This window comes from Mucilaginibacter sp. A5337 (assembly GCF_059690695.1).
On sequence record NZ_JCAWEC010000010.1, the window covers coordinates 1 to 115,343 of the forward strand.

Below are 115,343 nucleotides of genomic sequence, written 5' to 3' on the forward strand. Positions count from 1 at the left end.
ACATTATCAAACCTGTAAATACATAACAGGATTATCTTAAAACCTGTAAACTTTTTTTAGGACGAGACAGTTTGTAGCTTAAAAAGTATAGAAATACCATTTGCCCCAGAGGGGCAAAACAGAACGCCTTGCTGATTAAACTGCAAAACAATTTTGTGGGTTAACTTAAACTCGCAGAGACCCTGATGAGACCGGGCATGTTTAAAAAAAGCTTGTCATTCTGATCGACAGCGAAGAATCTTCTACAAGATACAGAGCCGCAATGCAGGGCGAAGAAGATGCTTCGTGCCTCAGCATGACAAAGGGCAAAATGCCATATCTCCTTCAAATTCAGCGAATTTTACTCCATCAGAATGACAATAGTTTAATGTTATTTAACATTCAAAGACCACAGAAATTCACCTATTCAGCATCGCTCTTTGATAAATCACTTCCCACTGCCTTCCTTCCTATAATGCATCAATCTATTGGCCCAGGCAATAAAATATTTTACGTTTGGAGCGTCGGTATGGCCGCCATCATGTTGACGCCAGGCGAGTTCGCCATCAAGCAGCCCTATATTAACCGGAGGCATCTTTTCGGTTTTATAATCGTTTGAAACACCTATATCTTTTACACCAAGCAGTTTAAATACAGAACCGGCTGCCACGGTTGCCATATAACTCCCCTGCTGATCGAGCCATTTGGCATCGCCTTGTTCCGGAACACCATAACTTATAAAAGTAAACCTCGGCGCGCACAAGGCAATCAGTTCATGCGCATCTACCGGAAGGTCTTTCGCAGTTTTTGCGCCAAACGAGGCATCTGATGCGCCGTATTTCATAAAGTTACCGGCCATCCAATAGTATCCTCCACCGGTAAGGCTTTCCACAGCTTCGCCAAAGTTTCGGCGATGTAGCTTGGCCCCACCCTCCCCCGACGAACCGATTAACCCCATAGCAAACCGTTGCTCAAAAGCCAGTGTTACAAGTACAGCCTTTCCGTACCGGGATACACCTTCAATGCCTACATGTTTAGCGTCAACAGCGGGCTCAGTTTCCAGGTAATCTAACGCGCGTGCCGCTCCCCACGACCAGGCACGCAAAGCGCCCCAATCCTCCGGTTTACGTGGCTGGCCTTTATTAACCAAACCGATGATCCCTTTGGTTAAGCCTTCTCCATTATCCGCCTGAATAGACGACGGATCAATTAACACATAACCCCAGCCGTTGGCTATCAGCTGCGTTGCCGTTGGCGGATCACCTTTCATAACCGGGAAACCACCGGGGCCAAAAGGGGATTGTTCGGCAATGGGATTATAGGCGGGATATTGTTCAAAAATGGCTTTAAACTCGGGGTGTTCTTTTACAAGCAACTCTTTTAATGCAGTGTTGATTTTTTCTACATCGGCCGCAGGGGGTTGCGCGGGCGCAGGTAAAGCGCTTCGGCCAAACATCATCAATACCGGTACCGGCCCTTTGGCATTTGCCGGAACTACCAGGGTCATTTCAATATTGACATTGATGAGTGGGTAAGCCGTATTATCAACATGACCAATAAGCTGTTTGGCGATCACCGGATAAAAGCCAACCCGTTCTTTATCTGTAACCTTAACCGACCATGTTACTTTGGGCACGTTGGCAGGAATGCGACCGTAAACCTCGCGCTCCATGTCCTCCACAATTTCGGGGCGGCGCTGCTTCCACCACATTTCGGCTGTGGTTACTTTTTTACCATTTTTTAATGTGAGCGCATCGGGCAAATCCGGGTAAGGATTAGCCAGCGCTTCATCATAATTAGCGTGATTAGGGGCAGATTCATCACCGCTGGGCCCGTTACGTAAGGTTTTAATCCCCAACTGTTTCATCATGTTCTGATGATCCTGATCGGCAGTAAAGTTTACCGGTGCAGCATTTTGAGCTTTGGCCGCGATAGCGCATGTGAGTAAGAAAAAGAAGGCAGTACTTTTCATTGCTCCTGATTTAATTTGGGTTTATGGTTATTGTAGTTTCTCCGTTTGAAATGGAGATGCAGGAAGGCCTTCCTTATTATAAAGATTCGCTCCATCCGGATTATCGGCCCAGGCATATCTTACATAAAGCGGCGCTGAGATTTTATCATTCCAAACCAACACCTTATCTCCATTAATAACCGCCTTCGCCCAAACAAACTTTTTATCGGCACCGGCTATTGCAAATTGCGACAGCTCATCGCCATCCTCAGCAACAAGTCCTGCACCTACGTTTTTAAAAGTAATCTCTATTTTATTCCCCTCAATTTTAGCAGATTGATAAATAGGGCCGGATGGGACCACATTAGCATCACCATAAGCCACATTTTCGGCAGCACGGGCAAGCCGCTCGCCTACCGTTTTTTTATTGAGGGGATGAATATCATTCCATTCGCCGGCATCGATGGTCACCGCCATTCCTGTATTGGGTACTTCCAGGGCACTAAGCTGCCCTTCCCGCAACTTCGCCCAGTCACTCTCCGCTGGCGAGTACTGTACCTCGTTAAAGTTAGGAAGCTGTGCATAGATAAAGGGGAGATTACCTTGTTGCCAGCGGTTACGCCAATCGGCAATTAGGGCTTTTAATAGTGTACCATATTCGGATGCACGGGAAGCATTACTTTCGCCCTGGTACCAAACCATGCCTTTGATAGTATAATTGATAACCGGCGCTACCATGGCGTTATATAGCCCGGTGGGTTCATTCTGCGCCGAAAATTCCGGTTTCATCCAAACCGGTTCAAACACCTGCCCTACCTTGTATTGCCAGTCGCCCCGAAGGTCGATAGTATCGCCGGCTATTGCCAGGTAGTACCGTTTATCGGGCACGAAACCACCTTTGCCCGATGTATTGGTAATACGTACCACAATAATATTTTTCCCCTGCTTCAATAACCCGGCAGGCACAGGGTAACGCCTTGGCGGATACTGATAGGTAATGTTCCCTACCTGTTTGCCGTTAATGTATGTTTGATCGGCATCCACTATTCTGCCTAAAAACAGTTTGGCCGCTTTACCTTGTACGGATGCAGGCAGGTTTATTTCCTTCCTGAACCATACGATGCCATTGAGGCCTTTTATACCCTGATCGGCCCAATAGCCGGGCAGCCAGAAATGGTGCCAGCCGTGCGGCAAATAATCAGTATCGTACCATGGCCTGTCTTCATTTAAACCTTTATCAACATTAGCCGGAAGCTCGGGTTGCGGGCGCTTTTTCATCACGCTGTCTATAAAAGCAGCATTACCAAACTGGGCAACCCGGTCATGATAGGGTTTGATGTCTTTCAGGCCATCATTGCTGATCCATGCCTCAATAGGCGTACCGCCTACACTTGAGTTGATGATACCAATAGGTGTGTGATATTTTTGATACAGCTGTTTAGCAAAAAACCAGGATGCTGCGCCGAAACCTAACACCGCTACAGAATCGGCTTTAACCCATTTACCGGGTAACAGATCCTGATGCTGTTTGGTTACATCTGCTTCTGTCTTCACAAAAAAATTCCTGATCTGCGGATAATTGGCTTTAGCTATTTCATCAGGGTATCTTTCCTTTACCCGCTCCATAGGCAAAACCATGTTTGACTGGCCCGAGCAGAACCATACATCACCGATCAAGATATCCTGGATTGTGATGTGGTTATTACCGGTAATTTCCATGGTATATGGCCCTCCTGCTTTCATTGGCTGCAGGGTAATTTTCCATGAGCCGCTTTGGTTGGTAACTGTACGGTATGTTTTATGCTGAAAGTTAATGGTGATCTTTTCACCCGCATCTGCCCATCCCCAGATCTTCACTTTGGCATCGCGCTGCAGCACCATGCCATTGGCAACCAATTGCGGCAAGCGCACTATTCCATAGCACGGCAATATCAAACAAGCGAACAGCGCTACAATTAACAGCTTCACTGACCTCATAACTCCGAAAATTTTTATTGATGGTTTATTTCACTAAGTAACAAATAAAAAAAGATTTGTGCAATCGATTGCACAAATCTTTTTTTATTTTAATTACCGCTTGGTCAGTAAACCATCATAAATAGGCCCTTAAACCTGCAATGCAGTAGCAATGAACATTTTTTTGTTTAAAATCGCATTTATCAAAACCGGCAGATGGCTAAAACAAGAAATATCAAACCAGAACAAAAGATCTCGTTCAGAGAGCGCCTGTCGGCATTAAGCAATCTCCCCGAGTTTTTCAAACTGGTATGGCAAAGCAGCCCGGGTAAAACAACCATGAGTTTTCTGCTACGCATCGTACGTTCGGCCATGCCGGTTGCTTTGCTATATGTAGGCAAGCTGATTATAGACCAGGTTGTATTACTTAACCGCCACGGTGGTAGCCAGCATGAATTGTGGCAACTGGTCATCATCGAATTTTTGCTGGCGGTTGCAACCGACGGCTTAAACCGCATGATCAGCCTCATGGATAACTTACTGGGCGATCTTTTTGCCAACTACACCTCTATGCGCATCATGCGCCACGCGGCCACCCTCGATCTGGAGCAGTTTGAAGATTCTGTTTTTTATGATAAGCTGGAACGGGCAAGACAGCAAACCGTTGGGCGTACCATACTTTTATCACAGGTAATGAGCCAGATTCAGGATTTCATTTCCATAGGCTTCCTGCTTACCGGCCTGCTAACTTTAAATCCCTGGCTCATCCTGCTGCTGCTTATATCAATCATCCCTTCATTTATGGGCGAAAGCTATTTCAACAGCCAAAATTATGCACTCACCCGGAGCCAAACGCCTGAACGAAGAGAACTGGATTATGTACGCTACCTTGGCGCGAGCGATGAAACAGCTAAAGAAGTTAAGATCTTCGGCCTATCTGATTTTATTATTAACCGCTTTAAAACATTATCAGATAAATTTTATGCTGATAACAGCAAACTGGCCGTGCGGCGTTCGGCCTGGGGCACTTTCTTTTCTGTTTTAGGCAGTGTTGGTTACTATGCAGCGTACGGTTTTATTATTTATCAAACCGTCACGGGCAAATCTTCGGTAGGTACACTCACCTTCCTGGCTGGTTCATTCAGGCAATTGAGCAGCCTGATGGAAAATTCATTGAACCGGTTTACTTCCGTATCACAAGGCGCTATTTACCTCAATGATTTCCATGAATTTTTCGAGATCAAACCAAAGATCAAAGTTGCTGCTTCTCCTTTACCATTTCCAAACCCAATAAAGCAAGGGTTCACATTTGAGGATGTTGGTTTTAAATACAACAACGCCGAATCATGGGCCAACAGGCATCTGAACTTCACACTGCACCCCGCCGAAAAGATTGCGCTGGTTGGCGAAAACGGTGCAGGTAAAACAACCTTGGTTAAGCTGCTGGCCCGCTTATATGATCCTACAGAAGGACGGATCCTATTGGATGGCGCAGATTTGAGAGATTATGACATCGTCGATCTCCGGCTAAACCTGGGTATTATTTTCCAGGATTATATTCGTTACCAGATGAGCTTTTCGCAAAACATAGCAGTAGGAAATATTGATGAACAGGACAATACTGAGCTGATCCGTAAGGCTGCGCATGAAAGCCTTGCAGATGCACTTGCGGCTAAACTTCCGCAGGGGTATGAGCAATGGCTGGGCAGGCGGTTTAATGAGGGTGTTGAATTATCGGGCGGAGAATGGCAAAAGGTAGCGCTGGCAAGGGCCTATATGAAAGATGCGCAGGTGCTTATTCTTGACGAGCCCACTGCAGCGCTTGATGCCCGGGCCGAGTATGAGGTGTTTCAACGTTTCTCATCTCTGACTCAGGGTAAATCGGCCGTGCTTATTTCGCACCGGTTTTCAACGGCAAGGCTGGCCGACCGGATCATCGTATTAGAAAAAGGCAAGATCCTTGAAGCCGGCACGCACCAGGAGCTAATGGCAAACAACGGCCGTTATGCCGAATTATTTAGTTTGCAGGCAGCGGGATATCAATAAACTGGGGGAGCAAATGATCATCTGCTCCCCCAGTTTATATTATTTTAACCAGCAACTATTTTTTACTGAATAGCTGGATCTGGTAGCTAAAACTTGCATCTTTTGCATAAACCCTGTATTGCTCCAACGGTTTAGGGCCACATCCATATGAGCCAACGCCCAAAGTTTTATGACTGATGCATAGTACGGTGCCTTTGCTTTTCGGCAAATCTATCTTGTACTCCACATCGGTCATTTCCTCATCGCTGTATGGCAGCGCAGTTACCTGGAACAGTTCACCAGCCTGCTTAACAGCAATGCCCATACCTTTAGCAGTACTCACATTGGCCCACCTAACATCCTCGTGGTTGCCGCAATCCATTGGTTTTTCATACGGGGTTTGCTGCTGTGCTATACTGCTTGAGTAACGGCCAACATCGAAGCCGCTCTTCCTGTCTGCATAGTTTTCCATCGGGCCGCGACCAAAATATTCAAATTGATCCAGGTCCTTTTTCAAAAACAAGCGTACGCCTAATCTGGCCAGCACCAGTTTAGGATCCGCATTAAAGCTCACGTTATTATCTGCTTTGATAACTCCGTTACCATTTATGGTATAAATTACCTGGTGATGAATAACAAAATCATGTTTACCGGTACCGGTAAGATTTACTTTGATCTCCACCTGGCCGGTTGACAACTGCATACTTTTTACCGCATCAGTTTTCCAGCTGATCTCTTTCAAACCATATTTAACCCAATCCTCATAAGCCCACATATCATCTTTGCGGTGGGGTGCACGCCATAAGTGCAGCATAGGGCCGCCGTTATTTTGCAAAACGTTTTCCCCATCTTTCTCCATTTTTGAGAAAGTGCCTTTTTCTTTATCAAACTCGAGACTAAAACCGTCGCCTTTTACTTTGATCTGGTTACCGGCATCTGATAAAGATAGTTTACCCGTTGCAGGTTGTTCTTTGGCGGCCGGAATAGCAATTGGCAGTTCCAGCTGCTGAGCTGCTACTTCAAACCCTTTTTTGGCCCACATTTTATCTGTAGCAAGGTCAAATGATATCCTCAGGAAATATTCTGCTCCGGGTTTAGGGGCAACCTGGTACGGAACTTTTACATCAAGCTCTTCGCCCGGGTTGATTTCCTTAAGTGCTAAATTACCTGACGATATGGATGTTCCATTTTCAGTCACCTCCCATTTAGCAGTTAAGCTATTCAGGTTAATGAACTGGTAGCGGTTTTTAATTGTTACCAGGCCATTTTTCAGATCTTTTGGATGAATGCTGATCCACTGATAAGCATGCTTTAATTCAGGATAGTGCGGTTTCAGCGAACGGTCGGAAAATACAACGCCTTTGTGAATGAAATACTGATCGTTAGGATACTCTCCAAAGCCACCGCCAAAAGCAGTTATAGGATGTTTAGGGTCGCGATTATTATAGATTCCCTGATCCTGCCATTCCCAGATGGCACCGCCTAACAACTGCGGATATTTATCAAATAGGTCATTATAAATATCAACCGACCCCATGGAGTTAAACATGGCATGTGCATACTCGCACAGGTAAAACGGTTTGGTTAGGGTTTGATCGTTGGCATGTTTTTCCAGGTTCTCTACATCGGTATACATTTCGCTGTCCATATCGGCAGGATTGTTTTTGCCTATGCCAAAACCCTGGTAGTGTGTTGGACGCGTATCATCAATGCCTTTGATCACCTTAAGGATAGCCCTGAAGTTTGAGCCGCCGCTGCCGCATTCGTTACCCAAGCTCCAGATAATAACCGAAGGATGATTCTTAAAATTTTCTACGTTGGCCACGTTCCTGTCAATCAGCGCGGCCTTGATCCTTGGTTCTTCATTAAACTCGTCCCATGCACCGTGACTTTCCAAATTGGCTTCGGCAACCAGGTAAATTCCATACAGGTCACACAACTCATACCATCTCGGATCGTCAGAATAATGGCAGGTACGTACGTGATTGCAATTGGCTTGTTTAATCAATACGATATCCCTGATCATTTGCTCTTCGGTAACAGCATGGCCATCATTCGGCCAGTTTTCATGGCGGTTTACGCCTTTGAGTTTAATGGGTACGCCATTAACCAAAAACAACCGGCCCTTGATTTCGATACTTCTGAAACCGGTTCGTGACGAGAGGGTTTCAACGGTATTGGTACCATCATCAATTTTTACTACCGTAGTATAAAGTTTTGGTGTTTCTGCCGTCCATTTCTGCGGATTATTTACATGGAAGCTGGCTTCAACCGTTACTTCCTCACCTGGCTTCAGGGCCGGGATAGCTTTTTTAACAGCAGCACCAGGAACAGGAACCGAGCCATTATACAAAGCAACATCAAGTAAACGGGCTTTAACAGCGGCTGTCCCGTAGTTTTTTATTTTGGCCGATACCAGCACATCAGCATTTTTGTATTGTTTATCCAGATTGGTCTTTACAAAATAATCCCTGATATGCTCCTGCGGACTGCTCCAAAGCGTTACATCTCTGAATATGCCGCTTAAGCGCCACATATCCTGGTCTTCAAGATAACTGCCGGTTGTAAAGCGGTACACCTCGACGGCCAATGTATTTTTGCCGGGTTTAACATATTTGGTAAGATCAAATTCGGCAGCGTTACGGCTGTTTACACTGTAGCCCACTTTTTTACCATTTACCCAAATAAAGAAACCTGCATCAACCCCATCAAAAGTGATAAAAATACGGCGACCCTTCCATTCGGCAGGCACGGTAAAATCGCGGCGGTAGCTGCCTACCGGGTTTCTTTCCTTATAGGCGGTATATTTTACCGGCGGGGTGCTCATCACCCTCGGAAAATCTTTTTGAAAAATATAGGTAAAGTTGCTGTAGTAAGGTGTACCGTAGCCCTCAACCTGCCAATTTGATGGCACTTTGATATCCTTCCAGCCGGATACGTCATAACTGGGTTTATAAAAATTAACCGGGCGTTTTTGTGGCCAGTCAACCCAATTAAATTTCCAAAGCCCGTTCAGGCTGCGGCTAAAGGTTGAAGCACGCCTATTACCGGCCAAAGCCTCTTTTAAAGATGCATAAGGCATAAGCGTGGCATGGCTTGCTTCCTTATTGATGCCGATATTTTCGGGATCTTCGATCTCTTTCGGAACAGAAGCTGTATCTGACTTTGATAGCCCGTTATCTGCCTGCTGAAAGCTAAAGCCTGCTTTATGGCTAAAAACAAAAATGAAAAGCAACAAAACCCTAAGGAATTGTTTGTTAAAATGAGATTGGCACATAGGTATATATAATTGTTTGCAATGATTTGATTTTTATATGGCAGATTCAGAACAAAGAAATATAAAAACCAAATATAACAACTGTCACATATACATATGTATTAAAAAGCTAAAACCTTTTATCACTCCCTGTCATCTTATTTTACGGCTTCTTTTGCCCGCTTAGTTTAGCAACAACCAGGTTGCCAACCTTGTTACCCTGCACAATACCATTATCAATAGCATCCATAAAATGGATACCGCCCCAAAACCTTGATATGGCAGCTTCTTTAGCGGCCTGGGTAAACGAATTGAAATGCCTTGGTGGTATGCCATAACTCACTTCCACATTATCGGTATATTTAAAATTATCGCCAAAATAATGCGTTAGGATAACTGCCGCTGATGATGAAACTACCGAGTGCCCGCTGATGTATTCCGGAAATGGCGGGGTTTGCAGCAGGGGTTTCCAATGAGGGTCGATGTATCTGCGGATAGCCGTTTCGGGGCGGATGCGGTTGGTGCGGTACTTATCATCCCAACAGCAAATAAAACCGTCAAGCAGGCCTATGGCCACGGCTGTATTGATCTGCATCGTTTTAGAGAAACCGGTTTTGGTCTGCTTACATGCAATGGCTGTTATTCCCATCCAATGCGCCCCCGGCGAAATCTTTTTAAGGCCGATAAGCATGTGCCCGTCATTTTGAACAGCAAAAGGGTTGCAGTCCCAAAAGTTGGCAATATCCTTTTCTTCCTGCTTTAAGCCGTCGCCGCTTTTGGCATAGCTCATTTGCAGGTATTTATAAAAAGTTGAGTTTTTATCGGTTGAAAAAGGAATGGGTGCATCAGGAACAAACTGCCCCGCCGAATCAAGCGTCATGGGCCTTATGGTATTAAAATAAGGTTCCACTGGTAGCATATAAGCAGGCGGGGTGAGGTCCCAGCTGCCCGGTGTTTGCTTAAGCTTATAACGCGGGTAGTTGCTTATTTTCCTGTAGCCATCGGCCTTGGCATAGGCCAGGATCTGTTTACTGATTACTTTGGCATAACTTTTTGAACTGTCGATAACCTCACTGCTGAAGCCGATATTTTTACATGAATCAATAAATGAAGCCTCATATCCCAGCATCAAAGTACCTGATGGCTGTAGCTTGGCTGCAGTTTCAAACATGGCCAGTACAGCGCTCAGTTGATAGTTGTAACCCGTGTTTTGTTTGGGATGTTTGATATCAGGATACTGGTTCAATACACCGCTCATACTCCTGATCTGCTTGTCATTTTCGGCGACAATCTCGTAACCGGCAAGGCAGGTATAAGTAAAAAAACGCGAGGCTAAGGGCGGGTTGGTAACATCATGGATCATTACGCTGGTCATGTGACCAATAACCTTGCTTACATCCTGGTTGGTTAATTCGGGTTGCTTTTTCTTGCTGCAGCTTATCATTGCAAATAAGCCGCAGGCAGGTATCAGCATTAACAGTTTTTTCATCACCTTGTATTATTGCTTATATGCCTTTAGTTTGCCTTTATCAAGAGCAAACAGTAAAATGTTATTTAATTGAAGTACACTTCTTACATCGCCCCTGATGTTGAAGCCCGATTGCTGCTGATTTATATATTGGTAGTTGCCTTTTCCATCTCCCTTAAGCAATACGCCGTAGTTAGCATCATATTTACCAAAACGGATGCGCGCCTTGTTGATATCGCCGCAAAGCAAAAGATCATCTTTACCATCATGGTCATAGTCAAGCGTAGTAATGGTAAAAATGGGCGAGTATTGGGCCTGTAAAGGCAGTGCCATTTGCTTTAAGCGTCCCTGCGTATTACTGATAAAGCAGGTTGTTGCAAGTTCATTAGCGGTCAGTTTTTTCACGCCTTTCAACTCTTCCGGGGTGAAAATTTTGTCCATCGTGGCATCAGCATAACTTTTATAATCGGGAAAGCGGCCTCGCATAACGCTTAACTGGTCAAGCAACTCATCGCGGCTTACAAAGGGGTAGCTTTTATGCTGAATGTAAAAACAAAGCATCGGGTCAACAGAGCCGTTATCGTCAAAATCTTTATAAAACATTTCTGCCGGCTCGGCGTCACTTGCCTTGCATTGCGTATTTAAGCCAATGTTTCCGGCAATAATATCGGGATGGCCGTCATGGTTGATATCGCTTACCTGCAGGCAATTCCACCAGCCCGCATATTTTTTATCAAAATATTTTGTTGTGGCATCGGTTAGTTTGGCGCCGCTATTTTCAAAAACGGTGATCGGCATCCATTCGCCGGCCAGCACCAGGTCGGGCTTTTTATCGCCGTTCATATCAACCCAGGCGGCATCGGTCACCATACCTATATTTTTTAATACCGGGTTATATTTTGCGGTTTCATCGGCAAAATGCCCTTTACCGTCATTGATCAAAATATAGCTTTCGGGCGCTTCGGGATACTGCCCGGGTATTACCCTGCCGCCAACAAACAGGTCAGGGAAACCATCACCATTAATATCGGCTGCTTTTACACAACTTTTACTGCTGATCATTTTGGGCAAGGCGCCATTAGCTTTGCTAAAGTTCCCTTTGCCATCGTTAAGGTATAACCTATCCTGCAGCAGGATGTCATCCGGTTTATAATCGGCATAACCGCCAGAGGCTACATACAAATCGGGCTTACCATCGCCATTGGCATCAAAAAACAAAGCTGCGGCATCGGTACTATTCTTATCGGCTTCAAAGGCGGCAACTGCATTGCTTATAAATTTACCATCCTTTTGCTGCAGGTATAAAACACCGGCTTTGCCATCATGCGCGCCGGCATATATATCTTCCAATCCATCGCCGTTTACATCACCTTTGGCAAGGATAGAGCCCGAAAACGAGATAGAGTTAACTATTAAAGGCTGCCGTTTAAAATCATTGATGGTATTATCTCTCTCACTGGTTGCGATGGGGGCAGGTACCTCTTTAAATATCGGATTGATTAGTTTTTGCGCAGGGCTTGCGGCAGTAGCGTCCTTTTCGTTTAAGACAATTTGTTGGTCGGCTTTTACTTTTTGAAGTACCTGCGATTTGCCGCTTTGCCATGTGATCCGCAATGAATCAACCTGCTTATCTTTCCCCAGGCCAAAATGCAGTATAGTTGAAACTGAAGATTGATAACCGCGGTTTGGCATTTGCTCCAGGTATTGTGTTTTATTACCCGAATAAATGCTGACCTTAGCTCCTACTCCCTGCGTGTTTGCACCGCTGCCGTTTAACTTAATAGCCAAATAATGGTTATCATTTTGTTTAGCTGCCTGGTTTTCATAAACAAAAGCAGGGAGATTGATATTGTTTACCACCAGGTCAAGATCGCCGTCATTATCCAGATCGGCATAAACGGCGCCGTTACTGTTTGATGGCAGTGTTATGCCCCATTGCTCACTTTTATTGGTGAATGTTGTATTACCATTGTTCTTAAACAAATAACTTTTCATTTGCGATGATGGCATCTGGCTCACAATATCCAGGAGGTCCTGCCTCATTACGCGCCTGTCTTTAAGGTTATCGCCCATAAATTTCAGGAAATCCATATTGGTATAATCGCGGGTATAGCCATTGCTTACAAAAAGGTCTTTCCAGCCGTCGTTATCATAATCGGCAAAAAGGGGCGACCAGCTCCAGTCTGTATTGGAAATGCCTGCCAGCTGTCCTATCTCGCTGAACGAGTTATTACCATTATTAATCTGCAGCATATTGCGCATGTATTGATAATAAAAGCCAACCCGCAGGTTCAGATCAAAAGCTTCGTAATTATCAATGCCGAACAGCAGTTTCTGCCGCTTGTTATCTTCAGGAAGCATGTCCAGCGTGTAGATATCTGGCTTGCCGTCGTTATTGATATCGGCCACGTCATTCCCCATGGAATAAAATGAAGTGTGACCGATTTGTTTCTGCAGTTCATCCGTAAAAGCACCCTTACCATTGTTAATATACAACCTATCGGGAATGCTGTAGTCATTTGATACATAAACATCCGGCCATCCATCGCCATTAATATCGGCAATACCTGCTGCAAGGCCATATGACAGTGAAGTATTGATAATACCTGCAGGGCCGGTAATATCAGTAAAATGATTATTATCATTCCTTAGTAGCCTGATCCCCGATTCGCTATCTTTTTTGGCCGACATCTCCTTTACAAAAGCATCATCAAGAATGCTGATCCGTGCAGGGTTATGGTTAATCAGCAATAAATCGAGATCACCGTCCCGGTCATAATCAAAAAAGTAGGCCTGTGTACTGAACGATGGAAAATCAAGACCGTAATCAGCAGTCATATCTTTAAATATGGGCACACCGGCAGCGTTGTTTCCCTGGTTTATGAATAATTGATTAACCCGTTTCTCGGCCCGTATTTTACCCGAATAGCAGATATAGATATCCAGCTTACCGTCGCCGTTAACATCGGCCATGGTAACACCTGTTTTCCACGGACCCGGCCTGCCGGCCACGCCTGCATCAGTTGTAATGTCCTTAAACTGCATATTGCCCTGGTTCAGATACAATTTATTATCGGTCATATTGCCGGTAAAATAAAGGTCCTGCAAGCCATCGCCGTTCAAATCGCCAACGGCTACACCACCGCCATTATAAAAATACTCGTACATCAGTACGTTGGTGTTCAAACCTTCGGTTAAGGTATTTGCAAAATCAATATGGGTTTGTTCTGGCTGCAATAGTTTAAATAAAGGTTGATCTGAACTTTCAGGGGACTCATGATTACAACCTGCGGATAGTATCAGAACACATAAGGCGGGAAACAGCAAAAACAATCGTTCTTTTCGCTTTTTAAGCGGGAATAGGAACCGGAATATCTTCATTTTGGTTTAATTGTGGCTACGATAATGGGCATCGCAAATTTGATGTCAATATAACAATTATTCTGCATGTAAAACATCTTTAGAAAAATAGCTTTAGGAGACTATTCGGAGCAGATTTGTGGATTTATGGATAAAGGAAATATCGCACATTTTATCATAACCCTGTAAAGGTTATCGAAATTAACCTACATCAACAAAATTCACCTGTACATTATTTAATTTCATGTCGTAAAAGGAATTGCCATAAATGGCGCCAAATGCAATTATTATGGATTTCACAGCATATCAGCAGCTATTTTTCGATATTTTGAACAGCCCTAATCCGCCGGCTCCTTATGACAACCCGGATTATTTAAATTATACAAAGCTAAATTGGTCGCGCCAGCAGCGATGGTTAAAAGTTGGCGTACTGAACCCTGATTTGACAGCCGCCATTGAAAAGATCAGCAAACCACAAGTATGGACGGTTATTACCGAAGCGTGGTGCGGCGATGCATCGCATACTATACCCTTCCTGCATCGTCTTTCGGAATTGAATCCGCTCATCAAGGTTGATTATCAGCTAAGGGATTCTCCGCCGTTTTTGATTGAGAGCTATCTTACCAATAGTACCCGGTCAATACCGAAAATTATTATTGCAGATGAAAACAATCAAGATCTCGGCACCTGGGGTCCCCGGCCAGCAGAATGCCAGCGCTTATACCTGCAAATGGTTAAAGACCACGTTGAAATGAGCGAAAAAAAGATAGCGCTCCAGAAATGGTATAATGAAGATAAAGGCGTAAGTTTTCAGCTGGAGTTTTTAGAGATAATTAATCAGATATTATGATTTTTGGGGGAAACAACTTTCATGCAAACCCTATCCAAAGGCTATTGTGCGTACACAATTAAAAAAATGTCATTTCGATAGAGCAGGATGGGCATGAACGACGGGGCGAAAGAGAAATCTTCTACTTCAGGCTCTGCAACTATGCCTGTAAAAGCAGGGCGTAGAAGATTTCTCCTCGCCTCCAACGCATAAATCCCACCCTGGGTTCGTCGAAATGACATTTTTTATATAATAGTACAATAAAAAAGATATGGACACATAGAAGTTTTTTTGTCCTGTTATTTTACCTTAAGCTCTTTGCCTGCTATATCTTCCCAACGGTAATAATGAAAAGTTTTATCGGTACTCATTACCACGAAGATACCATGTTTAAAGGTATCGTTTAATGGAGTAGCGGTTACATCGCTACCGTCACTTTCCCTTGCGGCTACATTGGCTATTTTCAGCAGCTTATGTTCAAAAGGATTTGCCTTGGTACCCTCTCTGCTAAAGATCTGGAAGCGGTTAGCCCCCTGATCAGATACCAGGATGTAGCCAGTTGTGTCAGTTAATTTATAAATGGAAATCCCTTCGTGATCGGCTTTAAAACCCGATGTACCGAATATTGCCAGTTCCTGATCGCCTTTTTCAGGATCGGCATAATACTGGCGAACACCTACCTGCTCATCTGAGTAATAGATGTAACCCAGCTCATTATCAACAGCAATTGATTCAATCTCCTTTTTGCCGCTGTATTTACCGAACTTGCGTACCAGCGTGGCTTTCACATTACCGGTTCCGTCATCCTCAAGCAAATACTGCCAGATATATCCGCCGGTTTGCGGGCCATTTTTGCGGCCCGCTATAGCGTACATTTTTCCGTCTTTCGCAGTGTAGATAGAGATGCCCATCAAATCGCGGTATTCAAAGCCGGTTTCGCCAACAAAGGCATCGATGCCCCCGTTATCTACCGGTTTCATATCTGGCAATGAATAGATCCGGAGTTTGTGGGTCATGCGTTCGGTGGTGATAGCAATATCCGTTGGTTTGCCGCCAAGCATTAAACCATAGGCCAGGTCAACGTTGTTCGGGCGTTTCAAGCCGCGTACAACTTTATCTTTAATAATCTTACCTTGCAGATCGAACACAAAAAGGGCACCTTCGCTATTTTTATCGGTGCCGATGATCAGGCTTTTAGAAGGGTCAACCGGGTTAACCCATATAGCAGGATCGTCGGTGTCATATAATACAGCTTCGGTAATTACTACCGGCTTTATTTCGGATGCTGTACTGCCGGGAATGGTAAGTGCTTTGCTGTTATGTACCTGGCTCTGACCGCAAGCGGCATTACCTATGGCAACAGCAAGTGCTACAAAAGCTAATTTGCTCAGTTTATTCATTGATCATTAGTAATAAAAAATAATCCTGCAGGAGTATGCAGAACCATTGCGATGAGTTAATTTATTTTGTTCCGAAGGCGCCGATATAAGTAGCCGGATCAGGAGAAACGTAAGTTATCCCGTTTACGGTGATACCTGCAGCATGGTGGCGGGTAAAGTTGGTTACACCTTTATTTAAAGCAGGAGAACCGCTTTGTAAATGAAAATCCCAATTGGTATCATAAACCGCATTCAATACCGGAGTTGATTCGGGATAGTTCACAAATTTCGGATCGTTATCGCCCGCTTTGGTACCCTTGATCTCATTTACTCCGCCAATAATATCCTTTGATGGCTGGAACTGGTTTACCGTAGTTTGATCATAACCGTAGTAAAGGTTATTGCTGATCACGGTACGTTTATCTTCGGTTGATTTAGTATCGCGTTTGATACCAAAACGGGTGTTTGCAAACAGGTTGTTATAGATATCAGCACGAACGTTATTCTCCAGCCAAACAGAACCACCTTTAGCCGATGGCCTGCGCCAGCCGGTATTCACCATGGTATTGTTATAACAGATGATGTAAGCCTGCGGGTCACGGTCGCCCGAGTTTGATAATTTCAAGGCATTGGTGTTGGCACTATAAACAAGGTTGAAACCAACATCGGCCAAACAGCCCGATTTAAAGTTCATGGCCTCGCCACCAGTAACGCCGGTAGTGTAAAAAGTATTGTTGGCAAAAATGATCTTACCACCTTCAATATAAGTACAATCTTCCTGGAAGTTACGCACAGTTGAGTTTACAACAATCAATTTACCATTCACGTTTGAAAACCAAAGGGCAGGTAAGTTTTCGCCGGCAACAGCTTTATAAAGGCCTAATTTTACTGATGTTGAACCATCAGATGTAGTGTTGCCGCCGTACTCCAGAATGGTATGGTCAAGCACCAGCTCGGCACAGGTTTTAGCTGCGAGGATGCCGCCCCACATTTTACCGAATTTTTTGGCGTCGGTGCGATATGCCGGGTTTACAGTTATCCTTACCGGGTTTTCGGCAGTACCTAATGAATACAGGTTGCCTTTTACTATAAACTCAGGTTTGGCAATGGTATCCATCAGTACGGTTACACCCTCTTCAATAGTAAGCGATTTACCTTCGGGGATAATGATATCACCTTTAATGATCTGCGTGCTGCCTTTAGCCCAAACACCTGATACTTCACCGCTTGCTGATCCGTCGCCAGAGCTTGCATCAACGTCAAGATTAGCTTTTCTGCAACTGCTAAAGGCTATGGCCGATAGCAGCATTACTGCAAATATTTGTTTTAGTTTCATTGTAATGCCTTTTATTTATGGTTGATAAATTAATTTAAAGTTTATAGCGAACGCCTATCAGGTAAGTTTGCTTGTAGTAGTCGCTGCGGATAAGCGTTTGTCCGTTTGCTACGATGTTATCATCTTTCAATGTTGCATTCTCCGGGTTGGTACCTTTCAGGAACAATTTAGCCGGTGTATTAAGCAGGTTACCCGCTTTGATAAATACGCTCAGGTTGTTTTTGAAACGTTTTTCGGCAGATGCATCCATCTGGATAAAGCCACGCTGCCAAAGGTCATTGTTCAGGAACTGCGATACTGTGTTGATACGTGGCCCTGTGTAAGCTCCGGCAATTTGCGCATCCCAGCCCTTTTTGGTGTCTTTATATAACAATGAAAGGTTGGCGATATGCTCTGACTGACCATACAATGGCCTTGTTTGATTTACCGAAATTTTGTGGGTATCACCAGTAGTAGCATCAGTTACATAAGTGTCTTTAGGCGTAGTGATGCGCGAGTGCGTGTAGGTATAGTTTGCCTTTACACCAAACTTGTTAAAGAATTTAATGAAATCGAGCTCCAAACCGTAGTTTTTAGCTGTACCAAAGTTACCTGGCACATAATAAGTATCCTGGCCGCGTGTTGCATCCGCCTGGAAGCTGTACTCAATAGGATTGGTGATCCTTTTGTAAAATGCACCTGCTAATAACTGAGTGCTTGCATCAGGGAATAACTCGTACCTTAAGTCATAGTTATCGGCAACGGCATGTTTAAGATCAGGGTTACCACGCTCGTTGTACTCATCACCAATTCTTCCGCCCGGGATAAGCTCATAAAAGCCGGGACGGTTAACTGATTTAAAGTAAGAAGCATGAAACTGCTGCTTATCAGTCAGGAAGTATTTCAGCGTTAAGCTCGGTAATACATCGGTATATTTCTGATTGCCTGTTGGCCTTGACTCGCCCTGCGGGAAAAGCATCCTGTAACCCTGGTCTGTATGTTCTACACGTGCACCACCAACTACCTGGATAGTTTTTGTGGTGAATTTAAACATACCATAACCAGCACCGATTTTTTCAGATGCATCGTTGGTTAAGGAATTATTTACCGCGCCGGCCGGGTTGGTTACGTTAAAATTCAGCTGGGTATAGTTTGTAAAATCTGTTCCGTACAATGCACTTGGATTGGCAGCAGTAAGATTGTAGTTGTTATAGAAGCTGCTGCGTTCTTTATCACGATATAAACCACCGGCAGAGAAATCTACATTAACACCTCCAATTGGCGTGGTATAGGTAAGGTCTAAATAACCTGCTTTATCCTCGTCGGTATTGCGCTCCCAACGGTGGGTAAGCGAGGTACCGTTGGTTAAATAGGTAGGCCTGTCTACAAAGTTTTCGCGCACACCATTCAGGCTAATGGTGGTATTATTTGGCACTTCGTTTTCGGCCGAAGAATAAACTGCCGACCATTGCACCTTAAGTTTATCGTTAAATAATTTGTGATCACCACGCAACGTTCCGCTGTAAATTTGTTGCTCGGTAAAACGGCTGCGGGTTGAATATCCTAACTGCGCATTTCCTTTATCCGGATCATAATCGGTTGAAAAGCTGGTAGATTTTTCATCACGGACCTGGATATTGGTTAAGTTAACATAAGTGTTAAACAAGCTCAGTTTACTGCGGCTGTTTATCACGTAATCAACTTTTGAAAATAAGCCATAACGCTTTTGTTGTTCTGAGTATTGCCTGTCGGCCCGGCTGGTAACAGCGGCGTACTCGGCAGTTGGAACTACTTTGGTGTTGTAAAACACACTGTTGCTACCGCGATAAGTATTCTGATAGCTACCAGCTACCAACACGCCCAATTTATTGCTAAAAAAGCGCTGACCTAATGATAAGCTACCAACAAGGTTTGGTGCAGGGTGCTTAAGCGAATAGTTTAAAGTGCCGGTACCAAAATCGGCCTGGGTTGCCTGGTATGTTTTGCCGTTTATTTCATAAGGCGATTTGTGGTTGATGCCTGAATAATCGTAGCTCATAAACTTACGATCAAGAAGCAACTGGCTGTAGCCACCCGCGATATTTGCGTTAATTTCAAAGCGCTCCGGGGCATCCTTCATCACCATGTTAACAACACCACCAACGGCATCGCCTTCCAGGTTTGGGGTAAGCGTTTTATAAACTTCCAGCCTTGATAGCAGATCTGAAGGAAAAATATCAAGTGGCACGTAACGGTATTTATTATCCGGGCTCGGTATTTTAATGCCATTTACCAGAGTATAGTTATAGCGTTTATCCATACCACGTAAAATGGCATACTGGCCATCGCCATTGGTATTACGTTCAACCGATACACCGGATACGCGGGAAATCACGTTAGCCACCGTTAAATCGGGAGAAACTTCGATAGCTCTGCCCGAAACAATGTTCATTACCTGTGTGGCCTGCTGCTCAATACGGCGGGCTGTCCTTTCGGTCGAGCCGTTTTTTTGCGACACTACGCTGATCTCCTGTAATTGTTTATTGGCTTCTTCCAGGTATATTTTCAGATGCGGGTTATCATCTTTGGCTATTTCAACCTGTTGCGTTGCCGTAGTGTACAAAATGTAAGATACCCTAACGGTATATGAACCCTTTGGCACATCCTTTAACTCAAAGGAGCCATCCAAACCGGTGGTCGTAGCAATCTTCGTTCGGTCGAGGCTTACGGTGGCCCCCACCATAGGCTCGCCGGTTTTACGGTCATAAACATGCCCTTTTAGCTTGGTTGCGTTAGCGGCGGTAACGCATAACAGCATGAATAATAATGATTGTAAGTATTTTTTCATTTTGCGAAACGATTAATGCAATTGTGATTTGCTTTTTGACGGCGCAAAAGTGTTTAAACCAACAATACATTTGCTAAAACATGCCGTTACAAAAAGGAAACAGCGTTACATGAGGCGTATACGCAACAGCAGCATAAAATTTCAATCAATTGATTTTCAAATAAATAACAAAAACGCAAACCTCCATTATCATTCAGTTACCGTTACATTAAGCTAATGTTAAGCCGCAAAAAGACAAAGAAATCAGCGGCAATTAAACTACAGAGCCTGTATAAAAGTGGTCAGGTTTTCACCCTGATCAATATTGAGTTTCTTGCGTAAACGGTAGCGGGCAACGCGTAAACTATCAATAGAGATACCCAATAAACCGGCAATATCCTTTGAATCCATGTTAACTTTCAGCAGGGCAATCAAACGTAGATCTGTTGAGGTAAGATCATTGCTCTGCTGCTTCAGCTTCTCAAAAAAGCTTTGGTGAACCTGTTCAAAAGCAACAGTAAATTCTTTCCAATGTTGCTCATGGTTAAAGCTTTGGTTTATTTGCTGAATGATTTGCTGCATCTGACGTTTCTGATCGCGCTTATCCTCTTTCACCATATCCTGCAGCGTATTGCGCATGCTCTCCAACAACTGGTTATTCTTGATGAGGTTTAATGTGTGCGATGACAGTTCTTGCCCTTTAAGTTCCAGTTGCTGCTTAAGGCTTTCTTCCTGTAGCTGTTTATTCTTAAGTTCCAGCTCCATTAAATCGCGCTGGGCTTCAAATATGGACCGGTTTTGTTCGGCCAGGGCGCGCTGGTCGCGCATTTTAAGGCGCTGCCTGCTGAACGTCACAAACCCAAGTACAACAAGTAGCATAAATATCAAAATACCTGCAATGGTAATTATCTGGTTGGTTTTGCGGATATTGTTAAGGCGAACAATTTCATCACTCTTTTTATCCATGTCATACAGCACCTGCAAAAACGAGGTCTGCTTTAAACTTTCTCTTGAGTATACATCAAGCGAATACTTACGGCTCAGTTCAAGGTAATGATAAGCGCTATCCATACGGTTAAGCAGCTGATATGATTTCCCGAGGTCACGGCAGGAGGCAGCTAACTGGTACAGGTTTCCTGTTTTTAATGATAATGCATATGCCTTGCGCGATTGCAGAATCCCTGCTTCATATTTGCCGGTTTTTCGTAAAATATCGCCGATGTTATTGATCACCTCAATGCTGGCAACCTCGTTATTGTACTTATTATAGATTTCTAATGACTTTTTAAAACAGGAATATGATGAATCGTAATTGGCCAGGTCTTCATGGATACTGCCCAGGTTCTCGTAAATTTTTGCCTGTCCATAATCATCACCTATGCGCTGATAGCTGTTCAGTGCCAGGCGCTGGTAGTAAAAAGAGCTATCGTACTTATGATGTTTCTCATAGAGATGCCCTATTGCACCGAAAATTTCAGCTTGTCCTTTTTTATTATTGGTGGTCTTGTAAAGATTGAGTGCCTTGTTGTATAATTGAAATGATTTGTCCGACTGCCGGTTGTAATAATACAGGATCCCCATCTTGCCCCAGTTTTCGGCCATCAAATCTTTGTTACCTATCTGCCCGAATACCTTATCAGCATGTAAATAAAAATCAAGGGCCTGGGCATAATGCCCCTGGTTAAAACAGATCTGCCCCATTTGCTGCAGACTCAAGCCCGCAGTAAGGTTATCATTATCCTGAATTGCATCGGCATGGATCTTTTTAAGAACGAGGAGCACTGAATCGGGATGCTGCTGGGCCTGTAATTGCAGTTCCTGAAACCGGTCAGTTTTGTTTGACTGAGCCAAAACCGTTGTACCAGTTATTAATAAAAACAGATACAGCGTTATTTGAATAAGCCTGGCGTAGCGTTTAATCATATCTGAAAATTGAGCGGGGTGATCTTTAAGCGAAAGAAGCCACTCTTTAACCACTAAAGCGTCAAAAGAGCATACAAAAGAAGCACTTCAATGTTACTTTAATGTTAACAAACCGCAGCATGTTAACTATATTACACTAATCAGGCCGCTCAACCCGCTTCTATTCATCGTCCTGCGTTTCTTTTAGCTCATCTTCCTTTTTACCCTTACCCAAATGGATAATAGGTTTATCCTGGGTACCTGTAATGGTCATCGGGATACCAAAAATGCCGAAAGGCGGCAGTCCCAGTCTGAATTTCAGGTTTAGTTTACCATCTAAACCTACCTGGCCTTCAAACCTTGGCCTGAAACCGGCAATGCGCATTTTAGTGCGCTCGATGGTCATGATGTTGTTGGCAATGGTTGATTTGATATCTACTTTTTTCACATCGCCGTGGCCAACACTGTCGTGCCCGGTTTGTTTTCCTACAGCACTCAGTAGCTTCAACCCATATACCTTAACCTGTTTTACGGAGAGTACGCCACCGCCTTTTAACGACGGATAAACAGGCTTCATATCGCTGTTAAGCTTGCCGGCCAATTTATAATCTAAAGATACAACACCTTGTACATGCTCGGCCGAAGTTGCCATGTCATGAAACAATTTGATCTCACGGTAAGCTCTTTGAATATCAAACTCTTTGGCATTAATGTGATAATCAAAAAACGCCTTTTGCGGGTTGATGCTACCATAAGTTGCATCCATAACAACAGGAGCCCCTATCAGGCTAAATCCGGCTTGCTTAAGCACGATCTGCCCATTGGTGATATTCATTGCACCTTTGGCATCACTGATATCCAAACCGTTATATTTTACTTTTTTAACATCGGCAGCAAAATTAAGATCGAGATTGGAAGGCACCAATATTACCCCAGATGATTTGGTTGGCTTGGCAGACGCAGGTACACCTGCGAAGGCCATAAAATCATCGGCAATGATCAGGTCACTCTTCAAATTAAACTCACCTTTTAGCGGTGAATTTGGCTGCATAGCATAACCTATCACATTGGATAAAGCACCGTCAAGCGCCACTATCGATTTACCGTAGTTGGCCTTAAACTGGTCGAACTTCATTTTGTCCTGGTTAAAGCTGAATACGCCATTGGTAATAAAAAATGGCTTAGGGAACAACTCGGTGGTAAGTTTGATATTCTTCACCTTCATACTGCCTGAGTTGTCCAGTTTATCATAATGACCCGAGGTAGCATCGCTTTGTTTGCCTTTCAGTTTAAAGTTGGTACTTACAAATCCATTTACATCGTATCCTTTCACAGCAAAAACTTTATAAATTTTACCCAGGTCAAGCCTACCGCGTGAGGCCACGTTATAATCAAGGTCATCAAAATTGCGGAGATTGGCCCTCAGCAAAAATGGCTGACCTTCAAAGTTGAACGAAACCGGTTTGATATTCACCTTAAGGCCTTTTAATGAACCCGTATTATTAAATATATTCACGCTCACCCGTACATTCTGCATAGGGTGCGGGTAGTACTTGGTTTGGATGTAGCCGTTTTTCAGGTTGATCTCGGCATTAGTAACCGGGAAGATCCGGCGGGCAGGGATATATCTGCCCTTGCTTTGCAGATTAGCATCAAAATCACCGCGAAAATCAATGCTATCAATAGGATAAAACTGTTTTATATCATCTAAATGAAATTTAGCATTCAAACCGGCATCAATCAAAGCGCCTGCTTTATTACTGAGTTTCAGATAGCCTTTGATGTAATTATTAAGCGCGTTAATATTCAGGTTACGCACATCCATAGTAGCATTGGCAATATTATGATCGGGACAGGCGGCATCCAGGTCAAAACTGATATTATTGATGGCTTGCGGCAGTTTGGTATATTTAAAATACCCGTTCCTAAATGTTGACTTAAGTTTAAATTGAGGGATACTGGTGATCACCGTATCAACCTTTTTTCTTAAGCCCGTTTTCCTGATGCCGGTGGTGTACTTACCTTCAGCCAGCAAATGCAAGCCGTACCTTCCTTTTACCTGGAATGGCTTAATTCCGAAAACTTTATACCATTGTTCCAGGTCAATTTCGGTATTCACCTTGGCATAAATATATGGCGATTTAATCCCCTTTAATTTCAATACCGAACCAAAGTAATCCTTGCCAATATTGAAGTAAACCGAATCAATATTAACGTTTAAGCTGTCAGGATTAAGCCCCGGCAAACTGGCATCCATGTTCAGGTACAGGTTTTTAACCGGTGCGGGAGTACTTTTGTTAACGATGGAACCATCGCGCACTTTCATACTGATGCTCAGGTTAGGCATCATGTTTTTTGAGGCGATGTACTTTCCGCTAAGATCCAGCTGGATGATGCCATTACCGCTGATATCCATGTTATCAACATATTTGGCGTATTCATCCGGGATGGCGGTAAAAACATCGCCAAGATCATTCTGATCACTCCTGATCTTGAAATCCATATCATAGCCATCCTTCAGGAACTCAAACCGGCCTTTAAATTTAACCGGGAGCTTGTTAATAAGCAGGTCGTTTTTTTGAAATGCAAAGGCCAATGATTTGGTATTGATACTGGTAACCAGGTCAGCATTTACTTTTTTCTTCAGCACGTAAGCCTTGTTGCCGTAATAAAAATCTACTGAAGCGGCATCCACGTGGCTGTAAAGGTCAAAGATATCCTTGCTTAAATCGCCGCTGCCTTTATAGTTAAGTTCCCGCGCATTGATCTGCATCGGCAGTGAACGATCGTCATAAACCAAATGACTTTTGTCTATCAGGATTTGTTCAATTCCTAACGATGCACTGGCAGTATCAGCTTTGTTATCCTGTTTGGGAGGTGATGACTTGTAAACGTTATAATTGGCTTTACCGGCGCTATCAACCTGGATGTTGATCAGCGCATGGTCAAGATAGATCTTGTTTACGTTGATCTTGCTCTTAAACACCGACGAAAGATCAATTGCCAGTGAAATTTCTTTAGCCGAAACCAGCGTATCATTCTGAAAGGGTGCACTGCCGTTCAGCACAAAATCATTAAGTGTAAGCGTTAACGATGGGAACTTTTTAAAGAAAGATAGGCGCGTACTCGAAAACGAAAGCTTACTGTTTACGCTGCCTGCCGCCCATTGTTTTATTTTTTGAGTTACCGTTTCCGGGAAAAGATAAGGTAACAGGAACATCAGCAGCAATAAACTAACAACGGTAATAGCGCTTATTTTAAGCGTTTTAACCAATATTTTTTTCAAAGGGAACGGCATAGAAATTATTATAGCTAACGAAGCATGAAAGTAATCATAAAACCTAATTATTAGATATCAAATTATGATGATTGTAATGTTAGGGGAAAGTAAGGAAGAGGCCAAGTGGTACTTGTACTGGTCGAAGTTTAGCGATAGCGTAACTTCGTCCTAAAACAGGTTAAGCTTTCAGCTTAACCGCTACAAATAAGTGGGCAGTCGGGTTACAGAAGCAGGATGCTTCCATCATTTTGGGACGAAGTTGCGCTATCGCTAAACTTCGACCAGCACAAGGAGAAATATAAAACAACAAAGGGCCCGCGAAAACGGGCCCTTTGTCAAGTTAAAAGAATATCAGCGCTTACTTCGCCGCCAACTTATCCCTCAAAATTTTCATGTAATAACCACCAATTACGCTACGCGCCTGGAAGCCTACCATTTTACCATTGGTAGTTTCATGCCAGTCGCTTAAGGGTACACGCGATGAAGTTTCAGTGGCAAATTTATAAACAGGGGCAACTAAAGCGCTAAAATCGGCTCTGTTGTCGGCCATGGCTGCTGTCCACAGGATCCAGTCGCTTTTTGTATAGGTTTTACGGCTGTCCAATGGCAAACCAAATTCATTTTGGTGCGCCAGATAGTATTTAAGCTCAGTATCGTACACTTTTTGAGGGAACAAATTCAAGCCCAACACTTTGTCCCAAACCATATTATATTTTTGGCTCCAGGTATCTTTGCTGTCAAACACCAGTCCGTAATGGTCGCCGGCGTTGGCTCTTTCTTCCCATTTTTTAGCCATGTCTTTAGCCATTGCTTTGTACTTTTTAGCTGTTGCGGCATCGCCTAACATACCCGCCAATTCACCATAAGCATCAATAGCTACGATAGCTTTTACAGATAAGTTAGCATTGTGCGCCAGGTGACCGGCAAAGTCATCAGTACACAATTGGCTACCCGGATCAAAGCCCGATTTGGCAAGGTATTCCGTCCAGGTGGTTAATGTTTTCCAGTGTTTTTTAGCATAGTTGGCGTTACCCTCAACTTTTGCCAAGGCAGCGTTTAGGATGATCATATTACCGCTTTCTTCTACCGGCATATCCTCGCCATAAGTTTGGCCGTTAGCCAATGGATAGGTGCCCAAATCATGTGATGAATAAGGTTTGTTCCATTTACCACTTTCACTGAAATAGAAGATACCGTTCATCATACCTTTCAACAAATCAGGGTTGTAAAGCAGGTACATCGGAGCCGAAGGGTAAGTAATGTCGACTGTATTGATAGAACCATTGCTGAAATTCTCTTTTGATAAGAATAACAATTCGCCCTCAGGACTTTTAACCAACTGATGCGCAGCAATGCTTTGGCGATAAGCCATAACACATAACTTAGCATATTTCTCCCCACCGGCTTTAACTGCGTCGGCCCAGATCTTCGCATCTGTTTTTGCGCATGTTCCTATTACTTTAGCGTAAGTTTTGGTAGCATCGCTCAGTACACCTTCAATAGTTGCTCCCGGGGTGTTTCTCCACCATGGCCTTAAGTTGGTTTTAAAATATTGAATAGCATAGATGTCGTCATATCCAACAGAAATAAATTTAGATACCGGAGTAGCGGTCACTTTACCAAATGGCAATACCGTGCTTAACATTAATTGTTTACCAGTAGCTGTAGCCTCACCTTTTTGTGCGCCCAGGAATGATGATACTGCATCACCTTCGGGAGTGATGTATTGTTTAGCTCCCGCGGTTGATGAAGCAACATAAACATAGCCCCAGTCAATACGCAGGTTATCACCTTTTTTCTGTAACACAGGTTGTTCAACAGTACCTGCTTTTAACAGTTTAAGCTCATTCTGACTGTATTTTGATGCTGTAACTTCCTGCGACGGGGTGTTTACAGCGAGGTTACTTGATACACCCTGATAAATCTGAACGTCATGCGCCTTACCATCAGTTGATTTTAATTGATAAGTGATGTATGATACAGGGGTAGTAAGCAATTTCAAATCGTTTATAATCAATGGCGAGGTGAAAGTAAGTTTCAGGTTCACATCACCGGCTTTAAAGTTGTATACTGTTTGGGTAGCAGTAACTTTAACGCTCGTTTGCCCGGCCAGTTTAACGGCTTCGTCATCCTTGCTCAACACTTCCTCGGCCAAACCGGCATCAATAAATGAGCCACCACCAGTGTTTTTACAATGGATAGCCAAAACGTTTTCGCCTACTTTTAAATTTGATTTTGCGCTGGCCGGTAAAGCAACGGTTTCAAAATCGCCGTTAGCTCCGCCTTCAGCAGCAATCTGTTGCCCGTTCAGGTATACCTCAGCTTCATCATCATGATAGATCTTCAGCATCAAACGCCCTTTCGGCAATTCAGCAACATTAAATTTACGACGAACCCAAATGTCTTTGCCTCTCCAGTCGGTGCCTTTACTTGCGCGCTCATCGCCAAATGGGGCGGTGCCGCTTTTCCAGCTTTGATCATTAAAACCCGGTTTTTCCCAACCTGCTGCCGGGGCTGTCTCGGCCTGGTACTGGCTGGTGTATGATTTTTCGTCGGTAGCCGCCAAAATGGTTTTATAATTAACGGCTGATGCTCCCATGAAACGGTAGTAATTGCCATCAACCTTAATCAAACCCAATAATGATTGGTCTTTTCCTGTCCAGTGTTTGGTGGTTGATTCGTTTAACTTATCAGTGTTCGACCAAACACAGAAATAAGTATTGTGCGTGATCAATGGATAAGAAGGCATCTTATCCTGAGCCGACGCTGTTTGTGCAGCAAACGATGCTGCTAATCCGGAAACGAGCAGGTACGTTTTTTTGAAAATGCGATTCATAAACTACGTTTTACTTTTTGGTTTTAATGTTTATTGTTGGGTTTTACTATTTACTCTTATTACCCGGCTTTGGAAAAACCTGGTGTATGTTTGCCCAGTTATGCCAAAGGCTATCCAGTTGGTGCACTTTTTCCGGATGTTTTAATTTCAGATCGGTAGTTTCAGTTTTATCCTGCGACAAATCATATAAATGCCAGGTTGTATCATTACTTAGCGATACCAGCTTCCAGTTTCCTGAACGGGCGTATCTCGCGCCGAAATGTTCGTTAAACAAATCCTCATGACCGCGAGTTTGTTTGCCTTTAAAGCTTGGTACAAGACTAATGCCCGTAGTCGGCGGGATGTTATGCCCTTTATAAGTTTTAGGATATTGAGCCCCGGCCAGCTCAACAAAAGTGCTCATGAAATCCATCACATGCCCTACATGGTCATTAAAACCTCCTTTGTTGGCAGTAATTCCCTTTGGCCAAAAGGCAATCATCGGGGTGTGGATGCCGCCCTCGTATGATTCGGCTTTCCAATACTCATACGGGGTATTAGCCACATTTGCCCAGCGGGGACCAATGGATGAATACGTAGTTTCCGGACCAGGCAATGCTTCCTTTTTTGTAGCATAAACTATTTTACGGCCATCACGAGTTTCATTTGGGCGGTCAAATCCGGGACCATAAGCAGCACAGTTTTCGGCACTGGCGCCATTATCCGACAGGAAAACAATCAGCGTATTATCCAGTTGACCGGTTTCCTTCAATGTTTTGATGATGCGGCCAATGCCCTGATCCATCCTATCGATCATGGCGGCATGAACAGCCATCGCCATAGCGTCCCACTCTTTATCAGGGTTATTCTCCCATTGGAGGTCGCCATTCCATCGGTCGGATAGTTTAGTTTTTGTCGGATCGATCAGGCCAAGCTTCACCATTTTTTTGTACCTCGCTTCGCGGATTGCCTGCCAGCCACCTTTGTAGGCGTCTTTATATTTGGCAATATCCTCTGGCTTTGCCATTAACGGCCAGTGCGGTGCGTTTTCGGCAACGTACAAAAAGAATGGCTTTAACGATTTAGCATAGCCCCTGATATAAGCTACCGCCGTATCGTTAATAGCATCTGTATGATAGTAATTTTTGCGGACTGTTTTAATAGGCGTGGTACCGCTAACCAAACTAAACGGATCGTAGAAATCAACCACACCCCAAATGGTTCCGAAAAATTTCTCGAACCCACGGCTGGTTGGATACTGGCTGATAGGCGAAAAATCGCCAAAATCTTTATGGTGGTTTAACCAGGCTAACTGATCCTGTGCATTAGGCTGACCGTTGGTATTTGACACATGCCATTTGCCCGACATGGCCGTATGATAACCGGCAGATTTCAACACTTCAGCCAGAGTAACCGCATTATCAGTAATATGGCCAAGGTAGCCGGGTTCGTCTTCGGCATCGGTCATTTTACCTATACCAGCCTGCTGATTATATAAACCAGTAAGCAGGGAAGCCCTTGTTGGGCAGCAACGTGATGTATTATAGAATTGCCGGTAACGGATGCCGTTTTGAGCAAGATAATTGACATTGGGTGTATTGATCTCCCCGCCATAACAACCCAGGTCAGAAAAGCCCATGTCATCGGCCATGATGACTATAATATTAGGTCGCTTCTTTGCCTGCTTGACTTGCTTTGCTGATTTAGCCTGCCATGCACCCGAAACAAGCGCTATTGCACCGGCGCAAAATAAACCGGCATACAGTTTACATTTATTCATAGGCGATCATATTACCTTGCACCAGGGCCGGTTAAATTTATGTTTTCAATAAAAGCAGGATGGTTAAAATGTCCGGGGCTGCTATGCATGAACATATACAGCACAACGAACAGTTTTGCAAACTCCAAATTAAGGCAATCATTTTACACAAAACGGCTCAATTATTGGTAAAATCGTATCATTTTTGTGATGAACTTTGTGTCCATCAAGCATATGAGCTTATACATCTCCCTTTCCGAACGATTAAAAACCCAGCACCTTACTATCGAACAATTGGTTGCTAACATCAGCAATGATAAGCTAACCAAACTTTCTGCGCCCGGTAAATGGAGCGCGTTAGACAATATAGCCCACCTTGCCCGATACCAGAAAATATTTATAGCCCGCATACATCTGATCCTTAATAAAGATACACCTGTTTTTGATCGGTACAACGGAGATCTCGACCCGGATTTTACACCATTCAGGTTAATGCCTTTGGCCGAACTACTTGATATCATTAATACAGACAGAACAACTATCGTCAATCAGCTATCGGGGCTTAATGAAATAGAACTGTCTCGTATTGGAGTGCACCCTAAATATGGCAGGCTTACCATTTTAAAATGGGCTGAGTTTCTTGTACTGCACGAGGCTCATCACCTGTTTACCATTTTTCAATTAGTTAACGGTACCGAATAATTTTATCCAACAAAAAAGGCAACCCGATGAGCTGCCTTTTATACTTTATTATTAAATTTTTTGTTACTGTGCCAACTTCACTTCAACGCGACGGTTAAGTACACGGCCTTCTTCGGTAGAGTTATCAGCAATCGGTTTGCTTTCGCCCCAACCTTTTACAGTCAGGTTATCGCCGTTAACACCACTGTTAACTAAATACAATTTTACAGAGTTTGCCCTGTCAACAGATAATGACATGTTATGCTCGGCGGTACCTTCGGCAGAAGCATTACCATTTAAAATAAACTTAGCCGATGGGTCTAACTTCAATTCCTTAACAATATGATCTAAAGTTTGATAAGATGCAGTTTTTAACACTGCAGAGTTAAACTCAAACTGAATATTGGTGAAATTATAATCTGGTTTTTCCGGAGCCGGAGCAGGTGGCGGCGGCGGAGTTGGTGCTGGTTTTGGAGCAGGCGGAGGTGTTGCAGGTTGTGCTGGCTGAGCCGGGGGCGGTGTTTGTACCACAGCTTTTTTGGTTTTGCAGGCCTGGGTAGTGATAGCTAAAACAGCTATTGCAAGAGCTAATAAAGGTGTTTTTAGAGTTTTCATATCTAATGATTTGCGTAAACATAAAAAACGTTGGCATAATGTTTATAGTGCCCAACCATAATTTTATGGTTAAACAACGCTTTTTACATACGGGTGTAGATTATTTAATCAATAGTTATGCCATTTGCCTTGGGACCTGCAAATCCTGATGAAGAATCGCCTTTAAGAGTCTCTTACTTCAACGTTGTCGTTAAAAAAAGCCTCTGCAAATCCCCTACACACTAAAAATACCAACCCAATTCCCTTGGCTATTCTTATCTTGCCGGCACCTTTGTAAACCATCGCCATGAAAAAATTATTTGCTGCAATTTTAATTGCTGTTACAACCCTCACGCAATTTGCGTTTACGCCTGAACAAGCCAAGCCAGATAAATCTCCTGCAGAAAAAGCTGCCGAACAAATCCTCAAAAAACAAATCATGACCGAAGCTGCCTGGGCCATGCAGCAGCAACCGGTTACCGTTACAGCGTCATCTTCACCCAGAAGTGCGGGTGGTAAGCACGACTTTTTTTCGGAAGCCGATTATTTCTGGCCCGATCCAAAAAATCCCGACGGCCCGTACATAAACCGTGATGGCATGACCAACCCGGATAATTTTGTGGAACACCGCAAAGCAATGATCCGCTTCAGCAAGATCGTCGGCGCGTTGGCTTCAGCATATAAATTAACCGGCGATGTAAAATATGTTAAACAGGCCGTTATCCACCTCAAAGCCTGGTTTATTGATCCTGAAACCATGATGAACCCAAGCCTATGGTTTGCACAGGCAGTTAAAGGGCAATTTACCGGTCGTAATTATGGCATTATCGATACCATTCACCTGATGGAAGTTGCACAGGGCATTATTGTGATGGAAAAAGCCATGGATGCTGAAACCGTTGCCAGTGCTAAAAAATGGTTTGCCGACTATACCCAATGGCTCATGACCAGCAAACCGGGCATGCAGGAAAGAGATGTCAAAAACAACCATGCCACCTGCTGGGCCATGCAGGTAGCCTCATTTGCCAAACTATGTAAAAACGATGTAGTGCTTGATTCCATACGTTTTAGATATAAAAATATATTACTTCCCCGCCAAATGGGAACTGACGGTAGCTTCCCTTTAGAGCTTGCACGTACCAAGCCGTATGGCTATTCAATATTCAATCTTGATGCCATGACCATGCTTTGCCAGATCCTTTCAACTTCACAGGATAACTTATGGAATTTTGAAACACCGGATGGCAAATCCATCAAAAAAGGAATAAGCTACCTTTACCCCTTTGTAGCAGACAAAAACAAGTGGACTTTAAAGCCAGATGTAATGTATTGGAACAACTGGCCAGTTGCACAACCTTTCCTGCTGTTTGGCGCTAATGCATATCATGAAAATACATGGCTTACTACCTGGCAAAAACTTGACCATAACCCTCAGGTTGAAGAAGTTATCCGCAATTTACCCATCAGGCACCCGCTTATCTGGCTTTAAACCGGGTAAGCGATTTACCCCAGCAGCTCATTTTCCCCTGCTATAATAATATATAACTGTGAGTTAAGCGTATCACAAAAATATTTCTTTGCTAAAAAGGTGGATTTCCCCCGTTAAAATTGCACTACAAAAGCACTACTACGCTTGCGATTAAATCGTATTGAGGTTATTATTAGGTATTTATAAATAGATGTTTATATAATTTTACTCATACCAAAACATCTATTACACCTATTAACGCGTCTTTCCTGATATTAGTATATGATATTCATAAGTATCATGAATTTGGTTAACAGGTTTGTGTTTTATTGCCCGGCTTATTTATAAACCAAATAATACATCAAAAACCACTTAACAAACTTAACTTATGAGATCAAAATCTAACTCTTACCTCCTTGGGCTATTCCTGGTCGCTATGGCGGCACTATCATCCTGTAAAAAGGATAACATGAACCAGTTTAAAACCGGTGGCGACGCTAACACCAACAACAGCAATAAAACAGTAGCTGTTAACAACGCAGTGCCGGTTGCTTCATTTAAAGTAGTTGGCTATCTCCCCAGCTGGCAGGGCGACGTAAATACGGTACAGTACAGCAAATTAACCCATGTTAACTATGCTTTCCTTACCCCCACCAATACCGGAGGGCTGAACCCGCTTGATAACCTTTCCAAATTCACTACCCTGGTATCAAACGCGCACAATAACAATGTTAAAGTAATTATATCTGTTGGCGGCGGTGGTGGTGGCGATGCCTTCCACCCTATTGTAGCTAATTCGGGCTACCGTACTGCTTTTGTTAATAACATGGTTAATTTTTGTAACCAGTACAATGTTGATGGGGTAGATATCGACTGGGAGTTCCCATCGGCAGGTACCGAAACCAATAATTTTTATTTACTGCTGCAGGAGTTATCAACAGCTATGCACAATAGTGGCAGGGTTTGTACCATTGCTTCCATTTCGGTCGGAGCAACCTATGTTACCAATAATATGTTCTCCATTCTGGATTGGATCAACATCATGGATTATGATGATAACAACTTCCAGCATTCAACTTATCAGTCGGCAGTTGATTGTTTAAGCTACTGGGCCGGACGCGGTTTACCTGTTGCCAAAACCATACTGGGTGTTCCATTCTATGCCAGGGATAACCGGTACGATTATTCGACCATGAACTATGTTGACGTGTTGGCTATTGGCGGCAGTCCTAATTCAGATACTTTCCAAACTTTTGGGTATAACGGTATCCCAACCATTAAAAGCAAAACCACGCTGGCGCTTAACCAGGCCGGCGGTATGATGATCTGGGACCTGGGCGGCGATGCAACAGGGGCTAACTCCCTGCTTTCGGCCATTAACTCGGTTATCACAGGCGGCACTACCACACCACCAAATACACCGCCAATAGGCACTGTTATATCACTTAAAGGCTTTAACGGCAAATACGTAAGCGGCGAGAACGGTACCCAGGCCATGAACTGTAACCGCACAACCGCCGGTGATTGGGAGCACTTCACCGTACTTGATGCAGGCAATGGCAAAATTTATCTGCGCAGCATGGGCAAATATGTATCATCAGAAAACGGCACGCAAGCCATCACCTGTAACCGCACAACCCCAAGTGACTGGGAAAAATTTGACTGGATAGTTACCACCGACGGCAAGATCACCCTGCGCGGCAACAACGGAAAATTCATCTCCAGCGAAAACGGCACCCAGGCCATGACTTGTAACCGGGCCACAGCATCAGGTTGGGAAGCTTTTGGGTTGAATCAGTAGAAAAAAAAATATTATTAAAGCAGGGGGGACGAGCGGTTCCCTCCCTTGGGAGGGTGCAGGGAGGGGGTTCGATGACATGCTGTTATAGGCAAAGCGTATAACCCCTCCCTGCTATCGCTCTATCCCTACGCGCCCCTCCCAAGGGAGGGAATTTTAAGACTTATGCCTTAATCCGTTTACCAATAAACCACCTTTATGAAAACAACTTTAAACTCCCGCCTGCTATGGTGCATAGCAGTAGTATTCTTCGCGCTTTCATCATGCCGTAAAGACAATTTTTCACCCAATCAGCCTAATAACCCGGTTGATAACAGTTCTCAAAAACCTGTAGCAGTTGATGCTGTACCCGGCTTTAAAGTGGTAGGCTATTTGCCAAGCTGGGCCGGTGCGGTAAGCTCCGTTCAGTTTTCAAAACTTACCCATGTTAATTATGCTTTTGTGGCGCCTACTCCGTCGGGCGGTATTGGCGCGGTAGATAATGTATCCAAGCTGCAAAGCCTGGTATCAACCGGCCATGCCAATGGTGTAAAAGTACTGGTATCATTTGGCGGCTGGAATAATGGCGACGACAGCGCATTTGAAACATTAGCTGCCAACGCAACATCCCGTACCAATTTTGTTAACAATCTTATCAACTTTGCCAATCAATACAACCTGGATGGCATCGATATCGACTGGGAATATCCTGATGACGGCGCTTCGGCTAACAACTATGCCGCCTTAATGTCGCAGTTAAGCACAGCGCTTCACAACCAGGGTAAATTGTTAACCGCAGCAGTGATATCAAGTGATGGCTCAAGTGTATTGAACAGCGTATTTGGTTATGTCGACTTCCTTAACCTGATGGCTTATGATGGCGATGGCTCAAACCACTCACCATACTCACTGGCACAAACATCATTAAACTACTGGATCGGTCGCGGCTTGCCAAAGGCTAAAGCCATTTTGGGAGTTCCGTTTTATGGCAGGGAACCTTACACTTCTTATGCAGATATTCTTGCCGGAGGCGGCAGTCCTAATTCAGATACCTGGAATGGCATTGGTTACAACGGCATCCCAACTATTAAAAGCAAAACTACCCTGGCCATTAACCAGGGCGGCGGTATTATGATGTGGGAACTATCTCAGGATGTTACAGGTTCCAACTCATTGCTTTCGGCCATTAACTCTGTTATCAACGGCAGCACAACGCCGCCATCATCTCCGCCAATCGGTACCGTTATTTCGCTTAAAGGCTTCAACAACCTATACGTAAGTGGCGAAAATGGCACGCAAGCTATGAACTGCAACCGGGCAACAGCGGGCGATTGGGAACATTTCACTGTGCTTGATGCAGGCAGCGGCAAAATCTATCTGCGCAGCATGGGTAAATACGTATCATCAGAGAACGGCACACAAGCCATCACCTGTAACCGTAACACACCTGGCGACTGGGAAAAATTTGACTGGATAGTTACCACCGACGGCAAAATAACACTGCGTGGCAACAACGGCAAATTCATTTCCAGCGAAAACGGTACGCAAGCCATGACCTGTAACCGGGCCACAGCATCGGGCTGGGAAGCTTTTGGTTTAAATCAATAAAACTATTAACTGCTTATACAAAAGGCCGGGCTATGATTTCAGTATCATAGCCCCGGCTGCTTTTCAAAGTATTGTATATCTTTTTATTGCTAATCCATGAAAATGTAATTTCGATGGAGCCCGGACGGACATGGGCGCTGGGGCGAATGAGAAATCTTGTACACCCGGACAAATGCAAATGCAGGGCGTAGAAGATTTCTCCTCACCCTTACCACACAAGTCCCCTACCTGTTCGTTCGAAATGACAACAGTAATTTGTTATTTTCATCAAAAATCACTTTACAAACCTCGGCAACAGGTTAGCGGCGGCACCCATCATTTTTATTTTATACCGATAACCTCCGCCAAAAGCATCTTCTTCTTTTAAAAACTCGTGGTTCTTTTTACTGATCCAGTATGTTTCGGTAAAGTGACGGCCATTATAATCGCTTTCGTTGTATAGCTTCCAGCAATCAACCCTGTTACCATCTAAAGTGGCAATTACCTCGCTGCCGGTTACTTTATAAACCACATAAAGCGGTGCCGGGATTCCGGCCTCATAAAAAGGTATGGCAAAACTTTTGCCTTCGGCCAGCGGTAACATCTCAAAGGTTTCAATGTCTAAATTCCAGTTAAGGTTAGGGAAAGTAAAATCAAGCTTAAAATTCTTTGCTTCATTATTGGCAACGGTATCGGCACTTGTGATCTTATCAGAGGCCCAGTTAAACGCTTTTGTTTTTTTGCCGATGGTTTCTGAATGATAGATCGGCTCAAAATTCGCTGCTTTATTGATGGAATATATCGATCGATACGATGAGCTATCGCTGCCATACCAGTGCTGGGTTACGGTAAATACCTTTTCACCGTTGCGGGTTTCGAGATTGATATCGCGCAGCCAAAGCCAGAATTTTAGGGCGCGGCTGTCTTTGGTATTTTGAAAATATACCAGGTATTGTCTTAACCCCGGTTTAAGCGTTGAAGTATTCAGGCGCTTGTCTTTTATGCGGATGGTATCAGTTTGGGCAAATACTTTGGGCGTATGTGATAACAGTAGTAAAAGGCTAAGGCTCACGGCTATGATTTTCTCGGCTAATTGTTCGGTTTTCATGATAATTTGATTGTTTGATAAGGACGCTTTCTGTTAATAATTCAAAGCTGCTTTTTATCAACCGCCGGGTAAAATCAATTAAACCACTGCCTCTTTCTTTTTAGCCCGATACTACATTTATTCAATAATGTACCCATAGCACGGTTTGTTAAACTATTACCTGCATTTATTGAATAAATAGCAGCGATGGTTTAAACCCGGCATTAACAAACAAAAAGCTTAGTAATTTTAAAAAATGCAACTATTTGAAGCCCGTCCAACAATTAAACAGCTCCAGGTTTTGGTATGGGTATCTGTGTGCCTGCTCCTCTTTTTTTCTTATTTGCCGATGGATGGGGCATCTCAATCGGCCATGTACGCCAGTGTAACTACCGCTTTTTATGCCATCATTATATATGGCAACATATCGGTTTTATATCCACTGTTTTATCAAACAGGCAAATATGTTTGGTATGTATTGCTGGTGATCCTATTTATAGCGGCAACCGGTGCACTGCGCGGATATATTACTTTATTACTCTACAACAGCTACTTTGCGAAAACGCCGGAGCCGGTCAACTTAAAAGCTATTACTAACTATATTGCGGGCGGGGTACTTATTTATATGCTGAGCCTGATATTCCGGATAGCGCTGGAATATTTTAAGCTGAAACAACAAACCGAAGAGATCATCATACAAAAAAGCCAGGCCGAGCTAAACCTGTTAAAATCGCAGGTACAGCCGCACTTTTTGTTCAATACACTCAATAATATTTATTACGAAGCTTATCGGGAAGCGCCCCGGACGGCGGCATTAATTGAAAAACTTTCGGATATCATGCGCTATTTTGTTGATGAAAGCCCGAAGGATGATGTAACCATTGGTACCGAGGTACAGTTCATCGAAAACTACATCGCATTAGAAAAAATCAGGATCAGGCATGAAGTAGTAGTATTTTTTGAAAAAAATTTTAATTCCGATCTCCGTATTCCGCCTATGTTGCTGATGACTTTTGTTGAGAATATTTTTAAGCATGGCATAGATAAATCAAGCGAGCAAAACCTTATTGGTATATCTTTGGTTCAGCAGGATGGCTACTTGTTTTTTAAAACCAACAATGCTATTCACACCGAAGCAGGAAGCAAGCGAACTGCCGGCTTTGGTATTGCCAATTTAACCAAAAGGCTAACCATGCTGTACGGCGCAGATTTTGATTTGAAAATCGACAACAGTAATAATACCTTTTCGGCATTTTTAAAGATCCCGGTAGCATGAACTTAAGCTGTATCATAATTGATGACGAACCCAACGCGGTAAACCTGCTCGAAATATTGGTGCAGCAAAGTACCCAATGGCAGCTTAAAGCCAAGTGCTATAACGCGCTGGAGGCATTGGCTTTTTTGAAAAACCACAAGGTCGATTTTATCTTTCTGGATATCAACATGCCGCAGTTAACCGGTATGGAGCTGGCCGGTCTGCTGCCCCCGCAAACCAAAATCGTGTTCACAACCGCCTATTCGGAATACGCTGCTGAGAGCTACACCTATCAAACCATCGATTACCTGCTCAAGCCCATTACACTGAAACGTTTTTTAGCAGCTATGCAAAAGATTGAAGCTTATTTTGGGAAGGCTGCACAGGTAGTACCTAAAACCCAAGCCGTTGATGAAGGCTACTTCTTCGTAAAATCGGGCAAAGTATTACGCAGGATCCTGCTGGATGAGATTTTATATTTTGAAGGCGAAAAGGAATATGTACGCCTCGTTACCGGGAGAGAACAACTGCTTATTTACCGCAGGCTTAAGGATATTGAAGAACAGCTTTCGGCCCCATTTGTACGTGTACATAACTCCTATATTGTAAACACCAGGCAACTGGTAAAAATTCAGGACAATCACATTTATATCGCCGATAAACATATCCCGGTGAGCGAAAAATTTAAGGATGGCTTTATGGCGATCATTAATAAAAGGATATTTTGAGTATATGGGCTGTCACGAGAGTAAAATAGATCAGCTCATGAATTGATTTGACCTAACACCTTATCAAGTTTCTGAAAAGTAGATTTCCAACCAAACTCATAATCATGGGCCGATTCGTGCCCGACATGAGCATGTTGAAATTTCATTTGAGTGGATTCGCCATCAGGCTCCAGCAATACCGTAACAAATGATTTAACGCCAGGTTCACTTTTCCAGTTCCATGTGAAAGTTAGTTTATTCGGTTCGTCAACTTCTGCATAAACACCATAGCAGGTATGTACCGTTCCGTCACCGTTTTTAAAAGTAACCTCAAAAGTACCACCTGGTTGTACATTAAGCCTGGCTTTAATCCCTGTGCCCTGAGGATCGGAGCCAAACCATTTCAGAATAAGGCTGGAATCTGTCCAGGCTTTCCAAACTCCGGCTATAGTTGCATTAATGTGGTATGCTATGTTTATGGTATCCGTTGCTTCCATTTGGTAATCTTAAATATTGTAAATGAGTCATATATATATTTTAACCTAAAATATGCTCCGGATGTTGTGTTACCTATGAATTGAAATTTAAACTATAACATTTGACTCGTCCGAAAAAACCATACACTAAAAAAGGGGGTTAAGACTTTTTGGGCCTAAAAAATACTTAACTATCTTATTATAAATAGTTTAAATAAAAATTAGTGCTAAATTATGTTAACCCTGTTAACCCCTATTTTGTTAATAAAGTTAATTAAATGGAAACTATGTATCGCTTGAGTATCTGAATAAGTAAAAAAAAGCTGTATCACGGTTTATGATACAGCCTCTTTGCTATAAAAAATTACATAATGCTTATCTCTTTACGATACTGTTATCTCCCCCCTCAAATCCGTTTCCAGCCATTCTTTAACCTGCAATGGGTCATCGCTTTGGCCCAGCAGGTACATCATTTTGGTTACCGCAGACTCGAAAGTCATATCATAACCGTTAGCCACTCCTACATCCTTCAGGTGTTTGCTGGTTTCATAACGCCCCAGTTCAACGGTACCAACCTTACATTGCGAGATATCAAGAATTACTTTGCCACTATCGATGGCGTTTTTCAACAGATCGATAAACCAGCTATCGGTGGTAGTATTGCCGGCGCCAAAAGTTTCCATTACTATGCCCCGCACATCAGCGCTTAAAATATTTTCAACCACTTTAGGGCTTATACCAGGATAGAGTTTCAATACGCCCACATCACTTACCAGGTTGTTGTGCACAATGAGGGAGCTTTCATCTTCGGGCAACCTGATATCGTTTACGCTAAAACGTAAATGCACTCCCGATTCCGCCAGTATTGGATAGTTTGGTGAGCGGAAAGCCTCAAACTTTGATGAATTGTACTTAAAAGCCCTGTTACCGCGGAAAAGTTTATAATCAAAATAGATACAAACTTCAGGCACACGGGCGCGATCATTCTTTTTGGCTTTGGCTATCTCAATAGCCGTCATCAGGTTTTCCTTCGCATCCGTACGGATAGCGCTGATAGGCAATTGTGAGCCTGTGAAAATGATTGGCTTGCCTAAGTTCTCTAACATAAAACTTAATGCCGATGCAGTGTAAGCCATGGTATCTGATCCATGCAAAATTACAAAGCCATCGTTGTCATGATAGTTAGACTGGATAAGTCCGGCAAGCTCGCTCCAGATCTCAGGGTTCATGTTCGACGAATCAATGATCTCATCAAATGAATGTACTTTGATACGGCAGTTAAGCTTTTCAAGCTCAGGCACATTATCCATTATTTGCTCAAAGTTGATAGGCTTGAGCACCTTTGTAACCGGATCACTCATCATACCTATTGTCCCTCCGGTATAGATGATTAAAATTTGGCTCATTAATTAAGTTTATGCTGTGGTAAAATATTAAACAATTTAAATTCCGAATACAAGCCTGGAATTTTCGGTAGTGACCCCGGCCACTTTTTCAATGCTTGTGTGGTGAAGCTCGGCTACCTTCTCGGCAATATACACCAGGTACGAACTTTCATTAGGTTTACCCCTGAACGGAACGGGCGTAAGGTACGGAGAATCTGTTTCTAAAACTATATGCTTTAAGTCAATTTCCGGTATTACTTTATCGAGTCCTGAGTTTTTATAGGTCACTACGCCCCCTATCCCAAGATAAAAATTAAGGTCGATCACCTGTTGCGCCTGCTCAACTGTACCGCCAAAGCAATGAAAAATACCGCGCAGTTTTTCATCAGCCTCCTGTTTCAGCACTTCGTATACCTCGTCAAAAGCATCACGGCAGTGAATCACTATCGGCAGGTCAAGGCTTTTAGCCCAGTTGATCTGCTTTACAAAGGCATCTACCTGCTCCTTCAAGTGGGTTTTATCCCAATACAGGTCAATACCGATCTCGCCTATGGCATAAATTTTATTTTGCTGATGGGCATCCATAATCGCTGCAAGCTCGGCCTCCCAATTTTCCTTTACATCGCAGGGATGCAAACCCAGCATCGGGTAACAATATTGAGGATAATCGTTTACCAGGCCATAAACCAATGGCACAGAAGCGGCATCAACATTGGGCAAAAATAAACGGGTGATGTTATTATCGATACAACGCTGCATTAACGCTGCGCGCTTTTCAGGAATGGTTTCGTAATATAGATGGGTATGCGTGTCGGTTAAAACCATGCTGCAAAAATAAACCTTGAATACTTAATAACGAATTTATAACTGCAAAGTATAAACCCGCTTAATTAAAAATTGCCTCCTGTAAACAAAAAACCTCCTGCTTTTGGGGCAGAAGGTTGATTATGATACATTTCCAATTAATTGGTCTTTTTGGCAGGTTTCACTTTTACCAGTTCCATGTCAAACGCCAGCGTACTGTTTGGCGGGATAGCCCCCGAACCTCTTTCGCCATAAGCAAGGCCCGACGGAATGATGAAGGTAGCTTTTGAGCCTTCGTTCATCAACAGTAAGGCTTCTTCCCATCCGGGTATCACACGGCCTTCGCCAACAACAACACTGATAGGCTCATAAGGACGGCCAGGCTGATCTAAACCTGCAGCTTTGGCGTTAGCTTCAATGCTGCTGTCAAATACCTTTCCGTTAAGTAATTTGCCTGTGTAATTTACCAGTACGGTATCGCCATTTACCGGTTTGTATTTATCGGTAGGCGCTGTAATAACATACTGAAGACCAGAGCTTGTGCTGGTAGTTTTAAGTCCGTGAGAGGTTATGTATTCATTGGCAGCCGCAATTTCGGCTTGCTTTTGTTTCTCCATCGCAGCATTTCTTTCGGCCATAGCTTCATTTATCGACTGGATTTTTTCCATTTTTATCACGAAACTTAGGAAACTGCCTTTAGGGAAAAACGGCGGACGGGCCTCTTCATGGCCTTTAAATATTGAATCGGCAGGAATTTTCACCAATGCGCTGTCTTTGGCTGCAAGTAATGGAAAAACATCCATCATATCGCCCAAACCGCGCGATGGCTGAATTTGCGCTTGTGCAGGGTGCCCGGCAGTGTAGCTGCTAAATAACACGGAGTCCTTACCTGTTTTTTGAATAAAGTTAAAGGTAATCACGTCGCTAATCTTAGCCTTTGGACCAGGGTTAGCAGTGTAGATTTTATAAAATGAACCTTTGCTTGTTTTAAGCATTCCGGTCACTTCGGCGGGAGTGACGCTCTTTTTCACAACAGCAGGCTTTTTTACAACTCCGCTTTTAGCTGCAACCGTACGCTTTTTCACGCCACCTGTTTGTGCATTAGCGTTTAAAGCCGAAATGGTTAGTAAAGGAGCTATAAAATATAAGATGTATTTTTTCATAAGCTATAAATAAAAAAGCCTTCCCTGTTTTGGGCAGGAAAGGCTTTGTAAAATAGTATAATTATTTCGTGGTCGGAGCTGCCGTTGGCGTTGGCATTTGCATTTGCGGCATAACCGGTTTTGGTGCATTTGGATTTGGGTGGACGATATTTACCAACTCAACCTCAAATACAAGCGGTGTGTATGGCTGCATTTGCGGGCTGCCCTGATCTCCATAACCTAATGATGAAGGAACAACCAACACCGCTTTGGTACCTTTGTTAAACAGTTGGAAAGCTTCATCCCAACCTTTAATCACTTTACCTTCACCTACCGGGATACGGATAGGCTGATAAGGGTTCATCGGGTTGATCTGCATTTTTTCTTTCACAGCAACTTCTTTAATACTTGTTTCCAAAACTTTGCCGCTAACAAGCCTTAAAGTATAGTTGATTACTGCAGTATCACCAACCGCTACATTTGCACCGCTGCCCGGAGTAGTAACAGCATAGTTTAAGCCTGAAGCTGTTTTTACAAATTTCAGGTCTTTATGACCATCTAAATAACCCTGGATTTTAGCAGGCTCTTTACCTTTAAGCGCATCGGTTTGACCTTTCATGTATTGAGTAACACGATCGCGGAAAGCTTGCTCATTAAGAGCGCCTTTTTGAATAACCTTTTCAATTTTAATTGTATAAACCAGGTATTTGCCTTTAAAGCCCGGCGGGCGTTGCTGGCCTCCTTTAAATACCGAATCGGCAGCTATTTTGAATGTAGCACTATCGCCTTCACCCAGTAAGCTTAAACCAGAAACAATATCGCCTTTAGTTTGAGGTTTAGGCATCAGCGTTGGTATAGGCTGGCCATTATCATATGAGTTATTGATAATTGAATCTTTATCCGTTTTAAGGATCATGTTCAGTGTCAAAAAGTCACCTTCCTTAACTTTAGGATTGCCTTTTGAAGTGTGGATATTATAAAGCAAGCCGCCTTCGCCCTGCTTAAACCCACCGTTGCAACTTGCAAATCCTATAGCCGCAAGTGACAGAAACATCAGTTTTTTTTTCATCATTACTTTTTTACTGTATTAATAGCTTTTTATATTCGGGTAAAATTTGTTTAAATTGAGTTATAACCTCTTCAAGGCTATGTTCAGAATGGCCGCCGGCGGCATTACGGTGACCTCCCCCATTAAAGTATTTTTTGCAAATCTCGTTAGCCGGAAACTCTCCTTTTGACCGTAACGAAAGTTTTACCCTGTCGCTACGTTCAACTATAAAGGCTGCCAAACGGATGCTTGCCATTGATAATGCATAATTCACTACGCCTTCTGTATCGCCGGTTTCAACGTCAAACCGTTCCAGATCTTGTTTGCTAACGGCAATAATAGCGGTATTAAATTCGGGCAGTACTTCCAGGCAATTAGCCAGGCAATGCCCCAAAAAGCGGAGCCTGTTTTCAGACGCACTATTATACACCAATTCGTGAATACGCCAGTTCACCGCACCTGCATCAATCAGGTCGGCTACAATGCGGTGCACTGCCGATGTAGTGTTTGGAAGCCTGAACGAAGCAGAGTCGGTCATGATACCTGTATAAAGACAGGTTGCCACGTCCTTGTTTACAAGCTCTTTATGGTGAAGTTCATTTACAATAAAATCATATACCAGTTGCGCGGTGGCGCAGGCATTGATATCCCAGTGCCTGTAATCGTCAAAATCGGCCGGCTCCAGGTGATGGTCGATCATGATCTTATAGGCACTGCTTGCACCTACAAGTTCGCCCATATCATTGATACGGCTTAGGGCATTAAAGTCAAGACAAAATATAAGATTGGCGTCGGCTATCAGCGCGGCAGCTTCTTCGCGGTGCTCAGTATAAATAATAACATTCTCATTACCGGGCAGCCAGCTTAAAAAGTCAGGATAATCTGTAGGGGCAATAACCCTGGCATGATGGCCCTGCTGTATTAAATAATTATATAAGCCCAATGACGAACCCATAGCATCACCATCAGGTTTATGATGGGTAGTGATCACTATTTTTTGAGGTTTCGTTAAAAGGTCAGTAAGCGAAGCTAAATCTAACATCAATTCTTAAAAAAAGAGTTGCAAAGCTAAATAAATAAATGAAATACAAACCATCTAATTTAATTCAAAAAGCTTTATCTTACAGTTACAAAAGCCTATTTTTGCCGCAAATTTTAAATATCCGCGCAAGTGTGGATTAAAACTAACCGAACAAAGGCAAATAGTTTATTAATAACCCAAAAAAGTAATAATTATTTCAATGAAAACTAACAGAACATTTACCATGATCAAGCCTGATGCTGTTGCTGACGGCCATATCGGTGCAATTTTAGACATTATAACCAAAAACGGCTTTAAAATTGTAGCGCTTAAATACACTAAACTATCTGCCGAAAAAGCCGGACAGTTTTACGAAGTACATAAAGAGCGCCCTTTCTATAATGGGTTAGTTGAATTTATGTCATCAGGCCCTATCGTAGCGGCGATCCTTGAAAAAGACAACGCTATTACTGAGTTCCGCACTTTAATTGGAGCTACTAACCCGGCTGATGCTGCCGAAGGCACTATCCGTAACCTTTATGCAAGGTCAATTGGCGAAAATGCTGTTCACGGTTCAGACTCTGATGAGAATGCCGATATTGAAGGAAACTTCTTTTTCTCGGCTTTTGAAAGGTTTTAATTAGCCTTATTTCGGGCGTAATCAAGCAATCAGCGGGTTGCGCCCGAAATGTTTACGTTTTTCTTGCAAGTATGGTTACATTTTTTTTAACTTTACATCCGCACCTGAACTGTATTACATATTTAGAAAAACCGATAACCCTGAGCACCATGAAACCGCTATTCAAATACATCTTTTACGTACTAATATTGGTATTATTGGTTATTGGCTCTATTATGCTTTACAGAACTCATCCTGAAGCACAACTTGCTTTCACTATCCCGGGCTTGTTCATCCTTGCCTATTCAAAGCTTACCGACGATCTTAAATTAAAGCACCACAGTTTGCGCATGCTTAGAGGAAGATAATTTCTTCAACCAGCACACTTTTGGCTTCGTTATTTATTTTTTCAATTATCTGGCTGCGCATCAGCATCAGTTCATTTTTTATTACTGATGATTCTATCCGCAGAAATAATTTCTTGTCGCGTACAAATAACTCTTTAGTGCGGTTAGCTACCGATTTGCCTACCAGGTTTGGCCATGCTGTAATAACGCCGGTTTCATCAAAACGCCTTTTGATCTTATACACATTAAGCATTTGCTCAATAGCTTCTTTAAGTGTTTTGTCGTTAGTTTTACGCATCAATCGTTCCTCCCTTTACTTTAAATAGCTTAACAGGCACTCCTATTTTATTAAAAACGTTTTCAACACGCTCAACGCCGGTATCAGTGATAAAAACCTGGCCAAAATCGTTGTTAGATACCATTTGCATTAATTTGGTAACCCGTCCATCATCGAGCTTATCAAAAATATCATCAAGCAAAAGCAATGGCTTAAACCCTTTTTGCTGGTACAAGAAAGTATACTGAGCAAGCTTAAGCGCAATTAAAAATGATTTTTGCTGCCCCTGCGATCCAAATTTCTTCATTGCCATGCCGTGAATATTAAATTGCAGCTCATCTTTATGAATACCGGCGGTGGTACGTTGCAATACCTTATCGCGGTCAATACTTTTGCTTAATAAGCTATTAAAATCATCATTAAGCAGTTGAGACTCGTATACCAGCTCAACGCGCTCAGCGTTATCACTTAAAAAATCATAATGCCTGTTAAATACCGGCACAAAAGTCTCCATAAAAGCACGCCGCCTTTCAAAAATACGATTTCCCGAAGCTGTCAGCTGCTCATCAATCACTTCAAACAGCCCCGCATCATAACGGCCGGTATCAGCAACCTGCTTTAAAAGCGCATTGCGGTTAGTGAGGATCTTATTATAAACAATCAGCTCATCTAAGTAATGATTATCTGTTTGCGATATCACATTATCAATAAACTTACGGCGTTCTTCGCTTCCTTCGGTTATAATACCGGTATCGTTTGGCGATATCATCACCAGCGGCAGTAATCCAATATGATCGGCCAGGCGCTGATAATCCTTTTTATTACGTTTAAATTGTTTTTTCTGATTGCGCTTTACCGAACAGGCTACAGCCTCGGGCTGGTCATTTTTATTAAAAACCCCTGTAATGATAAAAAAATCGGCGTCCTGCTTAATCTGCTGGCTGTCTATCGGGTTAAAATAGCTTTTGCATAACGACAGATAATGAATGGCATCAAGCAAGTTAGTTTTACCTGCACCGTTATTACCCGTAAAAGCATTAACCCCCTCGCTGAAAACCAGTTCGGCCTCATCGTAATTTTTAAAGTTAATAACTGACAGTTGCTGAAGGTGCATGGGATGGCAAATTTACGGTTTTATTTGGTTGTTCATGGTTCATGGTTGATAGTTCATGGCTATTATCATCATTTATAGACCAAATTATATCTCCCTAAATAGCCTAAAAACTACAAGCCTAAGGCTATGAACCATGAACTATCAACTATGAACTATCCCTCTTTAAAGATTTAATACAAAAGGTATTGCCAGTAAATTTGAAAACCGTATTTTTGCAAACTTAATTTTAGAACAACAATGTCAAAAACCCAGGCGAACACCAAAATTGCAGCACCAGAAAACAATTTTGGTCAGAGTGGCAAATTTGTACGCGAGAACCAGAAAAGCTTACTGTTTATTGTAGGGGCTATTATTGCCCTTATTGCAATCTATTTCATTTACATTAAATTATACTTAGGTCCACGTGAAGTAACTGCTGCTAACCAAATGTATAAAGCTCAGGATTTTTGGCAGCAAAAAAACTGGGATAAAGCTATTAAAGGTGATGCCGGTTTCCCTGGTTTTGAAAAGATCATCAGTGATTACAGCAATACCAAAGCTGCTAACCTTGCTTATTTTTATTTAGGTACAGCTTATTTAAACAAAGGCGATTACCGTAAAGCTATTGACAACCTTACCAACTACCGCGGAGACGACAACATGGTTGCAGCTGAAGCTTTTGGCAGCACCGGCGACGCTTATGTTGAACTGAAAGATTACGAAAAAGCAGAAACCTATTTCAGCAAAGCTGCTGATAAAGCAAAAAATAAATTTTTATCTCCGCTTTACCTTAAAAAGTTAGGTTTAACTTACGAAGCTCAGAAAAACAACAAAGATGCGGCTGAAGCATACAAGAGAATAAAAACTGAATATCCAGAAAGCGCAGAGGCTCAAAATATCGACGAATATATAGCCCGCGCCGAAGCAAAACAATAATTTTAATATCGGATTTCGGATGTTCGATTTCGGATTTATGAAGTAGTGATATTACAACTTACATAATTCAGAGATCGAACATTTTTTATTTATGGCCTTTTATTTACATATGCGCCATAAACTAAATCCGAAATCGAACATCCGAAATTCGAAATAAAAAATATCTGAAATCGAAATTCCCAAATCCGAAATCAAAATGGCTACCCATCTTAAAAACCTTTCAGACTTTTCAAATACCGAAATACCATCAGCAGCACCATACCGTTTTGGCATAGTTGTGGCCGAATGGAATGCCGAAATTACCAATGCCCTTTACCAGGGCGCATATCAAAGCCTGGTAAGTAATGGAGCACTGGCCGAAAACATTTTTTCATACCAGGTACCGGGCAGCTTTGAGCTTACCTCGGGGGCCGACCTGTTATTACAAAAAGGTGGTCTTGATGCGGTTATCTGTCTGGGCTGTGTAATCCAGGGTGAAACAAGGCATTTTGATTTTATTTGCGACGCGGTGGCGCACGGCGTAAGCAATGTATCTATAAAATATTCAAAACCTGTTATATTTGGTGTATTAACTACCGACAATCAGCAACAGGCCATTGACAGGGCTGGCGGCAAACATGGCAACAAAGGCGATGAAGCAGCTATCACCGCCATTAAAATGGCCGCCCTTGCTGAAACATTAAACAGTTAAAACCCGTTAAAGCAGTTAATTTAGCTCAATATGAAAAAATTAGTTTACATAGCACTTATAGCCGCTGCGGTTGCAACAGTGTCATCCTGCTCAAATAAATTATGCCCGGCTTACGGTTCATATCCTAAAACAGGTCGTTAACAGATAATTGTCATTTTTAAACCTGCTTAAACACACTACGCAGTTTTTGTGTTATAATTACGTTATAGCATTTTAACTATTAATAATATGAACTGGATTTCGTTGGAGACGGCCGATCAGCTAATGGCGATCAAACAACAGGAAGGCTATAGCCTTATATTTAAACATAGTACGCGTTGCTCCATCAGCATGATGGCAAAAAGACGTTTTGAACTCGACTGGGATAATCTTCCCGAAAATATGCCCCTTTACTTTTTAGACCTGATCAAATATCGCGACCTGTCAAACCAGGTAGCGCAATTATTCCAGGTACACCATGAATCGCCACAATTATTACTTATTAAAGATGGCGAATGCATCCTTGATCAATCGCACAGCGGCATCTCGATTGACGAAACTTTAGAGGTATTGAATTAGATTTTGTTCATGGATCATAGTTCATGGTTCATGGGTTCATAAAGTATTTTTAATATTAGTACGTTACAGCAAATGATCATTTTGCAGTCATTTGCTGCTACTATGAACTATGAACCATTCCCCATCAACTAAATATTTAACTACATTTGTACCATGATAGAATTGCCGGTAGTTCCTGCTGTTAGCCAGCCCGTACGTAAGCCCGATTGGCTTAGGGTTAAGCTTCCTACAGGAAAAGAATATGCTCATGTTCGCAGCCTGGTTGATACCCATAAGCTGCACACTATATGTGAAAGTGGTAATTGTCCCAATATGGGCGAGTGCTGGGGAGCCGGTACAGCCACTTTCATGATCCTTGGTAACATTTGTACCCGTTCGTGTTCGTTTTGTGCTGTTGCAACCGGCAGGCCTTTAGCCGTTGATGTTGATGAGCCAAACCGCGTAGCAACCTCGGTACAATTAATGCAGGTAAAACATTGTGTTATTACCTCGGTTGACCGCGACGATTTAAAAGATGGAGGTTCCATTATTTGGGCTGAGACCATCAATGCTATCCGCCGCCAAAGCCCTGATACTACTTTAGAAACCCTGCTGCCTGATTTTAAAGGCAACTGGGATAACCTTGCCCGCGTTTTAGAAACCAGGCCCGAGGTGGTATCGCACAACCTTGAAACCGTAAGGCGACTTACCAAAGAGGTACGCATCCAGGCGAAATATGACCGTAGCCTTGAAGCACTGAAACATATTTCAGAAGCAGGCTTACGTACAAAATCAGGCATTATGCTCGGTTTAGGTGAAACTGAAGATGATGTACTGGAAGCAATGGACGATTTGCTAGCTGCCGGTGTTCACATCCTTACGTTAGGGCAGTACTTACAACCTACACGTAACCATCACCCGGTGATAGACTGGATCCATCCCGACCAGTTTGCCCGTTACAAACAATTTGGACTTGATAAGGGTTTTAGATATGTGGAAAGCGGCCCGTTGGTACGCTCATCCTATCATGCAGAAAAACATCTGTTTGAAATGTGATAATTCCTTTATATCTTTCACCAAGTTGAGTAAAAAACGAAAAATATCGATGTCGGAAGATGAACTGGTGCTGTCATTACAGCACCGGGAAAAAATCGCCGTCGAAGCGTTATACGATATGTATTCGGCCTCGTTATTCGGGGTAATATCACGCATTATAAATGACACCGCTATAGCCGAAGATGTTTTACAGGAAACTTTTGTAAAAATCTGGCATTCCTTTTCAAGCTACAGTACTGAAAAAGGCCGTTTATTTACCTGGATGGTTAATATCGCGCGCAACCTCGCGATAGATAAGATCAGATCAAAAGATTTTAAAAACCAAAACAAAAACCAGGAGATTGAAAATAACGTAACTTTCATTGACGAGCAAAGAAACACAGTTTACAAGCCTGAGTTAACGGGGGTTAAAGATTTAGTGCAAAAACTAAAACCCGAGCAAAAGCAGATCATTGATCTGGTGTATTTTAAAGGCTATACCCATGTGGAAGCTGCCGAAGAATTGGGCATTCCGTTGGGCACCATTAAAACCAGGTTACGGATGGCTATCCAGGAACTCAGAAAACATTTTAATTGAAAGTGGAAGATTTAAAAGCATATATAGAATCAGGGATACTGGAACTTTACGTTTTGGGGGATGTAACCTCTGCCGAAAAGTTACAGGTTGAAGAGATGGCTTCAAAACATCCGGCTATTAAAGCTGAACTGGATGAAATTGAGCGCTCGATAGAACTGTATGCTGAAGAAAACGCCATTGAACCACCCGAACATCTCCGCGGCCGGATATTAGGCAGCTTACTTACCAACTTTGGCGACGACAATAACTTTCCTACACAAACGCACGTAGAACGTGAAAACGTTGTTGTTATGCAGCCGGAAAAAGAAACCAATTTTTACAAGTATGCATTTGCCGCCTGTCTTGCTTTATTAATAGCAAGCGCCGTGGCTTTGTATAATCTTTATAACCGTCTTAACGATACAAACATGCAGCTAAATGCCATGCAGGTGCAAAACCAGCATTTCAGCACTACAGTTAGCGCAAAAGATAGCGAGCTGAACCTGTTAAGAGACACCTCGTTTAAGTTGATCCACCTGAAAGGTACTGCTAAATCGCCTGAATCAATAATGACAGTGGCCTTCAGCCCATCTAAACAAAAAGTGGTTATTGACATGGAAAGCCTTAAACTCCCTGCAAATGACAAAACCCATCAGTACCAGCTTTGGGCATTGGTAGGCGGCAAACCGGTTGACCTGGGTGTATTTGATTCAACAGCAGATTCAAGTGGATTTAAGAACATGAAAGCAATAGCCTCTGCCGACGCCTTTGCAGTAACTCTTGAACCAAGAGGCGGCAGTGCAAGCCCAACATTATCAGAAATGGTAGTGCTTGGCAAATACTAAAGCACTTAAAAGGCCAAAAAAAGTGCCCCCAATAAAAAAGCTTACATTTTTTTCAGATTTATTCCGAAAATGATGTAAGCTTTTTGTTTTTTATGCGTTAGGTACTTATATTTCGTGTAAACCTAATGTACACTGAATAAATAATTTAACATATCTTTAACGAAAACCAAAACCAATTATTAGTTTTTTTGTAACTAATAAGTACGTGCAGGCGTCTTATGAATAGTTAGGAAATAAAACGACAAATAAACCATAAAAATCCTAACCCCCAGATTTGAGTATTTAGTTCTTTATAAGATCAGTTAATAGTTAATTAAAACGGCTGTATGATACTTGCAGCCGTTTTTTTATGCCTTTAATTTTGCCATAGTAACCGGCAGTTGCGCGATAAGTTTACCAGGCAAAACTACATGCATCCGGTTTGGGAGCGCCAGTTCGTCTCCGGCTTTACCATGAATATAGGCCCCAATAATACAGGCCTGCTCCGGTGGATACTTTTGACCCAGCAAAGCCGCTATAATTCCTGTAAGTACATCACCCATCCCTCCGCTTGCCATAGCAGCATTTCCTGATGAATTAAAATAAGCTGTACCGTTAGGAGTGGCAACAATGGTATAATCATTTTTAAGCAGGATACATAAATTCAGCTCCTTTGCTTTTTTTATGGATGTCTGCAGTCGTTGCCACCAGTTGGTATGTTCGCCAAAAAGCCGGTCAAACTCTTTCATGTGCGGGGTTAAGATGCTTCCGGGCGGTAAGCCTTGTAACAATTCCTTATTTTCGGCAAGCAGGTTTAAAGCGTCGGCATCAATAACCATTGGCTTTTTATAGTTTTTGATGATAGCTTTTAACAACGATAATGAGTTATCGTCTTTTCCTAAACCAGGCCCAACTGCTATCGAACTAAATTTATCCCATTCAATTTCTGGCAGCCCGTCACTATTTCTCACTATGGCCATAATTTCCGGCAGATAGCTATTAAGTGCCGTTAAACCGCTTTCGGGGATGCAGGCTGTTGTAAGGCCGGCCCCGGCGTGTGCCGCCGCTGATGAGCTTAGCAACGCCGCCCCCATGGTTTTGGCTTGCCCCGCAACAATCAGCGCATGCCCATAAGTTCCTTTGTTACTGAAACGATGCCGGGGTTTCAGCATTTGCCTGATATCCTTTTCTTCAACAAATTGGTATGGCGAATGCAGTCCCTGTACAAATTTTTCGCTGATGCCAATATTCACCGCTTCCCAGCAATTGATGTAAGGAGCAGATTCGGGTAGCAGAAAATTGATCCTGGGTTGCTGAAAGGTAATTACCAGGTCGGCTTTTATTGCGACGGTATCTTTAGCAGCTTCTCCTTCCGAAAAGAAACCAGTAGGCACATCAACCGCAACAACCGTGCGTTCAAGATCATTGATGTATGTAACCAGCTTCTTATAATCGCCGGAAAGCGGCTTGTTTAAGCCGCTGCCAAGCAAAGCATCAATAATTACCGGACTGTCGTCGAAGGGAATTTTTTCACCCGAGGCAAGCTCCGATAACTTTACACATGTTTTTTTGATCCTTTGCAGGTTGGTGTTAAAATCATCTGATGCTTTATCCGAAAACCTTGCAACAACAACATTTAGTTTGTTGTAATGATGCTCACAAAGCAAACGGGCTATAGCCAATCCGTCGCCTCCGTTATTTCCGGTTCCGCAATAAAACGTTATCCCCTGATTTCTATCGGGAAAATGGTTAGCAAACCAACCAACAAAAGCCCTTGAGGCACGCTCCATCAGGTCGATGGAAGATATCGGTTCATTGGCAATGGTATAGGCATCGCCCTCTCGAATTTGTTCGGCAATTAATAAAGGAAGCATATATCCTAAAGTAAGGATTTATGTGATTTGTTTGAGGAGAAATTAGGATAAACAAAAAAAGGCGGCCATCCCGGCCGCCCTAATTATCAGAAAATGTAGGGGTTAAACAGTTTGAGGCATTTGCTTCATGGTTTCGGCCAAATCAAGCTCAAGGCCTTTGGCAACAGCCATGCCCAGGTTGATATCGGCCCTAAACCAGTGACAAAGCTGCCGGTTAACGATCATATCCTTTTTAGGCCCTTCAATACCGCTCATTGAATTTACGATGTTGGCAACCAGATCTTTCTTTTGCCGGCCATCCATCAGGCGGTAAAGGTTGCCCGGCTGGGTGTAATGATCATTTTCGCCTTCGGCATTACGATCGTACCAATCGCCTACCGGACTGCCAAAATCCCAGGCTGGTTCCTTATAGCTTTGATCTATTTCGATATCATCAAAACTATTAGGGAAATAGTTTGGATTTGATCCGCCATTACCGTTAACAGCCATCTGGCCATCGCGCTGATAATTACTTACCAGGTAAGGGCATTTATTTACAGGGATCTGCTCATAATTGCCTCCCAGACGATAGCGATGTGCATCCGGATAGGAAAGAATACGGCCCTGCAGCATTTTATCTGGCGAATAGCCTACCCCATCAATCACATGTGCCGGCGCAAAAGCTGCCTGTTCAACATGAGCAAAGTAGTTATCAGGGTTTTCATTTAATTCAAGCACGCCAACATCAATCAATGGATAATCGACATGCGGCCATACTTTGGTTAAATCAAATGGATTGATATGATATGTTTTTGCATCAGCCTCTGGCATCACCTGGATCTTGAGTGTCCATTTAGGGAAATCGCCATTATCAATAGCCGTTAACAGATCATGCTGTGCAAAATCCGGAGCCTTACCGCGCATCTCCGCGGCTTCAGCGTCGGTAAAGTTTTTGATGCCCTGCTGGGTTTTAAAGTGAAACTTAACCCAATACCTTTCATTTTTTGCATTGATGAACGAGAAGGTATGACTGCCAAACCCATGCATATGGCGATAACCGTAAGGTGTACCGCGGTCACTCATTAAAATTGTTACCTGGTGCAAACTTTCCGGATTCAGCGACCAGAAATCCCACATCATGGTTGCGCTTTTACAGTTGGTATATGGATCTCGTTTTTGGGTGTGAATAAAGTCACCGAATTTTTTGGGGTCCTTTATAAAAAACACCGGGGTATTGTTACCCACCAAATCCCAGTTGCCGTCTTCAGTATAAAATTTAATGGCAAAGCCGCGTGGGTCACGTTCCGTATCAGCCGAACCTTTTTCGCCTCCAACGGTCGAAAAACGCAGAAACAATTTGGTTTGCTTACCTATTGTGTTAAATAGTTTAGCACGGGTGTATTTTGAAATATCGTGTGTAACTGTAAAAGTGCCATAAGCCCCGGAACCTTTGGCGTGAACCACCCGCTCAGGAATTCTTTCGCGGTTAAAGTGCGCCATTTTTTCATGCAGGATATAATCCTGCAGCAATATCGGTCCGCGTGGGCCGGCGGTCATTGAGTTCTCATTTTCCACGTATGGCCTGCCCGATGCTGTAGTTAATTTCTTTTTGTTTGTTTCCATATTTAGTTGCGTTTGATAATTCAAACCTCACAAAAATATTCCAATAGAAAAAATCAATATTTATTATCTTTGCATAGCATTTATCTATATTACATGACTATTACACAACTGGAGTATATTGTGGCGGTTGATACCTACCGGAGCTTTGTTTTAGCCGCCGAAAAATGTTTTGTTACCCAGCCTACATTGAGTATGCAGGTACAAAAACTGGAAGATACACTTGGCGTCAAGATTTTTGACAGGAGTAAACAACCGGTAGTCCCTACCGAAATAGGAATTGAAATCATTAGCCAGGCACGCGTGATGCTGTCTGAAAGTGAAAAGATCAAAGAGATCATTTCCGATAGGCAAAAGGAACTTTCGGGCGAGTTACGGGTTGGCATCATCCCTACCGTTTCTCCATATATATTACCCAAGATCATTCATGGCTTTATCGAAAAATATCCGCAGGTAAAGCTAATTGTGTGGGAACAAACTACCGAAGAGATCATTCAGCAGTTAAAACTGGGCATGCTTGATTGCGGTATCCTCTCAACCCCGCTGCATGAAAGCAACCTTACTGAGATACCTGTGTTTTATGAAAACTTTGTGGCTTATGTATCCAAAAATAGTAAGCTTTCCAAAAAGAAAAATATCGTTCCGGACGATATAGATATGGAAGAGATCTGGATCCTGAACGAAGGCCATTGCATGCGCGAACAAGTGTTGAATATTTGCCAACGACGCAAATCAACCCGTGGTTTTCAGCATTTTGAATACAATACCGGCAGCGTTGAAACCCTAAAACGTATGGTGGACCAAAACAACGGGGCTACCATCCTGCCCGAGCTGGCCCTATCCGAACTGAGTGAAAAGCAACTGGATAAAGTACGCTATTTTAAATCGCCCGAACCTGCCCGCGAAGTAAGCATTGTGATACAACGCAACTTTTTAAAACGCCGCATGATTGAAGCTTTGAAAGCCGAGATACTGGAGTTTGTGCCAAAGCGAATGAAAAGTAAGAAGAAAAAGGAAGTGATGGATATTTAGGAGTTTGAGCCTGTCCCTCAGGCTAAACTTACGAAGTTTTAAAAACTTCGTAAGTTTTTTCTTTCTTCTCTTTTGAGCTATTTCCATTTTGGAAACAGCTGCCTTCCGCAACATAACCAATCTTCCATAAGTCACTGTATAACAGAGCCTACGATCCAACTATTTAGATTTATTATAAATAATTTGCATTATAACCCCCACGTGACTACTTTTGGGCAATTATTTATAATTAGTCTAAATTAAAATGGATCAACTCCAACTATCCTTTCAAAAACTCTTTTCTTTTTCGATTTTAGCAATTCTGCTGCTTATCCATACAATCCCATCATTCGCACAGCAAACAAGGGGTACCCTCAAAGGCAAAGTTGTTACTGTTAAAAATGACCCGGCCGAAAACGTTTCGGTAACACTTAAGGGCACCAAATACGGCACCATAACCGACGAAAACGGTTTATTCGAAATAAAAGCCCCTGAGGGTAACTATACATTAGTAGTATCCGAAGTTGGCGCCAAAAGCCAGGAAAAGGCCGTAACTGTAAAAGCAGGCCAAACAACCAATCTCCAAACCATAACTGTTGATAATACCGTTCATGGTTTACAGGAAGTAAATATCAACGCCAACAAAACCAATAAATTTAAACGTACCCGCAGCGAGGACGTGGCTAAAATGCCATTAGCCAACCTTGAAAACCCGCAGGTTTATAATACCGTTAGCAGCCAGCTGATACAGGAACAATTAGTTTTTTCTGTAGATGATGCGCTCAGGAACGCTCCCGGATTACAAAAAATGTGGGACGCTACCGGTCGTGGTGGTGATGGCGGCGCTTACTTTAACAGCCGTGGTTTCATTGTGCAAAGCTCTATTCGTAACGGTATTGCAGGTAAGGTTACCAACAGCGTCGATGCCGCAAACATTGAAAGGATAGAAGTTATCAAAGGCCCGTCGGGCACTTTGTTTGGGAATGCATTAACATCTTACGGCGGTTTGATCAACCGCGTAACCAAAAAGCCTTATGACACTTTTGGTGGTGAAGTGAGCTTATCGGGTGGTAACTTCGGTTTTTACCGTGGCAGTGCAGATATCAACACACCGCTTGATAAAGATAAAAAAGTATTATTCCGCTTAAATACCGCATTTAGCCATGACGGCAGTTTCCAGAACAACGGATTTTCGCGCAATTTGGTTGTCGATCCCAGCATCGTTTACAAAGCTACCGACAGGTTAACCATTAGTGCCGACGCGGAATTATCTTATGGTAAAAACGTAGGTAAAACTATTTTCTTTTTCCCTTACGGACAAACAGTTGAACAGATGGGTTTCAGCAGCGCCGATAAATCAAATATTGATTACAGGCAAAGCTATCACGGCGATGGTCTTACCCAAATATCTCAAAACCAGAATTTCTATGGCGAAGTGAAATACAAGATCTCCGATGCCTGGACCTCACGCACCAACCTGAGCTATACACATAGCTACTCAGATGGTCATGGACTTTACTATTACCTGTTGCCAGGCGATATGATTTCCCGAAACGACCAGGCTACCCGCAACAGCAGGGACGACATGATGGAAATTCAGCAAAACTTTAACGGCGATTTTAAAATAGGCAAGTTCCGGAACAGGTTTGTTGGTGGTTTGGATTTCTTCAGGGAAAATTCAAAACAATATTTCTATGGCAGCACACTTGATACCGTATCCGTAACAGGCAATCATAACTATAGCAGTTTTAACGGTGCTGCACTGGATGCAATGTATGCGGCAGGCAACATAGGTTTTACCTATCCGGCCATGTATAAACGCAATACTTACAGCGCATACATTTCGGATGTATTTAACATTACTGATGAGTTAATGGCATCGGCAGGCTTACGTGTAGACAGATTTGACAATAAAGGCAACTACGACCCGGTTTCACAAAAAACTTCCGGCGCTTATAAACAAACCGCGTTCTCACCAAAATTCGGTTTGGTTTATCAACCGGTGAAAGACCACGTATCCTTATTCGCCAACTACCAAAACAGTTTTAACAACCAAACCGGTACTACCGAAAACAATAAACCACTTAAACCTGAGCAGGCCAATCAAATTGAAGGAGGTGTAAAATTAGATCTGTTTGATGGTAAATTAAGCAGTACTGTAAGCTACTATGACATCAAAGTAAAGGATATCGTGCGCCCATCTACCGTAAACCCGGTGCTTTCAGTACAGGACGGAACGCAATTCAGCAAAGGTTTTGAAGCCGAAGTAATAGCCAACCCGGTACCAGGTTTAAACTTAATAGCAGGCTTTACTTACAACAATTCAAAACTTACCAAAACGGCAGATGCTACTATTGAAGGCCGTCGCCCTGCCACGGCAGGGTCACCTTACCAGGCTAACTTTTGGGCAAGTTACAAAATTCAGCAGGGCGCGGTTAAAGGCTTAGGTTTTGGTATTGGCGGCAACTACGCCAGCGATAACAAGGTGATCAACAGCCATACCTTAGGTGTATTCACACTGCCATCGTACACAATATTAAACGCTTCAGCATTTTACGATACCAACAGGTACAGGTTCGGTGCCAGGCTCGACAACTTTACCAATCAAAAATACTGGATAGGCTACGGCACAATGAACCCGCAAAAGTTGAGAAGCTTTGCCCTGAGCGCTACTTATAAATTTTAATGAATGACGCCATTTAAAAAAGGATTATTATTCACACATCGCTGGCTCGGATTTATATCCGGGCTTGTGGTGTTCATAGTGAGTATCACAGGCTGTATCTTTTGTTTTCAGGATGAGATCCAGGATGCTATACACAGTTATCGAAAAGTTGAAATACAAAATAAACCCTACATAGCGCCTTCCGTACTTAAAGCCGAAGCGCTGAAAGGGCGCAAAGGTGCTACTGCCAGTTATATTTACTATTACGGTATCGGCCGCCCAGCAGGAGTGTTGGTAACCGATAAGAAAGAAGGTCTGCTGTTTGTGTACCAGAACCCTTACACCGGTAAGATCATACATACCGAAAGCCCTACTACAAATTTCTTCATCATTGTTGAGTACATCCACCTGTACCTGTTGTTACCGGCCAATATTGGCACTTGGGTGGTGGGTATTTCGGTAATTGTTTTTGTGGTACTGATGATCACCGGCATTATACTTTGGTGGCCAAAACGCAAAAGCGATCGCAAACGGAGCTTCACTATTAAATGGGGCGGCCGTTGGAGAAGAGTGAATTATGACTTGCATAATGTTTTAGGCTTTTATGCAACAAGCGTGGCTATTATATTAGCCATAACAGGTCTTTCCATATCATTTGACTGGATGCGCGAAGGTATTTATGCCGCCGCTAATCTTGGTAAAGCACACCCTGAAGAAAAAGTGGTTTTCAAGTCGGATTCGTTATTGAAGGGCAAGATGGATACCACACAAGTCATCAACAAAGCTTACCTGGCAGCCAAAGCAGCTTCGCCTAAAGCCGAGATGTTTTTAATTTATGACGATGCTACAAAGGCCGGCGCAGTTGGTGTAACCGCATATGCACAGGCCCTGCACTACTATAAAAGCGACAGTTATACATTTGACAAATACACAGGGACATTACTGAACCGCACTGCGCACGAGCAAAAAAGCGCAGGTATGAAGATGAATAACATGAATTATGACATTCACGTAGGCCAGATCCTGGGACTTCCGGGTAAAATCATCGCTTTTCTGGCCAGTTTAATTTGCGCCAGTTTACCTGTTACCGGTTTTATCATCTGGTTGGGTAAACGCAAAAAATCAAAATCAAAAAAGGTAAAAACGGTGGTGCACAGAAGGACAGTAAGGCAGCACTTACCGGCAAAGTAATAAGCCCTCACTTACCACCAGTCATTGCTTCGTGCCTCGCAATGACGAATTAAGAAACTCCCCCTTTAGGGGGCCGGGGGGCTTATCACCACTCCATCATCAAGCGGATGCCCGGTACAGGTCAGGATCCAGCCTTGAGCGATATCCGCATCGGTAAGCACATCATTCTTCACCATCTCTACTTTACCACCGGTACATTTAACCATACAGGTTGAGCATACCCCACCCCGGCAGCTATAAGGTAATGGAATGTTATTTTGCAGGGCGGCCTGCAATATGGATTGATTTTCACCTACCGTAATATCATGCAGTTCGCCCCTGTATTTTATTTTAATGTTTTGTGGCGGAAAACTGGTGATGCCACTTTTTACAGGCACAGTTTCAAGCACAAAATTTTCGCGGCGGATCTTCGACCGATCAACGCCCATATAAACCAGGTCGAACCGGATCATCCGCATGTAAGCAAACGGGCCGCAGAGGTAAAACTCCGCATCGGTTAAATTAAAACGAACTTGTTGCTTCACTAACTTTTCAACTTTATCGGTGTTGAGGCGGTTGCCCTCGATGCTCAGCAAGTGTACAATAGTTAACCTTTCAGGATGTTCTGTTGCCAGCTTGTCCAATTCATCTTTAAATAAAATAGAAGCTGCATTTTGATTGCTGTAGATCAATATCAACCGGCTTTTGCCCTCCCTCCCAAGTATGTATTTCAGTTGCGAAAAAACAGGCGTAATACCACTGCCGCCCGCAAATAAAAAGATATCTTTTTCCTGTTGATGATCCCTAATCGTGAAACGACCGGCGGGCGCCAGGGCTGTTAACTCATCACCCTCTTTTATTTTGGTGAGCATAAACCTGGAGATCTCGCCGTTACTGATGCGTTTTATAGTAATAGCCAAATATGGCTCATCAGGAGAAGAACTTAAGGAATAGGAGCGCCTGATCTCTTCCTGTCTGTGATTAAATATCAGCGTGATAAACTGACCTGCGATGTATGAGATATCCCCTCCATTAATGCTGCTTAAGTAAAACGTAGCAGTATCAGGAGTTTCCCATTTTATGCGATCAACTTTTAGTTTTAAGATATCCTCAACCATCAATTAGCGGCGCTATGTTTATTCTTCAGCACTTTACGGATAACGCTGTTCTTTTTGCCATAAGTATAGTAGATAACCAAACCAATTGCAAGCCATATGATCAGGCGCAGCCAGGTATCTCCGGGCAAAAATGTCATCATGGCAAAGCAGGTTAGGATTCCCAGTATAGGTACCAGCGGAACGAGCGGCGTTTTAAATGGCCGGTGAACATTGGGCTGTTGTTTACGTAAAATAAGTACGCCGGCACAAACCATAACAAATGCAAGCAGGGTGCCAATGCTGGTCATTTCGCCAACCACACGTATCGGCACAAATGCCGCGAAGAGAGCTATAAAAGCGCAAAGCATGATATTTGATTTCCAGGGTGTACGAAATTTGGGGTGTACTTCTGAAAACACTTTAGGCAGTAAGCCATCTTTCGACATAGAGAAAAACACGCGTGATTGCCCCAACAGATCAACCAGTATTACCGAAGTATAACCTATCAATATAGCCAATACTATTGCCTTGCTAAGCCATTGGTAATGTGTTTTTTCAATAGCAATAGCAACCGGAGCGCCCGAACCTATAAACTCTTTATAATTGGCCATGCCTGTCATTACGTGAGCAAAAACAATGAACAATACTGTACAGATGAGCAGTGAACCGATAATACCGATAGGCATGTTACGCTGCGGGTTCTTCGCTTCCTGTGCTGCAGTTGATACGGCATCGAAACCAATAAATACAAAGAATACAAGTCCGGCTCCTCTTAATATGCCCGACCAGCCATAATCGCCCCAAACCCCGGTGTTTTGCGGAATGTATGGATGATAGTTTTGCGGATTAATGAACGACCAGCCCACTGCTATAAATACAATTACCACCCCAACTTTTAAGGTTACAATAATGGCATTAACCAATGCCGAACCTTTAGTACCGCGGATAATGATACTTGTAACCAAAATCACAATCAAAGCAGCGGGTAAGTTGATGATCCCATTTACAATATCGCCATTGGCAGCTTTTGCTGTTTCAAAAGGCGACAGTGTAAGCTGCGGCGGCAGGTATAGATCAAACCAGGACAAGAATTTAGTAAGATATTGCGACCAGCTGATGGCCACCGTTGCCGCACCCACGGCATATTCAAGCGCGAGGTCCCAGCCTATGATCCAGGCAAAAAGCTCGCCCATAGTCGCATACGAGTAAGTGTAAGCACTCCCTGCAACTGGTATCATAGCCGAAAACTCGGCATAACAAAGGGCCGCAAATGCGCAACCTATGGCAGCTATTAAAAAGGAAATGGTTACCGCAGGCCCTGAATGCTGGCCTGCTGCTATGCCGGTTAATGAAAATAAACCGGCCCCGATGATGATACCTATCCCAATAAGGATAAGGTTAACCGGCCCAAGTGAGCGTTTTAACGAATGTTCTCCTTCCTCCTTTGATTCACGGAGCAGGGTTTCTATGGGCTTTTTGATCATAATATAAAAAAGTCCACAAAGTTAGTAGATTATTGGAGAGCTATGGTGTAGAGATATAATTGGCAGGTAAAATATCCGCTTTGGCAACATCAATTGCAACGATCCGTGGAGACACGGATCGAGGGAAGGAATCCCCCCGCGTCCGTGTCCCCACGGACGCCAACAAAAAAACGGCAGGACCATCAGATCCTGCCGCTTCAAATTTATGAGCTTAATTAATATTAAGCAGTTGCTTTAGCGTAAAGCTCGGCAACATGGTTCCAATTAATTACGTTCCAGATAGCTGCTAAGTAATCCGGACGACGGTTTTGGTATTTCAGGTAGTAAGCATGCTCCCAAACATCGATACCTAAGATTGGTGTACCTTTTACTTCGGCGATATCCATTAACGGGTTATCCTGGTTAGGAGTTGAAGTTATAGCTAATTTTTTGTCAGCAGTAACAATTAACCATGCCCAGCCAGATCCAAAACGGGTTGCACCGGCTTCAGATACTTTGGTTTTGAAATCGGCAAATGAACCGAAAGTGCTTTTAATAGCATCGGCCAAAGCGCCTGCAGGCTCACCGCCGCCGTTTGGTGATAACAAAGTCCAGAACAAAGTATGGTTGTAGTGACCACCGCCATTGTTACGTACAGCAGCAGGGAATTTAGAAATGTTTTTGATGATATCGTCGATATTGCTATCGGCTTCCGGCTTACCTTCCAAAGCTTTGTTTAAGTTGGTAACATAAGCCTGGTGGTGCTTGCCATGGTGAATTTCCATGGTCAGTTTATCAATGTGCGGTTCCAGAGCATCAGTAGCGTAGGATAACGCCGGTAGTGTAAATGCCATAATTTTAGTTATTAATTTTAAAGTTTAATGTTTGTTGTGACGTAACAAATATAAGCGTTGACGGAGGTATTTGTTCTAAATAATTGTCATGTTTTCTTTAGTTCATAGTTGATGGTTCATGGATCATAGCTATTTTCCATCAACTATCACTCCTTCTGCTATGAACTATGATCTATGAACCATCAACTATCCTATTTCTTCCTCTTCCCCTTAAAAAAATCTTTTACCAGTTGGCTGCACTCCGCTTCGCGGATGCCACCGGTAATCACAGTTTTTGGATGGGTAATTTTTTGATTGATACGGCCAAACCCCAATTTATTGTCATAAGCGCCAAAAACGATCTTGCTTACCTGGAACCAGTACGACGCCCCGGCGCACATTACACACGGTTCCATGGTAACGTACAGCGTACAGCCCTGTAAGTATTTGCCCCCAATTAAGTTAGCAGCTGCAGTAAGGGCCTGCATTTCGGCATGTGCCGATACGTCATTAAGCCTTTCGGTAAGGTTGTGCCCTTTGCCTATGATGCGACCGTTGTAAACTACTACGGCCCCAATCGGGATCTCATCTTCTTCAAGCGCGTAGCGGGCTTCCTTTAAGGCTTCGCCCATAAAATAATCGTCGGGCGATATTGAGGCCTCATCCTCAAAACTGATATATCTCATTTAAATAAGTTTACTGCCGTTTGGCACAGGTTTTTCAACAGCAGTTAGTACAATATCACCATTCTCATCGGCAAAGCCTGTAACCAAAAATTCCGACATAAAATTGGCGATCTGCTTTTTGGGGAAATTGGTTACACCCACTATCTGCCTGCCAACCAATTGCTCCTTGGTGTAATGTTTAGTAATTTGCGCGCTCGACCACCTGATACCAAACTCACCAAAATCAACCCTTACTTTAAACGCAGGTTTACGGGCTTCAGGAAAATCTATAGCTTCAAGTACAGTGCCTACACGCAGTTCTACTTTTTCAAAATCATGCCAGGTGATGGTTTCCATAGCGGCAAAGATAAAAAAAGCACTGTTACTGTTTTACAAACTACAGGCATATTAGTCCGTAAACAGCGCTGCGGAGCAGATATAATAAATCAGGTCATTGCGAGAAACCATCAGGGAACCTGAAAAAAACTGTGATGGCATGTAAACTATGTTTTAGGGCTGTTGCGCGGGGCGCGTTAGGGATAGAAGCGTAAAGCCCACAGCGCGGGCCGGGTTTACGGGCAGGAAAGGCGAGGACTTGCAGCGGATAGCCCGGCCGCAGGCAACGCCCATATTATAAAATAAATCAAAAAAAACATACTTAATAATCAGCAATATACGGTCACGTCATTATAAGCGTAGCGCGGCAATCTCGTAGCTATACAGGGCGTATATGCTTCCGTGCGATTGCCACGCTACACTCGCAATAACATAATTTAGTTACTTATTATACTTAATAGCATCCGCCCTTATGGTGGCTCTGTCAGTGTTGCCGCTCACCTGAAAAATAATGATCCCATCTGCACCAACTTCGCGGGCTTTAATCGAAAGATCGTTTTTAGCTTCAGCAGAATTATCGGTATAAGCGATAGCCAGGTGCCCTATTACTTTATAATCCTGTTTAACATCTTTTGCATCATAAAAAACATCTACTTTTTCCGTAGCTGGGTAGGTATCCCCAAGATAACTGGTTGTAGCGCATGACGCCAGGAACAGACATAACAAAATGATCAAATGGTTTAGTTTTAAGGTTTTCATATTGGATAAGTGTTTATCAGATATGAGCGATAAACCAGGGAATGGTTTAATGCAATTGAGGTAACAAATTTGTTAATGACTTAAAGCCCTTTCCTCCTCGTTATCCCCGGCCTCCTGCTTTTCCGTTCTGCAGGTTCAGGAACACCTTCGGCACCATAGCTGCGGGCCATTTTGGCGATACGCTCTTCCATAGTTTCAGTAGTTAGTTTTTCCCGGCCGAGGCTATCAACCATGATCGGGAAGGCGAAAGGCGTTGGGCGCTCAATTACCTTTAAGATAATGTTTTGTGTTTGGATACGCTGCAATGCAGCTCTTAACCGAAACTCTTCCAGCTGAAAAGCCAGCGCTTCGTTGTATGCCTGGCGCACCAGTAAATTATCCGGCTCGTACTCGCTAAAAACTTCAAACAACAATGAAGTTGATGCCTGCAGATGCTTGTTCTTAACTTGCTGCCCCGGATAACCGGTAAATACAAGGCCTCCGATATGTGCTATATCTCTAAACCGCCGACGGGCCATTTCATTGGCATTTAAACTATGCTGAATATCATCTATCAGGTTATCTATCGAAAAAAAGCCTGCATCTTCCAGTGCTTCCTCTATTGGGATATCCTCATCGGTAAGCAGCTCAAACCCGTAATCATTCATAGCTATAGAGAAACTGGCAGGTTTAATTTTACTGATACGGTAAGCAAGCAATGAAGCCATACCCTCATGAACCAATCGCCCCTCAAAAGGATAAAATAACAAGTGATGCCCCTCCTTCGATTTAAACGACTCAATTAAAAATTCATGACTTTGAGGCAGGTGCGATAATTGCTGCTGCAAATCAAAAAGCGGCTTCAGTGCCTTAACCTCTATATCCTTTTCGATGCCGTGCGCCACTTCATCCAGCTTAAGCCTGAATACGGCAGCCAATTGAGATGAAAGCGGCATCCGTCCCCCGTTCCAGCTTGGGATGATGCCTTTTGTTGAATTTGATTTCTTAACATATGCGGTCATCTCTTTTACCCGTACAAATTCCAGGCTCCGGCCGGCAAACCAAAAGGTATTGCCCGGTTTTAGCTTGGAAACAAATGATTCTTCAATAGTACCCAAACTCCCTCCACTAAGCCATTTCACCCGGATACTCAGCTCGCTGGTGATGGTGCCGATGCTTAACCTATGCCGCATGGCTACCCTGCGGCTGTTTACTTTATACAATCCGTTTTCAACCTCAACCTTTAAAAATTCATCATACTGCGCAAGCGTTTTGCCGCCACTGGTGATAAAATCAAGTAACTGACCAAACTCGTTACGGCTCAGATCGGCAAAAGCATAGGTAGTTTTAACTTCTTCAAACAACTCTTCGGCCCGAAAACCATCTGATACTGCCAGCGTAACCATGTACTGGATCAGCACATCCATGGTAAGCAGCATCGGATCGCGGCTTTCAAAAATCTTTGCTTTGATTGCTTCTTTCAACGCTGCCCCCTCCAATAACTCGAGTGAGTGTGTGGGTACAAAATAGGCCAGCGATGTGGCACCGGGATGGTGACCACTTCGCCCGGCGCGCTGCATAAAACGAGCTACGCCTTTTGGGCTCCCCACCTGCACAACAGTATCTACGGGGCGAAAATCCACCCCTAAGTCCAGGCTTGAGGTGCATACTACCAACTTTAAGGCCTCGGCGTGCAGGGCAGCCTCCACCCAGTTGCGCAGTTCATTATCCAGCGAACCGTGGTGCATGGCCATGATACCGGCATATTCGGGGTAATTATCCAAAATAGCATGGTACCAAATCTCCGACTGGGAACGGGTATTGGTAAAGATCAATGTGGTTTTGCTTTTGGCCACAATCTCCATTACCTCGGGCAAAAGTTTTAAACCAATGTGCCCTGCCCATGAATAGTTCTCGATATTTTGCGGTATGATAGACCGGATATCCAGTTTCTTCTCCAGGTTAGCACGCACCATTTTTACCCGTTCCTGCGGAAAATCATTGCCCAATAAAACCTCGGCAGCTTGTTCGAGGTTGCCTATAGTAGCGGAGATACCCCAGATTTTCACCCCACCCCAGCCCTCCCCGAGGGGGAGGGAGCCCCTTTCTAAATATTCTTTTATGGATTCAACTACCCCATCCGGGTTTCTTAAAACTTCATCATTAGTAAATCTTAAAACATCATATCCATGCGATTTTAAATATGCTGTTCTTGCCTCATCTAATTGTAGTTGCTCAATTTCATTATGATATCCTCCATCAACTTCAATAATCAATTTCTTTTCAAGACAAATAAAATCAGGTATATAATTCAATACAAGATGTTGACGCCTGAATTTATAACCCGTCTTTTTCCCTCTTAACAATTGCCACAAAATATTTTCGGCTTCTGTTGGTTGATGACGCATAAGCTTTGCATTATCAATATTTACCTGCCAGCTCAATGCATCGGTAGTATGATAACCTGGGTATTTATCCTTTGCTTCAGCATTAAACTTTTCAGCTCCCTCTCCTTTGGAGAGGGCCGGGGTGAGGTGCTTTAGCCGGGACAAACCCAACTCAACCTGCACCCCGCGTTTCGTTCCTAACAGCTCATGCCATTCATCAATTACCACTACCTTTAGTTGATTAAATAACTTTGGATACTCTTTTTGGGCGAGCATCAGGTGCAGGCTTTCGGGGGTTGTAAGCAGCACTTCCGGTAGCTTCTTTTTGAGGGCCTGTTTTTCTGCAGCAGGCGTATCGCCTGTGCGGGTGGCTATGCGCCATGGCAGGCCTATCTCATCACAGGCCTCCTGCATGGCCTTGCGGATATCATTGGTTAGCGCCCTCAACGGGGTTATCCAAAGCATCAGCAAACCATTATTCTGCTTGGTTTTATAAGTATCCGGATTGGCATTGATAAAGCCGGCTAAAAAAGGCAGAAACAAGGCAAAGGTTTTACCGCTGCCTGTTGGGGCATTCAACAAACCCGAATACCCGCCAAGGTAAGCATCCATCATTTCGGACTGAAATGGAAACTGTTCCCAGTTTTTCTCCCTGTACCATTGTTGTATAACCTGTTGGCCTATGCTTGTCATTACCCCTTTAACAAATTTTTTATTGTTTGGTTATCGCTGGATAACCGAGCCAACAAAATAACCATTTAATTGGTTATAGTTATATGATCAGAAATAGCTTAATAATTATCTCTATCGCCATTTGCCTTTTGGCTTGCGGAAACAATAAGAACAAGCCGGCTACCATAGCTGATACCAATAAAATCCCGAAGGATACCGCAGGCCAGCATCTCCCCGATAAAAATGACACCACCGTTCATCATACCATGGCTTCAGATACCGGTACCGCCAATACCTCCCATTCCGATTGGCTTATCACTCCCGGTAAAAGCATAGGGCATATTGTATTAAACGATGATGTTCAGAATATTATAAAGCAATTAGGTAAACCCGATAGCTCAGACGCGGCTATGGGCAGCTCATTGATGGTTTGGTTTGCCGGTCACGATCCTACGGGTAATCGTACAGCGGTTTTCACGCATCATAATATGGGTGGTAAAGATGAACAGATAAGCCATGTACAAAAGATCCTGGTAACATCGCCACAGTTTAAAACCGATGGCGGAGTTGGTGTAGGTTCAACCAAACAGGAAATACAAAAAGCTTATACGCTAAAACCAACATCAACTTATAGTAACAAAAGTGGCAAGGTGCAGGTTTATACCGATCTTGCTAAAGGGATTTCTTTTGAGATAGATGGCAGTGGCAAATGCGTTGGTGTGGTAGTGCATAAAGCCAATGATACTGCCGCGGCTTATTTGAATATGCACTAATTGATTTTTAACTCAATAAAATGTCATTTCGACCAACGGGAGAAATCTTATACGCCCGGCTACCAAATTGAATTTGTGCACTTCACCACGTATAAGATTTCTCTTTCGCCCTAACACTCCTCCCCTCGCTGCTCTATCGAAATGACAACGATTACATAAAATAAAGAAAGGCCTTGCTGATTCAGCAAAGCCTTTCTTTATTTTATTATCACCTTACTTTTTTTCGGGCATTAAAATCAGTTTAATCAAATTTTTACCGCTCAGGTATTTGTTGGCAGCATCTTTAGTGGTTTGAGGGGTTATTTGCTCAAGACTGCTTACGTGGGCCAGGATCTGATCCGGGTTTTCACCATTTTGTGACGATGAGGCAAGATAGCCCGTCCAGAAAACATTTTGTTTAAGCTGTTGCTGTGTTGAACGGGCTTCTTCAGCAACAAATTTCTGGATATCCGCCGGTAATGCGCCATTCTGTTTGATTTTACCTATTTCTTCCATTGTGGCATTGATCAGCTTATCCACGTTTTCGGGAGCGCAACCAAAAGAAATAGTAAATGAATAACGGGCGCCCGGAATTTTGCGGTAACTTGCCCTTACACCCGGCGCATAAACACCACTTTCCTGTTCGCGCAAACGTTCAATCAGTTTAATGTTGAGTACTTCTTCAAGCGCATCAACTTGTATGTTGTTAGCTTCGTTGTAATCATAGTCGCCGCTGAAAATCAACTGTACGGTACTTTTGTCTCCTACGCCCTTATTTACTGTTTTAGTTATCACACCCGCCGGCGGCTGGATATTCATGTTTTTGTAGGTTTCCTTGCTGTTGGTTGACGGCAAACCGCCAAGATAATGCTCAAGGTAGGGTTTAACTGTTTCTACATCAAAGTTGCCAACCAGCGTAAAGGTAAAGGCACTGGCATCAGCAAAGCGTTTTTTATAAAAATCGTAAGCTTTATCAAGCGTTGCCGCATTTAGCCTTGGAATAGTTGTAACCATACCGCGGAAATTATAGTTACTCAATACAGCCGACACCGTATCCTGGTAAACACTTCCCGGGTCAAGACCGCGGTTTGTGAGTACGGCCCTGGTCTGCTCCATATTGGCATCCCAGATATCCTTGTCTTTACGGGGCTGGGTAAAGTATAGGTAAATCAATTGCAGTGCGGTTTCAAAATCGGCAGGTGAGGTATTTCCGGAAATGCCCTGTGCAAACTCACTGATATAAGGCGAAATACTTAGGTTTTTGCCTGCCAGCTTTTTATCAAGCATGCCCTGGTTAAACTGTGCTATACCGCTGCCGCTGATAATAGATGAAGCCAGGTTTGCCGATGTAAATTCGTCATCACTTGCCAGCGATGTACCCCCAAAAGCATATCCGCTTATCAGGATCTGATCGTTACGGTAATCTGTTGGCTTTAATATCACCTTTAATCCGTTACCTAACGTAAGGGTGGTTGTACCTATGGCTTCGTCTGTATCCTGTTTAGCTACTTTGGTACCTTCAGGTATTTTGGCCAGCAGCGGCTCGCTCGATACGTTGTCAACATAGGCAGTAACGTTTTGGCCGCCTGTGGCAATCCAGTTCAGCAATGTTTTATCATCGGGTAAATTAGCCTTTTCTTTATCCGGGGCCTGTACTATCACAACGCGGTTTTGATCGCTGATAAATTTGCCGGCCATGGCATTCATATCCGCCAGGCTAACTTTATAGATATTGCCGATATAAAAATTGTATTCAAAGTCGATGCCCGGAATAGCTTCACCGGTTAAAAAGTTGGCCTGGTATTCACGCACAAAATTTGCCGATGGTGTTTTATCTCTTTCACGATAAGCATTACCAATGCCTACCAGCGCATCCTGCTTGGCGCGCTCCAGTTCGGTAAGGGTAAAGCCAAATTTACGGGCGCGCTCTGATTCGGCCACTACGGCTTTAACTGCCTTTTCCAGTTCGCCCGGTTTAGCAACAACCAATGAAGTATAAGCATCCTGATCGCCTATAAAATTACCGTAACTGGTACGACCGTATAAAAACGGAGGATTAGGTCTTTGAAGCAACTCATTTAAACGAGCGTTAAGCATCTGGTTAAACAGTTGCACCCTTACCTGCTGCATATAATCGCCGGTGGTTTTGGTAACAGTGCCGGGATGTTTAACAATGATTTGTGCTATGGTGTACGGGTATTCAGGATCGGTAACAATTTTTACCGCTGTACCCGGTGTAGCAGGTACCGAATATTTTGTCCTCGGTTTTTCAGCAGCCGGATTTTTAAGTTGCGAAAAATTTTGTTTAATAAGCGCCTCAACACGTTTAGGATCAAAATCGCCTACGGCAATAACCGCCTGCAAATCGGGGCGGTACCAGTCTTGATAAAATGCCTTGATGGTTTCGGGTTTAAAGTTTTTCAGGATATCTTCCTTACCAATAGGCAAACGTAACGCATATCTTGAGTTATTAAGCAATACTGGTAACGTTTGTTGTTGAATGCGTTCCTGCGCATTTTTACCACGCAGGCGTTCCTCCTCCAAAACAACACCGCGTTCTTTATCAATTTCGGAGGGATCAAAACTTACATAACCTGCCCAGTTGGCCAGTATATTGAATCCCTTTTCAAACACGCTGGCCGTATCAGTTGGTAAAGGCAATTGAAACACGGTTTCATTAAATGAAGTGTAAGCATTTAAATCGGCACCGAATTTTACACCTGCTTTTTGCAAATAGTCAACCATTTGATTTTTTGGGAAATCGCGCGTACCATTAAAAGCCATGTGCTCGGTAAAGTGAGCCAATCCCTGCTGATCATCATTTTCCAAAACCGACCCGGCTTTGTTAACCAAATAAAGCTCGGCCCTGCTTTTAGGCTCGGCATTGGCACGGATATAATAAGTTAAACCATTGGACAGTTTGCCAATGATCACGCTTTGATCAACCGGTAAAACATCGCTTTTAGGAGCAATTGCCGGAGCTCCGGGTTTATTTTTAGGAGATGGAACAGGTTTCTTTTTAACTTGTGCAAAAGCACTACCCGCCGAAAGGGTTAAAGCCAACAAGGCTAACGGAACGTATTTGTTCAGGTTCATTATAAAGTTTGAATAATCAGGGTACTAAGATGCAAAACGAAAATCTTAGTTACAAAGTATGGTTCTGGAAATTTAATGTTTTACAGGTGCTTTTGAGGCCGGTTTGTTAGCGGCAGGGGATACCTGTTCTTTTACCGCAGGCGGATCATTTTTATCAGCAAACTCAGCTTCCATCATTTGCTGTAACTCGTCTTTATGCTGACCAACTACTTCCTGGCCAACCATCATCCCTTTTTGCATCAAAGAGGGCAATTTTGAGCTTACTTTTTGCCCTATTGGCGAGTTATAAAAGGCCGTTATCTGGCCAAGTTCTTCTTCGCTAAATTCATTGGCATAAATAGCGGCCATTTTATCCTTAAGCAAATCCCAGGTAAAATATTTGCCCATAAAGGTTTTCATAACTTTAATATAACCCGATCGGTTATTTTCAGGCATCTGGCTGCTTGATGCCGTTATCAGATTGTTTACCATGTTATCAAACTGTTTATCGATACCTATAGACTGAAGCATTTGTACGGCTTTTCCTAAATGTGCCGGGGTAATAGTTTGATTAGTTGTTTGCGCTTCTGCGCTTGAAAAAGAAAACAGGATTACACCCGCAAGTACGATAAGTTTAAGTTTTAGGTTCATTTTAAATTTTGATAAAGATTTTTTTGATGTAGAATACCCACATCACCACCCATAAAATGAGTACCGTAAATATAGCACTTAGCAGCGAAGCATTTACAGGCGAAAAATAAGGCGCAAAAAATGTTTGATAAATAGAGGAGCCGCCTATTTTGATCATCCCCATATAATGCGGGATAAAACCCGAAAGCACATAAGCCGCAATGGCATTTGTTCCAAATACCACAAATGGATAGGTAAAACGTTGATATCCCTGGATATCGATAAGCCAGTAACTCAGTGCCAGGCCAATGGTAGCCAGACCACCGGTATATAATACAAATGAGCTTGTCCATAGGGCTTTGTTAATTGGGAAAAACAAATCCCCAAATAAGCCTGCCATCACAGCAATTGTGCCATACACAAACATCCAGTTGGTTTTTACCTGGTCGTCACGGTCTTTACGTTTAAGCCAGCTGCCAACACGTATGCCAAGCAAAGCTGTGGCTACTGCGGGGATAGTACCCAGTAAACCTTCCGGGTCCCAGGTGTGTGATTCACGCCAAAGGTGATCGGGGGTAAATACCAGCCTGTCTATCCACGCCCCCATATTTGTTTCGGGTTCAAGGTTGGCATAGCCTACACCCGGTACCGGTACAAAGGTCATGATGATGAAATACCCGATAAGCGCGATGGCAAAAATCCAGTCGCGTGTTTTTTGTGATGTCTTGAGATAAAGCACCGTGCTGATAAAATACACCAGCGCTATGCGCGGCAGCACACCCGGCAAACGTAAATGAGCCAACCCGCCATCGGGGTGAAATATCAGTTGGGTTATCCACGGGATCAGCAACAGGATCACGGTACGGCGTAGCGCTTTCAGGATGAGTTTACGATGCGATACAGTTGCCTTTTTACTTTCCATAGCGTAGATAACTGATACGCCAACCATAAATAAAAAGAAAGGAAAAACCAGATCCGTAGGTGTGCAGCCGTTCCATTTGGAATGTTCCAATGGCGCGTAGATGTGCCCCCAGTCTCCGGGATCATTTACCAGGATCATCATGGCGATGGTTATCCCGCGAAATACATCGAGGGAAAGGAGCCGTTTGGGTTTTTCGGTTATGGTTGAGGTTGAGGTCATAAATATTGTCTGATCGTTATCCAATATCAATTGTCATTTCGACGAACAGCGCGACGGGAATGCGCGAGCGGGTGAGGAGAAATCTTATACGCCCTACAAAGCCGCGATGTATAGTTTGCATACAGGGCGTATAAGATTTCTCTTTCGCCCTTGTGCTTAAACCAGCCCACTGCTCTATCGAAATGACATATTTGTTAAAGATGGGCTTTATTCATCGTGTGCTCATGGTAAATTGTGCAAAGCGCCCGTGACAACACCGGCGCTGGGTTCTTAAAACATATATCGTTTAAACGCTTCCATGGCCTCATATTCGGCAAGACCGAGGCGGTCGTAGCGTTGAGCAGTGTCACGGGTGCGGTCTTCCGCACGTACCCAGAATTCCCTTGCATCATCACCCGGGAATACCGGCCTGTCTTTCTGCGACTGGTGCTTGAAAATCGCATTACGTTTGCGGATCACTTCCTGTGGCGACAATGGTACCGCCATTTCTATCTCGTAAGTTTCAAACTCATGCCATGCGCCGCGGTACATCCATAACCAGCAATCCTCTACCCAGGCTTCTTTACCTTTTAATCTTTCCAGTGCAGCTAAGATGATCTTGAAGCACACCAAGTGGGTACCGTTAGGATCGGCAAAATCACCTGCCGCAAAGATTTGTTGTGGTTTTATTTTCTGCAGCAAATCGATAGTCAGCTGGATATCTTCCTCGCCTACTGAATTCTTTTTGGTTTTGCCTGTTTCATAGAAGGGAAGGGCCATGAAGTGAATATGATCATCCTGTAAACCTGCATACCTTGCACCTGAAATCGCTTCTGTTTTCCTGATAAAGCCTTTTACATTGCGGATCTCCTGGGTGTCAATTTCGTTTGGTTGTTTGGTTGGGAAAAAGGCACGCATATCTTCATATGATTTCTGAAGATGAGTAGTGTCTTCGCCAATACTGTTGGTAAAGTCAATGGCAAATTCCATGTACCTCAACACATCATCATCCCATACCGCGGTATTGCCCGAGGTTTGGTACGCTACGTGTACATCATGGCCCTGGTCTACCAGGCGGATAAATGTACCGCCCATCGAAATCACGTCATCATCAGGGTGCGGTGAAAAAATGATTGAACGTTTTTTGGCCGGCAATGCCCTTTCCGGTCTTTGCGAATCGTCCGCATCCGGTTTACCGCCCGGCCAGCCGGTGATGGTATGCTGGATTTGGTTAAAGATATCAATGTTGATATTGTATACCGGGCCTTGCTCTACAGCAAGCTGCGCCATACCATGGTTGTTATAATCTTCTTCGGTTAGTTTCAGTACCGGTTTATTGATCTCGTTGGCTAACCAGATCACTGCTTTCTTTTTCAGTTGGCTATCCCATACACAATCTTTCACCAACCATGGGGTATCAAACCTCGTTAATTCTGAAGCCGCTGCCTCGTCCAATACAAATTCCACATGCTGTGATAATTGCAGATAAGTTGCAGGTACCTCACCCGAAATCTCCCCTTCTACTGCTTTCTTGATGATCGGTGCTTTTTTCTTGCTCCAGGCCATCAATATGATTTCCCTTGCTTTGAAGATCGTACCAATACCCATGGTAATAGCTTTGGTTGGCACATTCGCTTTACCACCGAAATCCCTTGAAGCATCACTCCTGGTTAAATCATCCAGGGTAACCATCCTGGTGCCAGAGTTTGGTGCTGAACCCGGCTCGTTAAAACCGATGTGGCCTGTACGGCCGATACCCAAAATTTGCAGGTCTAATCCGCCCAGTTCTTCTATCTGCTTTTCGTAGGCCAGGCAGTAACCCGCTACCGCATCTTTATCCAGCGTGCCATCGGGGATATGCACATTGGTTTTATCGATATCAATATGGCCGAACAGGTTTTCATACATAAACGTCACATAGCTTTGCGCTGCTGTGGGTTTCATCGGGTAGTACTCATCCAGGTTGAAAGTGATCACATTTTTAAAGCTCAAACCTGCTTCTTTGTGCTGCCTTACCAGTTCGGCGTATACTCCTATAGGGGTTACACCCGTAGCAAGCCCTAATACCGCTTTCTCGCCTTTAGCTTGTTTTGTGCGGATCAGATCGGCTATCCGGTTAGCTACAGCCACCGAGGCTTCATGCTGGTTGTTGTACACGCTCACAGGTAACTTCTCGTAACGCGTCTCTTCCAATAAATTTAATCGTGCCATGAATTTTAGGAAATGTAAAATGAGGTTAGTTGTTCAAAACAAATATATCAGATATTTAAATAGCGTAGCTTTTATTTTAACTTTTGCAGTTGCCGCACAAATAGTAATTTAAGCCCATGATACCACTGAACCACAACCTGCAGTGCCTGTGCAGCATCGCACAAAAACCGTCTAAATTGGGTATCGGCCTGATGTCGGGAACTTCGTTAGATGGACTTGACATTGCGCTTTGCCAGTTTACAGGTCATGGTTTAAACACTCATTTTAAGCTGTTACAATTTATCACCATTCCCTACCCGAATGAGTTTAAGCAGGATGTTCAGCAGGTATTTGCAAAGCGCAATATCGATCTTGAAAAAGTGACTTTACTCAATGCTTATATCGGTAGCTATCACGCGGAGTTAATACTGCAGGCAATGAGCCAATGGAATATCGAGCCACACAACGTCGATTTCATCGCCAGTCACGGCCAAACCATTTACCATGCGCCGCAGCGTTTACATCAACACAAAAGCTCACCTAACGCCACCCTGCAAATTGGCGACGGGGATCATATTGCTGTAAAAACCGGGATCTTAACTATTAGCGATTTTAGGCAAAAGCATATTGCTGCCGGAGGTGAAGGTGCACCGCTGGCATTATATGGCGATGTGTTATTGGGCCACAAAACCGGCGAAAACCGGGTACTCTTAAATATCGGAGGCATTGCCAATTTAACCTGGCTGCCTGGCGATGGCGATTTTAACCGCATCCTTTGCACAGATATAGGCCCCGGTAATACACTCATTGATGCAGCTTGCCGTAAGTATTTTGATAAACCTTATGATGAAGATTCGGCAATAGCTTATGGCGGAAGCATAAACGAAGATCTGTTGACAGCGCTCCTCTCCCATCCATTTTTTAAAGAGAAAGCCCCAAAAACTACAGGACCAGAATTGCTTAACCTTAATATGGTTACTGAAGCACTACAACAATCGGGTATAGGTGCCATTAGTAATGAAGACCTTATTTGTACCCTAAGCGCTTTTACAGCAGCATCTATAGCTGCTTTTATTAAGGAAAACATTGCGGGCGATCATATTAAAATTTTCACCAGCGGTGGCGGTGCGAGAAATCCGTTTGTTGTTGGTGAATTAAAAAAATTATTGCCAGAGGTTTTGATTGAAGACAGCAATGCGCTGGGGATTAATCCTGATGCCAAGGAAGCGATATTGTTTGCTTTATTAGGTAATGAGGCCTTATGTGGAGAACCGCTCAGGATTGGCACTAACCCCGCGGTGTTGATGGGGAAATTTTGTTTCCCGGTTTAAAGATATTCTTAAACACTAATAAAAAAATCGCCATTATAAGGAACGAAGTAATCCCCGACTTGCAGAGCGGCTTTGTATCTTTTGTACTTCTGGTACATCTGTCCTTAAGCATCTCAATTAATACCTCACTACGTTGTAAAACCTTGCCGGCCCCAGAGGGGCCACGTGTTTATAGTCTTAAAAGAGGATATTTTGGGGCTCCGTAGGTGCCTCCTATTGAAATTTCAGGTTGGTGAATTTTGTGGGTTAACCTAAACCTACGAGAGACCCTGAGGGGACGTCAATACCTATAAAAGCAGGGCGTAGAAGATTTCTCCTCACCTCCGGCACACAAATCCCTTTGGGTTCGTCGAAATGACACCTTTTACTCATGAGACTATTAAAAGATATTCAAACATAAATCAACGCCCCATCTGCTGCCTCACAAAGCGCCTCACCCGCTGTAACAATGTTCCTTTTCTGTTAGCCAGGAAATGTTTGATAGCCCTGTAAGCCTGTTCATTTTCATGTATCACATCAGGGAATTGTGTTACCTGTTTACGGGCCATTTGCACGTGATATATATCTTCATTATTGGAGTGTACACCGGTACCATCGTGGCCTATGTTTTGAATCAGCGATTGTGATGGGTTTAGCGTTAACCCGTTCTTTAAAAAGATGGAGGCGTACCAACGGATGGCCCATGAGTTATTTTTGCCTGCTTTAAACTGCTCAATCTGTTTCCAGAAATTCATTTTCCCCTCTATCGAAAAGCGGGCTATTTTCAGATTATCAAACTGCGCTATCAGCTTATCAACATCGGGCTCAAAGTTTTTCCAGGCGCGGGCCCAGGTTGCCCAGCCCCAACTGGTAGCAGCGCGGTAAAAGAAAGTTTCGGGCAGGGTTTTATCATGCAGATTGTACATATATGCGCCAATATGCATTACCTGCTCCTGGTTTGCGTACTTTGTAAGGGCATCGTTGAAATATTGCAGGGTATAAGGCGAGGACAATAAATCATCCTCAAACACAATCACTTTGCCATATTCGTATACCAATTGCGTAACTCCGCTAATGATGGATTCGGCCAAGCCAAGGTTTTGATAGCGTAAAACAACTTTTACCGATTTAAAACCGCTTACATCCTGTACCAATTGCCTTACCTGTTCAACCTTTGATTTATCGGCATCAGTTTTAGCCGCATCACAAAAAATGTACAGGCGCGACTCATCGGCCAGCAAATTTTGCTGCAAATAACTGATGGTACGGCGCGTATGATCGGGCCGGTTATAAACAAAAAGAGCTATTGGGGCAAGATTTTGCATGGTATGATTTCAGCAGATCGGTATTGAAATTAAATGCCCTGCATGTAGCAGGGCATTTAACTTGCGAAGACAAAATTATATCATAACCTTGCCATCGCCAACAAATAAAATAATTTGTTTTTAGTCTGCCGATTTTACGGTGAATGTGGTACGACGGTTTAACTGCCTGCCCGCCGGGTTATCCTTTCCGTTAGGTAATTTATTAGGTGCAATAGGCATCCTTTTGCCATAACCTTTGGCTGTAATACGGCTTGATTTAATTCCCTTAAGCAACAGATAATCAACACAAGTCTCGGCGCGCGCCTGCGATAATTTCAGGTTACCTGCGTCGCTACCTATATTATCGGTGTGTGAGCCAAGCTCAATCTTTATTTTAGGGTTATCGTTCATTATGGCAACCAGTTTATCCAGTACATCATATGATTCGGCCCGGAGATGGGCGTTACCAAAATCGAAATAAATATCTTCAATAACTATCGGCACATTAACCTTATAATTCTGCAGGCAAGTTTCTGGGTTAATGAGCGTGTCAATACCCGGCTTTACTAAAGGTGCAGGGACAACTTTAGTAAAATACCCCTTTTGTGAAATCTCCAGTTTATAGGCCGGCAGCTTTTCTTTTACCTGGAAAACATAGTCCCCTTTGTCGTCAGTAACCTTTGCAACCAAACCCATTTTAACATTAGGGTCTTTAAGGATCACCCTCGCCCCCGCCATACCACTGTTAGTGTGGCAATCAATTACGCGGCCGCTGATGTATAAAAACTTGTATTGCCCGGTGAATAAACTCAAACAACAATCAGAACCGCGGGCCGAGCTCAGATAAAACTTGTTTGGATTGGTTGGATCAATACTGTAATACAAATCATCTTTAGATGAGTTAACCGGATAGCCCAAATTAACTGGAGCCGTCCAATGGCCAAAGTCACCATCACTGCGGTAAACATCAAAGCCGCCCATACCGGTAAAACCGTTCGAGCTAAAAAACAACACTTTATCCGGCCCGTCATAATAGGGCGATTGCTCATCATAAGGTGTGTTTACAACATTACCCAAATTGCTCACCGTTTTTGGCTGCCCGTCATCATCCAGGTTACTTTCCCAAATGTCGTCGCCGCCTTCGCCCCCCGGCCTGTCGGATGAGAAGAACAAGCGCCTGCCATCGGCACTAACAAAAGGATGTTTAGAATTATAGCCTTCGGCATTCACGGTACTGTTTAACCTTACCGGTTGTTGCCAAATGCTGCTCACCAACCTACTGTAATAAATAGCAGATACCGTTTTTCCATTCTTTTTATACCAGCGGGTGAGGTACATTTTAGTCCCGGTGCCATCAAGCGAAGGTGTTGCATATTCTATTTGCCCTTCCTTATCAAAAGCGTTAAAATTTGTAGCAAGCGCTTTTGTCGAATCTAAAATAGCCGAACTGTAAATCCTGTTGGTGAAAAACTTATCCTTATCAACCATACGGGATGAGGTAAACCAATACCGGCCCAAATTCACGGTAAGGGCATAGTCGCCCTGATCTTTATTTAAAAATACCAAAGGAGATACATCAACGGCACGCGGATGCTCCAATTGTTTTAAGGCATACTCACATGAAGTAATTTCTTTATTAGCCAGAACAGTATATTTAGGATCCTGGTTATTTGCTGCAAATTGCTTTAGCTGAACAAGCGCGTCATCATATTTCCCGTTTGCCTGCAAACAGATACCGTACCAAAGCGGGGTTAAAGGATATTTCCCGGCTGATCCTATCTCACTCATTTTGGTATACCAGATAGTAGCATCGGTATAATCCTTATACAAGCGGTATGACTCGGCCAATTGATAAATTATGTACTGATTAGTTGTTTCCTTTTTTGAGCCACTTTTTTTATTTGATACCAAAGGCACGCTGTTTTTGGATTCAATGGTTGTACCATCAGCAATATGCCTGTAATAATAGGCTGCAGTATAGTATTCATGCCTGTTAAAAGCAGTGTCGGCCAGAGCCTTGAAATTTTTTGCCTGCCCAAATGAAACCGCCGGAAAAAACGATAGTAAAATATAAGGTAATAGTTTTTTCATATTATATCCTTGGACAAATTGGGGCCGGAGAATCGGTATAGCGACTAAATATATAGCTTATTGATAATTCAAAACCGCCGCGGCCAGATGTAACCGCGCGAAGCCCCGAAGTATTAAAATCATAGCTGGCGCCGATAACCATCTGCTTGATATGGTAGCCAACATTGGCAATTGCAGCGTCCTGCAAGCGCATCATACCACCAAGTACAAGCCCGTTGTCATCAGCAAATTTAAGCTCGGAGTATAAACCAAGGGCTTTGATTTCACCCTGTCCCTGTTTTATATAAACAACGTTAGGGATGAGGTCAAAAAAATCAGATGCCTTGATCCGGATACCGCCATGTGCAGTAAACCGCATAGGCAGCTTGCTGCTAATACCACCGGCTGCAAAAGGATCAGTTACATCATTGATGTGGTTAATGGCAAGCCCGCCAAAAAAATTGGCTTTGTTCATCGGGTCGGCATTGTAATAATAGATACCGGCGCCGGCATCAAATACCGTTTTTGATGAATATCCAAAATTTTCAAAATTGGGCAATGTTGGGTCAAAGCCGCTGTTTGGATCATACTGGTTATCAGACTGGAGCTTTCCCGGGTCAAAACTGCGGCTGATAACGCCTGCCTGTAAACCGAAATGCAAACGCTGGTTACCATCGCCGGATAGAGTTATCCCATAACCAAATGACCCGTAAGCTGTAAAATAATTATAACCTGCGGTACCCGCCTTTTGATCAAGTACATTAATGCCAATGCCAACTTTATCAGTCGGCTTAAAATCGGCTGATACCCCGGCTGTACGGTAACCATTGCTAATGTTTGTCCACTGGTCCCTGAAATTGGCAGACAGGCGCGTATCGCCATCAAAAACACCGGTAAGCGCCGGGTTTAGCCAAAGCGGGTAAGCATAATACTGTGAAAAATGCGGATCAACCTGCGCCTTCACTGTTCCGGCAACTGCAAGCTGCAGCGCTATGGAAATAATTAGTAGTAATTTTTTCATCGTAATAGCGTAATTGTTCCTTTTTTAGTCAATTGCGCCCCATTATTCATTGTTGCTTTTAAATAGTATACATATACGCCCACGGGCATTAATGAGCCTTTAAAATAACCGTCCCATCCTTTGCTAACATCGGTTGAGGTAAAAAGCAATTGCCCCCATTGGTCATAAACATAAAAGGAAAGCGTATTTATATTTTTGCCGTGTACATAAACGATATCGTTATTTCCATCGCCGTTGGGGGTAAAATTGTTGGCCACGTATATCACATTATTATTATCAATAGTGGATGCCGTTACCGCTGCCGAAGCCTCGCTGAGCGTACAGGATGTAGCACCCAAAGCCTTTACCCTAATTGTTACCGACTGGTTAAGGTCAAGGCCGCTCACCTTATGCGTTAAACCTGCGCTTCCCGAATTTGGTTCAACATAAGTTAAACCATTATCGGTACTTACCAGGTAACTTGTTGCGCCGCTTACCGCGCTCCATTGAAAAGTTATGCTCGATGATGTTACTTCCCCTACAGTTACTACAGGAGGATCAAGCGGCTTGGTCATTTGTATCTGTACCGTAACCCTGCCGTTACTGTTACATCCGGTGGCGTTTGTAGCTTCTACGTAATAATTTTTGGCGGTGCTTAGGTTACCGGTAGTGTACGTGTTGCCTTTAGCAAGCAGGGTTCCGCCTGTAGGTGCGTCATACCATGATATTATTGCAGCTGCATCCGACGATGAAGCAGATAAGGTGGCACTGGTACCCGGACAAATGGAAGTGCCCGAACTGCTTACCGTAACCACTGGCAAGGTAACTACAGATAAACTTACCGTACCCCGCGCGGATGAACTGCAGCCACCGGCATTTACAGCCTGCACATAATAAGATACCGAGCCTGTTACATTGGTAATTGTGTAAGTTGTTCCGGTATGTAAAATATTGGCGTCGGTTGCGCTGCTGTACCAGTTGTAAACAACGCCGCTTTGTGCATTTTGTATAGTAATTGTTGTTGTGGAACCGGAACAAACGCTAACGGTGCTTTGTGCAAATTGCGGTACAGCTGGTAATGACACAACTGTTACTACTATAGTTGTTGGTGTGCTGCCGCAGGTGCCGTTGGATGCCTCAACATAGTAACTCCGGCTGGCATTCAAAACAGGAGTAGTGAAAGATGTACCCGTGGCAAGTAACGTAGTTTTAGCCGGCGAATCATACCAGTTATAGGTTAATCCCGACTGTGGTGAGCCAACTGCAAGGGTGGCCGGGGTTCCCTGGCAAATGGTTACATTAGATGCAACTGGTGATGGAGGAGGGGGTGGAGGTGAAACCTGGAAAGTAATCTCATTACTGACAGAGGCTGTTGTACATGCGCCCGATGTTACCACCCGGCGGTAATAAGTATACTTATTTAAAACAGGTGGATCATAATCTTTTGATGTAGCCCCTGCAATATCAGTAAAGGTTACGCCATCTGTTGATGATTGCCATTGATATGAAAAAGTACCATCTCCGCCGGCAGCCGTACTTCCCGTAATATTAGTAGGATTACCTGTACTGCAGAATTGAGTAACAGCAGGTGTATTAATAAAATTATTGCTCACTGCCCTGATTGGCCTAACTGTAACATCATAAAATGAATCATAGGCAACAACACCACCGGTAGTGGTTTGCCTGCGCAAACTATACACTATACTTGCTGCAGAGTTGTTTACTAATGATGATGTTATATAATCTTTCATTGTATTTGCAGATGGTGCATTTACCCAATTACCGTTACTGTTTATCTGCCAGAGGTAACTATTAGGAGTTGGCGTTTTTACATCGCCGTTAAGTACGGCAGCAGCAGCCGAACAAATGGTAATTGCCTGCAGGGGCGCAGCAGTTAAAGCATATGGAGCAAATGACGTTTCAACAGATCTTATATCTGTATGAAGGGGCAATGGAGATTCAAACGCCCGGCTAAAGCCAGCGAATGGGAAAAAAAACAGGCAAAACATCGCCCATAAAAACGTTTTATGCAAACGTGCAGGTTCAGGGTGCATAGCTTAAATTAACGGATAATGATAATAATTATCTTTCATATTATTAAATTTTCAGAATATTTTAACCGAAAACAATAAACATTTTAAAGCAAATCAAAATTAATTTAACTCAATTGGGGGCTAATAAAATGTATTATTGTTAATCCAGGTTTAAACATAACGTCACATTGCAACGGTATCCTGCCCTGTTGTACGGTACAAACAATTATAATGTTCACATTATCAAGAAACTTTTAAATCGTATAAACGTGATCCGGGGAATAGTTTGAGATATACCACGTGAGGGCTGGTTTGGATATCTCAGCACACGATGCTTCCCTGGTTTATGCTTTTTTCAGGACACGATCGAATAAAAGGTTAATATCTTCTGAAATTTTTAAAACGTAGGCAAGAAACACGTACACCACACCGATAATGCCCGAACGGTAAACCATATCCAGGTATACATTTTTTAACGAAGGCAGGTAAAGCCCGATAAGCAGGCAAGCCGCAAAAATCATTAAAATATAAAGGTGGGCTTTTGCAAAGGGTTGTAGGTTAAACTTCATTTTAATAAATAGCCAGTACGCAAAGTTTAGCACAAACATGGTGATCAGGTATGACAAGGCAGCCCCCATCATGCCCATCCGTGGTATCAGGATCAAATTTGATAATACGCACAGTACTACTGCCGATACTATAAAAACAGTGGTAAGCCTGTAATATTTAGATGCATTCATGATATAACCATTTAAACCGCCGGTCATATCAACCAAAAATGCTACGCCCACCACAATAAACACATTGAAATAGCTTGTGTAGTCGTGTTTATGCAGCAACATGATAATAAATTGCTTGTTGATAACCAAACCAATAAAAAACAGGCAGCCTATAAGCATCTGTACTACCGATGTTTTGTAATAGATTTTACCAATTTTTGCAAGGTCATTAGTAACCCACGACTGGGATATGATCTGCAGCGAAGTACGGCTCAATGCTTTAGCCGGCAAACTAATAACTACTGCGATGGCGAAAAACGTACCATAAATCCCTACATAACTAAATGATTGTTTGGTAAGCAGGCTCAGCATCAGGGTATCAAGATTCTGGATCATTACAAAGGAGCTACCGCTCAACACAGTAAAAATGCCATAGCTGAGAAATGTTTTTCTTTCACTCAGCAATTGCGTACCGACTGATGAAAACTTAAAATGTTTGCCTTTCCTTATGTAAGCCAGCAACACCAATACGGCTATTAGGTTTGCCGTTATGTATATCTGTAAAAACCCACGATAGTCAATCAGCTTAATGGCTATTAATAAAACACTGGCAGTTGTAAACAAACGCAACCCCACTTCGCGCAAAAAGGACGACAACACATTTTTAAATACAGTTAGCGCCATGTTTTCCAGCACCGAAAACACCAGTGTAAAAAACGATAATGGAATGAGATAATAAAAATATTTGATTAGCAGCGAAGCGCCATTTTTATCCTTATAATAATCAATAATGGCATCTTTAAATACAACAAAAAGTATAGTAAAGATCACGAAACCAATCAGGCTCCAAACGGCTACGAAAGATGCAAACCCGCCATGCCTTTTATCCTCGCTGCGATAATATGGAAAATACTTAAGGATAATATTACCAATACCTAAGCCGGCAAACTGTGCGTAAAGCAGGGATATGGTGCCCATTAAAATAAAAAAACCTATTTCCTCAGTAGTAAGTACCCGCTGAAAAAGAATGATGAGGTTAAAGAAACCCAACGCTACCCCGGCATACAATATGAGGCTATTAAAAAATCCTTGTTTTTGTAATAGGTTCATTTAATTTTTATTGGTGATACTGCTTTGGATAATATTATCAAGCAAAGCAATGCGCTTATTTATATCATAGTTTTCGACAATGTGATCATGAGCAGCCAACCCCATTTTAGCGGCTAATTTAATATCGCCGGCAATTTGCTTCATTTTAGCTGCCATAGCGTCTATATCATATTCAGGAACAAGAAAGCCGGTTACATCGTCAACCACAGCCTCTTTTATTCCGGCGTGTGCTGTACTTACGATAGCCAGGCCTGCAGAAGCTGCTTCAAGAATGGTATTGGGAGTTCCCTCCATGTCACCATCGGCAGCCGTTACCGAATGCTGTACAAAGCACCGTACTTTTTCCATAAGTGCACGAATTTCAGCTGATGTCATTACACCGGTTAATGTTACACTATCGGAAAGGCCAAGTTCTGATACCAGTTGCCTGGTATTATCCAAAAGAGGCCCATCGCCTACCATCCATAAATGGGCTTCCGGAAAACTTAAATGCACCTGCTTAAAGGCCCTGATAACCGATAGCGGCGATTTCTTCTCAACAAACCGGCCAACCGACAAAAAATCAGGACCAGAGTTTGATATATCTATCAGCGGGAACTTAGTTCCATCAACCCCGTAAGGATTAAGCTTTATTTTTGATGCCGGGGCACCCATTTTTTTTAAAGCCTCAACCATATCATTTGATACCGCCACAATTGCCGAAGCATAATCAAAGGCCTGAGGATAAAGCGGCAAATATTTGGCTATAGTTGGCCTGTGATGTGCGTCGGCCCCATGAAAATGAATAACCAGGGGAACAGCAGCCATTTTGCAAGCTTCAGCAACAGATGCGCCCACCATGCCATATTCGGCAAGCACAACATCAATATTGTACTCTTTAAGATATTTATACAGGGCACGGGTACGTACCCCGATATTTTCCTTCTTGAAAATCCGCTTTTGGATAAGATAGCTGAGCAAGCCCAGCTTTGAGCGGATCAGCGTTTTCCCGTCTTGATCATAAACCGGAAAGGCGCCACCGTACAATACTTTTTTATTACCGGCCAACCTATCGACATGCGCTTGTATAAAGGTTTCAGAAAAAGCGTCTTTATTGGGCTTTATGATGCAAAGGTTAAATTGCTCCATTACACAGTTTCGACATTTTTTTGTGCGATGACCACATACAGCGAAGCATCCCGATCGCGCTGGGGCTGCGAGTGGATCTTATCGAACAAACGGATAAAACTTTGCATCACAAACGCAAAAGGTGGGGCCAGAAATTTAGGCAGCTTTAGTAATATGGCGTCCTGGAAAAGCTGGATGCCGCTTGCTGCAAGCCCCATAATACCATGAAATGAGGTAATTTTAAAACCTTCGGCTTCAATAGTTTTACGCAAACCGGCACTTGTCCATCTCCAATAATCATAGGGGGTTGGATGATAGTACCAGTAGCCGTGTGTTGTACATATAATGCTACCGCCTGGTTTCAAAATACGCAAAGCCTCAGAAAGATAGCTATGCGGTGAATCAACATGCTCCAATACCTGGTTGGACAGAATGATATCGCAAAAATTATCAGGCAAAGTGGTTTTACTATCGTAATCGATATGATAGTCGGCCAACGGGTTAATATCCAGGTCAACACCGATATATTTACCAACCATGGGTTCAATAACCGATTTGTAGGGCATATCACCGCAACCAAAATCAATAAGCACGAGGCCTTTATCAGCATCGGTTAAATCCTGTATTGCTTTTAAAGTTGCATTACGCAACTTTGTTAAATGTACATATCGCGTTGAGAAAAGGGTTGGATTTAGCCGGCTGTTGCGAGTCATATCCGCCAAAAATACATGTTTTTGCTGATTGTTAAAAATACTTCATGCGTTGCCCCAATACTTGCCTATAAGCAATAAAAGCTGCCGGTAAACAGTCAATAAAATAAATAAATCTTAACTAAAAACAGCACGATGGTGTGTAACACCAGGTTTGTTTATGCCCTAAAAAATAAAAGGACCAAGTGTCGGCCACTGGTCCTTTTATCTTTAAATTACCCGTATAAATTTTAATACTTTTTTGATACAAACAGTTTATGGATCTCATAAGCGCTTAACGCTCTGTGATAAATCCTTACTTCATCCATAGAGCCGCGTACAAGGTACCCTTCCCATGAAACACCCGGATTATCGCGCCCAATGTACAGGTCGGCATCTGTGTTCATGTTAGGCGCCGGCATATTATTTGTTATGGTATCAAGCATGCCGTCAACATAGATGCTTAGCTGATGTTTGGATACATCGTAAACATTGGTAACCAAATGCCATTGGTTCAGGCTAATTACCTGAGTTCCGCGGGCAGCGGCACTGCCACCACCTGTGCCGTAAGTTACAATACCCAAGGTTGAAAATCCATAGCCTGTGATACCCCAGGCCCATCCGTTTTCAACGCCTGAATAGTGCTTTGTTAGCAAATTAACACCATAAGAGTAATTATACTCATCTAATTTAACCCACGTACTTAAGGTAATATTGGTATTGCTTAAACGTAATGCCTGGTTATCTTTTACAACAATATAGCTGCTCGATCCATTAAAATAGAAAGCACTGTTTGCGTTTCCGAACCTATCAGTTGTTGAGGATATGTCATTAGCTTTGCCATTATTTTTATAAGGCGAAAAATCGTTAAGGTTATTATTAAAAGGGTAGTAAGCCAGCAAGCCAATACTTAAACTGTCTTTGACCGTTACCAGGCAAGTGGCTGATTTTGTTTTGGCAGAATCAGTAACCGATATCTTTGAGGTACCTTCATTCTTAACCGTGATCTTTCCTGTTTTAGAAACAGATACAATCGAAGTATCAGAAGATTGCCATGAAAATTTTGAGGTATCAAATGAAACAGGATCTACCTTCAAATCCATTTGCAATACATTACCAATGTAAGCCGTTAAAGTATCCGTAATGGCTATATTTTGAAGCTTTACAGGCTGAGGAGTGGGATTGTTTTGCTCTTTGTGACAAGAAGAATAAATAGCAATAGTTACTAAAGCCCATACAAGAGGCATTCTTTTTTTCATGTAATAAGGTTTTGCCACAAAGATATAAACCTTTACATCAATAGACTAATACTACGTCAAAATTCGCCACGACCCGAAAGGCAGTAAATTACCGGGGGATGAAATCAATTGTTTTTCACCGGACTAACCGTAGCTGCTTTTTTCCTGGCCGCTGTTTTTGTAGTAACCAGCACCACACCATTTACGGCCCTATCCCCATAAATAGCAACAGCAGTTTTATCTTTTAACACGCTTATCTGTTCAATATCGTTCGGGTTAATTCTATTTAACGATGCGCCCTGGGCCAGGGCTACCCCATCAATAATAATTAAAGGCGCTGATTTACCACTATACTTGTCACTAACTATTACATGCTGCTTCGTTGTATCAACAACCAACCCGCCATATATTGGCCTGTCTCCGCCTGATGGATTTACAACATCCCCGGTTTTATTTTCGCCGGGTTTTGCCGATTTATCATCTGTCAGTGTAAAGCTTATGGGCACAGAATATTGAACTTTTACGGGCTTTCCATTCTGGATTCCCGGTTTCCAGGCCGGTGACATACTTAGCACCCTCACGGCTTCTTCATCGCAACCTGAGCCTATCCCTCTCACAACCTTCATGTTTGATAGCGACCCGTCTTTTTCAACAACAAAAGTGATAATCACCCTTCCCTGAACATTATTGTCGTGGGCGGCTTTTGGATATCTAATGTTAGTCATCAAAAACTTACCGAAGGCTTCTATACCTCCCTTGAATTCCGGTACCTGCTCAACTGATGTGAATACAGCATCAGGGCCTGACTGGGCCGAAGCTATAGAAAATCTTGCCGGAGCAACCGTTTTTACAGTGTCGGCATCGGGAGCGAGTGCAAAGTTGATCGGTACCGAATACTGAACCCTTACAGGGCGGTTACCTTGCATTCCCGGCTTCCATCGCGGCGACAGCATCATTACCCTTAACGCTTCGTTGTTCAGATCATCTGTAATACCTCTTACAATCCTTTCACTTGAAAGCGAGCCATCCTTTTCAACAATAAAGGTTATGATCACCCTTCCCTGGATTTTTTGTTCACGGGCCGACGCAGGGTATTTGATATTTGAAGACAGGAATTTGCCAAAGGCTTCCAACCCTCCCGGAAATTCGGGCAAACTGGCAACCGAGGTATATACCGGTGAGGTATCAGCTGCGGCAACCGGCCTCTCAGGTTTAGGAGGCTCATCAATAGTAATCTCTGTTACTTTACTGGCCGGGGTTGAGAAAACTTTATCGGCTTTAGTGTTGATAACCGTAATGGTATCACTGTTATTAATTGTAGCTGATGACAGCACCATCATCAAAATAAACAATGGAGCCGACAGCCCGTATTTAATAAGTGCCGTGCGGTGCGATTTATTTTTTTGCAGCATAATGATACGTTCTTTCAACAGGCTTTTGTTAAAAAATGAATTAACCAGGCCATGTGTCGGCGTATTAAATGTTTGGCTTAACAATAGCATAGCATAATCGGCCTTATCGGTGCCGGCCTCAACTGCGTGCCTGTCGGCAATAAATTCATGGATGTGTTTTATTGCCCTGCGATAGAAATATACTATCGGGTTAAACCAGTTGATGATCATCACCAGCTCAACCAGCAGCACATCGGCCGAATGCCATTGTTTGGCGTGTACATCCTCGTGCGTGGCTATTGCTTCATTAGCCTCACCATCAGCATTTAATTTTACCTTTTTGAAAAAAGAATAAGATACCGGTGAATCGGGCTGGCTGATCGCCTTTTTTAGCCTAAACAGCTGCCAAATCAGCCTGCCTGATAAAAAAACAATGCCTGCGATATACAAAAGGAACAATATCTCCCCTATACTAACCGGCGATTCTTCTATAGGTTTAAAGTGATAAACCAATACCGGGCTGGCATACAGGGTATACTTCACCTGTTGGGTAATGAACAGGTTTTGAACCCAATCGGCCTGGATAACAGGTATCATAAATGATAACAAAGCGGCACTTACCAGGTAAAGCCTGTTAAGCTGAAAAAAGGTTTCTTTACGAAGCAAAAGCACATAAAACCCGTAAAACAGCAACAGGTATATGTTTACCAGTAATAAATATTGCCACCAGTTCATAACTATTTTTCTTTTAGTTTCTCAATCAGTTTCATGATCTCATCGGCCTCCTTCAGGTCGATCTTTTCTTTCTTTACAAAAAATGAAAGCATGCGGTTAACAGAGTTGTCAAAATAACCGCTCAGCAGTTTATCGGCAGCAAAGTTCTGATATTGCTCCTTGCTGATAACCGGGTGATATTCATGGCTTTTGCCAAACGCTTCATGCCCAACAAAACCTTTTGTTTCCAGGATCCGGATAATTGTTGATACGGTATTATAAGCGGGCTTGGGCTCAGGTAACTGCTCGATAACGTCTTTAACATACCCTTTTTTTAATTGCCAGAGCACTTGCATAATCTGCTCCTCGGCGCGGGTTAACTCTTTAATTTCCATGTGCGTACTTTTAAATTAATACCTCGTGTATTAATATCTTCAATTGGTTTAACTAAGGTAAGAGATGTATTTTTAATTTGCAACTAAATTTTTAGTTATCACTTTCTTAAACTTTAAATCGTCATATTCGTTGTGATACTTCATACCAGATTATAAATGAACATAACCTTCCATGGTGCTGCCCGTAATGTAACCGGCAGCAAACATTTACTTCGCCTCAACGACGGCACCAACATATTATTAGATTGCGGCATGTTTCAGGGCCTGGGCGAACAAACTGAAGAAATGAACGAACATTTCGGCTTTAATCCCAAAGCAGTTACGCACATGATCCTTTCGCACGCTCATATTGATCATTGCGGTTTAATACCGCGATTGGTAGCCGAAGGTTTCGACGGGAATATCTATTGCACCTCGGCCACCATGGATCTTGCACGGATCCTCCTGCTCGATTCGGCAAAAATCCAGGTGCAGGATACAGAGTATAGTAATAAGCATCGCACCCGTAAAGGCCTGCCCCTGCTTACCCCCCTATATACAGAAGATGATGTAATGGAAGCCCTGCGCCTGTTTAAAATTGTTGAATACGGCGAGGAATTTGCAATTACTCCTGAAATAAAATTCAACTTTACCGATGCCGGGCACATTTTGGGCAGCGCGGCGGTACACCTTACCGTTACCGAAAATGGCAAGGATACGCACATCACTTTTAGCGGCGACGTTGGCCGTTACGGCGATCTGCTGCTGAAAAGTCCGCAAACTTTTGAACAGGCCGATTACATCCTGCTCGAATCAACTTATGGCGATTCGTTGCATAAAGAGCTTGGACCAATTGAAGAGTCATTATTGGAGATCATCAAACAAACCTGTGAGGTAAAAAAAGGCAAAGTAATTATCCCGGCATTCAGCGTTGGCCGTACGCAGGAACTGCTCTATGCCTTAAATAGTTTGGAGCTGCGAGGGATTCTGCCGGATGTTCCTTATTACGTAGATAGTCCATTATCAGAAAAGGCGACACAAATATTGATGAACCATCCGGAGGTTTATAATAAAAATGTACAGGAGGTTTTAAAAACCGACGCCAACCCTTTTGGATTTAAGGGTTTGCGGTTTATTGAAAGCGTGGAGGAATCAAAGGCCCTGAATGATGACCCGCGACCATGCGTAATCATTTCCTCATCGGGCATGGCCGAAGCAGGGAGAGTGAAACACCACATCAAAAACAACATCAACAGTCAGAAGAATACCATTTTAATGGTTGGCTATGCAGAGCCCAATTCATTAGGCGGCCGGTTATCAAGAGGCGACCATGAAGTACATATTTTTGGCGAAATGTATGAGGTTAAGGCCGAGGTACGCTCCATCAAATCAATGAGTGCCCATGGCGATTATGATGACCTGCTCCATTTTCTGGCCTGTCAGGATCCCGCACTGGTAAGAACCGTATTTCTGGTTCACGGCGAGTACGATGTGCAACAACATTTTGCCGGGAAACTAAAGGAACATGGTTTCAAACATATTGAAATTCCTTATCAGCATCAGAAGTTAGTTTTGGAGTAAAACTAACAAACCATCATTGCGAGGTACGAAGCAATCCCTTATTAGCAGGTCCGCCCTGCATAGTTCGCGATTGCTTCGTACCTCGCAATGACGATCGCAGACACCGTCTGCTTATTACACCTTCCCTACCTGCTTAATTACCGCAATAATATCCTCTTCTCCAAAAGCGGCTTCCGCATCCTGGTAAGTTTGATAGGCGGTTTCACCCAGCGGCGTAGCTAAACCCAGATCTTTGGCCAGGCGCAGATCTTTGGCGATATGTTTTAATGCAAAAGCTGCGTTATAGTTATTGTTAACAATGGCATCACCTTTAATTTTGATGAACGGGCTTCCTAATGCACTATTGCTGATCAGCGTAGTAAGTGCTTCTGCATTAATCCCGTTTTGCTGTGCCAGCGTTACCGTTTCGGCAAATCCCTGTGCAACAATACCAAGCAGGGTATTAATGGCCAGCTTGGCCACATTGCCCGAACCTGTGTCTCCTACAAGCATCACCAGTTTACCCATTTTTTCGAGGATTGGTTTTGCCCGTTCAAATGCACCGGCTTCACCTCCAACCATGATCACCAGCATGGCATCTTCAGCCTGCTTTACACTGCCGGATACCGGGGCATCCAGGTAATAGTTACCCTGAGCTTTACATGCATCTGCCATCTCCTTACTAATGGCAGGCGATACGGTGCTCATATTAACGATGATCTTACCGCTCGCTTTTGCAGTCAGCAAACCTTCATCTCCATTAAAAATATCGTTGATGGCCTTGTCATCTGATACCATCACAAAAACAACGTCGACGTTATTTAATAGTAAAGCCGGAGATGCGGCAGTACCGATTCCCTGTGATTTAAATCCTTCTTCTTTATCCTTACTGCGGTTATAAACATTTAGTGGATACCCTGCTTTGATCAACTGCAGCGACATGGGAACACCCATTTTGCCCAGTCCTATCCATCCTATTTTTACTGTATTCATAGTAGCTATTTTGTTTTTGTTTTATATAGATTTTATTGATGTCTACTCCGCGCGTTCATCCAACAAATGTCAAGAACATAATTAACGGATATTTTTACGGATCCTGCTCAAGGATTGGGGCGTTACACCCAAATAAGATGCAATATCGGCAAGCGGTACCCTCCTGGCCACTTCAGGCTGTCGTTCCAAAAATAAGCGGTACCTTTCTGATGAGTCATAACCAAGATAGGTGTTCCGGGTTTTTATTTTTTCTAAAAGCGTATTCTGCGAAATCTGATCGATCATTTCCTTAAGGTAAGGTAGCTTATCATACAAAGCCAGCAAATTGTTTTTACTAATGGCCAGTAATTCCGTATCGCAAGCGGCCTGAATGCTTTCATCGGCAATCAGATTGTTATTGAAGCTGTATAGGATAGTGCAAAATTGGTTTTCTTTTAAAAAGAAATAAGTAACCTCATTCCCCTTATCGTTTCGCGCCATAATGCGGAGCACCCCATTGGTTACAAAAAACAACTGCCGCGCTACATGCCCAAGCTGCAAAAGCGTATCCCCTTCTTTAAATTTCATGGGCTCAAAGGCTTTTACAATAAGCTCCTGATCATCAACCGGGATAGGCTTTAACTGCTGTAAGCGGGCAATAAGTTGCTGTTGCATAGTACAAATATCAGGTAAAGAGAATTCAAAATTGCCATAAAAACGTCATTGCGAGTAACCATCAGGGAAATCCTGAAAAAAAATCGTGATGACTTACAAAATATATTTTAGGGATGTTGTGCGGAGGCCGCGTTAGATTGCAGTGTAAAGCCCGCAGCGTGTGTAGGGAATGAGGGCAGGAAAGGCGAGGACTTGTAACGGAAAGCCCGGGCCGCAGGCAACGCCCATGTTATAAAATCGATTTTAAAAAAAATTAATAATCAATAACTTACAACTACATCGTTATAAAACACGAAGCAATCGCCGATTTACAGAGCCTATCTGTATAGTTTGGGATTGCCTCGTTCCTCGCAATGACGTGATGAAGAGAGCCGGACGATTTTAAGTTTTAATAACTCGCCTGCCCTATTTCCAGTTTGCTGATCTTATCATCAATGCCAATCGTAAACTTAAAATAAGTCTTAAAATCACCCCACTGGTCGCTGTGAAATTTGCCGTAGAGGTGCAGGCCATTTTGTTCCACCTTGTCGATACTGGTAAAACGCTCATGCCCTAAAGCTTTTTCGAAAAAGCTTTTAAAGTTCATTTCGTTGCCGTCATCAAAAAGCCCGGCATCAGCGGTGAACAAAGCAAACCAGGCTCGTTTATCCCCACTTTGCAGGGCATCAATGGCTTGTTTTACTACCGGGTTATTTAGCTTCTCGGTATTCATGGTATTGATATTTTGTATTGTTGAAGCAGGTGTTTTTGCTGCCTGGGCATTTACTGATGAAGTAATTAATGTACCGTATATAATATAATGATTAAGCGTTTTCATGGTATGGTAGATGTATAAACCAAATAGTACTATTTTAAAACCTGTTAAATACAGGCAACAGGTTATAGCTAAGACTACCACCTGTTACCCTATGTTACTAAACTGATAATTAATTTGTTGCGCCGCCGTTTACCAGCAGATGCTGACCATTTACGAATGATGAAAGATCGCTGGCGAAGAACTCGGCCACATTGGCCACATCTTCAACTTCGGCCAGGCGGCCCATCGGACAACTGTCAAGCAATTGTTTCCTTAATGCGGGGTAGCTATCAGCTTCGGCAAAGATACCCGAATGATCAACAGCAAATGGTATGATGGAGTTAACTGTTACACCACGGTGACCAATCTCCTTTGAAAGAATATCAACCAGGTAGCGCGGAGTGGTTTTGCTGCCGCCATACACTGCCATTCCGGGTACCGGGAACGAGGTGGTGCTTGATGCAATATAGATGATCCGGCCATTATCTTCTACATGCTTAGCAGCTTGCTGCATGGTAAAATAAGTACCTTTAGTATTGATACCGAACACACGGTCGAACTGCTCTTCAGTAAAATCAGTTACCGGGGTTTCAACCAATTCGATACCTGCATTGGCTACCACAATATCAATTTTCCCGAAGGCATCTTTTGCTTCTTTAAACAGCCTTTCAATATCGGCCACTTTACTTACATCGGCCTGTACAGCTATTACATTTGCACCCATCGCCTTGATGTTGCTTACCACTTCATCGGCAGATGCTTTATCGCGTGAGTAATTGATTACGATGTTAGCACCCAATGCTGCATAACGTTCTGCTATTGCTTTACCTAAACCACGGGCTGAGCCGGTTATTACTGCTACTTTATTATTTAATGAGTTCATGATTTTTTTTTGATTTCACCGATGAAGCTGATTTCACCGATTCCGTTAATGATTCTTTGATTATTCTTGTCTTATTTCTCGATTCTTGAAGTCTTGCCGCTTTCATTCCCCCTTCAGGGGGTTAGGGGGCCTTACGCCATTGCACCATTAGCCCCAATATTCTGTGCCGAGATCCATTTGGCGTCGTCGCTGGCCAGGAAGGTTACTATTTTGGCAATATCCTCGGGTTCGCCGATGCGGTTAAAGGCCGATAATGATGCCAGGCGATCAATGAGCTCCTGTGGTTTGCCTTGGGTAAACAGTTCGGTATTTGTTGGGCCGGGAGATACTGTATTTACATTAATGCCTCTTGCGCCAACTTCTTTGGCAAATACCCGGGTTAATTGTTCAACCGCGCCTTTGGTTGCTACATAGGTAGCGTAAGTTGGCATCATAACGCGGGTAGTAGTTGACGAAAAATTGATGATGCTACCACCATTGGCCAGCTTAGTTGCGGCTTCACGCATGGTGTTAAATGTTCCTCGAACGTTGATATCAAACTGGCGGGTAAAATCCTCGTCGGTAGTGTCTTTTATTAATTTGGTGATCATGATGCCGGCGTTGTTTACCAGTACATCTATTTTGCCGTAATGGGCAATGGCTGCATCAAACATCGCTGCCACTTCACCGGCCTTGCTTACGTCGGCCTGTAGGGCAATGGCATCGCCGCCTTGTTGTTTGATGGAATTTACTGTTTGGTCGGCAGCTTCTTTACCGCCTGCGTAGTTGATAATTACTTTAGCGCCTTCGGCTGCTAATTTGTGAGCTACTGCTGCACCGATACCTCTTGAAGCGCCGGTTACTAATACTACTTTTGATGCTAATGTGTTCATGGTTTCCTTTGTTATATTGTTTATGTTTTGTTGTCGTTGATTGACAATACGAAGGTGGCAAGAGCAAGGCCCCTGAATGATACACATATCAAAGCATTACTTACGAATATCTAAGATTGGGGATTTTGCAATTGGGCGAAGGTGTAGTTTATGGATTAATTTAGACTCGCAGAGGGACCTGCAACTCACCGAATGCATGGCGTAGCCATCAGAGCCCTCTGCGAGTTTAAGTTAATCAACGAAATTCACTAACCTAAAATTTCAATAGGAGGCACCTACGGAGCCCCAAAATATCCTCTTTTAAGGCTATAAACACGTGGCCCCTCCAGGGCCGGCAAGGTTTTACAACATAGTGAGGTATTAATTGAGATGCTTAAGGACAGTTGCACAAGAGGTGCAAAAGATTTGTAGCATAAAAAGTATAGAAATACCCTTTGCCCCAGAGGGCAATGTGATTAAGTTAAGAGTTTTAGAGGCTGCACCAGAGGTGCAAAAGGTTGGTAGAAATAGAAATGAATTGGATTTTTTGTGTGCCAGAGGTACACAACTCCGATGTTCCGTACCTCTGGCACGGTTATTTTCGGTATATTATGTGCTACAAACCTGTTCCCCCTCTGGGGGATTTTCTTAACTTAATGACATTGCCCAGAGGGGCAAAACAAAACGCCTGGTTGATTAAACGGCAAAGCAATTTTGTGGGTTAACTTAAATCTGCGAGAGACCCTGATGGGGCAAGAAGGAAGATTAAGTAAAGTACTCTTTCTACTCCCGTCATTGCGAGGAACGAAGCATCCCCGATTAGCAAAGCGGCTAAGCAGGGCTCTCTGTACAATTTGGGATTGCTTCGTCCCTCGCAATGACGCTTGTTGTTCCTTCTTTATGGCGTTGATATTGGCTACACTACCCTCGCATGCTCTTTCCTGAACAATACAGGCGAAGTATCGGTATGCTTTTTAAAATAATTACTGAAATGAGTTGCTTCAGAAAAGCCCAAACGGAAAGCGATTTCCTTAATGGATAGCTTAGAGTTTTGTAAAAGTGCCTTGGCTTCGGATATGGTTTTTTCGGCTATCCAGGTGCTGATGGTTTTGCCGGTTTTTATTTTGATAACATTACTCAGGTAATTGGGATGAAGACTTTGCGCATCGGCGTAATCCTGCACCCTGAAAGCCTGTTCTGCAATGCCGCTACTCAGGTCGCGGTAATGTTTTTCGAGCAGGCGTTTAAAGTTCTTTACAATTTCCGAGCTCCGGTTACCTTCATATATCGGATTATAATCCTTCCAGAAATATTCTTTGAATTTTAACAGCACCACCACAAACAGGTTACCAATGATCCGGTAACGGTATGGACTATCTGAATTATACTCTTTCAGGATCTGGTGATATAAAATATCAAACTCCTCAAAAACTTCGGGAGTAAGTACACGGGCCGGAAATGTTTCGGCCAGCAAAAAGGGAAATTCATCAAAAATATTGGCATGCACGTTTTCTTTCAAAAACGATTCGCTGAGCGTAAACAGGTATACATCGCCAATGCGCTCCCAGTTAAACGAACGAAAATGCCCCGGATTGGTGAAGTAAATGGCACGGGGCTGCAACTTATGATTTTGTTCATCAATGGTATAATCGCCGCTCCCATCTTTAATAAAGGCAAAAACAAAAAAATTAAGCCGGCTCAATGGCGATTTAAACGGCACAGGCTGGTTGATGTCTTTCAGGTTAAAAACCGTAAAATCGGTATGCTTTATCAGCTCAAGCGGCAAGCCCAGGTGCTTGTATTGATCATAAAGAGTATTAAAGATCTGCTTTTCATTATCCTGGTGCATGGTGAGGTATTTACTCCAAAGCTATGAGGGATACGGGAGATTTACAAGACGCAGGCTAATCAATAAAAAACGGCGTATCGTCACTGATACGCCGTCGTGGATTTATGTCTATTACTTTTTAATCAAAGCTTACACTACCATAACTGGTGCTGATGGTAATGGTTTTATCGCTGCCACCTTTGCCTAAATGACCTTTATAGGTTTTTGTTGGGTTAAAACCACGTTCACCGTCGGCAGGGGTTTTACTGGTGATGTTAACATCATGGCCCCCATAATTAAAGCTGCCATAGTGTACTGTGATGTCGAAATCGGCATTCTGACCATCGCTTACACCTAACTTTACACTTGAGTATGATGAATTAACCGAAAGGCTTTTTACATTTTTATCAACTTCGCCAATATTCAGCGCACCACTAAATTTCACATTAATATTGCCCGAAGTAGTAATGCGGCCAATTTTTGCCGAGCCGTAGCTTACATCTGCATTAAGCTTATCGCAATCGCCAAGGTTAAGGCTGCCGTAGGCTACATCCAGGTCGCTGCCTGTAAGGGTGCCGATAGTCGCACTGCCATATCTAACCCTGATCTGGCAGGCCGGGTTGCTCAACGCTTTTGCATTTAAACTTCCGTATGAATTGTTGATATTGAGTTTACCGCTCAAATCGGGCAATTCGGTACTGCCATATTTGTTGGTTATGGTAAGCGGGTTTTTAGCCGGCATGTAAACAGTGTAATTGATCTCCATTTTGCGAACAGAGTTTTTCTTGCCGAACAAGTTGCCCCAACTACCATTATCATCATCATTTTGACTTATAGAAGTTTTGAACGATACCCCCGAACCATCCTTACTGTCTCTGATAGTTACGTTATCCAGCAGTTTCTGAGCCTTATCTTCATCATTGGCCCCTACCTTGATCTGCACGTCGACCTTAACTTCGCTTTTAGCCCAGGTAATTACCGTAATCTTGCCAAACTTGTTGTCGATATTAATTACATCATTGCCATCAACATTGTAGCTTTTACTGTAGCTTTTGGTTCTCTCAACTATGTCGCCGTTCTGTACCTGTTTTTCATAGCTTTCATCACCATCATAGCTATAGCTGAAGTTTTGGTCGAAGTTTTTAAAGCCGAAGTTGATATTGGGACTTAGTTTCTCAAACTTGTCTGCAAACTTCATGCTGTCAAAATCCTTAAACTTCATTTTAAATTTTAACGAGTCGAAGCTTTTGAACTTCATGCTGTCTTTAAATTTGAAAGCAAGCTGTTTGTTCAGTTTCAGCATATTTTGCAGCTTAAGGTGTATTTGCTTTTGCTGCTGTACACGCAAATTGCTCATTTCCTTTTGCAGCTCGCGCATTTTAGCGTTCAGCTCCTTCATTTTTTGCTGATACTCCTTGCTGTTGGTAGCCGAAGTCCAATCATCTCCATTCAATTCAGCAGCAGGGGGCGGTGTAGGAGGCGGTTTGGGCAGGGCCGGCGCTGGTGGTACTGCTGGGCTCACCTGTGCAAAGTTTGCTGTACTTATGGTTAACAAGCCGATAAGTGTAAGCAGGGCCGGACTAAATATTTTTAGTTTCATTGTTTTGTTCCTTTTTCATCTGGTTAAACTGTTCAATTACATTTAATTGCTGGTTTAGCACCTCGGTTTGTATTTGCAGGTTCCGGATCATTGCACGTAAAACACGTTCCTGGTTAGGGCTGGTGGCTAAATCATTGTTTAGTTTTTTATAGGTGGAATCCATCTTGGCTATCTCGGCGCTGAACTCCTTGAATAGCTGAGGATCGTTTTTAGATGCTGATTTAAGTTCGGTAAGCTTGGTTTCAACAAGCGACGCATAATGTACCCGCTGTTGTGCATACTCGGGGTTAATGGCAGCAAAGTCAACGCTTTTTGCGCCTTTCTGGCTTTGTATATATATACCGAAGCCTATGCCCATGACAATGATCACTGAAGCGGCTACCTTTAGCACGAAGCCCAGCGAAAAAGTCTTTGCTTCGCGTTTTTTGGGCTGCTGATCTTCCTCGTCCAAAAAATTGAGCTGTGCCTCAATTTTGCCCCACAAATCTGCCGATGGTTCTATCTCGTTAAATTCTTCGTTGTTGTCGTACATGAAATCTTCAAATCGCTTGCTCATGATACTTGTCCTTTCCTGTTTAAAATTTCAATTAACTTCCTTTTAGCTCTCAAAAACTGGGTTCTTGATGTGTTTTCTGATATATTCAATATTTGTCCTATTTCTTCGTGATCATATCCTTCAAGCAGATATAATGAAATTACAACACGATACCCATCGGGCAGCATGTTCATGCCTTCTTTTACCCTGGCAACCTGGTATTGTATGTCCTCGTCGTCCCAATTTTCTTCGTCGGCAATATTTTCCAGGTGACCGTCTTCCAACTCTACCAATTCAAGCTTGCGTTTGCGCAGCAGGTTAATTGATCGGTTCACAACAATTTGCTTAAGCCAGAGGCCAAATGTGGTATCCTGCCTAAAATCCTTCAGCTTGGCAAAGGCATCCACAAAAGCTTCCTGCAACACATCTTCAGCTTCGGCAATATCGCCCACTATCCTAAAGGCCACGTTCAGCATAGCTTTCGAATACAGACGGTAAAGCTCATAGCAGGCTTTTTTGCTTCCCTGCTTGCACTCAACTACCAGGTTGTAATGTTTATCAATATATATTGCTTCCAAATTCGTGACCGGCTTCATGATAATAGACGCAAGGCATTTTGCAACGTTGCACGTATGTGAAAAATATTTTTTTAATTACTGATAATTTTTTTGAGAATTTTAAGTTAGCAGGAGATCACGTAAGCATATCACCTAAAAATTCTTAATAAAGAACGTCATTGCACGAAGCAGTCCCCATTAAACAGAGTAGCCATGCAAATTCACTCTGTAAAATCGGTTATTGCTTCGTGCTTTATAACGACATGATCGTAAGTTATTGATTATTAGATGTATTTTTTTGATCGATTTACAACGTGGGCGTTGCCTGCGGCCCGGGCTTTCCGTTGCAAGTCCTCGCCTTGCCTGCCCGCAATCCCAATACACGCTGTGGGCTTTTCACTGCAATCCCTAACGCAGCCCCCCGCACAACATCGCTAAATTATATTTCACATCTCGTCACGATTTTTTCCGGGGTTTCTCTGATGGATACTCAGCAATGACGTTTTTTACTTTGAAATAGTTTTTAAAAAGCCATCGACTGCTTCGACTGCGTTATCGTATCGTCGTTCATTCAGTCCGGATATCACTTTATAATTAGCCTTAAGCGCCTCAAGCTCCCGATGCCAAACATTCATAAAATACTCCCGTTTGGTGGGGAAGTTGCGCAAGGGATCATCCTGCCAGGGCAAATCAATATCTAAGAGCAAATAAAAATCGTAAGGATGTTTCGGCAACTCGTCAATCACTTCTTGCGGAGCACTGCCAAACATTTCCTCGCTCCAGATCTTTACTGTTAAAAAAGTGGTATCGCAGATCAGGATACCATTGGCCTGCGGCAGCAGTTTTTTTTCGAGCGCCAACTGACCGTGAAACATGTTTACCTCATCCTGCCAGGTGCATTCGCCTGTGAGGTTTGCGCAATATTCGCGCGAATACTCAGGTACGGCTATTGTATTATAATGAGCCGCCAAATATTCTGACATGGTTGACTTACCTGTCGATTCGGGGCCTACAACTGCTATTTTGAGTATTTTGTTCATAGCGCGAATTTACATTAAATAAAAATCCCCTCATCGGAGGGGATTTGTGTAAAAGCTTTTTTTAGATAGCAGCATTACCAGGAAAACTAATCTCCAATCACTAACCTCTAATCACTTATTCAGTTTTCTTCGGAACCCTTGTTGGTGTATCCTTGCCCGAAACTATAGTGCGCGAACTAAGTGCTATAGCGCGAATTGTTGAAGTGATGTTATTTACATCAAGCGTGCCAAATTCATCGCCAACGGTGTGGTATAGTTTGTCGATATCAATTTGATCGGTTGAAATGGTGTGAGCAGGTACGCCAACTTCGGCCAGGGATGCATTGTCACTTCTGTAAAACAGGTCTTGATCCGGATATGGGTCCGGATAAAATTTAAAGGCTGTACCTTCCAGGTTCTTCTGTAATATCTTGCCGAAATCTGATCTTTCAAACCCGGTAATAAACGCAGAGTTGGTGCCGAATTTTGAAGCCTTGCCTATCATCTCAATATTGAACATGGCAACTACTTTATCTGCATCTACCTGCTTAGCAAAATATTGCGAACCGTATTCGCCGATCTCTTCGGCAGTAAAGGCTACAAAGATGAGCGTACGGGCATTGTTGTTCAGCTTTTTGTAGTATTTAGCCAGACTTAATACAGCGGTTGTGCCCGAGGCATCGTCATCCGCGCCATTGGCAACGCTATCAGTTACGCCGGGTTTATCAGGTTTGATAATCCCCAGGTGATCATAGTGACCCGAAAATATAACGTATTCATCGGGCTTGGTTTTACCTGGAATGATACCGGCAACGTTAAACAACGGCAATTCCTCGTTTTTTATGTCGCAGTTAACATCAAACGAAGTCGCATTATCAAACTTCCCTAACACAAATACCATAGGCTGCTTTACCTTGCCTTTAAAGTTTGTGCTGCCGGCCCCTAAATATGTCTTAATGCGGCCAAACAACTCTTTAAACTTAGGATCGATAAGCAAAAGTGTTTTCTTGCCACTTTGCGAAGCTGCACGGTACTCTGTCCTGAAGTTTTTATCAGGCCCAACAGTAACTACCTGTACATCTTTATCACTGGCCCATTTAAATGAATCTGTACTGCTGGCAAACGCACTGTCGGCTGCTATAACCTTACCATTGATGCTTGCAGTTAAACTAACCGGTGTTGAGCGTACCATCGTAAAATTTTGACGGTAACCTATATTACCTGCCATGGGCTTGAGGCCGGCCTTTTTATATTCGCTTTCAATAAACGTTGCCGCCTTTTCAATACCCGGAGTAAAAGTTGCCCTGCCCTGCATATCATCGGCCGACAAGGTTTTGATGATCATGGTTACATCATCTTTACTGATCAATTTATTTACGTCCTGCGCAAAACCATAAGCCGAAATACTTAATAATGCTGCCGTTACTATTGATATCTTTTTCATAGTTATTTGACTTTTGACTGCAGCCAGTTGTTACGGAAAGCTTCCTGATCTTTACTTAATTGTTTGCCAGCCTTTTCAAAGGTTACAACCTCAAAGTTGGGGTTTTCCTCAAGCGTAATCGTGGTTTCGTGGGCACCTGTACGATTTTTATAGTTTACGGTAACTTTATCGCCCGGCTTTTTATCAGCAATAATATCGCTGAAGCCTTTTTGATCTTTCACATCTTTTCCGTCAACTTTCAAAATAACATCACCGGCATCAAGGCCCGCTTTATAAACCGGGGTGCCTATGGTTGTGCTCGAAAGTATTGGCAAGCCTTCTGCATCAGCAGCACGCACCTGCCCCGCGCGACCGCGACCAGGGGTTACAGCCAGCGGACCAGCCCAACCTTTGCCTGGCTGCACTTTGCGCAATACTAAACCTGCCTTTGCCAGCAGCTCTTCATAGTTATTTTTATCGATTCCGGTAATGTAACGCTTAAAGAAATCGGCCGCGAATTTGGGATTATTGGTTACTTTGCCCAAATCGCTTTGCAAATCAGGAATAGTATACGGTTTCATCACTTTACCACGGGTAAGCCAAACAGTACGCATATAGTCGTCAAGCGTCATGTTAAAATCGCTGCGCAGGCGAAGATCAAGCGCTAATGCAATAGCACCGCCATAAGTATAATAACTGGTAAAATCGTTAACGTTATTGTTAGGATCGATAGATACACCGGCATCGGCAAAAACCGAGTAACGGCTCATTTGCGCAGCCGAATATTTGGCAGCAGCCGGCGTATTTAAAATTTGGTTAACCAAACCGGCAATGGTTTTAGTATAATCATCAAGTGTAACAAAACCTGCTCTTGCAAGCAGCAGTTCGCCGTAATATTGAGTAAAACCTTCGGCAAACCAAAGTTCGCTGCTCATATTGGCGTGTTCGAAATTAAATGGCTCCAATGATTTTGGGCGGATACGTTTTACATTCCAGCTATGGAAATATTCGTGTGCATAAACGCCCATAAGGTTATTTTCAAAGCCTTCAACCTTTGGTGCGGGAATTGTTATGCAAGTTGAGTTACGATGCTCCATACCGTCGCCGGATACCGCAGTGTTTACGTCGCTCACAAAAGTGTATTCGCCAAAATCATAGGTTGGCAGTTCGCCAAATACAGCTTTTTCTTCCAGTACCAGTTTTTGAATCATCTTACCGAAGTTATCAATTACAGCCTGGCTATCATCCGAGTGCATCGTAAGGTTTATTTTCTCTTTCTTGCCATCGGTATTTATCACATCCCAGCTGCTAACATTGTAATTAGATAGCTCGGTTGGGCTATCCATCATGTATTGCATATTTGGCGCACTGTATACACTTGAGCCTTCATGCTTAAGCTGTGAAGCTACCTTCCAACCATATTTATCAAGGTCATTAAATTCAAAGGTAAGCGGCCTTTTGTCCTGCCCTACTACCCACATAAAAGTGGCAGGCATATTGAGGTGAGCGTGACTTGGATCGATGGAGGTATAAGTACCATCTGTCCAGTTGCCAAAAAGGGTATAGCTTACTTTCACAGTAGCGGGGTGTTCTCCTACCTCGTAAACATCACCCTCAATTTGCGTTAACGGCAGATCTTTGCCATCGACATCAGTAGCTTTAACATTGTAAATGTTTTTTCCAAACTCATGCGTGGCATAACGGCCGGCAGATGACCGGCTCATCCGTACCCTGAAATTGCCGGATGGCGCCTGCGGAATAGTCATGCTGATTTCGGCCTCGTGATGGGCTGCGTTTGGAAATGATATGGAATAGTAAATAGCTTTTTGCGGCTCCTGCTGTGCCATAACATTGCACGCAAATACCGAAGCGACGGTAAAGAGTAGTAATTTTTTCATCAACTTAAATTATCTGCGCTGAAATTACTATTAAATCGGCAAAAAATTTAAATGAATATTATTAGCTGATGACATTTAATACGGCCAAAGTTTTCTGCTTCAAAACAGGAAGATCACCGATGATTACCTGCCAGATAAGAGCAAAATCGACGCCGAAATACTCATGAACGAGAATGTGCCGCATTCCGATGATCTGTTTCCATTCCATATCAGTGAACAGCGCTTTTGTTTCGGGAGTGATGTAGTTAGCAGCCTCGCCAATGATTTCAATCTGCTTAACGCAAGCAAATCGCATCATTGAATTTGAAAGAAATGTTGTTAGGTCGGTATTTAGCGTGTAGGAATGAATTTCGTCAATTGCTTCCAAAATATGCAGAAGGCGTTGGCTATCGCCCATTTTACCTCTCATAAATCAGGATCTTGTCTTTCTCGATAAACGGAGAAATATGTTTGGAAACAGCTTTTGACGAAATAAGATCTACTTTTTTATGCAGCTTTTGTTGGATATCGTCCTGCATTGAAACGAACCCTAAGCCTATATGCTTTGAATAGTCAAGGTCAACCAAAATATCTACGTCACTTTTATCATCAGCTTTATTGCGGGAATACGAACCAAATAAATAGGCCCTTATTACGGGCTGCCCCGAAAAGTAATCCTGTAGTATCTGTATGTCCTTAGTTGATAGCTGCATCGCAATACAAATATAACGAATCAATTATTAAAACTATCTCCTTAAAGCTCCATTGCCGTCCTATTTAAAATCCCCATTCCAGCCCCGTTCATTTAATTATGCGTACATTTAAAGAAATCCGCTGGCTTATGATCCTTTTTTCAAGAAGAAACCTGCACTACACCGATTATAAATGGACTGCTTACATCCCAAATGATCCGCGTGTAAATGGCAGGCCCGATCATACCACATTCAATAAGAATGAAGGGAACGAAATGGTATACCTGATCAATAAGCTTATGATATTATGGGATTACCGTTTTGCCAATACAGGCAATAAAATGGAGAAATTGATCCACGATAAACTTCCGGCCGAAATCACCAGCCAGGAAGATGTTCAGAGCTGGCTTAAATTAAACCTGAAGTTTTAGGAAAATTAAATAAAATGTTATTTCGATAGAGTACGGGGCGGCTATGAGCGTCGGGGCGAAAGAGAAATCTTATACGCCATAAACAGCGAGCTTTACAGTGCGACTTTTATGGCGCAGAAGATTTCTCCTCACATCCGCCCGAACCCCTTCGCGGGTTCGTTCGAAATGACAAGAAGTAAAAATCGCTTTTCACTTTGAGCATTCTGTTTTAAGCTTACCGCTTATCCGAACAACAATCCAAACACTTCTTCAATACTGCTCACGATTTTAATGTCGATATCATATCGTGACAGATCCATTCGTTTTTTATCCTGGCCACTGGCCGGAAGATTATATTTGGAAATAAAGATCTGATTAAAGCCAAGTTTCTGCGCCTCGGCAATGCGCTGCTCTACCCGGTTCACTGCCCTGATCTCGCCCGAAAGACCAAGTTCTCCGGCAAAACAGGTTTTGAACGGGATAGGCATATCCTCGTGCGATGAGATAATGGCCGCCGCCAAACCCAGGTCAATCGCAGGGTCTTCAACCCTGATACCGCCCGTAATATTTAAAAACACATCCTTCGCACCCAGCCTAAACCCGCAGCGTTTCTCCAGCACGGCCAGCAACATGCTCATACGCTTGGTATCAAAACCGGTGGCGGTACGTTGCGGAGTGCCATAGGCCGATGCACTAACCAATGCCTGGGTTTCAATCAGCATGGGCCGCATACCCTCTAAAGTAGCCGAAATAGTGATGCCGCTTAAAGGGGCTTCCCTGTGAGAAAGCAGGATTTCCGACGGATTGGATACCTCCCTTAACCCCTCGCCCATCATTTCGTAAATACCCAGCTCAGATGCCGAGCCGAAACGGTTCTTTATAGTACGCAGTATGCGATAGACGTGGTGCCTGTCGCCCTCAAACTGCAATACGGTATCAACCATATGCTCCAGGATTTTAGGGCCGGCTATCATACCGTCTTTGGTGATATGACCAATCAAAAATACTGGCGTTGATGTTTCCTTAGCAAAACGGAGCAGCTCGGCAGTACATTCCCTCACCTGCGATACACTACCTGGTGTTGATTCGATATGTGCCGAATGCAGGGTTTGGATAGAATCGATCACCACCATATCCGGCTCCAGCGCTTCTATCTGCTTAAAAATGTTTTGGGTTGATGTTTCCGTCAGTATATATGCCCCCTCGCCAATGGCTCCCCCTTTAGGGGGTTGGGGGGCTAACCTTTCGGCCCGCATCTTGATCTGCCGTTCACTTTCCTCGCCCGATACATACAGTACCTTTTGATTAGGCATATTCAGGGCCAACTGCAGCATCAGGGTTGATTTGCCGATGCCCGGCTCACCGCCAATAAGCACCAATGAGCCTGGGACAATGCCGCCACCCAATACGCGGTTAAACTCTTTATCGGGAGTAGGTACGCGGTGTTCTTCGGTATATGTGATCTCTGTTACCGGAACGGGCTTATTGGCCCGCTGCTGACTGGTTGATGCCGGTTTCCAGGCGGGTACTGATGCATTGCCTTTTTCAATCACCTCTTCAACAAAAGTGTTCCATTGCTGGCATGACGGGCATTTACCCAGCCACTTGGGCGATTCAAAGCCACAGCTTTGACAAAAGTACGCGATCTTGGATTTGGCCATTATTTACAGATGTGCGGATTATAGATGTGCAAATATGCAGATTATTTTGATTTTTACTAATTAATTTAGCAAAACATAGCTACTTCTTATTTGCATAATCCCTAAAATATCCGCACTCCTTCAGTGCTTCTTTGTAGTAAGCCGTTTTGTTATACTTTTCTTTTAGTTCAGCAAAATAATTGTAATAGGTATCAATAACCGACTTACTTGCTTTTATCTCAGCAAACTTATCAGCATTTTTAAAGTTTGGATCATTGTAAATTTCATTGAGCGCGCATTTGCCGAGCATAAATGTGCAAAGGGCGCGCTGTTCATCGTTCGCGGCGCTTTTCCTTGCCAGTTCATAATACCTGATTGCTGTACGCATGGAGGTTAACTTTTCATCCATCCTTTCTTCTCCTTCATAATAATAACGACTGGTGGCACCAGAAGCAACCACGTCGGCCTCATAAAACAGCCTTGCGTTACCGTAATAAGTGATGTTATAATATGCATTGGCAAGCGAAAAAGCATTCCGATAAATGTCTTTCCTGATTTTGATATTAGCATCCATGTTATACAGCGTTTCTAAAAAGTTCAGCGGTGTAAACTTTTTCATCTTCATAGCTGCATGGTCACAATCATGACAGTCAACTAACCTGCCTGCAAATGGGTTGCCTGCAAGCACAAAATCTTCCGGCTTCATTTTTTTAAGCTGTGCAATAGCTTCCGGTAATTTTTGCTGATAAGCTAAGGCAATAGCCTGATGATAATATAAATTATTCAGCGTTATTGGGTAGTAACGCAGCATAGCCAACTCAAAGGCAGTTTTATCTGGTTTATTTAACAAATCTATCATGTGCTGCACTCTCGCGCTATCGGCGTAAAAATCCTGTGCGTTATTGTTAAAACATACCTCCCTGATAGCGTTACCCTGTTTTTTATAAAGGCGGGAAATAGACAGGTTACAAACGGATATGGCGTTGCTAAACCGCAGATCTTTTATTTTAAGCTTATTATCGCGCAGGTTGGCAAGCCAGTTAAGCGGCTCAATTAATTTAGCCTCGGCGTTGGCATCCATTTTTTTAAGGTTTTTGATATAAAGCATCATATCCAGCAATTTGGCTTGCGCAACAATCATTTTGTCGCCGGCAGGAAATTGATTTTTTGCTGTTGCATAATACCTTCCGGCCGCGGTGTAGTTGCTATCCAAAAAGTTGAGGTAACCGGCGGCAAGGTTCCAATAGTATGGTTTGGCTGTATTATTTTTCAGTGCGATGGTTTCAACAAGGCGCCTGTTGTTTATTCCTGATTTTCGGGCCGAATCAACCGGAGGCGTTTCTATTGATACAGTTCCTGCTTCGCGGATATTGATAAGGCGACTGAGAAGCAGGTCAACTTTTTCGGATTTGGGATTAATAGCCACTATTTCCTTAATAGCCCGTCCTTCATCATATTGTGCACCCAGCAGATGCCATAATGTAATTTTCTCTTCGGGCGTTTTTGCCAGTTTTAATGTTGCCTGCCAGTCCGTTTCGTTTTGAGGATGAAAACTCCAGAAGCTCGGGATCTTCAGTTTATAAGTATAATCATAACAAAGGCTGTACAGGTAGTTAGATAGCGCGTAGTTTTTTTGCTGATAATAGTAACCGGCCACATAACCCATAGTACGATAATAAGTAAGGTTTTTAGGAAAATGCGTGCTGAACTGCTCAAATAGCTTTACCGTTTTGGCATTGGCGGCGCTGTTATTCGCGAAGTAATAATAGCGCACCATTTGAAACCACAGCCGTTCCTTAATAAACGGATCAGTTTCTGTATTATAAGCATTGGTCAGTGTTTTCTCCAGATTGGCAGGTGCGTGATTGGGTGTCACTTTTTCCCAAACATAGTCTTCATTGTTCACGGTGTAGGATTCGCAGCTTTTAGCCAGCTTTAGATAAGTATAAAATGCAGCCAGCATCTTATGCGAAACCGTACCTGTGCTTATTGCGGGATATTTTGCAGGTAAAGTTTTTAAAGTGCCGGTAAATTTCCGGTATACCGAATCTACCTGGCCGGGTGTTGCTTTCAGCAATAAAAACTTTAGCGATGCAGTAGAAAACTGATGATTAAAATGCGCATCCCACTCATTAACTATAATGTCATTATACCAAGTGTTACTACTTTCGGCATAGCCCTGGCGATAGTAAATCTCATAGCTGGAATAAAAGAATGGCGAGTACTGTTTGTTAACGAAATACTCAGGCGCAAAAACAGAATAGTCCGAATCGTCAGAATCGGCACAAGCCCAGATCAGCCCGGCGGCAGTCAGCGTACAAAAACTAAAGATCAGCAGAAACCTGCCTAAGCGCTTCTGCATTAAACTTTGACGAATCGATATTGGCCAGTTCATAGTAAATGATGGTTTTGTTTTGCTGATGAGGCAGGTTTTTATTTAATTGCTCCGCGGCAGTATTTATTGTGTTAATATCCGTTTCTTCAAGCTTAAAAATATCATTTTGTTTTACATAAATTCCTTCCATAAAAAAGCTTGTTATAGCGCGGTAGTTTGCCTGCCCTTCAATCTTTTCAAAATGAGAGTGATCTGTAAGTTGCTGTCTTCCGATTTTTCCATAAACCTGTATCACCCGACCATCTCTTACATGGATGGCCCACGAGAACAAGGGCAAGGCGATATCCAGTTTTAAGGGATATGTGTTTAGATAATCCACATACCTGGCGGCATCTTCTTCGTTATAAATTGAATTAGGCTGATGCAAACCGGCGTTAAGTTTACCCATATTGTAAAACATCAGCACACCACGGTCGACAGGAGGTACACCTGTACGGTCTTTAAATTTAACCTGATGCAAACGGATGGTAGCTTCCAGTTGTTTTTGGTTCAGCTTTTTAAAAGCCTCAAGAAAACTAAAGTATTTAAACCGTGTATTTAATGACCAATCGCAGTCAATTTGTACTTTGGTATAATTGATCTTCTTTTCCCCGGCCAGTTCATTAATTAACTTATTACAATGCGCCGCGAGCGAGGCTACTGCAGTATCGGCAGTGTTTTCAAAAGTTTTATTGACGATGTAGATAACCGGCGTGATGTATAAACCTTTGGGGGTCTCATTAAATTGTACAACAGCATTGGGGTATGAGTGTTGCTCCCTATCGTTCCAACTTACATCAAAAAAACGGATGTAAATGTTGTTGCCGGTTTGCTTCAGCAAAGCTGCCTGTTGCCCGTTAAGGCTGAAACCCGTTTTCCAGTAGTAAAAAGCGGTTGAAGCATTGCCGGGTTTTCGGCAGGAAGCTGTTGGAAGCAATACGATAACTATAATAAACCACCGGAAATATTTGAGCATAAGTAATGCGCCAGGTTATTTAACGATGGTAAAGTAAGGGAATTTTTGATATATTGTTTGGGGAGAATAGATTTGGGATAAAGGGATATCCTTGCGTAATTTAATAAAGATGCTTTTGAGAAACGTTGTTTTTTTAGAGGAGCCCGGTAAGTATTTTGATGAAAATGAATTTATCGCTCATCTTCCAGAAGTTAGAGGAGAAGACGAGCTATTAAAAAAACTAAGTGAGGTGCTTGAATTTCCGAACTACTTTGGGAACAATTGGGACGCGCTGTATGATTGTTTGCGTGATTTTCATTGGATGACGAAAAAAGGAATCGCGTTGGTTCATCATGAGCTGCCACTTCTTGCTGATGATAAAATAAAGGTTTATCTAAATGTACTTTTTGAGGCGACCGGAGATTGGTGTAATAATGAGGAGCATTATTTCAAGGTGGTTTTTCCCGAGAAATTAAGACCGTTTTTAGAGATTAATCTTCTGATGTGAGCATCACGGCGCAAAGCGCTCTTATGGTTTCAGTTAACTTAGCTTCTGCGTTTAATTGTACAAGTTCAGCCTCCCTAAAAACTCGTTTATGTGATTTTCCTTCATGCTTTGCATCTATCGTAATATAGGCTTCTGCATTTAAGCTATCCGGGCCTGATCTCGTTACCTTCAAAACTTCGAAAGTTGGCTCGAAAATTTCTTTTATTTTATCCACTATCTCCATATCTCAAAAATAATTACTAAACATTGTGATATGTATATATAGCATCTCGCCAAATTTCGATCAGGAACAGCTGACATAAGAATACAACTCACTTATATCATTCAATTCTTTCCATATTCCTTAATCGGCTTTAATATTGGTTTTAACAGCAGATACTATTAAATCAAACGCTTTACGCCCTTTTTCAGTAAGACGGTAATTTTCTGATGTCAGGAAACTCATAAACTCTTTAGCTTGCTCCTGAGTCAACACATAATTACTCCTTTCATCTTCTCCCGTTTGATTCCCCACGCTGCCATTATGCTCATGATTGGGTTCAAATTGCTTCAGGCGTTCATCAAAATCATTAATTGGTACGCTAAATGCTATCAGTCCATTTTTTTCCAATTCCAACAGAGCCGCTTTAAACTTCCCTGCCGGAACAGTTATTTCATTTGCCCGATCTGCTACTGTGCCGGGGTATGTATTTATTCGGTTACCGGTGATTAACAACTGTTCTATGGCCTCTGCTGAGAGACCTTTTGTGATCTCGCCCAGTTCAGGCACTCCTAATTGAGAAGCTCTTTTTGTTATCTCAAGAGAAAGACTGCCAACAGTTACCTTATCCGATTCCTGAAGTTTTTGGGGTATCTCATCAACAATGTTCTTTATACCATTACAATTGATACTTAAAAAAAGGAGCACCACAAGCGGCCAGCCGAGCGTTTTGATAAAGCCGAGCCATGCTTCAAGCTTTCTGGTAGAAATTTCGTCGGCAGTGGGCCGCGTTGTCTTTTTTTCAGGTTCAGATTCGTTTGCCATATAATGTGCTGTTAACTATATAAATATACTGATATTCTTATAGATATTTGCAAAAAATCCCCCCCAGTCAGTCAACTGATTTTAGTTTAGCATCTGTAAAACTTAAATCATTCCCGACTGGTCGAAGTCTGCGTAGCGTAACTTCGACCAGGAACAGGGTTAAATACTTTTATGAATAAAGAATTAGAAAAAAATAAAGGGCTTTTTCTATCCGCAATATTTGTTGCCGTTGTAATTTTTTCCTTTGTCTTGATATATTGGTTCAATCAAGACAAAAAAATCGACGAGGAAAACCGAAATATAGAGTTTATAGGCATCGTAATAGATATTCGGTATGATGTTAAGCAATTTCCAACAATTAGAGTTGACAATAAAGAATACTATATAGGTGCCGGATACGATACTGGCCACCAAATTGAAATTGGCGATTTCGTAATCAAAAGAAGGGGATCAGATATGTACAAATTAATAAAACAAAAGGATCATAGGATACTGATGTTTACAAAATAGCTTGGCGGCGATAATTCACAGTCATGCTCCCCAAACAAAAAAAGAGCAGGTGCTCATCCAAACACCTGCTCTTTTTAAAGATCTTTAATTTGTGCCATTTTCAAACAGTTGCACTTCTGAAAGTTTTACAGTTTAATTTCTTCGTCTTTTGATGAGAAGAAATGGAATTCCGTGATCTGGTACGATGGGTTACTTTTAACCTTGATCCATTGGCCATATTTGATAAACCACTTCATTTGGCGGTTATAGATGCCTTTTTTAATGTAGGCTTCAATATATGGGTGTACGCACAGGGTAATCCCTTTTTCGTTTTGCTCGGTAAGGATGTAATTGAAATTGTTTTCAATATCGTCCATCAGCAAAATGGTTGGCCTTATAGTGCCGGTTCCGTTACAGGTTGGGCAAACCTCGCTGGTAACAATGTTCATTTCGGGCCTTACACGCTGACGGGTGATCTGCACCAATCCAAATTTGCTTGGAGGCAAAATGGTGTGCTTAGCACGGTCGTATTGCATTTCGGCACGCAGAAAATCAAAAAGCTCCTTACGGTTTTGCGGTTTGTGCATATCGATAAAATCGATCACCACAATACCGCCCATATCGCGCAGGCGTAACTGCCTCGCAATTTCTTTGGCGGCTTCTTTGTTTACCTGGTAAGCGTTCTCTTCCTGGTTTTCTTTACTGGCTGTACGGTTACCGCTGTTTACATCAATAACGTGCAGGGCTTCGGTATGCTCAATTACCAGGTAAGCGCCACCGGCAAGGTTTACCGTTTTTCCAAACGCGCCTTTGATCTGCTTTTCGATCCCGAAGTGGTCAAATATAGGCTCCTTGTGCTTGTGCAGGCGGACTATATTTTCCATATCGGGCGATATTTCATGAACGTACGACCGAATTTCTTCGAACATACCGTTGTCGTTGGTATAAATGTGCTGAAAATCGGGGTTCAAGATATCCCTGAGGATAGTTGACGTACGCCCAATTTCGCCCAATACCTTTTTTGAAGGCTCAACAGATGGCAGCTTGGTAATAAACTGTTCCCATTTCGAGATCAGGTCAAGCAGATCTTTCTGTAGTTCATCAACCCCTTTACCCTCGGAAACTGTACGGATGATAACGCCAAAATGCTTTGGCTTAATGCTTTCAACTACTTTACGAAGACGTGTGCGCTCGGTATTGCTTTTTATCTTTTTCGAAATGGAAATTGCTTCCGAAAAGGGTACTAAAACAACATACCGGCCTGCTATTGACAGGTCGGAACTTAAACGCG

Annotated in this window: 90 protein-coding genes (1 of these 90 running past the window's edge); 25 read left to right on the forward strand and 65 right to left on the reverse strand. The window is 43.0% G+C overall.

The window, feature by feature from the left end; genetic code table 11:
• Positions 1–427 precede the first annotated feature (427 nt).
• Positions 428–1,951 (reverse strand): glucuronyl esterase domain-containing protein, encoded by a 1,524-nt coding sequence (locus AC59JO_RS26325; RefSeq protein ID WP_497309211.1) that lies wholly within the window; start codon positions 1,949–1,951, stop codon positions 428–430.
• Between the two features lie 27 nt (positions 1,952–1,978).
• Positions 1,979–3,907 (reverse strand): sialate O-acetylesterase, encoded by a 1,929-nt coding sequence (locus AC59JO_RS26330; RefSeq protein WP_497309213.1) that lies wholly within the window; start codon positions 3,905–3,907, stop codon positions 1,979–1,981.
• A 195-nt stretch (positions 3,908–4,102) separates the two neighbouring features.
• Here AC59JO_RS26330 and AC59JO_RS26335 point away from each other — a divergent pair, with 195 nt between their 5' ends.
• Positions 4,103–5,932, forward strand: a complete 1,830-nt coding sequence (locus AC59JO_RS26335; protein WP_413670955.1) for an ABC transporter ATP-binding protein — start codon at positions 4,103–4,105, stop codon at positions 5,930–5,932.
• Positions 5,933–5,987: 55 nt separating this feature from the next.
• Here the strand turns inward: AC59JO_RS26335 and AC59JO_RS26340 are convergent, their stop codons facing one another.
• The 3 genes from AC59JO_RS26340 to AC59JO_RS26350 form a co-directional block, all read right to left on the reverse strand.
• Complete coding sequence (locus AC59JO_RS26340; RefSeq protein WP_497309216.1) at positions 5,988–9,188, reverse strand: glycoside hydrolase family 2 TIM barrel-domain containing protein; 3,201 nt, start codon at positions 9,186–9,188, stop codon at positions 5,988–5,990.
• Positions 9,189–9,330: 142 nt separating this feature from the next.
• On the reverse strand, positions 9,331–10,656 hold the full coding sequence (locus AC59JO_RS26345) for a vanadium-dependent haloperoxidase (protein ID WP_497309218.1): 1,326 nt from the start codon (positions 10,654–10,656) through the stop codon (positions 9,331–9,333).
• Positions 10,657–10,665: 9 nt separating this feature from the next.
• A complete protein-coding gene (locus AC59JO_RS26350) occupies positions 10,666–13,872 on the reverse strand; it encodes a VCBS repeat-containing protein (RefSeq protein ID WP_497309220.1) in 3,207 nt (1,068 codons plus the stop codon).
• 412 nt (positions 13,873–14,284) lie between these two features.
• Here AC59JO_RS26350 and AC59JO_RS26355 point away from each other — a divergent pair, with 412 nt between their 5' ends.
• Positions 14,285–14,845, forward strand: coding sequence for a thioredoxin family protein (locus AC59JO_RS26355; RefSeq protein ID WP_413670951.1), 561 nt, complete (start codon positions 14,285–14,287; stop codon positions 14,843–14,845).
• A 278-nt stretch (positions 14,846–15,123) separates the two neighbouring features.
• Here AC59JO_RS26355 and AC59JO_RS26360 read toward each other — a convergent pair whose 3' ends face one another.
• From AC59JO_RS26360 to AC59JO_RS26390, 7 genes are all read right to left on the reverse strand, one after another.
• Entirely contained in the window at positions 15,124–16,224 is a 1,101-nt protein-coding gene (locus AC59JO_RS26360; protein ID WP_413670950.1) for a phytase, read from the reverse strand.
• A gap of 61 nt (positions 16,225–16,285) precedes the next feature.
• On the reverse strand, positions 16,286–17,539 hold the full coding sequence (locus tag AC59JO_RS26365) for a right-handed parallel beta-helix repeat-containing protein (protein WP_413670949.1): 1,254 nt from the start codon (positions 17,537–17,539) through the stop codon (positions 16,286–16,288).
• 34 nt (positions 17,540–17,573) lie between these two features.
• Entirely contained in the window at positions 17,574–20,345 is a 2,772-nt protein-coding gene (locus tag AC59JO_RS26370) for a TonB-dependent receptor (RefSeq protein ID WP_497309223.1), read from the reverse strand.
• A gap of 258 nt (positions 20,346–20,603) precedes the next feature.
• Positions 20,604–22,247: a tetratricopeptide repeat protein gene (locus AC59JO_RS26375; RefSeq protein WP_413670947.1), complete on the reverse strand. Its 1,644-nt coding sequence runs from the start codon at positions 22,245–22,247 to the stop codon at positions 20,604–20,606.
• A gap of 160 nt (positions 22,248–22,407) precedes the next feature.
• The gene (locus AC59JO_RS26380) at positions 22,408–25,524 is read right to left on the reverse strand and encodes an AsmA family protein (RefSeq protein WP_497309225.1); all 3,117 of its coding nucleotides are present in this window, start codon (positions 25,522–25,524) and stop codon (positions 22,408–22,410) included.
• Between the two features lie 340 nt (positions 25,525–25,864).
• On the reverse strand, positions 25,865–28,342 hold the full coding sequence (locus tag AC59JO_RS26385) for a glutaminase family protein (RefSeq protein WP_497309227.1): 2,478 nt from the start codon (positions 28,340–28,342) through the stop codon (positions 25,865–25,867).
• A 46-nt stretch (positions 28,343–28,388) separates the two neighbouring features.
• Positions 28,389–30,101, reverse strand: coding sequence for an arylsulfatase (locus AC59JO_RS26390; RefSeq protein WP_497309229.1), 1,713 nt, complete (start codon positions 30,099–30,101; stop codon positions 28,389–28,391).
• A 213-nt stretch (positions 30,102–30,314) separates the two neighbouring features.
• Here AC59JO_RS26390 and AC59JO_RS26395 point away from each other — a divergent pair, with 213 nt between their 5' ends.
• Entirely contained in the window at positions 30,315–30,782 is a 468-nt protein-coding gene (locus tag AC59JO_RS26395; protein WP_413670943.1) for a DinB family protein, read from the forward strand.
• Positions 30,783–30,845: 63 nt separating this feature from the next.
• Here AC59JO_RS26395 and AC59JO_RS26400 read toward each other — a convergent pair whose 3' ends face one another.
• Complete coding sequence (locus AC59JO_RS26400) at positions 30,846–31,376, reverse strand: OmpA family protein (RefSeq protein ID WP_413670942.1); 531 nt, start codon at positions 31,374–31,376, stop codon at positions 30,846–30,848.
• Between the two features lie 286 nt (positions 31,377–31,662).
• Here AC59JO_RS26400 and AC59JO_RS26405 point away from each other — a divergent pair, with 286 nt between their 5' ends.
• The 3 genes from AC59JO_RS26405 (at position 31,663) to AC59JO_RS26415 (ending at position 36,208) form a co-directional block, all read left to right on the forward strand.
• Positions 31,663–32,844, forward strand: coding sequence for an alginate lyase family protein (locus tag AC59JO_RS26405; RefSeq protein WP_497309232.1), 1,182 nt, complete (start codon positions 31,663–31,665; stop codon positions 32,842–32,844).
• A gap of 367 nt (positions 32,845–33,211) precedes the next feature.
• Complete coding sequence (locus AC59JO_RS26410; RefSeq protein ID WP_497309234.1) at positions 33,212–34,624, forward strand: glycosyl hydrolase family 18 protein; 1,413 nt, start codon at positions 33,212–33,214, stop codon at positions 34,622–34,624.
• A 195-nt stretch (positions 34,625–34,819) separates the two neighbouring features.
• A complete protein-coding gene (locus AC59JO_RS26415) occupies positions 34,820–36,208 on the forward strand; it encodes a glycosyl hydrolase family 18 protein (RefSeq protein ID WP_497309235.1) in 1,389 nt (462 codons plus the stop codon).
• Between the two features lie 274 nt (positions 36,209–36,482).
• Here AC59JO_RS26415 and AC59JO_RS26420 read toward each other — a convergent pair whose 3' ends face one another.
• Positions 36,483–37,295: a DUF3108 domain-containing protein gene (locus AC59JO_RS26420; protein ID WP_497309237.1), complete on the reverse strand. Its 813-nt coding sequence runs from the start codon at positions 37,293–37,295 to the stop codon at positions 36,483–36,485.
• Between the two features lie 235 nt (positions 37,296–37,530).
• On the opposite strand from AC59JO_RS26420, the gene AC59JO_RS26425 reads away from it, so the two are divergent.
• A complete protein-coding gene (locus tag AC59JO_RS26425; protein ID WP_413670937.1) occupies positions 37,531–38,550 on the forward strand; it encodes a sensor histidine kinase in 1,020 nt (339 codons plus the stop codon).
• A complete protein-coding gene (locus AC59JO_RS26430) occupies positions 38,547–39,257 on the forward strand; it encodes a LytR/AlgR family response regulator transcription factor (protein WP_413670936.1) in 711 nt (236 codons plus the stop codon). Before AC59JO_RS26425 ends, AC59JO_RS26430 begins: the two co-directional genes overlap by 4 nt.
• A gap of 35 nt (positions 39,258–39,292) precedes the next feature.
• Here the strand turns inward: AC59JO_RS26430 and AC59JO_RS26435 are convergent, their stop codons facing one another.
• The 6 genes from AC59JO_RS26435 to AC59JO_RS26460 form a co-directional block, all read right to left on the reverse strand.
• Positions 39,293–39,733: an SRPBCC family protein gene (locus AC59JO_RS26435; RefSeq protein ID WP_497309240.1), complete on the reverse strand. Its 441-nt coding sequence runs from the start codon at positions 39,731–39,733 to the stop codon at positions 39,293–39,295.
• A 362-nt stretch (positions 39,734–40,095) separates the two neighbouring features.
• The gene (locus AC59JO_RS26440; protein WP_413670934.1) at positions 40,096–41,118 is read right to left on the reverse strand and encodes an asparaginase; all 1,023 of its coding nucleotides are present in this window, start codon (positions 41,116–41,118) and stop codon (positions 40,096–40,098) included.
• A gap of 36 nt (positions 41,119–41,154) precedes the next feature.
• Positions 41,155–41,922 (reverse strand): TatD family hydrolase, encoded by a 768-nt coding sequence (locus AC59JO_RS26445; protein ID WP_413670933.1) that lies wholly within the window; start codon positions 41,920–41,922, stop codon positions 41,155–41,157.
• 137 nt (positions 41,923–42,059) lie between these two features.
• The gene (locus AC59JO_RS26450; protein WP_413670932.1) at positions 42,060–43,064 is read right to left on the reverse strand and encodes an FKBP-type peptidyl-prolyl cis-trans isomerase; all 1,005 of its coding nucleotides are present in this window, start codon (positions 43,062–43,064) and stop codon (positions 42,060–42,062) included.
• 61 nt (positions 43,065–43,125) lie between these two features.
• On the reverse strand, positions 43,126–44,112 hold the full coding sequence (locus AC59JO_RS26455) for an FKBP-type peptidyl-prolyl cis-trans isomerase (protein WP_497309243.1): 987 nt from the start codon (positions 44,110–44,112) through the stop codon (positions 43,126–43,128).
• Between the two features lie 10 nt (positions 44,113–44,122).
• Positions 44,123–45,133, reverse strand: coding sequence for a DHH family phosphoesterase (locus tag AC59JO_RS26460; RefSeq protein ID WP_413670930.1), 1,011 nt, complete (start codon positions 45,131–45,133; stop codon positions 44,123–44,125).
• Positions 45,134–45,332: 199 nt separating this feature from the next.
• On the opposite strand from AC59JO_RS26460, the gene AC59JO_RS26465 reads away from it, so the two are divergent.
• The gene (locus AC59JO_RS26465; RefSeq protein WP_110586614.1) at positions 45,333–45,752 is read left to right on the forward strand and encodes a nucleoside-diphosphate kinase; all 420 of its coding nucleotides are present in this window, start codon (positions 45,333–45,335) and stop codon (positions 45,750–45,752) included.
• A gap of 149 nt (positions 45,753–45,901) precedes the next feature.
• The gene (locus AC59JO_RS26470) at positions 45,902–46,099 is read left to right on the forward strand and encodes a hypothetical protein (RefSeq protein WP_413670929.1); all 198 of its coding nucleotides are present in this window, start codon (positions 45,902–45,904) and stop codon (positions 46,097–46,099) included.
• On the opposite strand, the gene AC59JO_RS26475 is transcribed toward AC59JO_RS26470, so the two are convergent.
• Entirely contained in the window at positions 46,086–46,376 is a 291-nt protein-coding gene (locus AC59JO_RS26475; RefSeq protein ID WP_377025040.1) for a DciA family protein, read from the reverse strand. The genes AC59JO_RS26470 and AC59JO_RS26475 overlap by 14 nt on opposite strands.
• Positions 46,369–47,469 (reverse strand): DNA replication/repair protein RecF, encoded by a 1,101-nt coding sequence (gene recF, locus AC59JO_RS26480; RefSeq protein WP_497309246.1) that lies wholly within the window; start codon positions 47,467–47,469, stop codon positions 46,369–46,371. The genes AC59JO_RS26475 and recF overlap by 8 nt, the downstream gene beginning before the upstream one ends.
• A 237-nt stretch (positions 47,470–47,706) precedes the next feature.
• On the opposite strand from recF, the gene AC59JO_RS26485 reads away from it, so the two are divergent.
• From AC59JO_RS26485 to AC59JO_RS26510, 6 genes are all read left to right on the forward strand, one after another.
• Positions 47,707–48,384, forward strand: coding sequence for a tetratricopeptide repeat protein (locus tag AC59JO_RS26485; protein ID WP_413670927.1), 678 nt, complete (start codon positions 47,707–47,709; stop codon positions 48,382–48,384).
• A gap of 196 nt (positions 48,385–48,580) precedes the next feature.
• Positions 48,581–49,075 carry a 6,7-dimethyl-8-ribityllumazine synthase gene (gene ribH, locus AC59JO_RS26490; RefSeq protein ID WP_413670926.1) on the forward strand — a complete coding sequence of 165 codons (495 nt, stop codon included), beginning with the start codon at positions 48,581–48,583 and terminating at the stop codon, positions 49,073–49,075.
• 228 nt (positions 49,076–49,303) lie between these two features.
• Positions 49,304–49,633, forward strand: coding sequence for a bacillithiol system redox-active protein YtxJ (gene ytxJ, locus AC59JO_RS26495; protein ID WP_413670925.1), 330 nt, complete (start codon positions 49,304–49,306; stop codon positions 49,631–49,633).
• Positions 49,634–49,786: 153 nt separating this feature from the next.
• Entirely contained in the window at positions 49,787–50,668 is an 882-nt protein-coding gene (gene lipA / locus AC59JO_RS26500) for a lipoyl synthase (RefSeq protein ID WP_091220137.1), read from the forward strand.
• Positions 50,669–50,693: 25 nt separating this feature from the next.
• On the forward strand, positions 50,694–51,245 hold the full coding sequence (locus AC59JO_RS26505) for an RNA polymerase sigma factor (RefSeq protein ID WP_497309249.1): 552 nt from the start codon (positions 50,694–50,696) through the stop codon (positions 51,243–51,245).
• Between the two features lie 2 nt (positions 51,246–51,247).
• A complete protein-coding gene (locus AC59JO_RS26510; RefSeq protein WP_497309251.1) occupies positions 51,248–52,069 on the forward strand; it encodes an anti-sigma factor in 822 nt (273 codons plus the stop codon).
• 347 nt (positions 52,070–52,416) lie between these two features.
• Here the strand turns inward: AC59JO_RS26510 and AC59JO_RS26515 are convergent, their stop codons facing one another.
• Both AC59JO_RS26515 and AC59JO_RS26520 read right to left on the reverse strand, forming a co-directional pair.
• Positions 52,417–53,922, reverse strand: a complete 1,506-nt coding sequence (locus AC59JO_RS26515; RefSeq protein WP_413670922.1) for an NAD(P)H-hydrate dehydratase — start codon at positions 53,920–53,922, stop codon at positions 52,417–52,419.
• Between the two features lie 102 nt (positions 53,923–54,024).
• Positions 54,025–55,524: a catalase gene (locus AC59JO_RS26520; protein WP_497309253.1), complete on the reverse strand. Its 1,500-nt coding sequence runs from the start codon at positions 55,522–55,524 to the stop codon at positions 54,025–54,027.
• Positions 55,525–55,617: 93 nt separating this feature from the next.
• Between AC59JO_RS26520 and AC59JO_RS26525 the strand changes: the two genes are divergently transcribed.
• The 3 genes from AC59JO_RS26525 to AC59JO_RS26535 all read left to right on the forward strand — a co-directional run bounded on the left by AC59JO_RS26525 (position 55,618) and on the right by AC59JO_RS26535 (position 60,388).
• A complete protein-coding gene (locus AC59JO_RS26525; protein WP_112568902.1) occupies positions 55,618–56,553 on the forward strand; it encodes a hydrogen peroxide-inducible genes activator in 936 nt (311 codons plus the stop codon).
• 244 nt (positions 56,554–56,797) lie between these two features.
• Positions 56,798–59,218, forward strand: a complete 2,421-nt coding sequence (locus AC59JO_RS26530; protein ID WP_497309255.1) for a TonB-dependent siderophore receptor — start codon at positions 56,798–56,800, stop codon at positions 59,216–59,218.
• Between the two features lie 3 nt (positions 59,219–59,221).
• Positions 59,222–60,388, forward strand: a complete 1,167-nt coding sequence (locus AC59JO_RS26535; protein ID WP_497309257.1) for a PepSY-associated TM helix domain-containing protein — start codon at positions 59,222–59,224, stop codon at positions 60,386–60,388.
• Positions 60,389–60,453: 65 nt separating this feature from the next.
• Here AC59JO_RS26535 and AC59JO_RS26540 read toward each other — a convergent pair whose 3' ends face one another.
• The 7 genes from AC59JO_RS26540 to AC59JO_RS26570 form a co-directional block, all read right to left on the reverse strand.
• On the reverse strand, positions 60,454–61,485 hold the full coding sequence (locus AC59JO_RS26540) for a 2Fe-2S iron-sulfur cluster-binding protein (protein ID WP_413670918.1): 1,032 nt from the start codon (positions 61,483–61,485) through the stop codon (positions 60,454–60,456).
• Positions 61,485–62,948 carry an amino acid permease gene (locus AC59JO_RS26545; protein ID WP_497309259.1) on the reverse strand — a complete coding sequence of 488 codons (1,464 nt, stop codon included), beginning with the start codon at positions 62,946–62,948 and terminating at the stop codon, positions 61,485–61,487. Before AC59JO_RS26545 ends, AC59JO_RS26540 begins: the two co-directional genes overlap by 1 nt.
• Positions 62,949–63,169: 221 nt before the next feature.
• The gene (locus AC59JO_RS26550; protein WP_413670916.1) at positions 63,170–63,781 is read right to left on the reverse strand and encodes a superoxide dismutase; all 612 of its coding nucleotides are present in this window, start codon (positions 63,779–63,781) and stop codon (positions 63,170–63,172) included.
• Positions 63,782–63,972: 191 nt separating this feature from the next.
• Entirely contained in the window at positions 63,973–64,446 is a 474-nt protein-coding gene (locus tag AC59JO_RS26555; protein ID WP_413670915.1) for a nucleoside deaminase, read from the reverse strand.
• On the reverse strand, positions 64,447–64,782 hold the full coding sequence (locus AC59JO_RS26560) for a tRNA-binding protein (protein ID WP_413670914.1): 336 nt from the start codon (positions 64,780–64,782) through the stop codon (positions 64,447–64,449).
• 420 nt (positions 64,783–65,202) lie between these two features.
• The gene (locus AC59JO_RS26565) at positions 65,203–65,520 is read right to left on the reverse strand and encodes a hypothetical protein (protein WP_413670913.1); all 318 of its coding nucleotides are present in this window, start codon (positions 65,518–65,520) and stop codon (positions 65,203–65,205) included.
• A gap of 80 nt (positions 65,521–65,600) precedes the next feature.
• The gene (locus AC59JO_RS26570; protein WP_497309262.1) at positions 65,601–68,579 is read right to left on the reverse strand and encodes a ligase-associated DNA damage response DEXH box helicase; all 2,979 of its coding nucleotides are present in this window, start codon (positions 68,577–68,579) and stop codon (positions 65,601–65,603) included.
• 83 nt (positions 68,580–68,662) lie between these two features.
• Here AC59JO_RS26570 and AC59JO_RS26575 point away from each other — a divergent pair, with 83 nt between their 5' ends.
• On the forward strand, positions 68,663–69,331 hold the full coding sequence (locus AC59JO_RS26575; RefSeq protein ID WP_497309264.1) for a hypothetical protein: 669 nt from the start codon (positions 68,663–68,665) through the stop codon (positions 69,329–69,331).
• A gap of 213 nt (positions 69,332–69,544) precedes the next feature.
• Here the strand turns inward: AC59JO_RS26575 and AC59JO_RS26580 are convergent, their stop codons facing one another.
• The 4 genes from AC59JO_RS26580 to nagB form a co-directional block, all read right to left on the reverse strand.
• Positions 69,545–72,406 carry a M16 family metallopeptidase gene (locus AC59JO_RS26580; RefSeq protein WP_497309266.1) on the reverse strand — a complete coding sequence of 954 codons (2,862 nt, stop codon included), beginning with the start codon at positions 72,404–72,406 and terminating at the stop codon, positions 69,545–69,547.
• 72 nt (positions 72,407–72,478) lie between these two features.
• Positions 72,479–73,036: a DUF2059 domain-containing protein gene (locus AC59JO_RS26585; protein WP_497309268.1), complete on the reverse strand. Its 558-nt coding sequence runs from the start codon at positions 73,034–73,036 to the stop codon at positions 72,479–72,481.
• 1 nt (position 73,037) lies between these two features.
• Complete coding sequence (locus AC59JO_RS26590; protein ID WP_497309270.1) at positions 73,038–74,156, reverse strand: acyltransferase family protein; 1,119 nt, start codon at positions 74,154–74,156, stop codon at positions 73,038–73,040.
• Positions 74,157–74,426: 270 nt separating this feature from the next.
• A complete protein-coding gene (gene nagB, locus AC59JO_RS26595; protein ID WP_497309272.1) occupies positions 74,427–76,346 on the reverse strand; it encodes a glucosamine-6-phosphate deaminase in 1,920 nt (639 codons plus the stop codon).
• 116 nt (positions 76,347–76,462) lie between these two features.
• On the opposite strand from nagB, the gene AC59JO_RS26600 reads away from it, so the two are divergent.
• Positions 76,463–77,656 carry an anhydro-N-acetylmuramic acid kinase gene (locus tag AC59JO_RS26600; RefSeq protein WP_413670906.1) on the forward strand — a complete coding sequence of 398 codons (1,194 nt, stop codon included), beginning with the start codon at positions 76,463–76,465 and terminating at the stop codon, positions 77,654–77,656.
• A 401-nt stretch (positions 77,657–78,057) separates the two neighbouring features.
• Here AC59JO_RS26600 and AC59JO_RS26605 read toward each other — a convergent pair whose 3' ends face one another.
• The 10 genes from AC59JO_RS26605 to AC59JO_RS26650 all read right to left on the reverse strand — a co-directional run bounded on the left by AC59JO_RS26605 (position 78,058) and on the right by AC59JO_RS26650 (position 91,405).
• Complete coding sequence (locus tag AC59JO_RS26605; RefSeq protein WP_413670905.1) at positions 78,058–78,960, reverse strand: glycosyltransferase family protein; 903 nt, start codon at positions 78,958–78,960, stop codon at positions 78,058–78,060.
• Positions 78,961–79,080: 120 nt separating this feature from the next.
• The gene (locus AC59JO_RS26610) at positions 79,081–81,030 is read right to left on the reverse strand and encodes an OmpA family protein (RefSeq protein WP_497309275.1); all 1,950 of its coding nucleotides are present in this window, start codon (positions 81,028–81,030) and stop codon (positions 79,081–79,083) included.
• Between the two features lies 1 nt (position 81,031).
• Positions 81,032–82,030, reverse strand: a complete 999-nt coding sequence (locus AC59JO_RS26615) for a PorP/SprF family type IX secretion system membrane protein (protein ID WP_413670903.1) — start codon at positions 82,028–82,030, stop codon at positions 81,032–81,034.
• On the reverse strand, positions 82,027–84,063 hold the full coding sequence (locus AC59JO_RS26620) for an Ig-like domain-containing protein (protein ID WP_497309277.1): 2,037 nt from the start codon (positions 84,061–84,063) through the stop codon (positions 82,027–82,029). Before AC59JO_RS26620 ends, AC59JO_RS26615 begins: the two co-directional genes overlap by 4 nt.
• 323 nt (positions 84,064–84,386) lie before the next feature.
• Complete coding sequence (locus tag AC59JO_RS26625; protein WP_413670901.1) at positions 84,387–85,871, reverse strand: lipopolysaccharide biosynthesis protein; 1,485 nt, start codon at positions 85,869–85,871, stop codon at positions 84,387–84,389.
• Positions 85,872–86,999 (reverse strand): glycosyltransferase, encoded by a 1,128-nt coding sequence (locus AC59JO_RS26630; RefSeq protein ID WP_497309279.1) that lies wholly within the window; start codon positions 86,997–86,999, stop codon positions 85,872–85,874.
• Positions 86,999–87,628: a class I SAM-dependent methyltransferase gene (locus AC59JO_RS26635; protein WP_413670899.1), complete on the reverse strand. Its 630-nt coding sequence runs from the start codon at positions 87,626–87,628 to the stop codon at positions 86,999–87,001. Before AC59JO_RS26635 ends, AC59JO_RS26630 begins: the two co-directional genes overlap by 1 nt.
• Positions 87,629–87,918: 290 nt before the next feature.
• Positions 87,919–88,926, reverse strand: coding sequence for a LamG-like jellyroll fold domain-containing protein (locus AC59JO_RS26640; protein ID WP_497309281.1), 1,008 nt, complete (start codon positions 88,924–88,926; stop codon positions 87,919–87,921).
• A gap of 104 nt (positions 88,927–89,030) precedes the next feature.
• The gene (locus tag AC59JO_RS26645) at positions 89,031–91,031 is read right to left on the reverse strand and encodes a TonB family protein (RefSeq protein ID WP_497309283.1); all 2,001 of its coding nucleotides are present in this window, start codon (positions 91,029–91,031) and stop codon (positions 89,031–89,033) included.
• A gap of 2 nt (positions 91,032–91,033) precedes the next feature.
• Entirely contained in the window at positions 91,034–91,405 is a 372-nt protein-coding gene (locus AC59JO_RS26650; RefSeq protein WP_090534685.1) for a BlaI/MecI/CopY family transcriptional regulator, read from the reverse strand.
• Positions 91,406–91,561: 156 nt separating this feature from the next.
• On the opposite strand from AC59JO_RS26650, the gene AC59JO_RS26655 reads away from it, so the two are divergent.
• The gene (locus AC59JO_RS26655) at positions 91,562–92,965 is read left to right on the forward strand and encodes an MBL fold metallo-hydrolase RNA specificity domain-containing protein (RefSeq protein ID WP_497309285.1); all 1,404 of its coding nucleotides are present in this window, start codon (positions 91,562–91,564) and stop codon (positions 92,963–92,965) included.
• 114 nt (positions 92,966–93,079) lie between these two features.
• On the opposite strand, the gene AC59JO_RS26660 is transcribed toward AC59JO_RS26655, so the two are convergent.
• From AC59JO_RS26660 to AC59JO_RS26725, 14 genes are all read right to left on the reverse strand, one after another.
• Complete coding sequence (locus AC59JO_RS26660) at positions 93,080–93,937, reverse strand: NAD(P)-dependent oxidoreductase (RefSeq protein ID WP_497309287.1); 858 nt, start codon at positions 93,935–93,937, stop codon at positions 93,080–93,082.
• An 81-nt stretch (positions 93,938–94,018) separates the two neighbouring features.
• Positions 94,019–94,591 (reverse strand): Crp/Fnr family transcriptional regulator, encoded by a 573-nt coding sequence (locus tag AC59JO_RS26665; protein ID WP_413670894.1) that lies wholly within the window; start codon positions 94,589–94,591, stop codon positions 94,019–94,021.
• 388 nt (positions 94,592–94,979) lie between these two features.
• Complete coding sequence (locus tag AC59JO_RS26670) at positions 94,980–95,408, reverse strand: hypothetical protein (RefSeq protein WP_413670893.1); 429 nt, start codon at positions 95,406–95,408, stop codon at positions 94,980–94,982.
• 109 nt (positions 95,409–95,517) lie between these two features.
• The gene (locus tag AC59JO_RS26675; RefSeq protein ID WP_091220004.1) at positions 95,518–96,270 is read right to left on the reverse strand and encodes an SDR family oxidoreductase; all 753 of its coding nucleotides are present in this window, start codon (positions 96,268–96,270) and stop codon (positions 95,518–95,520) included.
• Between the two features lie 131 nt (positions 96,271–96,401).
• Entirely contained in the window at positions 96,402–97,142 is a 741-nt protein-coding gene (locus tag AC59JO_RS26680; RefSeq protein ID WP_413670891.1) for an SDR family oxidoreductase, read from the reverse strand.
• Positions 97,143–98,037: 895 nt separating this feature from the next.
• Entirely contained in the window at positions 98,038–98,970 is a 933-nt protein-coding gene (locus AC59JO_RS26685) for a helix-turn-helix domain-containing protein (protein ID WP_497309290.1), read from the reverse strand.
• Positions 98,971–99,088: 118 nt separating this feature from the next.
• Positions 99,089–100,549 carry a DUF4097 family beta strand repeat-containing protein gene (locus AC59JO_RS26690; RefSeq protein ID WP_497309292.1) on the reverse strand — a complete coding sequence of 487 codons (1,461 nt, stop codon included), beginning with the start codon at positions 100,547–100,549 and terminating at the stop codon, positions 99,089–99,091.
• Complete coding sequence (locus AC59JO_RS26695) at positions 100,530–101,105, reverse strand: hypothetical protein (RefSeq protein ID WP_413670888.1); 576 nt, start codon at positions 101,103–101,105, stop codon at positions 100,530–100,532. Before AC59JO_RS26695 ends, AC59JO_RS26690 begins: the two co-directional genes overlap by 20 nt.
• Positions 101,102–101,680 (reverse strand): RNA polymerase sigma factor, encoded by a 579-nt coding sequence (locus tag AC59JO_RS26700; RefSeq protein ID WP_497309294.1) that lies wholly within the window; start codon positions 101,678–101,680, stop codon positions 101,102–101,104. The genes AC59JO_RS26695 and AC59JO_RS26700 overlap by 4 nt, the downstream gene beginning before the upstream one ends.
• A gap of 467 nt (positions 101,681–102,147) precedes the next feature.
• A complete protein-coding gene (locus AC59JO_RS26705; RefSeq protein WP_497309296.1) occupies positions 102,148–102,681 on the reverse strand; it encodes an AAA family ATPase in 534 nt (177 codons plus the stop codon).
• A 115-nt stretch (positions 102,682–102,796) separates the two neighbouring features.
• Positions 102,797–104,104: a M28 family metallopeptidase gene (locus tag AC59JO_RS26710; protein WP_497309298.1), complete on the reverse strand. Its 1,308-nt coding sequence runs from the start codon at positions 104,102–104,104 to the stop codon at positions 102,797–102,799.
• A gap of 2 nt (positions 104,105–104,106) precedes the next feature.
• Positions 104,107–105,981, reverse strand: coding sequence for a M61 family metallopeptidase (locus tag AC59JO_RS26715; protein ID WP_497309300.1), 1,875 nt, complete (start codon positions 105,979–105,981; stop codon positions 104,107–104,109).
• 61 nt (positions 105,982–106,042) lie between these two features.
• The gene (locus AC59JO_RS26720) at positions 106,043–106,390 is read right to left on the reverse strand and encodes a HepT-like ribonuclease domain-containing protein (protein WP_497309302.1); all 348 of its coding nucleotides are present in this window, start codon (positions 106,388–106,390) and stop codon (positions 106,043–106,045) included.
• Entirely contained in the window at positions 106,380–106,673 is a 294-nt protein-coding gene (locus AC59JO_RS26725; protein WP_497309304.1) for a nucleotidyltransferase family protein, read from the reverse strand. Before AC59JO_RS26725 ends, AC59JO_RS26720 begins: the two co-directional genes overlap by 11 nt.
• A gap of 98 nt (positions 106,674–106,771) precedes the next feature.
• Here AC59JO_RS26725 and AC59JO_RS26730 point away from each other — a divergent pair, with 98 nt between their 5' ends.
• A complete protein-coding gene (locus tag AC59JO_RS26730; protein ID WP_413670881.1) occupies positions 106,772–107,083 on the forward strand; it encodes a hypothetical protein in 312 nt (103 codons plus the stop codon).
• Positions 107,084–107,304: 221 nt separating this feature from the next.
• Here the strand turns inward: AC59JO_RS26730 and radA are convergent, their stop codons facing one another.
• From radA to AC59JO_RS26745, 3 genes are all read right to left on the reverse strand, one after another.
• Complete coding sequence (gene radA / locus AC59JO_RS26735; RefSeq protein ID WP_413670880.1) at positions 107,305–108,723, reverse strand: DNA repair protein RadA; 1,419 nt, start codon at positions 108,721–108,723, stop codon at positions 107,305–107,307.
• Between the two features lie 79 nt (positions 108,724–108,802).
• A complete protein-coding gene (locus tag AC59JO_RS26740; protein WP_413670879.1) occupies positions 108,803–111,064 on the reverse strand; it encodes a hypothetical protein in 2,262 nt (753 codons plus the stop codon).
• A complete protein-coding gene (locus AC59JO_RS26745; RefSeq protein ID WP_497309307.1) occupies positions 111,027–112,052 on the reverse strand; it encodes a hypothetical protein in 1,026 nt (341 codons plus the stop codon). Before AC59JO_RS26745 ends, AC59JO_RS26740 begins: the two co-directional genes overlap by 38 nt.
• Positions 112,053–112,167: 115 nt before the next feature.
• Here AC59JO_RS26745 and AC59JO_RS26750 point away from each other — a divergent pair, with 115 nt between their 5' ends.
• Positions 112,168–112,539 (forward strand): barstar family protein, encoded by a 372-nt coding sequence (locus AC59JO_RS26750; protein ID WP_413670877.1) that lies wholly within the window; start codon positions 112,168–112,170, stop codon positions 112,537–112,539.
• Here the strand turns inward: AC59JO_RS26750 and AC59JO_RS26755 are convergent.
• Together AC59JO_RS26755 and AC59JO_RS26760 are read right to left on the reverse strand one after the other, a co-directional pair.
• The gene (locus tag AC59JO_RS26755; protein WP_413670876.1) at positions 112,523–112,762 is read right to left on the reverse strand and encodes a hypothetical protein; all 240 of its coding nucleotides are present in this window, start codon (positions 112,760–112,762) and stop codon (positions 112,523–112,525) included. The two genes, AC59JO_RS26750 and AC59JO_RS26755, sit on opposite strands and share 17 nt — an antisense overlap.
• 120 nt (positions 112,763–112,882) lie before the next feature.
• Positions 112,883–113,563, reverse strand: a complete 681-nt coding sequence (locus AC59JO_RS26760; RefSeq protein ID WP_413670875.1) for a hypothetical protein — start codon at positions 113,561–113,563, stop codon at positions 112,883–112,885.
• Positions 113,564–113,734: 171 nt separating this feature from the next.
• Here AC59JO_RS26760 and AC59JO_RS26765 point away from each other — a divergent pair, with 171 nt between their 5' ends.
• The gene (locus tag AC59JO_RS26765; protein WP_497309309.1) at positions 113,735–114,073 is read left to right on the forward strand and encodes a hypothetical protein; all 339 of its coding nucleotides are present in this window, start codon (positions 113,735–113,737) and stop codon (positions 114,071–114,073) included.
• Positions 114,074–114,198: 125 nt separating this feature from the next.
• Here AC59JO_RS26765 and AC59JO_RS26770 read toward each other — a convergent pair whose 3' ends face one another.
• Positions 114,199–115,343, reverse strand: the 3' portion of a protein-coding gene (locus AC59JO_RS26770) for an Rne/Rng family ribonuclease (protein ID WP_497309311.1). Its footprint extends 406 nt past the window's final position; the window shows 1,145 of its 1,551 coding nt (coding positions 407–1,551); its start codon lies off the right edge, out of view; the stop codon is at positions 114,199–114,201.

What these genes read in the sequence shown, in the direction of transcription:
- AC59JO_RS26325 (WP_497309211.1), bottom strand. Translation starts at nt 1,951, where the DNA reads ATGAAAAGTACTGCCTTCTTTTTCTTACTCACATGCGCTATCGCGGCC.
- AC59JO_RS26330 (WP_497309213.1), bottom strand. Translation starts at nt 3,907, where the DNA reads ATGAGGTCAGTGAAGCTGTTAATTGTAGCGCTGTTCGCTTGTTTGATA.
- AC59JO_RS26335 (WP_413670955.1), top strand. Translation starts at nt 4,103, where the DNA reads ATGGCTAAAACAAGAAATATCAAACCAGAACAAAAGATCTCGTTCAGA.
- AC59JO_RS26340 (WP_497309216.1), bottom strand. Translation starts at nt 9,188, where the DNA reads ATGTGCCAATCTCATTTTAACAAACAATTCCTTAGGGTTTTGTTGCTT.
- AC59JO_RS26345 (WP_497309218.1), bottom strand. Translation starts at nt 10,656, where the DNA reads ATGAAAAAACTGTTAATGCTGATACCTGCCTGCGGCTTATTTGCAATG.
- AC59JO_RS26355 (WP_413670951.1), top strand. Translation starts at nt 14,285, where the DNA reads ATGGATTTCACAGCATATCAGCAGCTATTTTTCGATATTTTGAACAGC.
- AC59JO_RS26360 (WP_413670950.1), bottom strand. Translation starts at nt 16,224, where the DNA reads ATGAATAAACTGAGCAAATTAGCTTTTGTAGCACTTGCTGTTGCCATA.
- AC59JO_RS26365 (WP_413670949.1), bottom strand. Translation starts at nt 17,539, where the DNA reads ATGAAACTAAAACAAATATTTGCAGTAATGCTGCTATCGGCCATAGCC.
- AC59JO_RS26370 (WP_497309223.1), bottom strand. Translation starts at nt 20,345, where the DNA reads ATGAAAAAATACTTACAATCATTATTATTCATGCTGTTATGCGTTACC.
- AC59JO_RS26375 (WP_413670947.1), bottom strand. Translation starts at nt 22,247, where the DNA reads ATGATTAAACGCTACGCCAGGCTTATTCAAATAACGCTGTATCTGTTT.
- AC59JO_RS26380 (WP_497309225.1), bottom strand. Translation starts at nt 25,524, where the DNA reads ATGCCGTTCCCTTTGAAAAAAATATTGGTTAAAACGCTTAAAATAAGC.
- AC59JO_RS26385 (WP_497309227.1), bottom strand. Translation starts at nt 28,342, where the DNA reads ATGAATCGCATTTTCAAAAAAACGTACCTGCTCGTTTCCGGATTAGCA.
- AC59JO_RS26390 (WP_497309229.1), bottom strand. Translation starts at nt 30,101, where the DNA reads ATGAATAAATGTAAACTGTATGCCGGTTTATTTTGCGCCGGTGCAATA.
- AC59JO_RS26395 (WP_413670943.1), top strand. Translation starts at nt 30,315, where the DNA reads ATGAGCTTATACATCTCCCTTTCCGAACGATTAAAAACCCAGCACCTT.
- AC59JO_RS26400 (WP_413670942.1), bottom strand. Translation starts at nt 31,376, where the DNA reads ATGAAAACTCTAAAAACACCTTTATTAGCTCTTGCAATAGCTGTTTTA.
- AC59JO_RS26405 (WP_497309232.1), top strand. Translation starts at nt 31,663, where the DNA reads ATGAAAAAATTATTTGCTGCAATTTTAATTGCTGTTACAACCCTCACG.
- AC59JO_RS26410 (WP_497309234.1), top strand. Translation starts at nt 33,212, where the DNA reads ATGAGATCAAAATCTAACTCTTACCTCCTTGGGCTATTCCTGGTCGCT.
- AC59JO_RS26415 (WP_497309235.1), top strand. Translation starts at nt 34,820, where the DNA reads ATGAAAACAACTTTAAACTCCCGCCTGCTATGGTGCATAGCAGTAGTA.
- AC59JO_RS26420 (WP_497309237.1), bottom strand. Translation starts at nt 37,295, where the DNA reads ATGAAAACCGAACAATTAGCCGAGAAAATCATAGCCGTGAGCCTTAGC.
- AC59JO_RS26425 (WP_413670937.1), top strand. Translation starts at nt 37,531, where the DNA reads ATGCAACTATTTGAAGCCCGTCCAACAATTAAACAGCTCCAGGTTTTG.
- AC59JO_RS26430 (WP_413670936.1), top strand. Translation starts at nt 38,547, where the DNA reads ATGAACTTAAGCTGTATCATAATTGATGACGAACCCAACGCGGTAAAC.
- AC59JO_RS26435 (WP_497309240.1), bottom strand. Translation starts at nt 39,733, where the DNA reads ATGGAAGCAACGGATACCATAAACATAGCATACCACATTAATGCAACT.
- AC59JO_RS26440 (WP_413670934.1), bottom strand. Translation starts at nt 41,118, where the DNA reads ATGAGCCAAATTTTAATCATCTATACCGGAGGGACAATAGGTATGATG.
- AC59JO_RS26445 (WP_413670933.1), bottom strand. Translation starts at nt 41,922, where the DNA reads ATGGTTTTAACCGACACGCATACCCATCTATATTACGAAACCATTCCT.
- AC59JO_RS26450 (WP_413670932.1), bottom strand. Translation starts at nt 43,064, where the DNA reads ATGAAAAAATACATCTTATATTTTATAGCTCCTTTACTAACCATTTCG.
- AC59JO_RS26455 (WP_497309243.1), bottom strand. Translation starts at nt 44,112, where the DNA reads ATGAAAAAAAAACTGATGTTTCTGTCACTTGCGGCTATAGGATTTGCA.
- AC59JO_RS26460 (WP_413670930.1), bottom strand. Translation starts at nt 45,133, where the DNA reads ATGTTAGATTTAGCTTCGCTTACTGACCTTTTAACGAAACCTCAAAAA.
- AC59JO_RS26465 (WP_110586614.1), top strand. Translation starts at nt 45,333, where the DNA reads ATGAAAACTAACAGAACATTTACCATGATCAAGCCTGATGCTGTTGCT.
- AC59JO_RS26470 (WP_413670929.1), top strand. Translation starts at nt 45,902, where the DNA reads ATGAAACCGCTATTCAAATACATCTTTTACGTACTAATATTGGTATTA.
- AC59JO_RS26475 (WP_377025040.1), bottom strand. Translation starts at nt 46,376, where the DNA reads ATGCGTAAAACTAACGACAAAACACTTAAAGAAGCTATTGAGCAAATG.
- recF (WP_497309246.1), bottom strand. Translation starts at nt 47,469, where the DNA reads ATGCACCTTCAGCAACTGTCAGTTATTAACTTTAAAAATTACGATGAG.
- AC59JO_RS26485 (WP_413670927.1), top strand. Translation starts at nt 47,707, where the DNA reads ATGTCAAAAACCCAGGCGAACACCAAAATTGCAGCACCAGAAAACAAT.
- ribH (WP_413670926.1), top strand. Translation starts at nt 48,581, where the DNA reads ATGGCTACCCATCTTAAAAACCTTTCAGACTTTTCAAATACCGAAATA.
- ytxJ (WP_413670925.1), top strand. Translation starts at nt 49,304, where the DNA reads ATGAACTGGATTTCGTTGGAGACGGCCGATCAGCTAATGGCGATCAAA.
- lipA (WP_091220137.1), top strand. Translation starts at nt 49,787, where the DNA reads ATGATAGAATTGCCGGTAGTTCCTGCTGTTAGCCAGCCCGTACGTAAG.
- AC59JO_RS26515 (WP_413670922.1), bottom strand. Translation starts at nt 53,922, where the DNA reads ATGCTTCCTTTATTAATTGCCGAACAAATTCGAGAGGGCGATGCCTAT.
- AC59JO_RS26520 (WP_497309253.1), bottom strand. Translation starts at nt 55,524, where the DNA reads ATGGAAACAAACAAAAAGAAATTAACTACAGCATCGGGCAGGCCATAC.
- AC59JO_RS26525 (WP_112568902.1), top strand. Translation starts at nt 55,618, where the DNA reads ATGACTATTACACAACTGGAGTATATTGTGGCGGTTGATACCTACCGG.
- AC59JO_RS26530 (WP_497309255.1), top strand. Translation starts at nt 56,798, where the DNA reads ATGGATCAACTCCAACTATCCTTTCAAAAACTCTTTTCTTTTTCGATT.
- AC59JO_RS26535 (WP_497309257.1), top strand. Translation starts at nt 59,222, where the DNA reads ATGACGCCATTTAAAAAAGGATTATTATTCACACATCGCTGGCTCGGA.
- AC59JO_RS26540 (WP_413670918.1), bottom strand. Translation starts at nt 61,485, where the DNA reads ATGGTTGAGGATATCTTAAAACTAAAAGTTGATCGCATAAAATGGGAA.
- AC59JO_RS26545 (WP_497309259.1), bottom strand. Translation starts at nt 62,948, where the DNA reads ATGATCAAAAAGCCCATAGAAACCCTGCTCCGTGAATCAAAGGAGGAA.
- AC59JO_RS26550 (WP_413670916.1), bottom strand. Translation starts at nt 63,781, where the DNA reads ATGGCATTTACACTACCGGCGTTATCCTACGCTACTGATGCTCTGGAA.
- AC59JO_RS26555 (WP_413670915.1), bottom strand. Translation starts at nt 64,446, where the DNA reads ATGAGATATATCAGTTTTGAGGATGAGGCCTCAATATCGCCCGACGAT.
- AC59JO_RS26560 (WP_413670914.1), bottom strand. Translation starts at nt 64,782, where the DNA reads ATGGAAACCATCACCTGGCATGATTTTGAAAAAGTAGAACTGCGTGTA.
- AC59JO_RS26565 (WP_413670913.1), bottom strand. Translation starts at nt 65,520, where the DNA reads ATGAAAACCTTAAAACTAAACCATTTGATCATTTTGTTATGTCTGTTC.
- AC59JO_RS26570 (WP_497309262.1), bottom strand. Translation starts at nt 68,579, where the DNA reads ATGACAAGCATAGGCCAACAGGTTATACAACAATGGTACAGGGAGAAA.
- AC59JO_RS26575 (WP_497309264.1), top strand. Translation starts at nt 68,663, where the DNA reads ATGATCAGAAATAGCTTAATAATTATCTCTATCGCCATTTGCCTTTTG.
- AC59JO_RS26580 (WP_497309266.1), bottom strand. Translation starts at nt 72,406, where the DNA reads ATGAACCTGAACAAATACGTTCCGTTAGCCTTGTTGGCTTTAACCCTT.
- AC59JO_RS26585 (WP_497309268.1), bottom strand. Translation starts at nt 73,036, where the DNA reads ATGAACCTAAAACTTAAACTTATCGTACTTGCGGGTGTAATCCTGTTT.
- AC59JO_RS26590 (WP_497309270.1), bottom strand. Translation starts at nt 74,156, where the DNA reads ATGACCTCAACCTCAACCATAACCGAAAAACCCAAACGGCTCCTTTCC.
- nagB (WP_497309272.1), bottom strand. Translation starts at nt 76,346, where the DNA reads ATGGCACGATTAAATTTATTGGAAGAGACGCGTTACGAGAAGTTACCT.
- AC59JO_RS26600 (WP_413670906.1), top strand. Translation starts at nt 76,463, where the DNA reads ATGATACCACTGAACCACAACCTGCAGTGCCTGTGCAGCATCGCACAA.
- AC59JO_RS26605 (WP_413670905.1), bottom strand. Translation starts at nt 78,960, where the DNA reads ATGCAAAATCTTGCCCCAATAGCTCTTTTTGTTTATAACCGGCCCGAT.
- AC59JO_RS26610 (WP_497309275.1), bottom strand. Translation starts at nt 81,030, where the DNA reads ATGAAAAAACTATTACCTTATATTTTACTATCGTTTTTTCCGGCGGTT.
- AC59JO_RS26615 (WP_413670903.1), bottom strand. Translation starts at nt 82,030, where the DNA reads ATGAAAAAATTACTACTAATTATTTCCATAGCGCTGCAGCTTGCAGTT.
- AC59JO_RS26620 (WP_497309277.1), bottom strand. Translation starts at nt 84,063, where the DNA reads ATGCACCCTGAACCTGCACGTTTGCATAAAACGTTTTTATGGGCGATG.
- AC59JO_RS26625 (WP_413670901.1), bottom strand. Translation starts at nt 85,871, where the DNA reads ATGAACCTATTACAAAAACAAGGATTTTTTAATAGCCTCATATTGTAT.
- AC59JO_RS26630 (WP_497309279.1), bottom strand. Translation starts at nt 86,999, where the DNA reads ATGGAGCAATTTAACCTTTGCATCATAAAGCCCAATAAAGACGCTTTT.
- AC59JO_RS26640 (WP_497309281.1), bottom strand. Translation starts at nt 88,926, where the DNA reads ATGAAAAAAAGAATGCCTCTTGTATGGGCTTTAGTAACTATTGCTATT.
- AC59JO_RS26645 (WP_497309283.1), bottom strand. Translation starts at nt 91,031, where the DNA reads ATGAACTGGTGGCAATATTTATTACTGGTAAACATATACCTGTTGCTG.
- AC59JO_RS26650 (WP_090534685.1), bottom strand. Translation starts at nt 91,405, where the DNA reads ATGGAAATTAAAGAGTTAACCCGCGCCGAGGAGCAGATTATGCAAGTG.
- AC59JO_RS26655 (WP_497309285.1), top strand. Translation starts at nt 91,562, where the DNA reads ATGAACATAACCTTCCATGGTGCTGCCCGTAATGTAACCGGCAGCAAA.
- AC59JO_RS26660 (WP_497309287.1), bottom strand. Translation starts at nt 93,937, where the DNA reads ATGAATACAGTAAAAATAGGATGGATAGGACTGGGCAAAATGGGTGTT.
- AC59JO_RS26665 (WP_413670894.1), bottom strand. Translation starts at nt 94,591, where the DNA reads ATGCAACAGCAACTTATTGCCCGCTTACAGCAGTTAAAGCCTATCCCG.
- AC59JO_RS26670 (WP_413670893.1), bottom strand. Translation starts at nt 95,408, where the DNA reads ATGAAAACGCTTAATCATTATATTATATACGGTACATTAATTACTTCA.
- AC59JO_RS26675 (WP_091220004.1), bottom strand. Translation starts at nt 96,270, where the DNA reads ATGAACTCATTAAATAATAAAGTAGCAGTAATAACCGGCTCAGCCCGT.
- AC59JO_RS26680 (WP_413670891.1), bottom strand. Translation starts at nt 97,142, where the DNA reads ATGAACACATTAGCATCAAAAGTAGTATTAGTAACCGGCGCTTCAAGA.
- AC59JO_RS26685 (WP_497309290.1), bottom strand. Translation starts at nt 98,970, where the DNA reads ATGCACCAGGATAATGAAAAGCAGATCTTTAATACTCTTTATGATCAA.
- AC59JO_RS26690 (WP_497309292.1), bottom strand. Translation starts at nt 100,549, where the DNA reads ATGAAACTAAAAATATTTAGTCCGGCCCTGCTTACACTTATCGGCTTG.
- AC59JO_RS26695 (WP_413670888.1), bottom strand. Translation starts at nt 101,105, where the DNA reads ATGAGCAAGCGATTTGAAGATTTCATGTACGACAACAACGAAGAATTT.
- AC59JO_RS26700 (WP_497309294.1), bottom strand. Translation starts at nt 101,680, where the DNA reads ATGAAGCCGGTCACGAATTTGGAAGCAATATATATTGATAAACATTAC.
- AC59JO_RS26705 (WP_497309296.1), bottom strand. Translation starts at nt 102,681, where the DNA reads ATGAACAAAATACTCAAAATAGCAGTTGTAGGCCCCGAATCGACAGGT.
- AC59JO_RS26710 (WP_497309298.1), bottom strand. Translation starts at nt 104,104, where the DNA reads ATGAAAAAGATATCAATAGTAACGGCAGCATTATTAAGTATTTCGGCT.
- AC59JO_RS26715 (WP_497309300.1), bottom strand. Translation starts at nt 105,981, where the DNA reads ATGAAAAAATTACTACTCTTTACCGTCGCTTCGGTATTTGCGTGCAAT.
- AC59JO_RS26720 (WP_497309302.1), bottom strand. Translation starts at nt 106,390, where the DNA reads ATGAGAGGTAAAATGGGCGATAGCCAACGCCTTCTGCATATTTTGGAA.
- AC59JO_RS26725 (WP_497309304.1), bottom strand. Translation starts at nt 106,673, where the DNA reads ATGCAGCTATCAACTAAGGACATACAGATACTACAGGATTACTTTTCG.
- AC59JO_RS26730 (WP_413670881.1), top strand. Translation starts at nt 106,772, where the DNA reads ATGCGTACATTTAAAGAAATCCGCTGGCTTATGATCCTTTTTTCAAGA.
- radA (WP_413670880.1), bottom strand. Translation starts at nt 108,723, where the DNA reads ATGGCCAAATCCAAGATCGCGTACTTTTGTCAAAGCTGTGGCTTTGAA.
- AC59JO_RS26740 (WP_413670879.1), bottom strand. Translation starts at nt 111,064, where the DNA reads ATGCAGAAGCGCTTAGGCAGGTTTCTGCTGATCTTTAGTTTTTGTACG.
- AC59JO_RS26745 (WP_497309307.1), bottom strand. Translation starts at nt 112,052, where the DNA reads ATGCTCAAATATTTCCGGTGGTTTATTATAGTTATCGTATTGCTTCCA.
- AC59JO_RS26755 (WP_413670876.1), bottom strand. Translation starts at nt 112,762, where the DNA reads ATGGAGATAGTGGATAAAATAAAAGAAATTTTCGAGCCAACTTTCGAA.
- AC59JO_RS26760 (WP_413670875.1), bottom strand. Translation starts at nt 113,563, where the DNA reads ATGGCAAACGAATCTGAACCTGAAAAAAAGACAACGCGGCCCACTGCC.
- AC59JO_RS26765 (WP_497309309.1), top strand. Translation starts at nt 113,735, where the DNA reads ATGAATAAAGAATTAGAAAAAAATAAAGGGCTTTTTCTATCCGCAATA.